The 112,079-nt window shown below is 62.0% G+C and carries 110 protein-coding genes and 2 tRNA genes (1 of these 112 running past the window's edge); 58 read left to right on the top strand and 54 right to left on the bottom strand.

All coding sequences use genetic code 11. The features are described from left to right. Positions 1–2,057, bottom strand: partial view of an NADP-dependent malic enzyme gene (locus ACN0X7_RS12990; RefSeq protein WP_417517890.1) — the 5' portion only. It extends 238 nt beyond the left edge of the window; only the first 2,057 of its 2,295 coding nucleotides appear in the window; it begins with the start codon at positions 2,055–2,057; its stop codon lies off the left edge, out of view. Between the two features lie 357 nt (positions 2,058–2,414). On the opposite strand from ACN0X7_RS12990, the gene ACN0X7_RS12985 reads away from it, so the two are divergent. From ACN0X7_RS12985 to ACN0X7_RS12970, 4 genes are all read left to right on the top strand, one after another. After that, positions 2,415–2,624 carry a cold-shock protein gene (locus ACN0X7_RS12985; RefSeq protein ID WP_417517888.1) on the top strand — a complete coding sequence of 70 codons (210 nt, stop codon included), beginning with the start codon at positions 2,415–2,417 and terminating at the stop codon, positions 2,622–2,624. 99 nt (positions 2,625–2,723) lie between these two features. Then, the gene (locus tag ACN0X7_RS12980) at positions 2,724–4,535 is read left to right on the top strand and encodes a tetratricopeptide repeat-containing protein (RefSeq protein WP_417517886.1); all 1,812 of its coding nucleotides are present in this window, start codon (positions 2,724–2,726) and stop codon (positions 4,533–4,535) included. Next, complete coding sequence (locus ACN0X7_RS12975) at positions 4,532–7,840, top strand: TIR domain-containing protein (protein WP_417517884.1); 3,309 nt, start codon at positions 4,532–4,534, stop codon at positions 7,838–7,840. Before ACN0X7_RS12980 ends, ACN0X7_RS12975 begins: the two co-directional genes overlap by 4 nt. Before the next feature lie 196 nt (positions 7,841–8,036). Then, positions 8,037–9,680, top strand: coding sequence for a flavin-containing monooxygenase (locus ACN0X7_RS12970; protein ID WP_417517882.1), 1,644 nt, complete (start codon positions 8,037–8,039; stop codon positions 9,678–9,680). A gap of 60 nt (positions 9,681–9,740) precedes the next feature. Here the strand turns inward: ACN0X7_RS12970 and ACN0X7_RS12965 are convergent. Continuing rightward, positions 9,741–9,817, bottom strand: a tRNA-Pro gene (locus ACN0X7_RS12965). A 132-nt stretch (positions 9,818–9,949) separates the two neighbouring features. Then, entirely contained in the window at positions 9,950–10,969 is a 1,020-nt protein-coding gene (locus ACN0X7_RS12960) for a polyprenyl synthetase family protein (protein ID WP_417517880.1), read from the bottom strand. A gap of 131 nt (positions 10,970–11,100) precedes the next feature. Between ACN0X7_RS12960 and ACN0X7_RS12955 the strand changes: the two genes are divergently transcribed. The 3 genes from ACN0X7_RS12955 to ACN0X7_RS12945 are packed head-to-tail and all read left to right on the top strand — an operon-like array spanning position 11,101 to position 12,935. Continuing rightward, complete coding sequence (locus ACN0X7_RS12955; protein ID WP_417517878.1) at positions 11,101–11,313, top strand: DUF2007 domain-containing protein; 213 nt, start codon at positions 11,101–11,103, stop codon at positions 11,311–11,313. After that, the gene (locus tag ACN0X7_RS12950; protein ID WP_417517877.1) at positions 11,310–12,038 is read left to right on the top strand and encodes a tRNA1(Val) (adenine(37)-N6)-methyltransferase; all 729 of its coding nucleotides are present in this window, start codon (positions 11,310–11,312) and stop codon (positions 12,036–12,038) included. Before ACN0X7_RS12955 ends, ACN0X7_RS12950 begins: the two co-directional genes overlap by 4 nt. A 36-nt stretch (positions 12,039–12,074) precedes the next feature. Continuing rightward, entirely contained in the window at positions 12,075–12,935 is an 861-nt protein-coding gene (locus ACN0X7_RS12945) for a S49 family peptidase (protein ID WP_417517875.1), read from the top strand. Positions 12,936–12,940: 5 nt separating this feature from the next. On the opposite strand, the gene ACN0X7_RS12940 is transcribed toward ACN0X7_RS12945, so the two are convergent. Next, entirely contained in the window at positions 12,941–14,356 is a 1,416-nt protein-coding gene (locus ACN0X7_RS12940; protein ID WP_417517873.1) for a sensor histidine kinase, read from the bottom strand. 116 nt (positions 14,357–14,472) lie between these two features. Here ACN0X7_RS12940 and phhA point away from each other — a divergent pair, with 116 nt between their 5' ends. The 6 genes from phhA (at position 14,473) to infC (ending at position 21,515) form a co-directional block, all read left to right on the top strand. Next, entirely contained in the window at positions 14,473–15,294 is an 822-nt protein-coding gene (gene phhA, locus ACN0X7_RS12935) for a phenylalanine 4-monooxygenase (RefSeq protein ID WP_417517871.1), read from the top strand. Then, on the top strand, positions 15,291–15,962 hold the full coding sequence (locus ACN0X7_RS12930; RefSeq protein ID WP_417517869.1) for an EthD domain-containing protein: 672 nt from the start codon (positions 15,291–15,293) through the stop codon (positions 15,960–15,962). The genes phhA and ACN0X7_RS12930 overlap by 4 nt, the downstream gene beginning before the upstream one ends. 78 nt (positions 15,963–16,040) lie before the next feature. Continuing rightward, a complete protein-coding gene (locus tag ACN0X7_RS12925) occupies positions 16,041–17,471 on the top strand; it encodes a sensor histidine kinase (RefSeq protein WP_417517867.1) in 1,431 nt (476 codons plus the stop codon). A 59-nt stretch (positions 17,472–17,530) separates the two neighbouring features. Continuing rightward, positions 17,531–18,874, top strand: a complete 1,344-nt coding sequence (locus ACN0X7_RS12920) for a sensor histidine kinase (protein WP_417517865.1) — start codon at positions 17,531–17,533, stop codon at positions 18,872–18,874. 92 nt (positions 18,875–18,966) lie between these two features. Then, positions 18,967–20,910 (top strand): threonine--tRNA ligase, encoded by a 1,944-nt coding sequence (thrS, locus tag ACN0X7_RS12915; protein WP_417517863.1) that lies wholly within the window; start codon positions 18,967–18,969, stop codon positions 20,908–20,910. A 68-nt stretch (positions 20,911–20,978) separates the two neighbouring features. Then, positions 20,979–21,515, top strand: a complete 537-nt coding sequence (infC, locus tag ACN0X7_RS12910; protein WP_417518043.1) for a translation initiation factor IF-3 — start codon at positions 20,979–20,981, stop codon at positions 21,513–21,515. 114 nt (positions 21,516–21,629) lie between these two features. Here infC and ACN0X7_RS12905 read toward each other — a convergent pair whose 3' ends face one another. Beyond that, complete coding sequence (locus tag ACN0X7_RS12905) at positions 21,630–22,922, bottom strand: adenylosuccinate synthase (RefSeq protein ID WP_417517861.1); 1,293 nt, start codon at positions 22,920–22,922, stop codon at positions 21,630–21,632. 24 nt (positions 22,923–22,946) lie between these two features. Continuing rightward, positions 22,947–24,083, bottom strand: a complete 1,137-nt coding sequence (locus tag ACN0X7_RS12900) for an ATP phosphoribosyltransferase regulatory subunit (RefSeq protein WP_417517859.1) — start codon at positions 24,081–24,083, stop codon at positions 22,947–22,949. 222 nt (positions 24,084–24,305) lie between these two features. Here ACN0X7_RS12900 and ACN0X7_RS12895 point away from each other — a divergent pair, with 222 nt between their 5' ends. From ACN0X7_RS12895 to xth, 4 genes are all read left to right on the top strand, one after another. Continuing rightward, positions 24,306–26,831, top strand: coding sequence for a helicase-related protein (locus tag ACN0X7_RS12895; RefSeq protein ID WP_417517857.1), 2,526 nt, complete (start codon positions 24,306–24,308; stop codon positions 26,829–26,831). Beyond that, positions 26,828–27,106 carry an RNA-binding S4 domain-containing protein gene (locus ACN0X7_RS12890; protein ID WP_417517855.1) on the top strand — a complete coding sequence of 93 codons (279 nt, stop codon included), beginning with the start codon at positions 26,828–26,830 and terminating at the stop codon, positions 27,104–27,106. Before ACN0X7_RS12895 ends, ACN0X7_RS12890 begins: the two co-directional genes overlap by 4 nt. Beyond that, a complete protein-coding gene (locus tag ACN0X7_RS12885) occupies positions 27,103–27,717 on the top strand; it encodes a class I SAM-dependent DNA methyltransferase (protein WP_417517853.1) in 615 nt (204 codons plus the stop codon). The genes ACN0X7_RS12890 and ACN0X7_RS12885 overlap by 4 nt, the downstream gene beginning before the upstream one ends. A 215-nt stretch (positions 27,718–27,932) precedes the next feature. Further along, positions 27,933–28,700: an exodeoxyribonuclease III gene (xth, locus tag ACN0X7_RS12880; RefSeq protein WP_417517851.1), complete on the top strand. Its 768-nt coding sequence runs from the start codon at positions 27,933–27,935 to the stop codon at positions 28,698–28,700. Positions 28,701–28,709: 9 nt separating this feature from the next. Here xth and ACN0X7_RS12875 read toward each other — a convergent pair whose 3' ends face one another. Beyond that, on the bottom strand, positions 28,710–29,570 hold the full coding sequence (locus ACN0X7_RS12875) for a crotonase/enoyl-CoA hydratase family protein (protein WP_417517849.1): 861 nt from the start codon (positions 29,568–29,570) through the stop codon (positions 28,710–28,712). Further along, positions 29,570–30,367: a crotonase/enoyl-CoA hydratase family protein gene (locus ACN0X7_RS12870; RefSeq protein WP_417517847.1), complete on the bottom strand. Its 798-nt coding sequence runs from the start codon at positions 30,365–30,367 to the stop codon at positions 29,570–29,572. Before ACN0X7_RS12870 ends, ACN0X7_RS12875 begins: the two co-directional genes overlap by 1 nt. A 101-nt stretch (positions 30,368–30,468) precedes the next feature. Here ACN0X7_RS12870 and cysD point away from each other — a divergent pair, with 101 nt between their 5' ends. Both cysD and cysN read left to right on the top strand, forming a co-directional pair. Then, positions 30,469–31,371 (top strand): sulfate adenylyltransferase subunit CysD, encoded by a 903-nt coding sequence (cysD, locus tag ACN0X7_RS12865; RefSeq protein WP_417517845.1) that lies wholly within the window; start codon positions 30,469–30,471, stop codon positions 31,369–31,371. After that, positions 31,371–33,257 (top strand): sulfate adenylyltransferase subunit CysN, encoded by a 1,887-nt coding sequence (cysN, locus tag ACN0X7_RS12860; protein WP_417517843.1) that lies wholly within the window; start codon positions 31,371–31,373, stop codon positions 33,255–33,257. The genes cysD and cysN overlap by 1 nt, the downstream gene beginning before the upstream one ends. Positions 33,258–33,260: 3 nt before the next feature. Here the strand turns inward: cysN and ACN0X7_RS12855 are convergent, their stop codons facing one another. Beyond that, complete coding sequence (locus tag ACN0X7_RS12855; RefSeq protein WP_417517841.1) at positions 33,261–34,268, bottom strand: asparaginase; 1,008 nt, start codon at positions 34,266–34,268, stop codon at positions 33,261–33,263. A 37-nt stretch (positions 34,269–34,305) separates the two neighbouring features. On the opposite strand from ACN0X7_RS12855, the gene ACN0X7_RS12850 reads away from it, so the two are divergent. Continuing rightward, on the top strand, positions 34,306–34,851 hold the full coding sequence (locus ACN0X7_RS12850) for an RNA methyltransferase (RefSeq protein ID WP_417517839.1): 546 nt from the start codon (positions 34,306–34,308) through the stop codon (positions 34,849–34,851). 14 nt (positions 34,852–34,865) lie between these two features. Here the strand turns inward: ACN0X7_RS12850 and ACN0X7_RS12845 are convergent, their stop codons facing one another. Then, positions 34,866–35,627 (bottom strand): EAL domain-containing protein, encoded by a 762-nt coding sequence (locus ACN0X7_RS12845; RefSeq protein ID WP_417517837.1) that lies wholly within the window; start codon positions 35,625–35,627, stop codon positions 34,866–34,868. 78 nt (positions 35,628–35,705) lie between these two features. Continuing rightward, the gene (locus tag ACN0X7_RS12840) at positions 35,706–36,851 is read right to left on the bottom strand and encodes a hypothetical protein (RefSeq protein ID WP_417517835.1); all 1,146 of its coding nucleotides are present in this window, start codon (positions 36,849–36,851) and stop codon (positions 35,706–35,708) included. A gap of 327 nt (positions 36,852–37,178) precedes the next feature. Here ACN0X7_RS12840 and ACN0X7_RS12835 point away from each other — a divergent pair, with 327 nt between their 5' ends. Beyond that, positions 37,179–38,333, top strand: a complete 1,155-nt coding sequence (locus ACN0X7_RS12835) for a tyrosine-type recombinase/integrase (protein ID WP_417517833.1) — start codon at positions 37,179–37,181, stop codon at positions 38,331–38,333. Positions 38,334–38,603: 270 nt separating this feature from the next. Here ACN0X7_RS12835 and ACN0X7_RS12830 read toward each other — a convergent pair whose 3' ends face one another. Together ACN0X7_RS12830 and ACN0X7_RS12825 are read right to left on the bottom strand one after the other, a co-directional pair. After that, a complete protein-coding gene (locus ACN0X7_RS12830) occupies positions 38,604–38,930 on the bottom strand; it encodes a YnfA family protein (protein WP_417517831.1) in 327 nt (108 codons plus the stop codon). Positions 38,931–38,934: 4 nt separating this feature from the next. Further along, positions 38,935–39,327: a MerR family transcriptional regulator gene (locus ACN0X7_RS12825; RefSeq protein ID WP_417517829.1), complete on the bottom strand. Its 393-nt coding sequence runs from the start codon at positions 39,325–39,327 to the stop codon at positions 38,935–38,937. A gap of 117 nt (positions 39,328–39,444) precedes the next feature. Between ACN0X7_RS12825 and ACN0X7_RS12820 the strand changes: the two genes are divergently transcribed. The 5 genes from ACN0X7_RS12820 to ACN0X7_RS12800 are packed head-to-tail and all read left to right on the top strand — an operon-like array spanning position 39,445 to position 42,287. Then, positions 39,445–39,852, top strand: coding sequence for a mercuric transporter MerT family protein (locus tag ACN0X7_RS12820; RefSeq protein WP_417517827.1), 408 nt, complete (start codon positions 39,445–39,447; stop codon positions 39,850–39,852). Between the two features lie 11 nt (positions 39,853–39,863). Next, positions 39,864–40,208, top strand: coding sequence for a heavy-metal-associated domain-containing protein (locus ACN0X7_RS12815; protein ID WP_417517825.1), 345 nt, complete (start codon positions 39,864–39,866; stop codon positions 40,206–40,208). A 1-nt stretch (position 40,209) separates the two neighbouring features. Next, on the top strand, positions 40,210–40,470 hold the full coding sequence (merF, locus tag ACN0X7_RS12810) for a mercury resistance system transport protein MerF (protein WP_417517823.1): 261 nt from the start codon (positions 40,210–40,212) through the stop codon (positions 40,468–40,470). Further along, entirely contained in the window at positions 40,467–41,900 is a 1,434-nt protein-coding gene (merA, locus tag ACN0X7_RS12805) for a mercury(II) reductase (RefSeq protein ID WP_417517821.1), read from the top strand. The genes merF and merA overlap by 4 nt, the downstream gene beginning before the upstream one ends. 12 nt (positions 41,901–41,912) lie before the next feature. Continuing rightward, positions 41,913–42,287 carry a hypothetical protein gene (locus ACN0X7_RS12800; RefSeq protein WP_417517819.1) on the top strand — a complete coding sequence of 125 codons (375 nt, stop codon included), beginning with the start codon at positions 41,913–41,915 and terminating at the stop codon, positions 42,285–42,287. A 266-nt stretch (positions 42,288–42,553) separates the two neighbouring features. On the opposite strand, the gene ACN0X7_RS12795 is transcribed toward ACN0X7_RS12800, so the two are convergent. Then, on the bottom strand, positions 42,554–43,138 hold the full coding sequence (locus ACN0X7_RS12795) for a DedA family protein (protein WP_417517817.1): 585 nt from the start codon (positions 43,136–43,138) through the stop codon (positions 42,554–42,556). A gap of 315 nt (positions 43,139–43,453) precedes the next feature. On the opposite strand from ACN0X7_RS12795, the gene ACN0X7_RS12790 reads away from it, so the two are divergent. The 4 genes from ACN0X7_RS12790 to lspA all read left to right on the top strand — a co-directional run bounded on the left by ACN0X7_RS12790 (position 43,454) and on the right by lspA (position 46,386). Continuing rightward, on the top strand, positions 43,454–43,870 hold the full coding sequence (locus tag ACN0X7_RS12790; RefSeq protein WP_417517815.1) for a MerR family transcriptional regulator: 417 nt from the start codon (positions 43,454–43,456) through the stop codon (positions 43,868–43,870). Positions 43,871–44,004: 134 nt separating this feature from the next. Beyond that, positions 44,005–44,511 (top strand): TRAP transporter small permease subunit, encoded by a 507-nt coding sequence (locus tag ACN0X7_RS12785; RefSeq protein WP_417517813.1) that lies wholly within the window; start codon positions 44,005–44,007, stop codon positions 44,509–44,511. Then, on the top strand, positions 44,508–45,866 hold the full coding sequence (locus ACN0X7_RS12780) for a TRAP transporter large permease (RefSeq protein WP_417517811.1): 1,359 nt from the start codon (positions 44,508–44,510) through the stop codon (positions 45,864–45,866). Before ACN0X7_RS12785 ends, ACN0X7_RS12780 begins: the two co-directional genes overlap by 4 nt. 10 nt (positions 45,867–45,876) lie before the next feature. Then, complete coding sequence (gene lspA, locus ACN0X7_RS12775; RefSeq protein WP_417517809.1) at positions 45,877–46,386, top strand: signal peptidase II; 510 nt, start codon at positions 45,877–45,879, stop codon at positions 46,384–46,386. Between the two features lie 35 nt (positions 46,387–46,421). Here lspA and ACN0X7_RS12770 read toward each other — a convergent pair whose 3' ends face one another. The 3 genes from ACN0X7_RS12770 to ACN0X7_RS12760 form a co-directional block, all read right to left on the bottom strand. After that, entirely contained in the window at positions 46,422–47,057 is a 636-nt protein-coding gene (locus ACN0X7_RS12770) for a cation transporter (RefSeq protein WP_417517807.1), read from the bottom strand. Positions 47,058–47,072: 15 nt separating this feature from the next. Beyond that, on the bottom strand, positions 47,073–47,519 hold the full coding sequence (locus ACN0X7_RS12765) for a methyltransferase family protein (RefSeq protein WP_417517805.1): 447 nt from the start codon (positions 47,517–47,519) through the stop codon (positions 47,073–47,075). A gap of 138 nt (positions 47,520–47,657) precedes the next feature. Further along, a complete protein-coding gene (locus ACN0X7_RS12760) occupies positions 47,658–48,086 on the bottom strand; it encodes a MerR family transcriptional regulator (RefSeq protein WP_417517803.1) in 429 nt (142 codons plus the stop codon). A gap of 134 nt (positions 48,087–48,220) precedes the next feature. Between ACN0X7_RS12760 and ACN0X7_RS12755 the strand changes: the two genes are divergently transcribed. The 14 genes from ACN0X7_RS12755 (at position 48,221) to ACN0X7_RS12690 (ending at position 58,282) form a co-directional block, all read left to right on the top strand. Then, the gene (locus tag ACN0X7_RS12755; protein WP_417518041.1) at positions 48,221–48,823 is read left to right on the top strand and encodes an SCO family protein; all 603 of its coding nucleotides are present in this window, start codon (positions 48,221–48,223) and stop codon (positions 48,821–48,823) included. 5 nt (positions 48,824–48,828) lie between these two features. Next, positions 48,829–49,251, top strand: coding sequence for a disulfide bond formation protein B (locus ACN0X7_RS12750; RefSeq protein WP_417517801.1), 423 nt, complete (start codon positions 48,829–48,831; stop codon positions 49,249–49,251). Next, positions 49,248–49,907 carry a DsbA family protein gene (locus ACN0X7_RS12745; protein ID WP_417517799.1) on the top strand — a complete coding sequence of 220 codons (660 nt, stop codon included), beginning with the start codon at positions 49,248–49,250 and terminating at the stop codon, positions 49,905–49,907. Before ACN0X7_RS12750 ends, ACN0X7_RS12745 begins: the two co-directional genes overlap by 4 nt. A gap of 57 nt (positions 49,908–49,964) precedes the next feature. After that, a complete protein-coding gene (locus ACN0X7_RS12740) occupies positions 49,965–50,396 on the top strand; it encodes a copper chaperone PCu(A)C (protein WP_417517797.1) in 432 nt (143 codons plus the stop codon). Beyond that, positions 50,396–51,019, top strand: a complete 624-nt coding sequence (locus ACN0X7_RS12735; RefSeq protein WP_417517795.1) for an SCO family protein — start codon at positions 50,396–50,398, stop codon at positions 51,017–51,019. The genes ACN0X7_RS12740 and ACN0X7_RS12735 overlap by 1 nt, the downstream gene beginning before the upstream one ends. Then, positions 51,016–51,570, top strand: coding sequence for a methyltransferase family protein (locus tag ACN0X7_RS12730; protein ID WP_417517793.1), 555 nt, complete (start codon positions 51,016–51,018; stop codon positions 51,568–51,570). The genes ACN0X7_RS12735 and ACN0X7_RS12730 overlap by 4 nt, the downstream gene beginning before the upstream one ends. Before the next feature lie 181 nt (positions 51,571–51,751). Continuing rightward, a complete protein-coding gene (locus ACN0X7_RS12725) occupies positions 51,752–52,168 on the top strand; it encodes a DUF411 domain-containing protein (RefSeq protein ID WP_417518039.1) in 417 nt (138 codons plus the stop codon). Between the two features lie 153 nt (positions 52,169–52,321). Next, complete coding sequence (locus tag ACN0X7_RS12720) at positions 52,322–52,678, top strand: hypothetical protein (protein WP_417517791.1); 357 nt, start codon at positions 52,322–52,324, stop codon at positions 52,676–52,678. A gap of 128 nt (positions 52,679–52,806) precedes the next feature. Next, on the top strand, positions 52,807–53,334 hold the full coding sequence (locus tag ACN0X7_RS12715) for a cupredoxin domain-containing protein (protein ID WP_417517789.1): 528 nt from the start codon (positions 52,807–52,809) through the stop codon (positions 53,332–53,334). Between the two features lie 22 nt (positions 53,335–53,356). Next, on the top strand, positions 53,357–55,291 hold the full coding sequence (locus ACN0X7_RS12710; RefSeq protein WP_417517787.1) for a copper resistance system multicopper oxidase: 1,935 nt from the start codon (positions 53,357–53,359) through the stop codon (positions 55,289–55,291). A gap of 3 nt (positions 55,292–55,294) precedes the next feature. Beyond that, positions 55,295–56,002 carry a copper resistance protein B gene (locus ACN0X7_RS12705; RefSeq protein WP_417517785.1) on the top strand — a complete coding sequence of 236 codons (708 nt, stop codon included), beginning with the start codon at positions 55,295–55,297 and terminating at the stop codon, positions 56,000–56,002. Positions 56,003–56,536: 534 nt separating this feature from the next. After that, complete coding sequence (locus ACN0X7_RS12700) at positions 56,537–56,740, top strand: helix-turn-helix transcriptional regulator (protein ID WP_417517783.1); 204 nt, start codon at positions 56,537–56,539, stop codon at positions 56,738–56,740. Then, positions 56,740–57,246: a helix-turn-helix domain-containing protein gene (locus tag ACN0X7_RS12695; protein WP_417517781.1), complete on the top strand. Its 507-nt coding sequence runs from the start codon at positions 56,740–56,742 to the stop codon at positions 57,244–57,246. The genes ACN0X7_RS12700 and ACN0X7_RS12695 overlap by 1 nt, the downstream gene beginning before the upstream one ends. Beyond that, positions 57,224–58,282: a tyrosine-type recombinase/integrase gene (locus tag ACN0X7_RS12690; protein WP_417517779.1), complete on the top strand. Its 1,059-nt coding sequence runs from the start codon at positions 57,224–57,226 to the stop codon at positions 58,280–58,282. Before ACN0X7_RS12695 ends, ACN0X7_RS12690 begins: the two co-directional genes overlap by 23 nt. Positions 58,283–58,285: 3 nt before the next feature. On the opposite strand, the gene ACN0X7_RS12685 is transcribed toward ACN0X7_RS12690, so the two are convergent. The 9 genes from ACN0X7_RS12685 to ACN0X7_RS12645 all read right to left on the bottom strand — a co-directional run bounded on the left by ACN0X7_RS12685 (position 58,286) and on the right by ACN0X7_RS12645 (position 68,928). Then, positions 58,286–60,064 (bottom strand): 7-cyano-7-deazaguanine synthase, encoded by a 1,779-nt coding sequence (locus ACN0X7_RS12685; protein ID WP_417517777.1) that lies wholly within the window; start codon positions 60,062–60,064, stop codon positions 58,286–58,288. Positions 60,065–60,116: 52 nt separating this feature from the next. Further along, positions 60,117–60,896 carry a hypothetical protein gene (locus tag ACN0X7_RS12680; protein ID WP_417517775.1) on the bottom strand — a complete coding sequence of 260 codons (780 nt, stop codon included), beginning with the start codon at positions 60,894–60,896 and terminating at the stop codon, positions 60,117–60,119. Between the two features lie 136 nt (positions 60,897–61,032). After that, a tRNA-Lys gene (locus ACN0X7_RS12675) sits at positions 61,033–61,108 on the bottom strand. Positions 61,109–61,225: 117 nt separating this feature from the next. Next, complete coding sequence (locus tag ACN0X7_RS12670) at positions 61,226–62,425, bottom strand: acyl-CoA dehydrogenase family protein (RefSeq protein WP_417517773.1); 1,200 nt, start codon at positions 62,423–62,425, stop codon at positions 61,226–61,228. A 32-nt stretch (positions 62,426–62,457) separates the two neighbouring features. Further along, positions 62,458–63,585 carry a tRNA guanosine(34) transglycosylase Tgt gene (gene tgt / locus ACN0X7_RS12665; RefSeq protein WP_417517771.1) on the bottom strand — a complete coding sequence of 376 codons (1,128 nt, stop codon included), beginning with the start codon at positions 63,583–63,585 and terminating at the stop codon, positions 62,458–62,460. Next, on the bottom strand, positions 63,582–64,619 hold the full coding sequence (gene queA / locus ACN0X7_RS12660) for a tRNA preQ1(34) S-adenosylmethionine ribosyltransferase-isomerase QueA (protein ID WP_417517769.1): 1,038 nt from the start codon (positions 64,617–64,619) through the stop codon (positions 63,582–63,584). The genes tgt and queA overlap by 4 nt, the downstream gene beginning before the upstream one ends. A gap of 9 nt (positions 64,620–64,628) precedes the next feature. Beyond that, positions 64,629–65,126, bottom strand: coding sequence for a pantetheine-phosphate adenylyltransferase (gene coaD, locus ACN0X7_RS12655; protein WP_417517767.1), 498 nt, complete (start codon positions 65,124–65,126; stop codon positions 64,629–64,631). A gap of 35 nt (positions 65,127–65,161) precedes the next feature. Further along, the gene (gene gyrA, locus ACN0X7_RS12650; RefSeq protein ID WP_417517765.1) at positions 65,162–67,933 is read right to left on the bottom strand and encodes a DNA gyrase subunit A; all 2,772 of its coding nucleotides are present in this window, start codon (positions 67,931–67,933) and stop codon (positions 65,162–65,164) included. Positions 67,934–68,082: 149 nt separating this feature from the next. Further along, positions 68,083–68,928 carry a division plane positioning ATPase MipZ gene (locus ACN0X7_RS12645; RefSeq protein ID WP_417517763.1) on the bottom strand — a complete coding sequence of 282 codons (846 nt, stop codon included), beginning with the start codon at positions 68,926–68,928 and terminating at the stop codon, positions 68,083–68,085. A gap of 204 nt (positions 68,929–69,132) precedes the next feature. Between ACN0X7_RS12645 and ACN0X7_RS12640 the strand changes: the two genes are divergently transcribed. Continuing rightward, a complete protein-coding gene (locus ACN0X7_RS12640; RefSeq protein WP_417517761.1) occupies positions 69,133–69,651 on the top strand; it encodes a hypothetical protein in 519 nt (172 codons plus the stop codon). A 3-nt stretch (positions 69,652–69,654) separates the two neighbouring features. On the opposite strand, the gene ACN0X7_RS12635 is transcribed toward ACN0X7_RS12640, so the two are convergent. Continuing rightward, positions 69,655–70,650 (bottom strand): DUF3179 domain-containing protein, encoded by a 996-nt coding sequence (locus ACN0X7_RS12635; protein ID WP_417517759.1) that lies wholly within the window; start codon positions 70,648–70,650, stop codon positions 69,655–69,657. 289 nt (positions 70,651–70,939) lie between these two features. Here ACN0X7_RS12635 and ACN0X7_RS12630 point away from each other — a divergent pair, with 289 nt between their 5' ends. Continuing rightward, positions 70,940–71,998: a Glu/Leu/Phe/Val dehydrogenase dimerization domain-containing protein gene (locus ACN0X7_RS12630; RefSeq protein WP_417517757.1), complete on the top strand. Its 1,059-nt coding sequence runs from the start codon at positions 70,940–70,942 to the stop codon at positions 71,996–71,998. Here ACN0X7_RS12630 and pncA read toward each other — a convergent pair. Genes pncA through ACN0X7_RS12615 form a run of 3 tightly spaced genes read right to left on the bottom strand, consistent with a single transcriptional unit; the run spans position 71,995 to position 74,535 of the window. Beyond that, positions 71,995–72,615 (bottom strand): bifunctional nicotinamidase/pyrazinamidase, encoded by a 621-nt coding sequence (gene pncA, locus ACN0X7_RS12625; RefSeq protein WP_417517755.1) that lies wholly within the window; start codon positions 72,613–72,615, stop codon positions 71,995–71,997. The genes ACN0X7_RS12630 and pncA overlap by 4 nt on opposite strands. Before the next feature lie 9 nt (positions 72,616–72,624). Beyond that, the gene (locus ACN0X7_RS12620) at positions 72,625–72,867 is read right to left on the bottom strand and encodes an Lrp/AsnC ligand binding domain-containing protein (protein ID WP_417517753.1); all 243 of its coding nucleotides are present in this window, start codon (positions 72,865–72,867) and stop codon (positions 72,625–72,627) included. Between the two features lie 15 nt (positions 72,868–72,882). Beyond that, positions 72,883–74,535, bottom strand: coding sequence for a DEAD/DEAH box helicase (locus ACN0X7_RS12615; RefSeq protein WP_417517751.1), 1,653 nt, complete (start codon positions 74,533–74,535; stop codon positions 72,883–72,885). A gap of 147 nt (positions 74,536–74,682) precedes the next feature. On the opposite strand from ACN0X7_RS12615, the gene ACN0X7_RS12610 reads away from it, so the two are divergent. After that, a complete protein-coding gene (locus ACN0X7_RS12610) occupies positions 74,683–75,381 on the top strand; it encodes an alpha/beta fold hydrolase (protein ID WP_417517749.1) in 699 nt (232 codons plus the stop codon). Positions 75,382–75,398: 17 nt separating this feature from the next. Here the strand turns inward: ACN0X7_RS12610 and ACN0X7_RS12605 are convergent, their stop codons facing one another. From ACN0X7_RS12605 to ACN0X7_RS12590, 4 genes are read right to left on the bottom strand one after another with little or no spacing between them, the layout of a single operon-like run. Next, positions 75,399–77,462, bottom strand: a complete 2,064-nt coding sequence (locus tag ACN0X7_RS12605) for a hypothetical protein (RefSeq protein ID WP_417517747.1) — start codon at positions 77,460–77,462, stop codon at positions 75,399–75,401. A gap of 2 nt (positions 77,463–77,464) precedes the next feature. Next, a complete protein-coding gene (locus tag ACN0X7_RS12600; protein ID WP_417517745.1) occupies positions 77,465–80,194 on the bottom strand; it encodes a DUF4159 domain-containing protein in 2,730 nt (909 codons plus the stop codon). Further along, positions 80,191–81,090, bottom strand: a complete 900-nt coding sequence (locus ACN0X7_RS12595; RefSeq protein ID WP_417517743.1) for a DUF58 domain-containing protein — start codon at positions 81,088–81,090, stop codon at positions 80,191–80,193. Before ACN0X7_RS12595 ends, ACN0X7_RS12600 begins: the two co-directional genes overlap by 4 nt. 8 nt (positions 81,091–81,098) lie before the next feature. Further along, complete coding sequence (locus ACN0X7_RS12590; RefSeq protein WP_417517741.1) at positions 81,099–82,094, bottom strand: AAA family ATPase; 996 nt, start codon at positions 82,092–82,094, stop codon at positions 81,099–81,101. Positions 82,095–82,197: 103 nt separating this feature from the next. Here ACN0X7_RS12590 and ACN0X7_RS12585 point away from each other — a divergent pair, with 103 nt between their 5' ends. The 4 genes from ACN0X7_RS12585 to ACN0X7_RS12570 are packed head-to-tail and all read left to right on the top strand — an operon-like array spanning position 82,198 to position 84,845. After that, positions 82,198–82,791, top strand: a complete 594-nt coding sequence (locus ACN0X7_RS12585) for a DUF1285 domain-containing protein (RefSeq protein ID WP_417517739.1) — start codon at positions 82,198–82,200, stop codon at positions 82,789–82,791. 2 nt (positions 82,792–82,793) lie between these two features. Continuing rightward, the gene (locus tag ACN0X7_RS12580) at positions 82,794–83,390 is read left to right on the top strand and encodes a CoA pyrophosphatase (protein ID WP_417517737.1); all 597 of its coding nucleotides are present in this window, start codon (positions 82,794–82,796) and stop codon (positions 83,388–83,390) included. 1 nt (position 83,391) lies between these two features. Continuing rightward, positions 83,392–83,658 (top strand): DUF6111 family protein, encoded by a 267-nt coding sequence (locus tag ACN0X7_RS12575; RefSeq protein ID WP_417517735.1) that lies wholly within the window; start codon positions 83,392–83,394, stop codon positions 83,656–83,658. Continuing rightward, positions 83,655–84,845, top strand: a complete 1,191-nt coding sequence (locus ACN0X7_RS12570) for a CCA tRNA nucleotidyltransferase (protein ID WP_417517733.1) — start codon at positions 83,655–83,657, stop codon at positions 84,843–84,845. Before ACN0X7_RS12575 ends, ACN0X7_RS12570 begins: the two co-directional genes overlap by 4 nt. Here ACN0X7_RS12570 and ACN0X7_RS12565 read toward each other — a convergent pair. From ACN0X7_RS12565 to ACN0X7_RS12520, 10 genes are all read right to left on the bottom strand, one after another. Beyond that, positions 84,820–85,701 (bottom strand): hypothetical protein, encoded by an 882-nt coding sequence (locus tag ACN0X7_RS12565; RefSeq protein ID WP_417517731.1) that lies wholly within the window; start codon positions 85,699–85,701, stop codon positions 84,820–84,822. The two genes, ACN0X7_RS12570 and ACN0X7_RS12565, sit on opposite strands and share 26 nt — an antisense overlap. After that, the gene (locus tag ACN0X7_RS12560; protein WP_417517729.1) at positions 85,691–86,248 is read right to left on the bottom strand and encodes a hypothetical protein; all 558 of its coding nucleotides are present in this window, start codon (positions 86,246–86,248) and stop codon (positions 85,691–85,693) included. The genes ACN0X7_RS12565 and ACN0X7_RS12560 overlap by 11 nt, the downstream gene beginning before the upstream one ends. Positions 86,249–86,326: 78 nt before the next feature. Beyond that, on the bottom strand, positions 86,327–86,743 hold the full coding sequence (locus ACN0X7_RS12555; protein WP_417517727.1) for an iron-sulfur cluster assembly scaffold protein: 417 nt from the start codon (positions 86,741–86,743) through the stop codon (positions 86,327–86,329). Continuing rightward, positions 86,740–88,341, bottom strand: coding sequence for an NTP transferase domain-containing protein (locus ACN0X7_RS12550; protein ID WP_417517725.1), 1,602 nt, complete (start codon positions 88,339–88,341; stop codon positions 86,740–86,742). The genes ACN0X7_RS12555 and ACN0X7_RS12550 overlap by 4 nt, the downstream gene beginning before the upstream one ends. Further along, entirely contained in the window at positions 88,338–89,012 is a 675-nt protein-coding gene (locus ACN0X7_RS12545; RefSeq protein WP_417517723.1) for an XdhC family protein, read from the bottom strand. The genes ACN0X7_RS12550 and ACN0X7_RS12545 overlap by 4 nt, the downstream gene beginning before the upstream one ends. Position 89,013: 1 nt before the next feature. Then, positions 89,014–89,337, bottom strand: a complete 324-nt coding sequence (locus ACN0X7_RS12540) for an XdhC family protein (protein WP_417517721.1) — start codon at positions 89,335–89,337, stop codon at positions 89,014–89,016. Continuing rightward, on the bottom strand, positions 89,334–90,596 hold the full coding sequence (locus tag ACN0X7_RS12535; RefSeq protein ID WP_417517719.1) for a vWA domain-containing protein: 1,263 nt from the start codon (positions 90,594–90,596) through the stop codon (positions 89,334–89,336). Before ACN0X7_RS12535 ends, ACN0X7_RS12540 begins: the two co-directional genes overlap by 4 nt. Further along, a complete protein-coding gene (locus ACN0X7_RS12530; protein ID WP_417517717.1) occupies positions 90,593–91,522 on the bottom strand; it encodes an AAA family ATPase in 930 nt (309 codons plus the stop codon). Before ACN0X7_RS12530 ends, ACN0X7_RS12535 begins: the two co-directional genes overlap by 4 nt. A gap of 50 nt (positions 91,523–91,572) precedes the next feature. Further along, complete coding sequence (locus tag ACN0X7_RS12525; RefSeq protein WP_417517715.1) at positions 91,573–91,770, bottom strand: hypothetical protein; 198 nt, start codon at positions 91,768–91,770, stop codon at positions 91,573–91,575. Further along, complete coding sequence (locus tag ACN0X7_RS12520; protein WP_417517713.1) at positions 91,763–92,650, bottom strand: NAD(P)-dependent oxidoreductase; 888 nt, start codon at positions 92,648–92,650, stop codon at positions 91,763–91,765. Before ACN0X7_RS12520 ends, ACN0X7_RS12525 begins: the two co-directional genes overlap by 8 nt. A gap of 166 nt (positions 92,651–92,816) precedes the next feature. Between ACN0X7_RS12520 and ACN0X7_RS12515 the strand changes: the two genes are divergently transcribed. Next, positions 92,817–95,216 (top strand): penicillin acylase family protein, encoded by a 2,400-nt coding sequence (locus tag ACN0X7_RS12515; RefSeq protein WP_417517711.1) that lies wholly within the window; start codon positions 92,817–92,819, stop codon positions 95,214–95,216. A gap of 37 nt (positions 95,217–95,253) precedes the next feature. On the opposite strand, the gene ACN0X7_RS12510 is transcribed toward ACN0X7_RS12515, so the two are convergent. Together ACN0X7_RS12510 and alaS are read right to left on the bottom strand one after the other, a co-directional pair. Further along, the gene (locus ACN0X7_RS12510; protein ID WP_417517709.1) at positions 95,254–96,432 is read right to left on the bottom strand and encodes a cyclic nucleotide-gated ion channel; all 1,179 of its coding nucleotides are present in this window, start codon (positions 96,430–96,432) and stop codon (positions 95,254–95,256) included. 15 nt (positions 96,433–96,447) lie between these two features. Further along, a complete protein-coding gene (gene alaS / locus ACN0X7_RS12505) occupies positions 96,448–99,090 on the bottom strand; it encodes an alanine--tRNA ligase (protein WP_417517707.1) in 2,643 nt (880 codons plus the stop codon). Between the two features lie 193 nt (positions 99,091–99,283). On the opposite strand from alaS, the gene ACN0X7_RS12500 reads away from it, so the two are divergent. Next, on the top strand, positions 99,284–100,189 hold the full coding sequence (locus ACN0X7_RS12500; RefSeq protein ID WP_417517705.1) for a class I SAM-dependent methyltransferase: 906 nt from the start codon (positions 99,284–99,286) through the stop codon (positions 100,187–100,189). Positions 100,190–100,212: 23 nt separating this feature from the next. Here the strand turns inward: ACN0X7_RS12500 and recA are convergent, their stop codons facing one another. The 8 genes from recA to flgB all read right to left on the bottom strand — a co-directional run bounded on the left by recA (position 100,213) and on the right by flgB (position 106,711). After that, positions 100,213–101,307: a recombinase RecA gene (gene recA, locus ACN0X7_RS12495; RefSeq protein WP_417517703.1), complete on the bottom strand. Its 1,095-nt coding sequence runs from the start codon at positions 101,305–101,307 to the stop codon at positions 100,213–100,215. Between the two features lie 161 nt (positions 101,308–101,468). Continuing rightward, a complete protein-coding gene (locus tag ACN0X7_RS12490) occupies positions 101,469–103,280 on the bottom strand; it encodes an ATP-binding protein (protein ID WP_417517701.1) in 1,812 nt (603 codons plus the stop codon). A 59-nt stretch (positions 103,281–103,339) separates the two neighbouring features. Beyond that, on the bottom strand, positions 103,340–104,434 hold the full coding sequence (flhB, locus tag ACN0X7_RS12485; protein ID WP_417517699.1) for a flagellar biosynthesis protein FlhB: 1,095 nt from the start codon (positions 104,432–104,434) through the stop codon (positions 103,340–103,342). Between the two features lie 6 nt (positions 104,435–104,440). Continuing rightward, positions 104,441–105,205, bottom strand: coding sequence for a flagellar biosynthetic protein FliR (fliR, locus tag ACN0X7_RS12480; RefSeq protein ID WP_417517697.1), 765 nt, complete (start codon positions 105,203–105,205; stop codon positions 104,441–104,443). Positions 105,206–105,211: 6 nt separating this feature from the next. Then, positions 105,212–105,490, bottom strand: a complete 279-nt coding sequence (gene fliQ, locus ACN0X7_RS12475; RefSeq protein ID WP_417517695.1) for a flagellar biosynthesis protein FliQ — start codon at positions 105,488–105,490, stop codon at positions 105,212–105,214. Positions 105,491–105,505: 15 nt separating this feature from the next. Next, on the bottom strand, positions 105,506–105,835 hold the full coding sequence (locus tag ACN0X7_RS12470; protein WP_417517693.1) for a flagellar hook-basal body complex protein FliE: 330 nt from the start codon (positions 105,833–105,835) through the stop codon (positions 105,506–105,508). 31 nt (positions 105,836–105,866) lie between these two features. Next, positions 105,867–106,274 carry a flagellar basal body rod protein FlgC gene (gene flgC, locus ACN0X7_RS12465; RefSeq protein WP_417517691.1) on the bottom strand — a complete coding sequence of 136 codons (408 nt, stop codon included), beginning with the start codon at positions 106,272–106,274 and terminating at the stop codon, positions 105,867–105,869. Positions 106,275–106,303: 29 nt separating this feature from the next. Next, positions 106,304–106,711, bottom strand: a complete 408-nt coding sequence (gene flgB / locus ACN0X7_RS12460) for a flagellar basal body rod protein FlgB (RefSeq protein ID WP_417517689.1) — start codon at positions 106,709–106,711, stop codon at positions 106,304–106,306. Positions 106,712–106,920: 209 nt separating this feature from the next. Here flgB and ACN0X7_RS12455 point away from each other — a divergent pair, with 209 nt between their 5' ends. From ACN0X7_RS12455 to ACN0X7_RS12435, 5 genes are all read left to right on the top strand, one after another. Beyond that, a complete protein-coding gene (locus ACN0X7_RS12455; RefSeq protein WP_417517687.1) occupies positions 106,921–107,196 on the top strand; it encodes a FliO/MopB family protein in 276 nt (91 codons plus the stop codon). Further along, positions 107,193–107,945, top strand: coding sequence for a flagellar type III secretion system pore protein FliP (fliP, locus tag ACN0X7_RS12450; RefSeq protein ID WP_417517684.1), 753 nt, complete (start codon positions 107,193–107,195; stop codon positions 107,943–107,945). Before ACN0X7_RS12455 ends, fliP begins: the two co-directional genes overlap by 4 nt. Before the next feature lie 111 nt (positions 107,946–108,056). Further along, positions 108,057–108,389 (top strand): TraR/DksA family transcriptional regulator, encoded by a 333-nt coding sequence (locus ACN0X7_RS12445; RefSeq protein WP_417517682.1) that lies wholly within the window; start codon positions 108,057–108,059, stop codon positions 108,387–108,389. A gap of 70 nt (positions 108,390–108,459) precedes the next feature. Next, entirely contained in the window at positions 108,460–109,668 is a 1,209-nt protein-coding gene (locus tag ACN0X7_RS12440) for an MFS transporter (protein ID WP_417517680.1), read from the top strand. Positions 109,669–109,825: 157 nt separating this feature from the next. Continuing rightward, positions 109,826–111,925: a sodium-translocating pyrophosphatase gene (locus ACN0X7_RS12435; protein ID WP_417517678.1), complete on the top strand. Its 2,100-nt coding sequence runs from the start codon at positions 109,826–109,828 to the stop codon at positions 111,923–111,925. Positions 111,926–112,079: the final 154 nt, after the last annotated feature.

The following is a 112,079-nucleotide window of genomic DNA, read 5'->3' as shown; positions in this document are numbered from 1 at the left end:
TAGGAACGCGCGCGGTAATTCTCGTCCAGCGCCGCATCCCCGTGCATTTCACCTTCGACTTCCAGATCCGGATCCATCTGCTTGACCAGTTGCGCCGCGATTCTCATCTTCTCGGCGCTTTCGGTCGGACGGCTGCCGAAATTCGAATGCGACAGCAACGCGACCTTGGGCTCGATGCCGAATCGCCGGACCTGTGCGGCGGCCATGATCGCCATCTCTGCCAGTTCCTCTGACGCCGGGCTGTAGGACACGTACGTATCGGCCAGGAAATACACGCCCTTGGAAAGCAGGATCATGCTGATCGTCGAGAAATCGCGTACACCGTCAGCCAGTCCGACAACCCCGCGGATGTGGTCCAGATGCCGGTCGAAACGGCCTTCCAGACCGCAGATCATGGCATCGGCCTCATCCTGCGCGACAGCGAGCGCCGCGATGACCGTGGGCCGCGTGCGGACCAGCGTGCGGGCACGATCCGCCGTCACGCCGCGCCGCCATGTGCGCTGCAGATAGGCATCCACATACTGGCGGTAGCGCGGATCGTTCTCCGGGTTGATCAGTTCAAAATCGTCGCCCGGTCGAATGTTCAGTCCGAACCTTTCCAGACGCTGTTGGACGACGTCCGGACGTCCGACCAGAATGGGTTTGGCGATACCTTCCTCCAGCGCGACCTGGGCGGCCCTCAGCACGCGCTCGTCCTCGCCCTCGGCGTAGATCACCCGGCGCGGTGCCGCCTTCGCCTGGGCGAAGATCGGCTTCATGACCAGTCCCGAACGGAAGACGAAGCGATCGAGACGCTCCTCGTAGGCCTCGAAATCATCGATCGGCAGGGTGGCGACACCGCTGTCCATGGCCGCCCTGGCAACGGCCGGCGCGACATGCAGGATCAGGCGCGGATCGAAGGGACTCGGGATCAGGGAGTTCTTTCCGAACAGCGTGGTCTCGCCGCCATAGGCCTTGGCCGCGACTTCCGAGGGTGCAGCCTGCGCCAGCGTCGCGATGGCCTCGACCGCCGCGAGCTTCATCGCTTCGTTGATCGCGGTCGCGCCGACGTCCAACGCGCCCCGGAACATGTAGGGGAAGCAGAGGACGTTGTTCACCTGGTTTGGAAAATCCGACCTGCCGGTACAAATCATGGCGTCGGGCCGGGTCTGCAACGCCAAGTCCGGCATGATTTCCGGGGTTGGATTGGCCAGCGCCAGCACCAGCGGCGCGGGTGCCATCTTCGCGAGCATCTCCGGCTTCAGAACGCCGCCGGCCGACAGTCCGAGAAACACATCGGCCCCATCAATCACGTCATCCAGTTTTCGGGCGTCGGTCGCCTGCGCAAAGGCCGCCTTCCAGCGGTCCATCAGAACCTCGCGCCCCTGATAGACCACGCCCTCGATATCCGTGACCCAGATGTTTTCCCGCCGTGCGCCCAAAGCAATCAGGATATTCAGGCAGGCCAACGCCGCCGCGCCGGCACCCGATGCGACGATCTTGATTTCCGAGATATCCTTGCCACCCAGTTGCATGGCATTGCGCACGGCGGCGCCGACGATGATGGCCGTGCCATGCTGATCGTCGTGGAACACCGGAATCTTCATTTTTGCTTTCAGACGTTCCTCGATCTGAAAGCACTCGGGGGCCTTGATGTCTTCCAGGTTGATGCCGCCGAAGGTCGGCTCCAGCATCGCGATGGCATCGCACAGTCGATCCACGTCGCCGCAATCCATCTCGATGTCGAAAACATCGATTCCGGCGAACTTCTTGAACAGGACGGCCTTGCCTTCCATCACGGGCTTCGAGGCCAGAGGGCCGATTGATCCCAGGCCCAGCACCGCCGAACCGTTGGAGATCACCGCCACCAGGTTGGCCCGCGATGTATAAAGCGCGGCCTTCGAGGGATCCTCGGCAATCGCCTCGCACACCGACGCAACGCCCGGGCTGTAGGCCAGTGCCAGATCGCGCTGATTGCCCAGCGGCTTGATCGGATTGACCTCGATTTTACCCGGTCTCGGCTGGCTGTGATAGACCAGCGAACCGGATCTGAGTTCATCCGAAATGTTCTGAGCCATTGCGCGAACCCCCAATTTTTCTCATTTTCGACGCGTGCACGGCCCACAGCCTGACCGGTGCCGTAACAAACGCAATCGAATAATGAGACGATGTCGATATCGCGCGGCACTCGCCCGGCCGGACCCGGTTTCTCCTCCCGTTCGTCACCGGTCTGCCGATGCGGAATACGGCAATGACTTTTTTGCGGCCCCACTTGTCTTTTCGCACGAAAAAAGGCATATTCTTAGTGCGGGTCTCTGCCGTGAGCGCGTTTCAGTGGGTGTAACAGCCCGGTACATTGAATGCGGTGACGGCTTTGAAACGAGGTTGTCAGCGAAAATCGCTGGCGTACATGTATATGTTTGAAGGATCGACCAATGCCGACAGGAACCGTCAAGTGGTTCAACCAGACCAAAGGCTACGGCTTTATCACCCCCGATGAGGGAGGTGCGGATGCCTTTTGTCACATTTCCGCCGTCCAGCGTGCTGGAATGCAGGGCCTCGATGAAGGCCAGCGGGTCAATTTTGAACTCCTGACCGGACGTAACGGAAAGAAGTCGGCTGAGAACCTCTCACCCGCCGATTGATTTTCCGGCTCACACCGGACGAAATGAAGCGCCCGCGGAACAACCAGTTCCGGGGGCGTTTTCTTTTGCATCGCATCCATTCGATGCAATGATCGGCGAATGAATGCGACCCTGACGACAGAGCCGACGCTCGACGACGCTGTGGCGCGGGTGCGTGCCGACCTGAAACGCGGCGAGTATCTCGCGGCATACGATCTGGCCTCCGAATTTCTGGCGCGATGGCCCGATGACTCCGACCTGAAGCATGCGCTGGTCCTGACACTGGCACGCACCGGTGCGGTCGCGCAGGCACTGGCGAAGTTCGACGATCTGGGGCTCCATCTCGTACGGAACAGCGAGACCCTGAGCCTGAAGGCCCGCCTGTCCAAGGATCTTGCCCTGCCCGGCGGCGGCGTGATTGTCGCGCGCCATCTGGCGGATTCCATCAGCGCCTACAAGGAAGCCTATGCGGTCGATCCCGGTTATTATCCCGCGATCAATGTCGCGACACTCTGCAGCCTTTCGAACGCGCTGGACGATACCCGCGAATGGGCCACCCGTGCACTGCGCGAGGCCGTTGGGAAACGCGACTCGGATGGGTACTACGCCGAGGCGACCCGGGCTGAAGCGCTGTTGCTGTTGCGGCGGATCGATGACGCGCGCGAGGCCATCGTGCATGCGGCAGCGATGGAGGATGCGGGCTACGGACCGCTCTCGACAACACGCAAGCAACTGCGCCTGATCTGTGAGACGCAAGGTATCGACAGCGGGATCCTCGCCCCGCTCACCCTGCCCGCCATCCTGCATTTCAGCGGCCACATCATCGCTGCCGAAGGCAAGGCGGGCCGGTTTGCCGCCGATCAGGAGCAGGAAGTCGCCGAAAGCCTGAGAGATCTGTTCGGTACTCGGCGTTTCAGCCGCGCCATCGGCAGCCTGGCGGCCGGTGCCGATATCCTGGCCGCCGAGGCGGCCCTGGCCGCCGGGGTCGAACTGGTGATCGTCCTGCCCTTTGGAAAGGAGGAGTTTCTGGACATTTCCGTGCGCCCTTCCGGACCGCAATGGGAACGCCGCTTTCATGCCTGCCTTGAGCGGGCGCAGGATGTTCACTTCGTAACGCAGGACGAATGGCTGGAAGATGACGAACTGTTCGGCTATGCGACCGAATATGCGCTGGGCCTGGCGCGACTGCGCGCGCAGTGGCTGGATACCGAAGCCTGTCAGGTAAGCGTCTGGGACGGTCGCTCCGGAACCTCCGCCAGCGCGGGAACGACCCATGACATGCAAATCGGAGAAGCCGCCGCGTTCAGGCAGGTTGTCATTCCGGTGCGATCCAGCCTTCCCTGCAAACCGGCGGAGCCGCCCCCGCTCCCCGATCCCGTCCGGCCGTTCCGGCGCGAACGGCGTTCCATGATCTTCGGTGATCTCAAGGGGTTCAGTAAACTCACCGACAGACAGCTTCCCGTTTATATCGATCAGGTTCTCGGCACGATCGCAGAGGTCCTGAAAGCGCAGCAGGGAAGTCTGCGGTTCTCCAACACCTGGGGTGACGGGATCTTTCTGGTGTTCGACGATCTGGGCGCGGCGGCGGACTGCGCCTTTGCCCTGCAGGATGCCGTCTCTGCCATCGACAGGGCTGCACACGGCCTGCCGGACACGCTGGGCCTGCGGCTCGGCTTCCATTACGGTCCGGTCTACATCGCCCGGGATCCGGTGCTCGACCGGATGAACTGCTTCGGTTTCCACGTCAGCCGCGCGGCCCGCATCGAGCCGATCACGCCGGAAGGATCGGTCTATGTCACCGAACAGACGGCCGCGGCGCTCGCGATCGCCTGCCCGGACGACTACCGGTGCGATTATGTCGGCCAGCAGCCGCTGGCCAAGGGGTATGGCAGTTTTCCGATGTATCATCTGCAGCGGCTGGTGAACGGATGACCGAGGCCCTGATCCCGGACGATCAACTTCCCGACGATACGGCGAAGGTCTTCCTGTCCTACTCGCGCAAGGATCGCGAGCGCGCGCAATCCATCGCCGACGTCCTCAGGGAACGGCACTTCGGCGTTTTCAAGGACACCGACGACATCCTGCCGACCGAGGAATGGCGCGGTCGTCTTGAGCAGTTGATCCAGGAAGCGGACACGATCGTGTTCTTGCTCAGTCCGCATTCGGTCGCTTCCGAGGTATGCGCCTGGGAAGTCGAATACGCCACGTCGCTGAACAAGCGCGTCGCGCCGATTGTCATCGAGGAAGTCGAGAGCGGAGAGATCCCGCCGCTGCTGGCGCGCCTCAATTTCATCTTCTGTACCGAGCGGGACCGCTTCCAGGACGCCGTTGACAACCTCGTCTCGGCGTTGAACACGGACATCGACTGGGTCAGGGAGCACACAAGGCTTGCCGGGCTGGCCCAACGCTGGTCGGCGGCCGGACGCCCGGCCCGTCTGCTGCTGAGAGGGCAGGATATTTCAGATGCCGAGCGCTGGCGCGACACGCGTCCGGCGGATGCACCTGATGTCACCGGCTTACAGGCAGCCTATCTGGGCGAAAGCCGTCGTGCCGCCACGCGCAGACAGCGGCTGACCGTCACGTTCTCGCTCGTCGGGCTGGTTGCGGCCATGGCTCTGGCGGGCTTTGCCTATCTGCAACGCGAGACCGCGCTGGAAAACGAGCGAAGAGCCGTCGAGAATGAACAGCAGGCGCTGACGGCCCGTGCCCAGGCTGAAACGGCACGCCAGCAGGCGATCGAGCAGCGAGACAGCGCCCAGAAGAACCAGTCCCTTCTGCTGACCCAGCTTGCCGAGGCGCAGATCGAAACCGACCGTCCGGTTGAGGCGGCCCTGCTGGCGCTGGAGGCCCTGCCCGACAGCCGCAGCATCGAGCCGCTGCGCCGTGACCGTCCGCTGGTCGACGAACCCCTGCTGGCCCTGGCAGAGGCCGACCGGGCCTTGAAGGAGATCGATATCCTGCTGACCGGCAGCGCGCACATGCGCGGAGCGCTGTCGCCCGACGAACGCTATCTCGCGGTCCATTCGTCCGAGAGCGGCGAGGTGAAACTCTATGACCTGCGCGAGATGCGCCTGATCCGCACTGTCACCAGCACGGCAAGAAACCGCGCGCCGCTGGCACCCGCCTTTCGCGCCGACAGCCAGATGGTTCTTGCCACCGGCGAACGGGGCGAACTGCTGGTCGTTCCGGTCGATGAAACCCTTGAGGTGCGGAGACTGGTCGTGTCGGAGAACGGTCTGACGGGAATGGGCTTTGTCGGTGACGACAGCACCGTCGCGGTGACCGATCGCGAACGCGGTGCCAGCGTCTTCACGCTCCCCGATGCGAAACTTCTCACCCGGAGTTCCGCGAAGACCATGGCGGTGACCCGGGATGGCAGCCGGTTCGCCCTGGCAGAAGACGGTTTTGTCATGCTGTACGACGGCAGGACGCGGCGCGTGATCGGCAATTCCGGACGGGAGTTCAAGGGGCCGCTGAAACATCCCGACACTTTGAAATTCAGTCCCGATGGCAAGTGGCTGGCCGCCGCATCGGAGCACAAGACCTGGATCATGAATGGCGAAACGGCAGCATTCTACGGTGCGACGCCAAACCGTGACATCTCGCAACTGCGGATCGGCTTCAGTCCGGATTCGAGGTGGTATTTCATCACCGGCGCAGACGGCCGGACATTGATCTACGATCTGGACGGCAAGACGACGGCTGCCAGTCATGCCGGGCCCGAAGGCTGGGTCTTCGACGCCGCCATCGCACCGGACAGGAACACGGTCGTGACAGCCGGAAGTACGGGCGAGTTGCAGGTCTGGAATCCGCAAACGAATGAAGTACGCGCGCGTCTGCTTGGACATGAAACGGTCGTCCAGCAGGTCTGGCTGATCGAGAACGGCACGAAGGCGCTGTCCCTGTCGGAAGACGGCACGGTGCGTCTCTGGGCATTGCCTGCCGCGATGCGGCCCGACGGGGACTCCCTGATTGATGGCTACCAGGGGGAACCGGTCTACTCACGGGATTCCAGGCTTCTTGCCCTGAGCGAGGCCGGGATTTTCGGCGTCCGCGACGGTCATCTGCACTACCGCGCGGGCGACGGCCCCATCCACGTCTACGAGAAATTCTCCGACGATGCCGGATTGGTGCTCGCCAGAATGCAGGATCGGAGAACGGGAGACAGACCCGACGTGTGCCTGATCGATACCGCCGATGGATCGGTGACCCGATGCATGCTGAACCGGGCGGAGGGCAACATCTGGAGCGTCGATATGGACGGTGCTGTCACCACCGTCGCCGCGCACGTCGTCACCGACAAGAAGTCATCCATCCAGACCTTCGATGCCCGATCCGGTGCGCGCATCGGACATCGCCCCTTTCAACCGTGGAGCCCGACCGAAGGAGAGCTTGGCGATCTTTCCGAGCCCCGGGTGTCGCCGGATGGGCAACGCATCATCGTCCAGCAGAATCGCAGCACGCTGACCATGTTCGACCGAAGCCTTTCAGAAGTTCTCTGGACGCACGAAACGCCCCTTGCCGATGCGCGGATCGCAGTGTCGCCGGACGCCGATTTCGCGCTGTTCTACAGTCCGGAAGAGCAGAAGGCGGTGTATTGGGATCTGGAACGGCGTGCAAAAGCAGCCGAGTACGCGCTGCCGCTTTCGAAACTGACGCAGCCGAATTTCTCCGCCTCGGGGCGTTTTCTGGTCACGCGCGGGGACGACGGCAATCTGAACGTCATCGAAGCGCGAACCGGGCGTGTCAGCCTCCAGCCGCGATATCCGGGACGGGCGGGCCTCAGGCAGCCGAGATTCGCCGCGAACGACACGCTGTTTCTGGCCAGCGCCGATGCCGTTACGGTTGTCTGGGACGTCGGGACAGGCCGCAAGCTGGCCGATTTCACGATGGATTTCGGCGACTATGCCCCGACTGTCTTCGCCAAGGCCGTATTCGATGATGGCCAGACACTGGTGACCTGGGGCTGGCAGGGACCGCAGGAATGGCGACTGAACACGGACGCCGACGCCTATGTCGCCGCGATGCAGGATCGCATGCCCCGCTGCCTGAGCCTCAAGCAGCGCCGCACCTTTTTCCTGCCGCCGGAACCGCCGCGATGGTGCATCACCGGTGCGGGACGCGAGCGCGAATCCAGCCCGGCGGAATGGCGACCAAAATGGCCCTTTCACACCACCGAATGGGCGGAATGGCTGGTGGCGCGTGACCGGGGCGAGGAAGTTACACCACCCGAATAACCCCTGAATCGCAGGGCTGGTCTCCATACGAATGGCCACCGCCTGCCATGTGTACCCGGACCAGCCATCCCGTTTAGGCTTTTGGCTTTGCGTGCAGGTGGTGCATCCTTGGCGCGCGCCCGGGGAGAAATCGCACACGATGGCAGCGTCGGCAGTGGCCGTACGGTCGTGGCGATTCGGGCGGATGGAGGAGAACATGTCGTCTGAACTTGAGAATTCAACGGCACCCGATTGTGATGTCATCGTCGTCGGGGCCGGGTTCGCGGGAATCTACGCGCTCTGGAAAGCCCGCCAGTGCGGCCTGGATGTGCGCGGCTTCGAGCGGGGATCGGACGTCGGCGGCACATGGTACTGGAACGCCTACCCGGGCGCGCGCTGCGACGTCGCCAGCTACAATTACGCCTATTTCTTCGACAGCGAGATCGTGCGCGCGTGGGACTGGTCCGACGTCTGCGCCGGACAGAACGAGATCCAGCGCTATCTGCGGTTCGTTGCCGAACGGTGCGACGTACTGGGATCCGTGACGTTCGACACGACGGTCGTTTCAGCGACATATGCAAAGGAAACCGGGCTGTGGACCGTCCGGACGTCGAACGGTGAAAGCACCGTCTGCCGGTATCTTGTACTCGCCGTCGGCGCGCTGTCCGAACCGAAGGCACCCGATATCGAGGGCGTGGACGATTTTGCCGGAAAGGCCTATTTCACCTCAAGCTGGCCGCGGGACGAGGACGTCGACCTGAAAGGCAAACGCGTGGGCGTGATCGGTACCGGGTCATCCGGTGTGCAGGCGATCCCCGAAATCGCGAAGGTGGCCAGCGACGTGTTCGTGTTCCAGCGGACGGCCAATTATGTGACACCCACCAGCGGCGGACCGATGGACCCGGACATCGTTGCGGCACTGCGTGCAGATCCGCAGGCCGTGCGCAGCGAACTGCGCGAGACCTTCGGCGGCAACCAGCCCCTGTATGTCGGTGAGGAGCGGTTCCACGATCTTGACGAGACCGGACGCGAGCGCGCCCTCTGGCAGGCGTGGGACGCGAGAGAAGTCCCGCTGGCATTCCGGGATGCCCATCTGCCCGAAGCCAATGCCGCGATTTCGGAATTCATCCGCAAACGCATGCATGAACAGGTCGAGGATCCCTGGACCGCCGATCAGATCGTGCCGTGGGACCATCCCTATGGCGGCAAGCGACCGTGCATGAGCGATGTCTACCTGCAGACCTACAACCTGCCGCATGTCCGGCTGATCTCGCTGAAGGAAACACCCATCGAGCGCATCATCCCGGAAGGCATCGTCACATCGGCCGAGACCATCCCGCTCGACGTCATCGTCTACGCCACCGGCTTCGATGCGATTTCGGGGCCGGTGCGCGCCATGAACATCACCGGCATCGACGGGGTCGCGATGAACGACGTCTGGCAGAACGGTCCGGTCAATTACATGGGTACGATGGTGCATCGGTTTCCGAACCTGTTCCTGCCCTCCAGCGCGATGTCCCCCTCGGTCCTGTCGAACATGGCGACACTTGCCGAACAGCAGATCGATTTCATCTTCGACAAGATCATGTGGCTGGAGGCAAACGGACGGCCCGGCCTGCATCCGTCAGAGGAATCCCAGATTCACTGGCAGAAGGAAAACCTCCGCTTCGCAGAACGCATCCCCGGCGCGCTGGACACCGACAGCTGGTACAATGGTGCCAACGTGCCGGGCAAACCGCGCCAGTACATGGTCTATCGCGGCGGCTTCAAGCGGTATCACGACGCCTGCTATGCCGAACTCGAAAGCGATTTCCCGGGCTATGAACTGGTCAGGAAGACAGAAGCGAACCGGGCGTCATAGCTGAGGCTTCAACTGAAGCCCCGTTCATCGTCTTTCGACTGACTAACCCATTGAAGATATTGGTCGGGGAGAGAGGATTTGAACCTCCGGCCCCCGCCTCCCGAAGACGGTGCTCTACCAGGCTGAGCTACTCCCCGACCGATGCCTGCACATCCGAAGACGCGCGGGAGGCGAGCGGTGTATAGCCGCTGGTGCCGGGGGCTGCAAGGATCAAAAGGCGCATGTGCCGGAAAGTGGAGCGCTGCATCCGCCCGACCGGTCGAAACCGCTCAATAGGCACGCTCGATGGTGAAGGCGACCGCCTCGTTCAACGCGGTTTTCAGATCGCTGTCGGGGAACAGTTCCAGCGCGTCGCGCGCCTTGGCGCCGTAATGGCGGGCGCGCTCGATCGTGTCGTCCAGCGCGCGGTGGCGTTCCATCAGTTCGATGGCGACTTCCAGATCGCCGTCACGCTGGTCGAGGTCTTCCAGGCAGCGCCGCCAGAAATTGCGTTCGTCCTCGGACCCGCGACGGAAAGCCAGCACGATCGGCAGGGTGATCTTGCCTTCCTTGAAATCGTCTCCGATGGATTTACCCAGCGTCGCCTCGCGTGAGGAATAGTCCAGCGCATCGTCCACCAGCTGGAAGGCCACTCCCAGATTACGACCGTAGGAATCGAGTGCTTCGATCTCGGGCCTGGGTGCCTCGGCGACGACTCCGCCGACCCTGCAGGCCGCCGCAAAAAGCGCTGCCGTCTTGGAGGAAATGACGTCCAGATAGGCGTCTTCCGTCGTCTCGGTGTCATTCGTCGTGATGAGCTGCATCACTTCGCCCTCGGCAATGACGGCCGACGCGCGGGACAGGATCGCGAGCACTTCCAGCGAGCCATCCGCTACCATCAGCTCGAACGCCCGGCTGAACAGAAAATCACCGACCAGCACGCTGGCCTGATTTCCAAAGACCGCGTTGGCCGTCGCGTTGCCGCGGCGCAGATCGCTTTCATCGACGACATCGTCATGCAGCAGGGTCGCCGTGTGGATGAACTCGACACAGGCCGCCAGCGCCACATGCCGGTTTCCCCGATAGTTGCACAACTGGGCCGCGGAGAGCGTCAGCATCGGTCGCAGCCGCTTCCCCCCAGCGGCGATGATGTGACTGGCGAGTTGCGGGATAAGCGCGACGTCGGACTGCATCTTGTCGATGATCACCGCGTTGACCTCGGCCATGCCCTTCTCGACGTGCGCATTCAGTGCAGCAAGTCCGTTCGGCACGCTCGCCTTGTCGCTCTTCAGTGGAATCACGTTCGACAAATCGGTTACTCCAGTGGATCGGCGGCCCCGGGGGATGAAGGCGACCCCGACAATAGATCGGGCACCTATCCGGTCAAGCGCCGCCACCGGGACCAGTTGTCGCTTGCCGTGCGGCACAGTATGTCATCGGGATGGTCGAACTTTTCCGCAGCAACGATCCCGTCCTGATCTCATTCGCCGAAGCCGTCCTCAAGGCGGAGGGCATCGGTTCGATGGTTCTGGATCAGCACATGAGCGTACTGGAAGGGTCTATCGGCATCCTGCCACGCCGCATGATGGTGGCCGACGACGACGCAAAGGTGGCCAGACAGTTGCTGATCGACGCCGAGGTGATCGGTTCTTGAAGCCGCCGTGGACCGACGATCGACTGCTCGGCGGCCGGGTCCTGCTGCGACAGCCACGAACCGGTTTCCGCAGCGGGTCGGATGCCGTGCTGCTGGCGGCAGCATGCGATCCGCCCTGGCGCGCCAGTGTGCTCGAACTGGGATGCGGGACCGGCGCGCCGATGCTTGCGCTTGCGGCGCGCCGGCGCGACATCAGCTTCACCGGTCTCGAACGGGATCCGGAAACGGCAGCGCTGGCGGCCTGCAACATCGTCCGCAACGGGTTCCGCAGACGGGGCCAGGTGATGACCGGCGACGTGAATGCCCTGCCCTGCCCTGATTCCGCCTTCGATCTGGTACTCGCGAACCCGCCCTATTTCGTCGAGGGGCGTCATCGGATCTCGCCCGATCCGGACAGAAACCGGGGCCGCGCAGAAACCAGCGCGACCCTGGCGCAATGGATCCGGACGGCCCTGTCGGCGGCCACACCGTCCGGCACGAGCGTCTTCATCATGCGGATGGAACGGCTCGACGATGCCCTGACGGCGCTGCCGCCGACGCACGGGGCCGACATGCTGCCGATCCTCGGAAACCCCCAGAAGCCGCCCAAGCGTGTTCTGTTGCGGATCAGGCGCGGGCAGGAAACCCGGTCCCTGAACCCGATCCGCCTGCACCATCCGGACGGAGAGGAAACCATGCTGGCCCGGTCGGTCTTCAGACATGCGGCGCCGATATTTTGGCGCTGATCTTGTAAGCGGGGATCGCCTCGATAAATAACGGTGATGACTGACAAACCGAAGATCTACAAGGATCCGCGCGGCTGGTGGCGTCACCGTCGCGAACGCCCGATCGTGACCGTGCTGCGCCTGGAAGGCGTCATCTCCCCGGGGCGCGGCGGACCGCTCCGGCCGGGCGCACTGAACATGCAGGGCCTCTACAACCAGATCGACCAGGCCTTCAAGCCGGCGCGCCTGTCAGCCGTGGTGCTGCAGATCAACAGCCCCGGCGGCTCGCCAGTTCAATCGGCCCTGATTTCCGATGCGATCAGGGCGCGCGCCGCTGAAAAGAAGGTGCCCGTCCTCGCCTTCGCCGAGGATGTCGCCGCCTCAGGGGGGTACTGGCTGCTCAGCACCGGAGACGAGATCTTCGCGCACGGCGCGTCCATCATCGGTTCCATCGGGGTGATCTCGGCCTCGTTCGGTTTCCCCGAACTGCTCGCGCGTTACGGGATCGAACGCCGCGTGCATACGGCGGGCGAGAACAAGATGATGATGGACCCCTTCAGCCCCGAGAAGGAAGAGGACATCGCGCGGCTGAAGGATATCCAGAAGAAGATCCACGATCAGTTCATCGATCACGTCAAAGCGCGGCGCGGCGACAAGCTGAACCGGCGGCGCTACAAGGAAATGTTCTCGGGCGAGATTTTCCTGGGCGAAGAAGCCCTGCGTCTTGGTCTGATCGACCATATCGGTGAAATGGATTCCGTCATCCGTGAACGGTATGGCAAGGACACCGTGATCAAACGGCTGACCGTCAAGACGTCGCCCCTGAAGCGACTGGTCGCCGGTCAGTCGCCGGATCTTGCGGCCGCTGCGGCGGCAGAAGTCGAATCCCGCGTGTCGTGGGGCCGCTTCGGGCTGTAGCCGGTTCAATACCCCCGCACAGGACTGTCACCCTCTTCCCGAGCCGGAAAGATCAGCGTGACAGATGTGCCTTCGCCGGGCTTCGAGGTCAGCCTCACCTTGCCGCCGTGGGCCGCAACCATTTTTCGCACAAGAGTCAGCCCCAGACCGAGGCCTTCGTAGGAGCGGTTGAGATCGTTGTCGGTCTGCGTGAAAGCCTCGAAGACCTCATTGTGCATCTTCGCATCAATGCCGATCCCGTTGTCGGTCACGCGCACCTCGGCACCGCCATCCCGACGGCGCGTCAGGTGGACGGCAACCCTTCCGCCGGGCGGCGTGAACTTCACGGCGTTCGATAGAAGCTCGTCCATCATGTGTGAAACCATCCAGGTATCGGCACTGATGACGCATGGCTGCGCGCCGGGCTCGAAATCGAGATCAACCTTCTGCAGATCGGCGCGCTGGGCGTACCGGTTGACCAGCCTGGACAGCACCGACACAAGATCAACGTTCTCCGGGTTGGCGATCAACGGCTGATCGTTGCCGGTCGCGACGGTCAGCACATTCTCGACCAGCCTGTGCAACTGATGAGCGCTTTGACCGATATCCCTCATGTAATCCTGCAGTTTCTCGCCCTGTACCTCGTTCTTCAGCTTCAGCTTTGAAATCTCGGCATAGCCGATAATCGCGTTCAGCGGCGTTCGAAACTCATGTCCGACCATCGCAACGAAGCGTGACTTGGCGTCCGATGCCGCATTGGCGGCACGGGCCAGTCGCTGCGCATTGTATTTGCCGAAACGTTCGACCTGCACGGCGCGATAGTTCCGCCGGATCAGCACATCCTTGGCGTAGGCGGTCGCGATGCCGGACACCGTCAGCCCGAGCAGCAGCATGGTCTGAACGGAGATCGCCGGCCAGCCCTGTCCGGCATTCAGCCAGACATACCAGAAGGTCACGAACGACATCGCCGTCCCGATCCCGACGACCGTCATGATCGGCCGGAACAGGGCCGGAAAATAGGACATCGAACAGACGAAGAGCGCAGCCATTTCATACAGAAACAGCAGGCTGTCGCTGTCGGTAGTCACCGCGTAGCAATAGCAGGCGTTGCCGAAACTGGTGCATGTCACCAGCAGGTATATCAGGTCGAATATCCGTGGCGAGGTGGTCCGCCGCATCGCCAGAACCAGTGCGACGACGAAGAGGGGCAGACAGACCGCGAAGCGGAACCAGTGGAGTTCCAGAAAATCCGTCTGCGATGCATAGAGGATCAGGGTCGAATAGAACCCGTAGAGCAGGGTCCCCGCCCCGATCCAGAGCACCCGGATGGTCAGCGTGGCCTTCAGCCAGCTCTGGCGGAATGCCCGTTCGACCCCTGGATTTCTGAAGCGCAGCCCGAACCGGTCAAGCTCGTAGATCGCGGAATCATCGTCTGTCAGCATCCGCGTGTACGCCTCAATCCCGATAGCTCAACCCGGCATTCACACAACCGCACCGATGTCTTCAACTTTGCTTTGCGGATGCTTGCAGTGCAACACCCAGCCCCTAGACTGTAGCCATGAACGACAATGAAATCATCAGTCAGGGCTACGAGAACTATACCCCCGAGGAGCACGAGACCTGGCGTATCCTGTTCAATCGTCAGGCGGAAATGCTGCCCGGGCGTGCGGCACCGGAGTTTGTCGACGGTCTGGAGGCGCTGGGCGTCGAAGCCAACGGCATCCCCGACTTCGAGAAGCTGTCAGACCGGCTTGAGGCAAAAACGGGCTGGCGCATCGTGGCGGTCCGGGGGCTGATTGATGACGATGTCTTTTTCGGGCTGCTGGCCGATCGCCGCTTTCCCGTGACCCACTGGATCAGGAAACGCGCGCAGCTGGACTATCTGCAGGAACCGGACTGCTTCCATGACTGTTTCGGCCATGTGCCGATGCTGTTCAACCCGGTGTTCGCCGACTATATGGCGGCCTACGGACGGGGCGGCCTCAAGGCGCTGAAGCATGACGCGCTGACGTATCTGGCGCGGCTGTACTGGTACACGGTGGAGTTCGGCCTGATCGACACGCCGGACGGTCTTCGGATCTACGGCGCGGGCATCGTCTCGTCTAAGGGTGAATCGCTGTACGCTCTGGATGACCCGGCACCGAACCGGCTGGAATTCGACCTGATGCGGATCATGCAGACCGACTACATCATCGATCATTTCCAGCAGACCTATTTCGTGATCGATTCATACGATCAGTTGTTCAGAGCGACACGCCCCGATTTCGTGCCGTACTATCGGCAGTTGAAGACCCTGCCGGAACTGGCTGCGGATGCGGTTCGCGATACTGACCGGCGCATCGAGATCGACCGGAAAGCTCAGGGAGGGGCGAAAAAATGATCAAGTCGGTTCTGACGTTCAAGCGCAGGCAGGGCATGCCCCTGGACGAATTTCAGGATTACTGGCTGAACGAGCATCCCAAGGCCGTGCTGCAACTGGACGGCCTGCAGCGATACGTCCAGGATCACCCGCTGATTTCCGGTTATGCGAAGCGCGACCTGCCGGTCGATGGCATTGCCGAAACCTGGTGGCCGGACACCGAGACCATGAAACGCAACGGCACCGGGCCTGTCTGGGACATGCTGATCGAGGACGAGGCGAAGTTTGTCGACCGATCGACCATGCAGCTGCTGCTGGTCGAGGAGCACGTCATGAAAGACGAGCCTGTGGCCGAAGACGGCTTCAAGATCGTCGAGATCGTGCACCGCAGGCCGGACCTGACGGTGGAAGCCTATCAGCAGCACTGGCGGTACACACACGGGCCGATGGGCGCCTCCATTCCCGCCGTGCGGCGCTACGTGCAAAATCACCCCCGCGCCTCCGCCTATGGCGGCGGACGAACACCCTGCTGTGACGGCTATGCGATGGTCTGGTTCGACTCCATGGCGGCGATGCGCGCCTCGCCCGACAGCCTGGAGTACAAGCGGACGATCGCGGACGAGGCGAATTTCATCGACCACAGCCGGCTGGATTTCGTGATCACGAAAGAACACATCATCAAGGCCTGATACGCGCCGGATGATTACGCGGTATTAACCGCTCTGATGCAGAGTGGGATCATGCCTCGATCCACCAGATCACTGTCCTTGAGCGGCCGGAAGCGTCTCAGCTACCGGCTGCGCGCGATTCCGCCGCGGTTCGTGGACCCCGACGTCGAGGCGACCTATCGGCAGAAGTGGACAGAGGCGACACGCCTGACACACAAGTTCTGGGCACTGGCATCGACAATTGCATACATTCTGATCAGCCTGCTGATCGGGCTGGCTGCCGAACCCGGCTTCGTCGAATTCCAGTGGTTCCGGCTGCTGGTCTGCATCCCGCTCCAACTGCTCGCCCTCCAGGTGGTTCTGCGTGGCGACCTGAATGAACGGTTCTACCAGCCGCTTTTCCTGATCAAGAGCGTGGCGATCTATGGCAATGCCATCATCAGTTATGCTTTTGCCGAAGCTGCGGATGTCCGGTTGTATCTTTTCGAGTGCGCCGTGCTTTTCGTGTTCATTCAGAGTTTCTATCCCGTACGCTGGAACGTGATCACGCTTTTCACGATCTGCGGAACCATCGGCGCCACGGTGTTTCTCATCCTCGCCGACGCGGGCCCGGCCGGCGAGATCGTCCCCCTTGAGATCACCCTTCTGGTGACCTGGGGATTGGCCTTGACCTGCAATTTCGCTCATTATTCGAAAGAAATACTCTCCCGGCGCAACTTCCGGCAGATACAGATTCTGCGGATACGCGCCGAACATGCAGAAGATCTTGCGCAGGAAGCCTCCCGGGCCGCGAGCTCAAAGGCCCGTTTCCTGGCGGTGGCCGCCCATGAACTTCGTACGCCGCTGAATGCCATGATCGGGTTCGCCGGGCTTGTGGAAGCGATGCGCGACAGTTCCAAACCGCGTTCAGCGCAGGAAACACGCTTCGCAATCATCGAACGCGAGGCGAAACACATCGAGCAGCTTGTCGAAGCCGCATTGATTGTGACGAAAGACGGTATTGGCAATCTTGCCGGACCCGCCGGGTACTTTCACCTCGAAGCGCTGCTTGCCGAAGCAGCCGACAGCTACGGTGCGTCGGCCAGCGCCGTGCCCGTCCGGCTCGACCGGGAACCGGGGCAGCCCGAACATGAACTTGCCGGAGATATGAACATCTATCGCACGCTGGTCGACGGCCTGATTCGCCAGATTCAGGCTTCTCATTCTCCAGTCTCCGGCATTGTTCTGGGGTTCGGGAAAACGCGCGCGGACTCCTATGCGATCCATGTACGCCGTGACGAAACGGTCGTACCGGCACATCCCTGCCGGCCTGACCGCGCCATCACGGATGTCGGACCTGCGGCTCAGGGCAGCATTGCCACTGCATCGCCGCTGGGCCTGCTGAAGACGCTGGCGCACTCTCAGAACGCCGTGATCGAAGGGGTCGCCGCGACCGGCTGCAGCACCGGCCTGTCTCTTGTCGTGCCTTCATCCCTTGTCAGGTTTTGCAGGACCAGTCCCGTCCTGCGAGACGAGAGAGAAGCGGTTTGAGTGAGTCGGCGACAGAGGGACCAGCAGACCAGTGGCGCGCAGGTGCCCGGATGCATCCGGTGTGGCTGCGTTTCGGTCAAGGTGAACTCGAACGGAATTTCATCAGAAACTGGCGAAGCGCTTCCCGTGCCACCAACCGGATATGGTCGGGGTGCGCGCTGTGCTTCTATTTCCTCTTCCTTGTCGCGCTCTACCGGCTGGATCCGGATTACGCGGTCAATGACCAACCGTTCCGGCTCTACGTCTGCCTGCCCGTGCTGATCGTGGAATTCGGGTTCGCGCTGTGGATGAACGGAAGGACACGCATCTACGATGCGATGTATCTGATCGCCAGCCTCACGTGCTTTGCGAACGCCCTGGTGAGCTATGGTCTCGCACCGGAGCATCTGCGGTTCTTCTTCCTGATGGAGATGACGCTGATCTTCGTTTTCTGCGGAAGCTATTTTCGGGCGAGCTATTTCCGGGTACTGATTTTCACCGTGGTTTCGCTGGGCGCGGCGACGCCGGTCATACTCGCCGTTCATGTGGCCGCCGGAACGGGTCCCATGCAGCTTGCGGCGGAAATGTTCATGGTCCTGTGCCTGACGGCGACGGTGGTTCTGACCGCCTACCATCGGGAGCTCCTGGCACGACGGAATTTCAGGGATATCCTGGTCGCGCGCCAGGAAGAGGCCCGCACGGAGCAGCTGGCCGGGCTGGCCACCGCAGACTCGGAAGCCAAGTCGCAGTTTCTGGCGGCGGTCGGGTCCGAGTTCGAACTGGTGATCCGCAACATCACCGACCAGTCGACACGATCCGGAGATGGCCCGCAGAACGAGCGTCTGGACCGCTACATGACAGACATTCATGACAGCGCGCAGCGACTGCAGAAAACCGTGCAGCAGATCATCGCGGTTTCGGGGTCGTCCGAACTGAATCGCAGTACCGACACCAGGACGTTCTCGCTTCTTGAAGCGACGAAGCATGCGCTGACGCATCACCCGGCCCTGAACGGGCATCCCGTGCCGCTGCTCGTGAACCCGGGCGGCGATCCCGGGATGCAGATCGTTGCAAACGCCGACGACGTTTCGGAACTGCTCGACGAACTGATCGCCAACGCCGTGCGCCATGGCCGGGAAACGGATGGCATAAGGTGCGAACTGACAGCAATTGCAGGCGGTCCGATCGAACTGAGAATGTTCAATCCCTGTCAGGGCCTGGAAGGGATGGATCTGGAAAGGGTGTTCGAGCCGTTCGTGCTGATGGACGATCGGCTCGAACGTTCCAGCGAAGGGCTGGGCCTTGGGCTGCCCCTCGCGCGAAACCTGGCCCGTTCGAACGGCGGCAGCCTGATGCTTGAACTGGCCGCATCGGGCAATGTCGTGGCGGTCCTCAACCTGCCTGCTGCGGGCGAGGCCGCCTGAAGCGGCGAAGTCTCCTTGACTAAGCCCGCTGCCGACATAAAGTCCGCCCGCCGCATCCTTGCGGCTGCTTTCACCTTCAGGAGACCAGTTCAATGACCGTCCAGAACCCAGCGCCCGTCACCGTCACCTTGCCGGATGGCAAGCAGATGACGTTCGACGCGACGCCGACCGGTCTGGATGTCGCCAGCGCCATCGGGCCCGGCCTCGCGAAGGCTGCCCTGGCGGTCAAGGTCGATGGCGTGATGAAGGACCTGAAAGGCCCCATCGACCGGGACGCCGACGTCGAGATCGTGACGCTGAAGTCCGACGATGAAACCGTGCTGCCGCTGCTGCGCCACGATGCGGCGCATGTGCTCGCCCAGGCAGCGCAGGAGCTGTTTCCCGGCACGCAGGTCACCATCGGTCCGGCGATCGAGAACGGCTTCTATTACGACTTCGCCCGCGACGAACCCTTCACGCCAGAGGATGTGGCCGCGATGGAGCAGCGGATGCACGAGATCGTGGACCGCGACCTGCCCTTCGATCGCCATGTCATGGACCGCAACGATGCCATCGAGGAATTCCGGGGGATGGGTGAGATCTACAAGGCGGAGATCATCTCCGACCTGCCGGAAGACGAGGAAATCTCGATCTATACCCAGGGAGACTGGAAGGACCTGTGCATCGGCCCCCATCTGCCCTCGACCAGAAAACTGGGGCACGCGTTCAAGCTGACCAAGCTGGCCGGCGCCTACTGGCGCGGCGATGCGCAGAACGCCCAGTTGCAGCGCGTCTACGGCACCGCCTGGCGCAACGAGAAGGAACTGAAAGCCTACCTGACCATGCTGGAGGAGGCAGAGAAGCGGGACCACCGGCGGATCGGCCGTGAAATGGACCTGTTTCACATGCAGGAAGAAGCCCCCGGCATGGCCTTCTGGCATCCCAAGGGCTGGCAGTTCTATCTGCAGCTTGAGGCCTACATGCGCCGCCGTCTCGACGCCGCTGGCTACCGGGAAATCAAGACGCCGCAATTGATCGACCGCAAGCTCTGGGAAGAATCCGGACACTGGGAGAAATTTCAGGAGCACATGTTCATCTCCGAGGCCGACGAGCGGAATTACGCGCTGAAGCCCATGAACTGCCCCGGTCACGTGCAGGTCTTCCGTCAGGGCCTCAAGAGCTACCGAGATCTGCCGCTGCGGTTTGCCGAAATGGGATCGTGTCACCGCTACGAGCCCTCGGGTGCCCTGCACGGGTTGATGCGGGTGCGCAACTTCACGCAGGACGATGCCCACATCTTCTGCGAGGAGAGCCAGATCAATGCGGAAAGCGAACGCTTCTGCAACCTGCTGATGTCGATCTACAAGGACTTCGGGTTCGAGGATGTCGTGGTGAAGTTCTCCGACCGACCGCCCGTCCGCGCCGGCTCCGACGCCGTCTGGGATCGCGCGGAAGCCGCGCTTCGGGAAGCCATCGAGGTGGTCGGCCTGCCCTACGAGATGAATCCCGGCGAGGGCGCGTTCTACGGCCCGAAGCTGGAGTTCGTGCTGCGCGATGCCATCGGGCGCGACTGGCAGTGCGGTACGCTGCAGGTCGATTTCGTCATGCCCGAGCGGCTGGACGCGACCTATGTCGGCGAGGACGGCAACCGGCACCGGCCCGTGATGCTGCACCGCGCGATCCTGGGGTCGTTCGAACGGTTCGCCGGCATACTGATCGAGGAACACGCAGGCCGGTTCCCGCTCTGGCTGGCGCCTGTGCAGGCCGTGGTCACGACCATCACCTCCGACGCCGACGATTTTGCCAGGGCAGTCTCGGAGGCCGCCACCGCGGCCGGTCTGCGTGTCGAAACCGATCTGCGGAACGAGAAAATCAACTACAAGGTCCGCGAACACAGCCTTGCCAAGGTGCCGGTGATGCTCGTGGTCGGCAAACGCGAGGCAGAGGAAGGCAAGGTTTCGATCCGACGGCTTGGCGAGAAACAGCAACAAGTTCTTGCTCTGGAAGAAGCGCTTGCTATCCTAGTGGATGAAGGCACACCGCCTGATCAGAAGTGATCGGGCCTTGACCTTCCGACGTGGAATTAACAGATAACCTTAAGTAACAGAGTGCAAAGGGGAAACTCATAGCTCGTCCGCAAGTCAATTCGGCACCCGTCCGCGAAGGACCGCGCGCCAACGAATTCATCGATGTCCGTGAAATCCGGCTGATCGATCATGAAGGCAACAATCACGGCGTGGTGGCGACCGTCGATGCGCTGCGTGCGGCGCAGACGATCGGCCTCGATCTCGTCGAAGTATCGCCCAACATGAAGCCGCCCGTCTGCAAGCTGATGGACCTCGGAAAGTACAAGTACGAGGAGCAGAAGAAAGCCAACGCGGCGCGCAAGCGGCAGAAAACGGTCGAGGTCAAGGAAATCAAGATGCGTCCGAACATCGACGATCATGACTATGAGACCAAGATGAAGAAGGTCGTCCAGTTCATCGAGGAGGGCGACAAGGTGAAGGTCACCATGCGCTTCCGCGGTCGCGAAATGGCGCATCAGGATCTGGGCATGAACGTGATGCGCCGGGTCCAGTCGGAGATGGCGGAGACGACCAAGATCGAATCCCATCCCCGCACCGAAGGCCGGCAGATGACGATGGTGCTCGCACCGAAATAGGGCCGACGCGGCGCAAGAACATGAAAGGCCCGTCCGGGACATCCGGGCGGGCCTTTTTCATTGGACTGCTTCAATTGGACGTCCGAAGAATACGGCCCCGTCCGAGGATGGCTCTCAGCCCTCGAAGGGATGCCGGACGACGATCGTGTCGTCCCGCTCGGGACTGGTCGAGAGCAGTGAGACCGGCGCACCGATCAGTTCCTCGATGGCGCGGACGTACTTCACCGCCTGCGCCGGAAGCTGGTTCCACGACCGCGCGCCATAGGACGAATCCGACCAGCCCTCGAAACTCTCGTAGACTGGCCGAACCCGGGCCTGCTCGGCCTTGTTGGCGGGGAAATAGTCTATCCGCTGACCGTCGATCTCGTAGGCCACACAGACCTTCAGTTCCTCGAAACCGTCCAGCACATCCAGCTTGGTCAGGGCAACGCCGTCGATGCCGCCGGTCAGCATCGCCTGCCTGACCATCACCGCATCGAACCAGCCGCAGCGCCGTGCACGGCCGGTATTGGTGCCGAATTCATGCCCGCGTTCGCCCATCCGCTGACCGATGGCGTCCTCCAGTTCGGTCGGGAACGGTCCGGCGCCGACGCGCGTGGTGTAGGCCTTCACGATGCCCAGCACGAAATCGATGGTCCGGGGACCTGTACCCGATCCCGTCGCAGCCTGCCCCGCCACCGTGTTGGAGGACGTGACGAACGGGTAGGTTCCGTGGTCGATGTCCAGCATCGCGCCCTGTGCGCCTTCGAAGAGGATGCGCTTGCCCCGGCGGCGGGCGTCTTCCAGCACCCGCCACACATGGTCGGCGAACGGCATGATCCGGTCGGCGATCTCGTCCAGTTCGGCCAGCACGTCGGCGTGGGCGATCTCCGGCTGGTTCAGCCCGCGACGCAGGGCATTGTGATGCACCAGCAGGCGCTCGATCATGTCGTCCAGCGTGGCGCGATCCCCAAGATCGGCAACCCGGATCGCCCGTCGGGCAACCTTGTCTTCATAGGCCGGACCGATACCACGGCGCGTGGTGCCGATCTGTCCACGGCCCGCAGCTTCCTCGCGCATGGCATCAAGATCGCGGTGCAAGCTCAGGATAAGACAGGCATTCGCGGCAATCTTCAGGTTCCCTGGCGTGACGGCAACGCCCTGTTCGCTCAGGCGGCCGACCTCATCAAGAAACGCATGCGGGTCCAGCACGACGCCGTTGCCTATGATCGACAGCTTGTCCTGGCGTACGATCCCCGAGGGCAGCAGGGCCAGCTTGTAGGTCACGCCGTCAATGACCAGCGTGTGCCCGGCATTGTGCCCGCCCTGATATCGCACGACGACATCGGCTTTCTCGGACAGCCAGTCGACGATCTTGCCTTTGCCTTCGTCGCCCCACTGGGCGCCCACGACAACAACATTGGTCATGGCAGAAATCCTGTGTTTCGGGGTTCAGCCCAGCCTGACGGCCTGGCCTTCCTTGATGATGTGATCGCAGCCCAGACGACGGGCCTCGGCTTCCGCATCGGATTTGGGTTCCAGTCCGCTGACCACCGTGTGTCCGGCGGCACGCACGGCATCGATCTCGACTTCCGCGGTCCCGTAGGGTGCGTAGGTCGCCGTCCAGCCAGTCGGGTCCGGCAGTCCGCGCCCCACGGCGTCCAGATAGACAGTGGCACCGACGGCGGTCTCCCCGGCGTCCGTCTCGTACCGCCCGCCACGCGCGATCTCGCCGCGCACGCCGCCGGCGAAGATGGCGAAGGCGATCCCGCTCTGATATTCGAACCCGCGATATTCACCGGGATCGACGGTCAGCGCGAGATCGGGATCGACCCGGTTGATCAGATCGACCAGATCCGAGAGCCGGGCGATCAATTGACCTGCCTGCCCCGACACTTCCAGCTTCGCGAGCCGGGCAACGGCCTGATCGGCCATGCCGACCGCTTCCAGCAGGGCAAACGCCGCCCTGTCATCGCCGATCTGTGTCTTCAGTTCGCCCGCGTCCTTCGCATCCAGCGCCCGGCGCGCCGCGCGTACGGTCGCCTCATCGAATCCCCGGCCCCGCAGCAGCATCGGCGCCAGCGCGGGCACGGTCAGATCGACGGTCAGGTTCCTGAGGCCGGCCTGATGGAGTGCGTCGACCACCAGCGTGATCACTTCGGCCTCCGCCGCGATGGCGTCGCTGCCCAGCAGTTCGATTCCCGCCTGGGTAAACTGGCGTTCGGGGCGCAGCTGATCGCCACGAACGCGCAGAACCTGTCCGGCATAGCGCAGCCTGAGCGGCCGTGGCGCATCCGCCAGCCGGGTTGCCGACAGGCGGGCGATCTGGGGGGTCATGTCCGCGCGCAGGCCCATCATGCGCTGCGAGATCGGATCCATCAGGCGAAAGACCTGCGACGTCAGGCCCGCCCCCGGCCCGGTCAGCAGGTTTTCCTCGAATTCCAGCAACGGCGGCTTCACGGCGCGGTATCCCCTGCCCCGGAACGCGTCCATCAGACAGCGGACGGCATCGAGTTCAGCCTCGGCCTGTTCAGGGAGCGCGTCTGTCAGCCCGGTGGGCAGCAGCGCCTTGTGCATGGCATCGTTCATAGCGGGGCTTCTGGTATCCAAGTCGGGCGCACGTGGCAACGGAGAAACCCGCATCGCGACAATTGGGAACGGCCCGCCAGGCAGCCGGCGGGGCGGGCGATTCGCATGATTTTGAGGTGTTGTCATGAAACCGCCACACTATATCGCGCTGTAGACCGCAGAAATACTGGACCATGCGCGATGACACTTGCACCAGCATCCGGGCGATCCGACACTTCAGGCATGAGCTTTGAAGGTTCTTCATCGCTGCGCGGTCATACGGTCGCCCTGCTGGGGCCGACCAATACCGGCAAGACGCACCTCGCCATCCAGACCATGCTGACTCACGCCAGCGGAATCATCGGGTTTCCGCTGCGCCTGCTGGCGCGCGAGGTCTATGACCGGGTGTGCAACGAGGTCGGTCGGTCCAACGTGGCCCTGGTCACGGGCGAAGAGAAGATCATTCCCGCCAATCCCCATTACTTCCTGTGCACGGTCGAGGCCATGCCCATGGGCCGGTCGTTCGATTTCGTCGGCGTTGACGAGATCCAGCTGGCGGCGGACCCGGAACGCGGCCATGTCTTCACCGACCGGCTGATGAACGCGCGCGGCGTCGAGACCACGATGTTCATGGGATCGGAAACCGCCCGTCCCCTAATCCAGCGCATGCTGCCCGACGCCATGATGACCGGACGGCCCCGCCTGTCGAAACTGTCCTATGTCGGCAAGTCCAAGCTTTCCCGCCTGCCGCGCCGCAGCGCCGTCGTCGCCTTCTCCGCGACCGATGTCTATGCCATCGCCGAGTTGATGCGCCGCCAGCGTGGCGGGGCCGCGGTGGTGCTGGGCGCACTCAGCCCGCGCACGCGCAACGCGCAGGTCGAGATGTATCAGGCGGGCGAGGTTGATTTCCTGGTCGCGACGGATGCCATCGGCATGGGCCTGAACATGGACATCGACCATGTCGCCTTCGCCGGTGCACGCAAGTTCGACGGTGCCCGGCGGCGCGGCCTGTCGACCGGGGAGATGGGACAGATCGCCGGACGCGCGGGCCGTTTCATGACCGATGGCACGTTCGGTGTGACCGGCGAAGTCGAGGAGTTCGACGAGGAACTGGTGACGGCGATCGAGAATCATCAGTTCGAGACCCTGACCCAGTTCCGCTGGCGCTCGGCGCGGCTGAACTATGACAGCCCGCGGGAACTGCTCCGCTCGCTGGAATCGCCTGCGCCGTTTCCCTGGCTCGCACCGCCGCGCCAGCCGGAAGACCTGCGCACCCTGAAAGCCCTGCTGAAGGACGCGGAGATCAAGGCGCTCGCCGAAGCGAACCGCGAGCACCTGATCCAGCTGTGGGATGTCTGTCAGATCCCCGACTTCCGCAAGACCATGCACGACAGCCACGTCCGCCTGCTGAGCCGCATCTACGACCAGCTGACCGGCGGCGGGGTCATCGCGCGCGACTGGATGGCGCGCCAGCTTGAGCATCTCGACCGCGTGGACGGCGATCTGGATACCCTGCAGTCCCGCCTGTCCCACGTGCGCACCTGGACCTACATCTCGCACCGCGGTGCCTGGCTGGACGACCCTGTCGAATGGCAGGAGCGTGCGCGGGTCATCGAGGACAAGCTGTCCGATGCGTTGCACGGCAAGCTGACACAGCGGTTTGTGGACCGGCGTACCGCGTCGCTGGTGAAGAGACTGAGGGATGCGGAAACCGTGAATGCCGCGATCGACAATGACGGTGCGGTGTCCGTTGATGGCGCCTTCGTCGGACAGCTTGAGGGTCTGCGCTTCGTCGCCGACCGGTCCGTGCTGAACAACAAGGCCATGAAGGCCGCCGTCAATCAGGTTCTGGCCGGCGCGCTTTCGGCACGCGCACGCAAGATCATCGGATCCGACGACGCCGCGTTCACCCTGAACGACGATGCCAGCATCGGCTGGAACGGCCAGTCCATCGCCCGGATATCGAAGGGTCCGCACGTGCTCAGACCGACTGCCACGCTGATTTCGGGGGATCAACTGAACGAACGCGATCTGGAGGCGCTGACGGGCCGCCTGCAGACATGGCTGGACGGGCAGATCAAGCGTCTCCTCAGGCCGCTGATCGGGCTGGAAGACGGCCCCTTCAGCCCCTCGGCACGCGGCGTCGCCTATCAGCTGGTGGAAAATCTCGGCGTGCTGCGCCGGGATCGTGTTGCCGACCACATCAGGCAGTTCGACGCCAAGGACTATGGCCGCTTCAAGTATCGGGGAATCCAGCTTGGGCACAACACGATCTTCTGCCCCGCCCTTCTGAAGCCCGAACCGACGCGATGGCGGCAGATCCTCTTCGACTGCGACGCGCCCGGCAAGGTGCCGCTGGATCACGCGGGCCTGGTCTCCTTCGAGGTGGACCGGAAGGCGGATACATCCCGGCTGCTACGGGCGGGCTATCGCGTCATGGGCTCCGTCGCGGTCCGTGTCGACATGCTGGAACGCATCTCCGCCATGGCTCACAAGGCGGCCCGCAAGGGGGAGGCCGAAGCGACGCACGAACTGTTGTCACTGCTCGGCGGCGGAACGGAGCGGCTTTTGCCCGTCCTCGCGGGGCTGGGATATGTGACCGAACGCTCGACCGACGACTCACCGATGAAGTACAGGCCACGGCGCACGCGCGATGCGCAGAAGTCATCCGCCGCCCGCAAACCGCCGCCACAGCGCAAACGCAAACCCGCCGTCAGGGTCGACCCTGACTCGCCCTTCGCAGCCCTGATGGAATTGAGAACCAAATGACAGAAAGCGCGATCCGCATCGATCTCTGGCTCTGGCACGCCCGTTTCTTCAAGAGCCGCACACTGGCGGTCAAGGCAATCAAGGGCAGCCGTTTCAGGATCAACAGGCGGATCGTCAGCAAGCCCAGTCAGGTGGTGCGGCCAGGTGACGTGCTGACCTTCCCGCGATCCCAGAACGTGCGCGTGATCGAGGTTACCGCAATTGCGGAGCGTCGTGGCTCCGCCTCCGAGGCCCAGATGCTCTATCGCGACCTGGAGACGGCGGACGAAAAATGAGCCACCTGGCCGATGAGGTCATCGGCATCTACCGGCGCCGCGCCGATACATTTGACAGGCTCCGCAACCGCAGTCTGTTCGAGAAAGTCTGGCTGGACCGCTTTCTGGCCGAACTGCCATCCAACAGGCCGCATGTGCTGGATCTCGGGTGCGGGATGGGCGAGCCGATTGCGTGCTACCTGATCGAACATGGATGCCGGATCACGGGCGTCGACACCTCATCCGGACTGCTCGATATGGCGCGGCAACGGTTCCCGGCGCAGGACTGGCGCGAAGGCGACATGCGCACGCTGAATCTGGCGCAGACTTTCGACGGTATCATCGCCTTCGGAAGTCTTTTTCTCCTCAGGCATGACGACCAGAGGTCGATGTTTCCGATTTTCAGGCGGCATGCCCATGCCGGAACGGCCCTGCTGATGGCGACAGGACCAGAAGCGGGCGAGACCGCAGGTGCCATGGAAGACGAAAGGATCTATGCGGCCAGCCTGTCGCCTGCCGAATATGCTCGCCTGCTTGAGGACAACGGCTTCCTGCTGCGCCGCTATGTCGCCGAGGATCCCGAATGCGATCAGCACTCGATATGGCTGGCGAAAAGCCGAGCAGGCAGTTGAGCCTGATGGGAATCTGGACGTGGACGCCCTGTTTTTGCATTCGTGGCCGCTTGAGAAAGCCGAAGAGGCCTATCGGCTGTTCAACACCCAGACCACCGGCAAGGGGTTCATCGTTCCCGCCTGACCATCCTTTTGCATCGCGGAACGCTTTGGCCTAAGGCTGGTACGAAAGGTCGGCAATCCGCCGGCCACCGCCGAGAATGCGAGGGCCGTTCATGCGTATCGCCACCTGGAACGTCAATTCGATCAAGGCCCGCCTGCCGCGCGTGACAGGCTGGCTGAGTGCCTTCAAGCCTGACGTCGTGTGCCTTCAGGAACTGAAGTGCATCGACGAGAACTTCCCCGCAGCCGAGATCGAAGAACTTGGGTATCACGTCGCGGTACACGGTCAGAAGACCTACAACGGGGTCGCGATCCTGTCGCAGCACCCGATGGAGGATGTGACAACCGGTCTGCCCGGCGACGACACGGACGAGCAGGCCCGCTACATCGAGGCGACGATCCGGGGCATACGCGTCTGCGGGCTCTATCTGCCCAACGGCAATCCTGCGCCGGGCCCCAAGTTCGACTACAAGCTGCAATGGATGGACCGCCTGATCGCACGCGCGAAAGACCTGCTGGCGGATGAAACGCCGTTCCTGATGGCCGGCGACTACAATGTCTGCCCGACGGATGGAGATGTGTTCGATCCAGAAGGCTTCGCCGACGATGCGCTGTGCCGTCCGGAAAGCCGCAACCGCTATCGCCAACTTATCAACCTGGGGCTGACCGATGCGGTCCATCTGCACAACCCGCAGGATCGCTTCTATACCTATTGGGACTATACCGCCGGTGCCTGGCCGAAGGACAACGGGCTGCGCATCGACCATCTTCTGCTCTCTCCGCAAGTGACGGACCGGCTGGTGACCAGCGGCGTGGATCGCGATCCACGCGGCGAGGAACGCCCGTCCGATCACACGCCGGCCTGGATCGAGATCGACTGATCCGGCCCGTCAGCCCTCAGGACCGTTGATCGGCCTGTTCTTCGTCCAGTCGAACGTGCCCTGATCCCGTTCGCGGACCGCCTGTTTCCAGCCAACGTCCTCAGACCGCGCCTTGAAGTTCAGCCCCTCGGGCGAATGGCGGGTGATCCCGTCGAAAATGGTTGCGAGGCGCTGTGTGCTGGTGATGCCCGCCTGCTCGATGGCCTGATTGATGACCATCTTGTGCATGGCCAGCTGATTGACCGGAACAGTGGCCATGCGACCGGCCAGGGCCTCGACTTCCGCATCCAGGTCGGCGGCTGGCACGGCCTTCAGCACGAGACCCATGTCCGCGGCCTCGCGGCCGGTGATCCTGTCGCCGGTGAACATCATCCGCTTGGCCTTCTCCGGGCCTATCCGATAGACCCACATGGCCGTCGTCGGACATCCCCAGACGCGGGCGGGCATGTAACCGATCTCCGCATCCTCGGCCATGATCACCAGATCCGCGCACAGCGCGATGTCCGAGCCACCCGCCACCGCGAAACCGTGCACCTTGCAGATCACGGGCTTCAACGCGCGAAACAGCGACATGAAGTGCTGCGTGTTCGCCCACATGAACTGATAGTCCCTGACCGGATCCCAGGGCATTTCCTGCGTCACCTCGTTGGTGCCGTTGCCCTCGGCATAGTGGGTCAGGTCATAGCCGGCGCAGAAGGCCGGTCCGTTTCCGGACAGGACCATCACGTGAATCTCCGGGTCGGCATCTGCCCGGGCGACAGCCTCGGACAGTTCACGCGGCAGATCATCGTCGATCGCGTTCATCACGTCGGGGCGGTTGAGGGTGATTCGGCCGATGCGGCCATCCTTCTCGAACGATACTTTTGCCATCAGATGTCTCCGAAGTCGCCGCCGCGGCCCTTGCCGGCAGCGAACCGGGCGGCCCCCTTCACGCCTTCCGCGCCGACCATGGGCGCGCTCCAGGTAAACTCCTGATGCAGGGCGGCACGTTCGGCCAGGCCGTGCTGTGCGCGGGCGGAAGCCCGGTCGGCCCGCATGCACATCTGCGGGAAACGGGAGATAGCGGCCGCGAGTTCTTCTGCCTTCCCGCGTGCGCCGCCATCCTCGACCACATACTCGCAGAGCCCGATGCGCAGACATTCGTCGGCCATGACCTGCCGTCCGGTCAGGATCAGGTCCATCGCGCGGCCCTCGCCGACCAGCCTCGGCAAGCGCACGGTTCCGCCATCGATCAGCGGCACGCCCCACCGGCGGCAATAGACCCCCATGTAGGCGCTTTCGCCCATCACACGCATGTCGGCCCACATCGCCAGCTCCATGCCGCCCGCGACGGCGGGGCCTTCGATCGCCGCAATAACGGGCTTGGAAAGTTCCAGACGGCTTGGCCCCATGGGACCGGCAACATGCCCCGGTTCATCGGCGGAGAACTCAAGCTCTGCCAACCGTTCCCCGCCCTGCAGGCTGGCCGCATGTTTCAGATCCCAGCCCGCGCAGAACGCCCCGCCCTCGCCCCAGAACACGGCGACGCTGGCGCTGTCGTCGGCATCGAACGCGACGAAGGCGTCATAGAGCGCTTTCCCGCTTTCCGGATCCATCGCGTTCCGCGCTTCGGCGCGCGCGTGGATGATCGTCCACACAGATCCGTTCTTTTCCGTTCGGACAGTCAAGTCACCCTCCCCCAAATTCCGGCAAGCCATTTGCATCTTAGGCTAGCCGACGCTACTTCGATGTTCCAATTGTCTCCCTATCTGCGGGAATGCGCCTGAATATGAAAAACCTGTCCCATCTCGACCGCCTCGAGTCCGAGAGCATCCACATCATCCGGGAAGTCGCGGCGGAGTTTCGCAATCCCGTCATGCTCTATTCCATCGGCAAGGATTCGGCGGTGATGCTGCACCTGGCGATCAAGGCGTTCGCCCCGGGCAAGCTGCCCTTCCCGCTGCTGCACGTGGACACGACCTGGAAGTTCCGCGAGATGATCGAGTTCCGCGACAGGCTGGCCGAAGACCTGGGGCTGGAACTGATGGTGCACATCAATCAGGAAGGCGTCGCACAGGGCGTCGGCCCCTTCACCCACGGGTCGAAGCTGCATACCGACATCATGAAGACCGAGGCCCTGAAGCAGGCCCTGAACCATCACAGGTTCGACGCGGCCTTCGGCGGGGCACGTCGAGACGAGGAGAAGTCCCGCGCCAAGGAACGCGTCTTCTCCTTCCGCTCGAAGGCGCACCGCTGGGACCCCAAGGCGCAGCGGCCGGAGCTCTGGAATCTCTACAATACGCGTGTCGCACCCGGCGAAAGCGTCCGCGTGTTCCCGCTGTCCAACTGGACCGAGCTGGACATCTGGCAGTACATCCAGCGCGAGGACATCCCGCTCGTCCCGCTGTATTTCGCCAAGGAACGGCCCGTCGTCGAGCGCGACGGCATGCTGATCATGGTCGATGACGAGCGCATGCCGCTGGAACCCGGCGAGAAACCGGCAATGAAGAAGGTCCGGTTCCGCACGCTGGGCTGCTACCCGCTGACCGGGGCCGTCGAATCCGACGCCGAGGATGTCTCCGGCATCATTCTGGAACTGCTGCAGTCGCGCGCGTCGGAACGTCAGGGCCGCGCCATCGACAAGGACCAGATCGGCTCGATGGAGAAGAAGAAGCAGGAAGGATACTTCTGATGGCCGACACGACCGCCCCCATCGATATCGACGCCTTCCTGGCCGCGCAGGAAGCCAAGGATCAGCTGCGCTTCATCACCTGCGGATCGGTGGATGACGGCAAGTCCACGCTGCTCGGCCGTCTGCTCTATGATTCGAAGACCGTGTTCGAGGACCAGCTTTCGGCCACCGAAACCGAAAGCCGCAAGTACGGCACCCAGGGCGAGCAGGTCGATCTGGCCCTGCTGGTCGACGGGCTGCAGGCCGAACGCGAACAGGGCATCACCATCGACGTCGCCTATCGCTATTTCGAAACCGACAAGCGCAAGTTCATCGCCGCCGACACGCCCGGTCACGAACAGTACACGCGCAACATGGCCACCGGGGCCTCGACCGCGGACCTGGCCATCATCCTGATCGACGCGCGCAAGGGCGTGCTGACGCAGACCCGCCGTCACAGTTTCATCGTGTCCCTGCTGGGCATCCGGCATGTGGTTCTGGCGGTCAACAAGATGGATCTGGTGGACTACGATCAGGCGACCTTCGACCGGATCGTTGCCGACTATCACGACTTCGCTGCCCAGTTGGAAATTCCCGACATAAGGGCCATTCCGCTGTCCGCCCTGACCGGCGCCAATGTCTTCGAGAAACAGGACCACACGCCCTGGTATGACGGCCCGACCCTGATGAGCCTGCTCGAAAACATCGAGGTTCATCACGACGAGGTCGAGAAACCGTTCCGTCTGCCGGTCCAGTGGGTGAACCGTCCGAACCTGGATTTCCGCGGCTTTGCGGGGACGATCATCTCCGGCAGCATCCGGACGGGCGACCCGGTCGCCGCCGCCCTGTCGGGCCGTCAATCGACCGTGAAACGCATCGTCGGCCCGTCGGGCGACCTTGACGAGGCGCAGGCGGGTCAGGCGGTCACGATCACGCTTTCCGACGAGATCGACATCAGCCGGGGCGACGTGCTGACCAAACCGGATCAGGCACCGGACGTCGCCGATCAGTTTGCCGCCCATATCGTCTGGATGGATTCGGAAGCGATGCTGCCGGAACGGACCTATGCGATCCGTTTTGCGACCGCCCAGGCGACGGCGCAGATCACCGACCTGACCCACAAGATCGACGTGAACACGCTGGGCCACAGCGCCGGCAAGGTGCTGGAGCTGAACGAGGTCGGCTACTGCAAGCTGGCGCTGGACCGCGCGGTCGCTTTCGATCCCTACAAGCAGAATCGCGACAGCGGCGCATTCGTCCTGATCGACCGGTTCAGCAACCGCACCGTCGGCGCGGGCGTCGTCGAGTTCGGCCTGCGCCGTGCCAGCAACGTCAAGTGGCACGAGATGAAGATCGACAAGACGGTGCGCGCCGAAGCATTCGGCCAGAAGCCCCGCGTGCTCTGGTTCACCGGGTTTTCGGGCTCGGGCAAGTCCACGGTGGCCGACGTTCTGGAGCAGAAGCTGCACGCCATGGGCAAGCGCACCTATCTGCTGGACGGCGACAACGTCCGCCACGGGCTGAACAAGGACCTAGGCTTCACCGACACCGACCGCGTCGAGAACATCCGCCGCGTCGCCGAGGTGGCGCACCTGATGGTCGATGCCGGCCTGATCGTGCTGTCGTCGTTCATCTCTCCATTCCGGTCCGAGCGTCAGATGGCGCGTGACCTGATGGAAGACGGCGAGTTCGTCGAGGTCTTCGTCGATACCCCGCTTGAGATCTGCGAACAGCGGGATCCGAAGGGTCTCTACAAGAAGGCCCGTGCCGGTGAGTTGAAGAACTTCACCGGCATCGATTCCGACTATGAGGTGCCGCAGAACGCAGAGATCGTCCTGAAGGGCGGCGAACACACGCCCGAGGAGATGGCGGACCAGATCATCGAATGGCTTTCGCGCAACGGTTAGACCTCAAACCTCCCGGACATCGCCCGTCACCAGACCATCCCAGTTGCGTATGTCGGGACGGCAATGCGGCCGCAGGGCCATTTCGACCTGGCCATCGAGCATGCCCAGCCGCTCCAGCACCGACCAGACCGCGGCCGTCGAGGCACGTGATGCGCCATCTTCGGCCTTCAGCGCCACGCCAAGATTCTGTTCGGGCAGGTACAGCATGTAAAAGCCTTCCGCGCCGGTCTTGCTCAACACCCGTCCGTTGAAGGCGCGGATCAGGTCGGTGTCGAAGCGCCCCGTTCCCCCGATCATCTCGGGCGCCTGCAGCATCGCATCCAGAAAACGGCGGCAGGCCATGGCCCGAACGGCCCCCACGCGCGCCGGTGCCGCCTCGGCATAGCGCGCGGCGGCGACGGCGAGCGAAGCCAGCGGCAGTGCCGGGTTCGGAGCCGAGCAGCCGTCAACGCCGACGGGCGCACCCGAAAGGCTTTGACCCGACAGCGCCTCGACCGCTTCGAAGATTCGTTTCTGCACGTTGTGCGAAACCGTCACATAGTCATCCGGATCTTCCTCCAGATGCCGCAGGGTCGTCAGCATGCCGCTGTGCTTGCCGGAGCAGTTGTTGTGCACCCTGCCCGGCAGCTCTTCGGCACGGATCATGGTGGCCTTGTCTTCCTCCAGCCGCGGCCACTGCGGTCCGCAGGCCAGCGCATCCTGATCCATCTCCAGCCGCACCAGCCAGTTCTTGACGGTCAGCGTGTGGATCGCCTCGCCCTCGTGGCTGGCGCACGCCAGCGCCAGTTCCTGTGGCGTGCACTGGAAATGATCCGCGGCACCGGTCTCGATCAGCGGCAAGGCCTGGATGGCCTTCAGCGAAGAGCGCGGGAAGACCACGCGGTCCGGATCGCCGAAAACGTGAGTCGCATCGCCGTCCGGTCCGGCGACAACGGCGTGAACGCGGTGCACGCTCTCGATGGCCCCGCCGCGCGTCGCCGCGATCTCGATCGGTCCGCTGCTGCTTGTCATTCACCCTCTCCCGGTCCATAGCTTCGCCAGGGCGACTATGGAGCATGAATCGGTGCGCGGCTATTTCGGGATCGGGGTGTGGCGGTTTTCCAAACCGATGAACGCAGGCAATCTGTTCCGCACCGCACATGCGTTCGGCGCCAGTTTCGTCTTCACGATCGACGCGACCTACCGGGTGCGGAAAGCCAAGTCGGACACGTCGGCTGCGCCCCGCAACATACCCTGGTACGAATACGACAGCCCGGCCGACTTCCAGTTGCCCAACGACTGCAAGCTGGTCGGGGTCGAACTGACCGACGACGCCATCGACCTGCCCCGCTTCCATCACCCCAAGGCCGCCGCCTACGTGCTGGGCCCGGAACGCGGTTCCATCGAAGGTGAGTTGCTGGAAAAATGCGACCATATCGTCCGCATTCCGACCAAGTTCTGCATCAATGTGGCCACGGCAGGGGCCATCGTGATGTACGACCGGGTGATGACACACGGGCAGTTCGGCGTCCGTCCGCTCACCAACGCAACCACTCCGGGCGAACTGCCGCAGCACCGGCACGGCGGACCGGTCCGACGCCATCAGGGAAAATGAGACCGATCACCTGATCAGATCATCCGGCCCAGTTCTTCAGCGACCATGGGCCTGCCGTAGAGATAGCCCTGGGCGAAATCACACCCGACACCGATCAGGAAGCGGCGCTGGGCTTCGGTCTCCACACCCTCGGCAACGACCTCCATGCCCAGATCATGCGCCAGTTGCACGACAGACGTGACAATGACCCGCGCCTCGCGAACATCGGGCAGATCGCTGACGAAGGAGCGGTCGATCTTCAGTGTCCTGAAGGGCAGCTTGTGGACATAGGCCAGGGATGAAAACCCGGTGCCGAAGTCGTCGATGGCCAGGCGGAAGCCTGCCCGGTGCAACGCCTCGATCTGCCCGACCGCGCCGTCCAGCGTGACCGGCGAACTCTCGGTCAGTTCCAGATGCAGATCGGTCCGCGACAGACCGCTGTCGGCCAGCATCCGTTCGCAATCGCGGGCGAAATCGCCGGTGGAAAGCTGCGCCGGCGAAAGATTGACGGCAACGAACAGATCGTCGGCCCGGCGGACATGCCTGCGCCAGCCGACCAGTGCCGCAAGCGCCTGCCCCACCATCCAGGCCCCCGGGGCGATGATCGAACCGTCGCGCTCGCTCATGGGAATGAAATGATCGGGCTCAACCCGGCCATGCACGGGATGGGACCAGCGCATCAGCGCTTCGACACCCGCCATCCGGCCTGTGTCCAAAGCGTGGATCGGCTGGAAGACGGGCGAGAGCTCTTCCCGTTCCAGCGCCATCCGGAAATCGCGGGTCAGATCGGCGGACATCGGTCTTCCTCTCCAACCATGGAAATGGCCTGCGCCTGTCTGGCGCGTCCCGCGCCAGCGTGTCAGATCATACCGGGATCACCCGTAGCGGGCGAGTATCGAAAGCGCCTTTTCGTCACCCTGCTCGGACAGGGGACGCAACACCTCCCGCACCTGCGATTCGGTGCCGCCGTTGCGGATATACAGGACGGCCAGCCTGTAGCGCGCGGTCTTGTCGTCCGCCTCGATCGCCTTCCGGTAATAGGTCTCCGCCAGCGGCACATCCTGCGCGCGACCGTCCAGAGCATACATCTCGGCCAGCGTCAGGTGCGCCCGCGCGGTGCCGACGGTGTCCAGCAACCTGCGCGCCCTTTCAGGATCGAATACCGGCGATTCAGGATCCGAATGGTAGATGCCCTGTATCAGCATCGCCCGCTTGTTGCCCTGATCGACCAGCGGCTGCAAGGCCTCCACCGCGATCCGGGGCTGACGGGGAACGCCTTCTACGCTGCCCGAAACCAGATGGTTGATGAGGAACCCTGTGGTCGCTTCTCCCTTTGCCATCGACGCGCGGTAATGGCTGAGCGCGCGTTCGGGATCGAACTCCGGATAGGCCGGATCGCTGTAGAGTTTGCCGATCTCGGCATCCATGCGTTTCGCGCCCAGCGCTTCGGCCTTGCGAAATTCGGCAGTCGCTTTCCGGACGTCGCGCGGCGTGCCGAAACCATTGGCATAGAAGCGCCCCAGATTGGCATGACTGCCGGTTGAGGGGTGCTGTCTGTTCGCCAGTTCCAGCACCTGAAAGACCTGCTCCCTGGTGTAGCCACCGTGGTCGTCCAGATCGCGGGCCGCCAGCGCCAGCCCCAGATTGGCGCGGCTTTCGCCCCCCTGACTCGCAACCAGATACCAGTCGAAGGCCTTCCGGGTGTCAACGTCGCCCCCATAGCCGCGGCTGTACAGATTGCCGGCCAGGAAGGCTGCCGGGATATGCCCCTGCTCCGCCAGCGTCACTGTCCGGCGCAGGATCTCCGCCTCCTCCGCCGGATCGGTCGCCTGCTGATAGCGCGCGATGATCCGGTCGTATTCCGCCTGTTGCGGATCGACCTGCGCCTGTTGGTCGGCAGGGGCATTCTGCAGGGTCACCGGTTGCGGCTGTTGTTCGGGACCGCCACCCAGCATTCCGCAGCCCGCCAGGGCACCGAAAGCGATGCCGGACAGGATGACGACGGACAGATTGTGGATCATTGAAATACCCCGGGGCGCGCTACGTATGACAGTGTGGCGGACCCTAACAAAGGGTCCTGCGGTCTGCAACGCAGCGGGCGGTAGCGACGACAGGAATGCGGGGAAATGGTGAGCCCGACAGGATTCGAACCTGTGACCCGCTGATTAAAAGTCTTACAGGCGATGTTACTGCGGATTTCTCTCGCGTTCTCAGATCAGAAAAAAATCACTAAAATACATGATGTTAAGGCCAATATTCCGAAGTTACCGTTCGATGTAACACTTGTCGTTTCGATATGAAAAGCTTACCTTCTGCTTACCCATTCCGCCAATAGGTAGGAAGCTGCCTTGCCCAAGTTGAAGCTCTCAAAATCGGTCGTTGAAAAAATCGCTGCCCGAGATGTGGAGATTGTTCATTGGGATGAAGCTCTGCGGGGCTTTGGTCTGCGTGTGAAGCCCAACGGGACCAAGAGCTACATCATCCAGTACCGCAGCCGGAAAACCGGTCGCTCGAAGCGTCAGACTATCGGACAGGTGGGGCCTCTGATTTCCTTTGCGGCAGCCCGCAAAGAAGCGATGCGCTTGCTGAGTGAGGCGGCACAGGGCGGCGACCCCGTCGCAGAAAAGCAAACAGCACGCCAAGGCAAGACGGTCTCCGACCTCGCAAGCCAATACCTGTCGCACCACGCGCGCCCGAAGAAGCGCCCGAAAAGTGTCGCAAATGATATCTCAATGTTGAATGGGATAATCCTTCCCTGCATGAGTACTCGACTGGTAGCGGAAATCGGCCACAGTGACGTTCAGGCCTTGCACAACGGCCTTGCAGATACGCCCTACCGGGCCAACAGAACCCTTGCCCTGTTATCCAAGATGTTCGAACTGTCGATCCGCTGGGGCTGGCGGTCGGACAACCCGGCCAAGGGAGTGGAGCGTTTCCCTGAAGAGAAGCGCCATCGTTGGCTTTCCGAAGATGAGCTTTCTCGTTTGACCAGGGCACTGGATGAGCACCCAAACCAGACAGCAGCCAGCGCAATTCGATTGCAGTTGCTCACCGGTGCTCGGATCGGCGAGGTCCTGACTGCAAAGTGGCAAGATTTCGACCTAAACAGGGGTTTCTGGATCAAACCCTCACATCACACGAAACAAAAGCGAACGGAACACTTGCCCCTTTCCGGTACGGCTCTGGCATTGTTGTCTTCAATCAAGGCCGGCATGGATGCGGACGATGAGCTTGTGTTCCCCGGACGTGTTGCAGGACAGCCCATCAAGGATCTCAAACGCTTCTGGAAAGCTGTTTTGAGAGAGGCTGGAATTACCAATTATCGTATCCACGACAACCGTCACACACATGCTTCGCATCTGGTTTCAAGTGGCTTGAGCCTGCCCATTGTCGGACGGCTTCTTGGGCATACAAACCCTCTCACGACGCAGCGGTATGCCCACCTAGCTGACAACCCCTTGAGGGAAGCTGCGGAAGTCATGGCGAGTAAATTGGCTCGCTGAACTATGGTGTCAGACGGTTTCAGGCAACCAGTTCGCTGAAATGATGTCAACTCGACCATTGAGCTGCATCTCAGATAGGCCTTCGATTTGAGGTTACCCTGTCCCTAGAATGAGGAGACAGATGATGAAGAAGAGTCGTTTCAGCGGGGCTGGTCCGTTTTTGCAACACCGGTGAGGTAAGCCGATCGGGACGAAAGTCGGAACTGGTTACTGATATTCAAGTGCACCAGTTCCAGAGTCTCGAAGACATCACGCACAATTCAATGATCCTCAGGCTGAACGCGGTCCGAAGATGATGATCAGTGCCCCGAGAAGGCAAAGACTGGCACCGGAGACATCCCAGAGATCAGGTTGCTGGTCTTCGATGACCCAAAGCCACAACAGGGCGGAGCCGATATAGACACCGCCATAGGCCGCATAGGCGCGACCGGCATATTCACTATCAACCAAGGTTAACAGAACGGCGAACAGGATCAGGCTTGCAATGCCGGGGAACAACCACAGCACCGAGCGATCCATTCGTATCCATGCCCAGAATGCAAAACATCCGGCGATCTCCGCGACGGCGGCTCCAAGGAAAAGAAACGAGGTTTGCATCGCCTCAGTCGGTGCCGATGCCGTCTTCGGCAAACAGTGCATCTATGATGGGGCATTCTGGAATTTCACCGCCTTCGCATTGCGCGGACATACTCGCCAGCGTCTGCTCCAAGCGCAGTAAATCGTCGATTTTGGCACGAACGCTCTCAAGATGCTGGACAGTGAGCGTCTGTATCTGACCGCAGCTGTACCCGCCCTCATCCACCAAACTGAGCAGGCTCTTCAATTCTTCTATCCTGAATCCAAGTTCTCGCCCCCGGAGAATGAACTTCAACCGCCGATGTGCGGGCGCGCCATATAGGCGGTAGCCATTCTCACCGCGCCTGGGCTCGGGCATCAACCCGATATTTTCGTAGTAGCGGATGGTCTCAATGTTGGTCCTGGTGGCAGCCGCCAAGCCGCTTCTGGTCACATATTCGGGAGTGGATGAGGTATCAGCGCACATTTTCCTTGAGCCTGTAGTTACTACAGACCGTAGCATGGAACGATGAACACAACAAGAAGCGAGCGATAGATGACCAGCAGACAGGAACATATTCGATCAAACGGCGACGATGGCAACATCGCCGATCCGAAGGATCGTCGCGGCGGCCTGTTGGCCGGGGCAGGAATGTTCGGCGCATTGTTGGCTTCATCATGCTGCATAGTCCCCTTGGCGTTTGTCATGCTCGGAATCGGCGGTGCCTGGATGAGCCATCTCACCGCTTTGGAGCCCTACAAGCCCTACTTCATTGGCGTGACGTTGGTGATGCTCGGGGCGGGTTTCTGGCATGTCTATATCCGGCCAAGGCGGGCCTGCGAGGTCGGTTCGTATTGCGCCGACCCGAGATCGGGCCGGATTTCCAAGACACTTCTGTGGGTGGCAACACTCATCGTGCTCTTGTCCGCCACACTCAATTATTGGGCACCGCTGCTCTACTAGGAGAATTGAATATGAAACACTTCACTGTAACCCTTGCCGTCCTGTGCTTTGTGGCCATTGCCGGAGTAAGCGGCGTTATCAGCCTGCCGAGTGGAGGCAAGGCCTATGCCGCCGAAAGCGGGAGCGCAACCAGCCAAAACAGCGTCTTTGCCGTGAAGAACATGACCTGTGCGCTGTGCCCACTTACCGTGAAGACCGCGATGGAAGCGGTGGAAGGCGTCGAGACTGTGAAGATCGACTTCGAGGCGAAGACCGCTTCCGTAATCTTCGATCCGTCCAAAACCACATCCGAGCACATTGCCGAGGCGTCGACGAAAGCTGGCTATCCCGCAAGTCCGCTCGCTGAGGAAAGTTAGGATGAAGGACCGCACGATCATGTGGACCGGGGTTGCAGGAACTGTAATTGCCGCGCTGTGTTGCTTCACACCGGTCCTTGTTGTTTTGCTCGGTGTGACAGGCCTGTCAGCCTGGCTTGGCTGGCTGGACTATGTGCTGCTTCCGGCCCTCGCGGTATTCATGGCCATCACGATCTATGCCTTGTGGCGCAAATTTCGGCGCGAAGACGATTCCTGTTGCGAGACCGATACGCCAAAGGCGGCAAGGCAAGGTGTGGAATGAATAAGGTCCTCAGCTCAAAGCTCGTTGAGCCTATCAACACAGAATATGATTTGCTGGTTATCGGTGCCGGATCGGCGGGCTTCTCAGCGGCGATTACGGCGGCGGAAGCCGGAGCCCGTGTAGCTCTCGTCGGGCATGGCACGGTTGGTGGAACTTGCGTGAATGTCGGCTGTGTGCCGTCGAAGACACTGATCCGCGCGATGGAAAGTGTCCACAATGGCGGCGTGGGGCGGTTTTCCGGCATCGAAGGCAAAGCGTCGGTGCGTGACTGGGCGGCGATCATCGCGGAAAAAGACGGCCTTGTTGAGTCATTGCGCCAGTCCAAATACGCCGACTTGTTGCCGGAATATGAAGGTATCACCTACATTGAAGGGCGGGCGCATATTGTTGGTGGCGGTGTCGATGTAGACGGCCTCCGCTTGAACGCTAGCAAGATCATTGTCGCAACCGGTGCCCGGCCACTGATTCCCGACATTCCGGGCCTCGACACTGTTCCGTATCTGACCAGCACGACGGCGTTTGAACTGACCAACCTTCCCGAATCTTTGCTGGTTGTCGGCGGCGGATATATCGGCGTTGAGATCGCACAGATGTTTGCGCGGGCCGGTGTTCAGGTCACGATTGTCTGTCGCAGCCGCATCCTGCCAGAGGCTGAACCCGAGATCGGAGAGGCTCTGACCGGTTATCTCCGGGACGAAGATCTGACGATCCTGACAGGGGTCGAGTATCAGGACATTTCGGCCTTGGAAGACCATGTCCGATTGAGGACCACGGTCGATGGCAATGAAACTGATCTGCAAGGCGAGCGAGTCCTGATTGCAACTGGTCGTCAACCAAACTCGGATGGGATGGGTTTGGAGGAACAAGGAGTCACTCTGGATCATCGCGGCGGTATCGTCGTGGATGACCAGATGCAAAGCTCAATCGCCGGGATCTTCGCGGTCGGCGACGTGACCGGGCGCGACCAGTTCGTATATATGGCGGCCTATGGTGCGAAGCTGGCGGCGAGAAATGCCATCAAGAGCGCAGAGCAGCACTACGACGCTTCGGTGATGCCTTCTGTCGTGTTCACCGATCCACAGGTCGCCAGTGTCGGATTGACCGAAAAGGCGGCTGCGTCCAGCGGCTTTGAAGTGCGGACCTCGGTGCTACCCTTGGAGCACGTACCACGGGCGCTGACCGCCAGAGACACACGAGGCTTGATCAAGCTTGTCGCAGACGCAGACACAAACCGGATTCTGGGTGCGCATATCCTGGCTCCGGAAGGCGGCGAGAGCATCCAGACAGCGGCTCTTGCGATCCAGCATGGCATGACGGTTTCGGCCTTGGCAGATACGATTTTTCCGTATCTGACAACAGTTGAGGGGCTGAAACTGGCGGCACAAACCTTCGACAAAGATGTTGCGAAGCTGTCTTGCTGCGCCGGGTGAGGAGGTTTTCGGATGGCAAAAAGGTTGAGGACGAAGAATGACTGGTCGAACCAGATCATCGGGTTCGTGATTGCCTGGGGCTTTCCGAGCGCCGCGATGCTGCTGGCAATCGGTATGGATAGCTTGCCCAAGACGCTGATCTGGGTGGCGGCGCTCGGCTGGATGGGTATGGCCTGCCTGATGAACGCTCGCAGATGTGGCCGCACTCACTGCTACTTCACCGGACCATTCTTTCTTCTGATGATGGTTCCGGTCGCGTTTCACGGATTTTCGGTGGTTTCGTTGGGGCCAGATGGCTGGCGCTGGCTCGGCATGACAATCGGAATAGGCGGCGGAAGCTTGTGGTGTCTGACAGAGTCTGTTCTTGGAAAATTTCGGCGACCCTGATTCAGGACTCAAGTTGACGGCATCATTGCTCTGGCCTGATACCGTCATGAAGGAAATGATGTGCTCCCCGTGATCAGCAACACGAAGGGGCTTTCAATGCATGTCCTCCGATATGAGATTGTCAGCCAACAGCCAAGATCCTTCCAATAAGGGTTTGGTCAAACGAAGCGAGGTACAGCCCGGCCCGATGTTCAGCCCAGTTGTCAAAGACTGCACCGGCGTTTTTGCCATTGACTGAATTTCCACGACGGCCGTTGCGTCCAAAATCAACGCTCTCTGTTCGCATTCAAATCGTGAGCAAATATCCGGCGATTGATTGTTCTGAAAGCAAACCATCCCGCTATCAGAAAAATTGCCAGAAGGACGACACTGGCTGTACCCCACCAACTCTCGGCAGCCTCTGCCAACTGATCACCAAGGAAGAAACCCAGACCAACGAGAACGCCACTCCACAAGGCGGCTGAGGCTGCGTTGAGTAACGTGAACCGCATCCAAGAGATTTCGCTCAAACCGAGGGGTAGCGCACCAATCGTCCGCATTCCCTTCGGATATCGATACAGAAACACATAGGCTGTTCCATACCGTTCCATCACTTGAGCTGCCCGCTCGACATAGGCTCGCCATCTTGGCCTGGAGGCGAAGAGTTTGTCGCCATAGCGCCGGGCAACGAAGAAACGCATCTCATCGCCGATATACCCCCCAAGAAAGGAGGCAGCGAGTACAGGAACCACGTCCAACGCGCCAGAATGCGCAAGCACGCCCGCCAACAAGGGAAGCGCCCCGCTTTTCAGGGCGCAGTATCCAAACAGGAGGATGTAGACCAAACTCTGATTGATCTCGATCCAGTCCAACAGAGTTTCCAACGGTCAACCTATCGAAATGTGGGCCACAAGATTACTGGATACGGGCTCAAGGCCTGACAGGTTCACATAGTCGCCGAACTGGTTCGGGCAGATATCGATTGGTCTCTTTCGCGACGTGTTAAAGGATGTTGGTTCGATCAGTTGGTGGCCTCAAATGCAGTAGGATGTCGAGTTTGAATCAACTGCATGATAGTTTGGCGCCCATGATCGTCTGGTTGGAGATTGCTGAATGTTTGATCGAACGGCCATCGCACCGATTAAGAAAAGCGATCATGACCTTGCGCATTGTGAGCAAGGTGCAGGATGACGATTACGGAACTTTCGATCGGACAAATTGCGGCTTTGACCGAATGCAAGCCTGCCACCATCCGGTACTATGAAAAAATTGGACTGCTCCCGGAACCAAGGCGGTCGCCAGGTAACACACGGATCTATGACCAGACACATCTCGGTTTGCTTCGGTTTATCAGGAACAGCCGCGAGATGGGATTTTCGCAGAAGGATGTGCGGGAACTGCTGGATATTGCCGGGCAAACCCATCATCCCTGTGCAGATGTCACCAAAATCGCCAAGGCACATCTTGAGAAAATTGATCTCAGGATTGCGCGTATGTCAGCCCTGAGGTCTGAACTTGAAGAGACAATCCAGGCCTGTGATGGCGAATTGGTCGCCAACTGCCGCATCGTTGAAGCTCTGGCCAACTCTCCCCAGAAGTTCTGACCGGTAATCGCGACAAGCTGAGCCGACGTCGGATTTTTCGCTTGAATCTCTAGTTACTCGAACCTGCATATTCAGGCCTTGGAGCATGCCGAACCGAATTGAGTAACGGTGTGCCGAGGGCAGGGAGTGGCAGCATGTCAGGATCAAACGGTTTGGCGCACCGCGTGGTCGCGTTGGCGGGGAACATCGCAGCATTTGTCTTTCTTCCGGGGCTGGCGCTCACCTCAATATTCGATATTGCGACGCGACGATTCCTTCAACTCGGCTCGACACCTTTGCAGGAACTGACCTGGCATTTCTTTTTTGCCTGCGTGATGTTCGGAATAGGGTTTACCTATTTGATCGACAAGCATGTGCGCGTCGATGTCATTCGGCAACGTCTTACGCCAATCTGGCGTGAGAGGACCGAACGCACCCTGCTTATCGTCCTTCTGATTCCACTTGCGCTCACCATTCTCTGGTTCGGCTCGCGCATGGCCTGGATATCATTTGTGCAGGATGAAGGCTCGAGGGCGGCATTGGGCTTGTCCTCCCGCTGGATCATAAAGGCCGCACTGCCGGCCGGGGCGCTGTTTCTCTTACTCGCCGCTTGCGTTCGTCTTGCGGGAACTGTCAGGCGAGACGGGAGTGAACCGAAATGATCCTGGTCGATCATCTTCCCATATTGATGCTGGTCACGCTTGCGCTGCTGTTGTTCAGCGGCTTTCCGGTGGGTGGCGTTCTGGCCGGGGTTGGAATCGGTTTCGCGGTCCTGGGACTGGCAATCGATGAATTTCCGATCCAATCGTTCTTTCTGATCCCGTATCGCATCTACAGCGCGATCGGAGAGAACCTTGTTTATCCAGCCGTGCCGCTGCTGTTGTTCATGGGGGTGGCGCTGGAGATGAGCGGGGCTGCGCGCGAGCTTCTGCTTTGTTTGCAGAAGCTGATCTCCAAGATTCCCGGCAACATGTGCGTTTCGGTTATCATCATCGGCCTTCTGCTGGCGCCGATGGCAGGTGTTGTCGGAGCATCGGTGGCGACGATTACGTTGGCTGCGTTGCCGACAATGCTGGAGCAGCGTTACCGACCAGAGATTGCGACGGGAGCCATCGCGGCAGCCGGGACGCTCGGCGTGATCGCGCCCCCGGCCATCATGCTGTTTTTCCTTTCTGACGCGCTCGAAGCAACAATCGCATCAGTGTTCCTCGCGCCTATTGTTCCGGTGCTCATCCTCGCTCTGGTATTTGCGACGTACTTTGTCGTCATGGACATTCTGAGGCCGCGAGCTGCCTCTGTGACCGGTGACGAAGAGTCGGACATTTCCATCGCCAGATACGTTCTGCGTGGCTTCGTGTTGCCGGTGGGTTTGATCCTGCTGGTTCTTGCCGCAATCATTTCCGGCATCGTTGCACCTTCTGAGGCGGCGGCGGTTGGCGCCATCGGCGCCGCCGGACTGATTTTCGTCTATCGCGGCCCGGATTTCTCACTTCTGAAGCAGGCGCTTCATCGCACAATGATCCTGACGGCAATGGTGTTCTTTGTCGTGCTGGGGGCCAGTATCTTCTCCCTGGTGTTTCGTTTTTATGGTGGCGACGATATTGCGGAGGGGTTGTTTGACGGGCTGGCAATATCGGATTTTCAGATCCTGCTGATCATCCTGTTGATCCTGTTCGTCCTCGGATTCTTTATCGATTGGATCGAGATCATTCTGGTGTCTCTGCCAATCCTGTATCCCGTCATCAGAGACCTGGATTTCGCTGCCTATGTGGGGTCAGCACCATTGGCGAAAGTATGGATCGCAGCGCTGATCGCGCTTGTGCTGCAGACCTCTTTCCTGACGCCGCCCTTCGGGTTCTCGCTGTTTTTTCTGAAAGGTGCGGCGCCGCCGGAAATCAATATCATGCAGATTTACAGAGGTGTTGTGCCCTTGGTGGCCATGCAGCTAATGGTCATTGGGTTCGTGCTTTTCATGCCCCAGATCGTGATCTGGCTGCCCACCGCCTTGCTCAATTAGAGATCGGGACATGATGGTTGAAACGAGTCGAAAGTCGAGAATTGCAGTCATCGTCATGGTGATCGTGTCGGTCATCGTCGTTGATCAAGCTTCCAAGTACGCGGCTATCGTCCTCATCGCCAGCCGTGCTGTGGAAATTCAGGTCACCTCGTTCTTTTCGTTTGTCTTGAGTTTCAACAGCGGTGTCAGCTTTGGTCTTTTGACAGACACGTTGGGCAATCAGCAAGTTGTCCTCGCCTCGGTGTTGCTCGCTGTAACGATGGGGATTGCGGCGTTTGCATTCCGGCCAAACTCATTCTTTCCCCCTCACGGTGCTGCGCTGATTGTCGGCGGGTCTTTGGGCAACATCATTGACCGGTTTCGCCAGGGCGCTGTTACCGATTTCATCCTTCTTCACTATGAAAGCTGGGCGTGGCCTGTTTTCAATCTGGCGGACAGCGCTATCTTTCTGGGCTGCGTTCTGATCATTTTCTCCAGATCAGAAGCCGTGAAAGCACCCGGAAAAAGCGGGAGTGCCTAAGATCATATTTGGCGAGCACCGTTATCCCACAGCCGTCATGCGGCTGTGGGAGTGTGAGCATTTTCCTCGCGGCGTTCTTCAAGCGCCTGGCGAATGATCTGTACGGAAGATGACAGGAACAATCCGGCCATGATCGAGGCGACAATCAGGTCAGGCCATCCTGTGGTCGTTCCCCAAACGCCCAGCGCGGCAATCATGACGGCAATGTTGCCAATCGCATCATTTCTGGAGCACAGCCAGACTGATCGGACATTGGAGTCACCGTCCTTGTAAGCCATCAGGATGAACACGCTGGCGAGGTTGGCCATGAGGGCCATCAAGCCGATTACACCCATGATCCCGGCTTCTGGTACGCCGGTGTAGAAAACACGATACATGGTCGAACCGAACACCCATGCGCCCATCAGCATAAGGCTGATGCCCTTGGCCAAAGCGGCGTTTGTACGAATGCGCACAGACGCGCCAATGACCGCAAGTGAGATCCCGTATGTCAGCGTGTCGCCCAGGAAGTCGAGCGCATCGGCCTGCAACGCCTGTGACTCCGCGTATTGCCCGGCAATCATTTCGATTGTGAACATCACGGCGTTGATCGCGATGACGATCCAAAGCCTGCGTTTGTAATCATCCGAGACGCCATCAAACTTGGCATCATTTCCACAACAATTAGCCATGTCGTTTCTCCAGCATCAGAGCCAGCGTCGCACGCGCTGCGTGTACCGCAAATAGTCGTCGCCAAAATTGTCCTGCAACGCGCTTTCTTCCGCTTTGATTTGCAGGTGGTTCATGGACAACACGAACAAGGGTATCGCCAGAAACGCGATCAAGTCCCCGAGGTAGAGACACCACCCCAAGAGCAAGAACGCCAAACCGACATACATCGGATTGCGGGTTATGCGGTAAATTCCTGACACAACCAGTTTCTGAGCCTTGGACGGGTTCAGGGGATCAAAGGTCGTCTTGTGAATGCGGAAGATGTTGAGCGCGACGGCCAGAAATCCAGCACCCACAATACAGGCGATCCAGGCCCCAACGGTCACCAATGTGCCGTCGAACTGCCAGACTGGCAGGCGCTCACGCAGGCCCCAAGCCAGGGCTCCTGCAACAAGAACTTGAACAACTGGTGGGACCTTCATCGAACCGCTCCTCTTTTGACGATGACGGCAATGTAATTGCTCTAGTGACTATAGGTTCAAGAGAAAAAGTGAAGCCTCCGCGTATCAGCAATCATCTGCGAGTTCCAATGCACACGGAGTAGCTCGGCAGTCCAGGGTTCAGCCGTTCGGATCCTGATGATCAGTAAGGCATTCCGAGTGATCACGAAGCACTTCGAGGACCCTGCAATCGCTTGTATGACCGCCGCTGCATTCCCGCACCATGCGTTTCAACTCCGTGCGCAAGGCATTCAGGCGCGACAGTCGCTGTTCGACTTGTTTGAGCTGTCGGCGCGCGATGGCATCGGCCTCGTCGCAAGGCCGGTCGGGGTTGTCGCTGAGGTCCAGAAGCTCCCGAATGGCGTCCAGCGAAAACCCAAGTTGCCGCGAGTGACGGATGAATGCGAGGCGATCAAGCTCGGCGTCCCCGTAGCGTCTTTGGCCACCTTCCGTCCTTCCCGGTTCCGGCATCAGTTCAATCTGCTCGTAATAGCGGATGGTCTGAACCTTGGTTCCGGTCTTCTTTGCAAGTTTCCCGATAGTGAGCATTATTGGCCTCCTGATATCTATAGCTACTATAGAGATGTGCGCTGGAGAAGCCGTACCAATTTTCGGCTTGACCCTCTAGCTGCTAGAGCCTTTACCCAAGCATCAAATTGCGGACCGGGTTCGGGCATATGGGTATGCGACTTTCAATATTTCGAAGGGTTCTTTGGGTTCTGGTGGGCGCCGCCCTCCTGACCTTCGTTGCTCTCCAATGGGTAACAAGTGGGCAGGGTGAGAAAGGTGAAGAAGCGGCTGAAACGGCTTTTCGCGCAGCATTTGAACTGACCGATCATCAAGGTATCGTTCGAACGGAGAAGGATTATCAGGGGCGCTGGATGCTGGTGTTTTTCGGCTTCGCCAATTGCCCCGATATCTGCCCGACAACCTTGGCCGAAGTTGCTGCGGTCATGAAAAGTCTGGGAGATCAGTCTTCCCATGTGCAGCCAATCTTCATATCGATCGACCCCGAGCGGGACACGCCGGAAGCCCTGGCTGAGTTTATGCCCTTGTTCGGGGCCGGCATTGTTGGGCTCACAGGTACGCCGGATCAGATTGCCAGCACCGCCGAGACATTCCCGATCTTCTACGAGAAGATTGAAGAGGCTTCTGCACCGGACGGCTACATGATGAGTCATACATCGCACCTTCTGTTGTTTGATCCTCAGGCGGGGTTTGCAGATTCCTGGCCGTATGGCACGGCGGCCGAGGAAATTCTTGCCGATCTGAAAGCGAGGCTCTGACACTCATGCGCCGAATTTCGGGAGAAACCGCACTCGTTCTAGCCTGGATCGTCGCGCTGGCTGCTTCTCTGTCAGTGCTTTTCATTGGTGAAGTCCTGGGGCAGACACCGTGCAATCTGTGCTGGTTCCAGCGGGCCTTCATGTTTCCTCTGGCGATTGTCCTTGGACTTGGCCTCTGGTGGCGAGATCCCCGTATCGGGCGTTACGGGATTATTCTGGCAATCGGCGGTGGCGCGGTGGCGCTCTGGCATCTGGGCCTGTACGTCGGCGTTATCCCGGAAAGCATCAAGCCCTGCACCGCTTCCGGCCCATCATGCACCGATGACAACCAAGTCGTATTCGGGATCCCGATTCCACTTCTGGCGCTTGTTGCTTTTGCTTTGATAGCGCTGCTGTCCACTTTCTCGCTCAAGGAGAGAACTGAATGAACCGCCGCACACTGATACTGTCTGTTCTTGCCGTGGGCGCTGCCGGTTTTGGCGGCGCAGCGTGGTACGCTACCAGGCCCGCACCAACAGCTAAAGCGCCCGCAGTCGATTCAACATTCGCTCAGGCACTCATCCGGCCGCATTCGCCAATCCTTGGTCCGAAAGATGCGCCAGTAACTATCGTGGAATTTTTCGACCCGGCTTGTGAGGCGTGCCGCGCCTTTCATCCTATCGTCAAAGATATCATGAAGGAGCACGGCGATGCCGTCCGTGTCGTCATACGGTACACGCCGTTTCATGGCGAAACATCTGAAGTGGCTGTCCGCATCCTTGAAGCGGCGCGCGCTCAGGGCAAGTTCGAGCAAATTCTGAATTATATCCTGTGGGGCCAGCCGCAATGGGCAGCGCACGGCAAGATGCAACCGGATGTTCTCTACAAGATGGCCGTTTCGGCGGGTCTTGATCATGAGGCGGCAGGGGCGCAGATGCAGGCTCCCCAGACGACACGTATCCTTCAACAGGATCTTGCTGATGTGAATACAGTCGGTGTCCAGAAGACGCCGACCTTCTTCGTCAATGGGAAGCCGCTTGAACGCTTCGGGGAAGCAGAGTTGAGGGCGCTGGTCGCAACGGAAGTCGCCGCAGTGAAGGGATGATCGGAGATCATGGCATGCTGTCCCGGATCATTGAAGGAGATCAGGTGGATTTCCCTGATGCTCCTTTTCGTGTTCTCGAGCGCTCCGGCCTTTGCCGGTTCGGACGATGTGGTCGTCGAGAACGCGTGGTCGCGCGCCTCCATCGGCACCAAGAGGCCCGGCGTCGCCTATATGACGATCCGCAACAATGGGGACGACGTGCTCACGCTTGGCACCGTCAGTACAGATCTGGCAGCAATCTTGGAGATTCATCGGACATCAACAAACGACCGTGGTGTGAGTTCCATGGCGAGGGTGGCTGATCTTGAGATTCCGCCCAACGGCACGATCGCACTTGAGCCGGGTGGACTACATCTCATGCTTATGAGGCTTCAGCGGCCCATGGTTGAAGGCGAAAGCTATGTCCTGTCTCTGGACTTCGGCGATCATGGGAGCGTGATCGTTCGTGTGCCGATACTGGGGTTTACCTCTCGCGGACCTGGGAACTGATGACCAGAGCAAAGCCCCTGGCATACGGGGCGGGATTGTTTGTCGTGCTCAGCCTCACGCTTTTCGTCGGGTGGTGGCAGGTCGATGGGCCCGGCGCACGGGACCCGCGTGGACAACGGCCAATGGCCCTGTCTGCCATGGATTTCAGCCTGATAGACCACGAAGGCAATGCGGTTGGCCCCGATACAATTATGGACAATGCCTCCCTCGTTTTCTTTGGCTTCACCTACTGCCCGGATGTTTGTCCCGCTACTCTGATTCACATTGCTGGTTGGCTGGAGGAGATCGAGAACAGATCCAGGCGACTGAATGCCATATTCATAACGGTTGACCCGGAACGTGACACACCGAAAGTGCTCGCGGAGTATGTAACGAACTTTCATCCCGCCATCCGGGGTTGGACAGGCTCACCGGATCAAATACGACGTGCTGCGGAGGGCTTCCGCGCGTCTTTCGAAAAGGTCTCGACCGGTTCCGATGGTTACCTGATGAACCACACTGCAAGCGTTTTCCTGTTCACCTCGAACGGCAGGTTTATCAGTACGATTGACGCTCACGAACCGAAAGAGTTCGCCATTCCGAAAATTCTCCGTGCGCTTGAATCGGATCAGAACCAGAAATGATTGAGCAAATTGCATTTCTGGTATCGCTGTTATCCGTGATCAGCATCTTTGCACTGAGCGCTGTTTCCATGAAGGTGGAAGGATTCCAGTTCTTTCCACCTCCTTCCAAGGGAAGCTGGCAGCACCGGACCTTCAAGTTGCTCTTTCGTGGGTTCGTATATCCGCTTATCGTACTGACCATTCTTGCCTTCGAGTTCTCAACAGCGCCCTTTCCAATAGCTCGATATGTTTTTGGGACCGGTTTGCTGATCATCGGATTTGGACTGGCTTTCAGGATCACCTTCAGCATGGGATGGCGAAACGCGTTCGGCGAAAAGCAGGGATTGAAAACAAAAGGCTGGTTCGCAAGTAGCCGTAATCCTGTCTATGTGGCGACCTGGATTGGTATCGCAGGTTGGGGGCTGATCTCTTTCCAGACCTCCGTTGCGATCCTCCTGTCAGCCTGGGCGCTGATGTATCTTCTGGCACCGATCGTCGAAGAACCATGGCTGGAAATGCAATACGGACAGGAATACAGAGATTACAAATCCGAAGTTCCGCGTTTCTTTTGATTGGACTAGCGATGTCGCGACTGACTTTGCGGGAACCTGGCAGCCGGAACGGACTTAAAGCAGGACCACGTTCAGGTAAACAACCGGGTTGGTCTGCGTGAGATAAAGGACGAGGCCGAAAATGATTCAGAATTTGCTACCCAGAAGATCTTTCATCCTTGCCGCCGCCTTGACGCTCGTGATGTTGCCGACATCACAAGCGCTTGCCGAAGCGATTACGATTGACGTGGCCAAGACGCGTGGTTGCGGTTGCTGCATCCTGTGGATCAAGCATCTAGAGCAAAACGGTTTTGCAACAACAAGCGAGGATATGCTTCCGGGAATGCTAATTCGGCACAAGCTGGACAGCGGCGTGCCCCAGGAAATGATCTCCTGTCACACCGGCATGGTCGAAGGATATATGATCGAAGGCCATGTACCAGCAGCGGATATTCGACGGCTTCTCAGCGAGCGTCCTGACGCAATTGGCCTTGCTGTTCCGGGAATGCCCTATGGCTCGCCGGGGATGGGGCCGGAGGATGAGCGTGAAGCCTACGACGTTTTCCTGATCCTGAAGGATGGCACCACGGAGATCTACTCGAGCTACTCGGGAACTTGACAGAAGTTCAATCCTTCGGTGGTCAAGTGACTTGCCGAGCTGTGTGTTTGCGTAAGTTCGAACGAATGGTCCGATGATGCGATGACCAGCATTGAACTCGCGTGCATTCTTGGTGATTGACATTCCAGTTGATGGAACCTTCAGGATGCCACAATGATGTGGTTTGTCCGAATGCGGCGCCTGATTGCGGGTATGACATTGGCAATGCTGATGATGCCTGCGGCTGTCATGGCTGCGGGGTCATTTATCGACTTGCGGTCCCACGAGCACATGCACAGCGGCAACCATGCAGGGCCGGACCAGTCGATGGCCGGAGACAAGGCGAGCCACGACAAGCTGCTTTGTTCGATCGTTGTCCCCTGCGAGCACGGATTTTGTGCTGGGCTGGGGATGATTCAGCTTGAGCAAGCGGAAAAGGTTCCAGGAGAAGCTTGGGACAGCTCCATTGCGCGCGCAGTCTTTCCGGCCTGTCCTGAATGTCGTTCGCCCCCACCAAAGACCTATTCCTGAGTCACACAGTCAACTGATCGGTCGAACGGCCGATCCTCAATCGAACTGGTGCGTCTGATCCCTTGGTGAAGGGCGCATGATCAGGAGAAATATCAATGAAATCTCTCGCAAGCGTGCGGGGTCTGTTCATGACCCTGTCGTCGGCAACCATCGTTGCCATGAGCCAACCTGTCCTTGCAGCCGGCAGCCATGACGGCGGGCATGGCCACAAGAAATCCGAAAAATCAGAAATCGGTTATCCGGGAAAGGCGTCTGCCACGACCCGCTCGATCACCGTCGAAATGTATGACACCTACTACAAGCCCGAGAAGCTTGAGATCAAGGAAGGCGAGACAGTCCGTTTCGTTGTCGTGAACAAGGGTGAACTTGTTCACGAGTTCAATATCGGAACTCCCAAATCTCATGCGGAACACCAGCCGCAGATGATGGAGATGATGGAGAAGGGTGTGCTGGAGATTGACAGGATCCGTCACGACAAGATGCAGCACGGAGAGGGCGGCATGAGCCACGATCATGCCAACAGCGCGTTGCTGGAGCCCGGGCAGTCAGCGGAGGTTGTCTGGACGTTCGACACAGAGGCGAAGCTCGAGTTCGCCTGTAACGTCCCAGGCCATTATCAGTCCGGCATGGTCGGACCGATCAAGCTCAACCACTGACAGGTCGAATGGAGGCATGAACATGCGTATTCGCAATCTGACTGCCGCCATTGTGGCGCTGGGGCTTTCAGCCCCGGCGCTCGCTGGCGAGTACAATCTCACGGTTGATCGTGTGGAGATCGACACCGGGAACTTCACCAAGACGGGCATCGGCTACAACGGGGCAACGCCTGGTCCAGTTCTGCGGTTCAAGGAAGGTGAAGATGTCACGATCAACGTGACAAACAACCTGTCCGAGGACACGTCTGTCCACTGGCACGGCCTGATCCTGCCTTATCAACAGGACGGTGTACCTGGGATCAGCTATCCGGGTATCGCGCCGGGTGAAACTTTCACCTACCGCTTTCCCATCGTGCAGAACGGCACCTACTGGTTCCACAGCCATTCAGGCTTTCAGGAGCCGGACGGAGCCTATGGCGCCCTTGTCATCGAACCAAAGGAGCGCGAACCCTACAGCTATGACCGCGAGTACGTTGTCCAGTTGACGGATGCGCACCCGCATTCGGGCGACCGCATCATGCGCAACCTCAAGATGATGCCGGACTACTACAATCGAAAGCAGCGCACGTTGCTCGATTTCTTCGATGACGCCGGAGAAAAGGGCCTCGACAAGGCACTCTCGGACCGGGGCGACTGGGGCGAGATGCGTATGATGCCGACCGACATCGAGGATGTTCACGGCTACACGCCGCTGATCAACGGCAAGGGGCCGGATCAGAACTGGACCGGTATGTTCAAGCCTGGCGAGCGTGTGCGCCTTCGCTTCATCAATTCCTCGGCAATGACCTACTTCGATCTCCGCATTCCGGGTCTGAAAATGACGGTGGTACAAGCGGATGGTCAGAATGTTCAGCCCGTGGTTGTCGATGAGCTTCGTATCGCTGTCGCCGAGACTTACGATGTGATTGTCCAGCCGACCGAGGACAGGGCTTACACCATATTCGGTGAATCGATGGGGCGCACCGCTTATGCCCGCGGAACGCTTGCCTCCCGCGAAGGCCTGACAGCAGAAGTGCCGGAGATGCGCAAGGATCCGTTGCTGACCATGGCGGACATGGGGATGTCCGGAATGGATATGTCGGGTATGGACATGTCTGATGGGGGTGGACACGGCGGCCATGGCTCTGGCGGTCACGACACCCTGGCTGCCATTACCGGCGAAAGCATGGACCATTCCAAGATGGGCCATGCCCTGCCGAAGGAGGATGGCGGGATGGACCATTCCAAGATGGGCCATGCCATGCCGAAGAAGGACGGTGAAATGGACCATTCCAAGATGGGCCATGCCATGCCGAAGGAGGATGGCGGGATGGACCATTCCAAGATGGGCCATGCCATGCCGAAGAAGGATGGCGGGATGGACCATTCCAAGATGGGCCATGCCATGCCGAAGAAGGACGGTGAAATGGACCATGGCGCAATGGCCAAGGGTGCTGACCCGTTCTACGCGCCAGGCAGCGGTCTGGCGCCGGAAGCTGCGAATGGTGGCAAGTTCCTGTCCTACGCAGATCTCAAGGCACAGAACCCGCTCTACGCGGATCGTCCCCCCACTCGAGAGATCAAACTGGAACTGACGGGCAATATGGAGCGATACATGTGGTCGCTGAACGACGTGAAATATGAGGATGCCGACCCAATCGTATTGCAGTATGGCGAACGCGTGCGTTTCAAGTTCATCAATACGACGATGATGACTCATCCGATGCATCTGCATGGCATGTGGTCAATTCTCGACGTCGGCGCCGGCAAATGGAATCCGATCAAGCATGTCGTCAGCGTCGCGCCAGGCACCACAGTCTATATGGAGACAGAAGTCGATGCGCCGGGTGAGTGGGCCTTCCATTGCCATCTCTCCTACCACGCAGATACCGGCATGTTCCGGAAAGTGATCGTCGAAGGTGGCCCATCAGAAAAGCAATCTTCCGCGGATAATGCGTCCAGCGAAGAGAAGGGCTGACAGATGCGTAAATTGATGGGACTTGGGGTCGGGGCGTTCTTCGCCTCGGCCTATCTCTTCGCGCCTGTGGCCTCGGCTGAATCCGTTGTCTGGGGCATCCAGGTAGAGCAGGCGGAGTACCGGGTTGGTGAAGGCTCGGACATTCTTGCCTGGGACCTGGATGCTTCCGTGGGCAAGGACGAGCTGAAGTTCGTCCTGCGAAGCGAGGCAGAATACGCCACCGGCGAAGACAGTTTCGAAACCCTGGAAAATCAGTTCCGGCTGCAAACTCCGGTTACCGATTTCTTTGACGCCGTGGTCGGCGTGCGGCTGGACACACCGGAAGGCCCAGATCGCATCCATGGCGTGATTGGTCTGCATGGTCTGACCAGACAATGGTTCGAAGTCGATGCCGATCTGTTCATCTCGGAGAATCCGTCTGCGCGGTTCGAAGTTGAGTATGAAGGTCTGATCACGAACCGGATCATCTTCGTGCCCAGCATCGAACTGGATATTCCGTTCACGGACGATCCGGCAGTTGGCAACGGTGCGTTCGGTCCGACGCTCGAAGTGGGCGGACGGCTGAGCTACGACCTCGTAGACCGTCTGATCTCACCCTATGTCGGTGTTCACTATGAGCGGAAGTTCGGCGAGACAGCGGATCTGGCCCGGGCCGGAGGTGAGGATGCTGGTGCCGTCTTCTTTGTGATTGGTGCGCGGTTCATCTTCTGATCTGTGCAGCCCGGCAGTGCCCATCTGCTGCCGGGCTGGACAGTTCGCTGGATGCCTACATCCGTTACAATGTAAATTTTGAAGCTGTTGCATGAGCAATCTTGATGATGTTCTGCATTGGGCGATGACATTCATCGGGCTTCAGCTTGGTGATGGATCCCCAGTGCTGAACGGTCCGGATAGCGGCCGACAGCGTCAAACATGATGTGCCACCGACCAAGTAAATCTGGTGGGCCAGGTCTGCAGCTTGATCCCCTACAAGACACCCTCACCGAAGAAGTCGCACAAATCCAGTATTGTTCAATGCCAGAAGCCGGCACCAATCTGGTTTGGAAACTGGAGTGTGCGATGCTTTCTGATGTTTGCGTCACAACTTTGATCGTTGAACCAAGTAGAGTCAGATACTTACAGGCGCATTAGGTCACACCTTCCTTGTGTGGTGTCCACATATTTGGACGGCATCGAAGTTCATATTGATCTCCACAAGCAGGCAGTACTGACACGGTATGCCTCGTAGATCCGATGGAGGTTTCGATGGCGAAGCTCACACAATCTCAACTCGCAATGCGCTGGCATATGTCTCCGCGAACGCTGGAACAATGGCGTTGGCTCGGAAAGGGGCCGAAGTTCCTGAAGATTGGAGCTCGGGTTCTCTATGACGAGACGGAGGTTGAGGCATACGAGGCGGCGCAGCTTTGTCAGAACACGCATGGTCCGATTGGCGCAGGAGACGTGTGATGGCCAGGAATTTTCCTGTTAACAGGCTTAAGACTCATCGCGTCTACACCGTCTGGGAAGTCTCCGACACGCTGGGTTGCCACAAGCAGACCGTAACCCGCTGGATAAAGTTGAATGGCCTGCCAGCCGACACAGGTCAGAAGCCGTGGCTCATCGACGGACGTGATCTGAAGGCGTTCCTCGGAATGCGTGTTCGCAAGGCGCGATGTAAGCTGGCGCTGCATCACTGCTTCTGTCTGGGCTGCAAGGCACCAAGGCAGCCTGATGGCAAGATCGCCGATTACGTCCAGCAAACAGCTGACAGCGGACGTCTGACAGGCCTCTGCCCGGCCTGTGGAGCCCTGATGCACAAGGTCGTGCGACGAACCGATCTGGAGAAGATCAAGGCGAAGATCGAGGTGACGGTTCAGAGGGCTCCCCCAAGACTAGTGTCCCGTATCGATCCCCATTCAAATGTCACTTTCGCAAGGGAGCGCCAGAACCATGGCAAAGCGCAACAGCGATAATCAGCGGATCAAGCGCAAATACCTTGTCTGGCTAAGGGATGCTCGGGGTCTTTCGGAAACTTCCATCGACAAGGCCGCCGCCGCGATTACACAATACGATGATTGGCTTGCCGGGAAGGATTTTCGGGCATTCCATTCCGAGCGCGCCCGGTCCTTCAAAAGGCACTTGAACGGGTTGTGCAACGCGCGGACGGGCGCATCGCTTGCTGCATCGACCACCAACGGGATACTGCGCGAACTGAAGGGCTTTTTCTACTGGCTGGCGGATCAGACCGGATACAAGTCAAGGATCAGCCGCGCTGATGCCGATTATCTGACACCAGATCGCAAGTCCGAGAATGCGCGGCGGGGATCGCTGTGGAAGCCCCATCCGTCGCCGGACCAGGCCAGGCACGTCATCGCCCGCATGCCGACCAGATCGGTTATCGAGCGCCGGGATCGTGCGCTCCTTGCATTTCTGTTTCTTACAGCGTCCCGTGAAGGCGCGGCAATCTCACTGCGCCTTGGCCACGTGGACATCCCGAACCGATGCGTCCAGTTCAATGGTCGTCAGGTCAACACCAAGTTCGGCAGTTCCTTCACGACAGCATTCTACCCGATGGGCGAGGAGCTCGAGAGGATTCTGACCGATTGGATATCAGAGCTGAAGCGAGACCATCTGTTCAGCACAAGTGACCCGCTGTTCCCGAAGACCCATGTCCATGTCGGGCCATCTCGCAGGTTCGAAGCCATGGGTATTCTCCGGGAACCTTGGGCCAGTGCATCGAGCGCATCGAAAATATTCAAGCAAGCATTCGTCGATGCGGGGTTTCCTCCGTTCTCGCCGCACCGCGTTCGGGACACCATCGCAGAGCTGGCAAAGGATCATTGCCGAACGCCAGAGGACTACAAAGCCTGGTCACAAAACATGGGCCACGAGGATGTACTTACGACTTTCCGGTCCTACGGATCAGTTGCGCCCGGACGCCAGATGGAGTTGATGAGCCGGTATCGCCAGCGAGGGCCGCTTGTGGACGATTTCAAGACTATCGAATGAGATTTATTTTCCGGGCCTATGCCTGCGCACGGTCACCATCTCCGGAGTCAGTCGATATCCATGCCACGGCAGGTTTTCTATCAACCGGCCTCCCAGATCCGGATCGAGACCAGCGGAGTCAAAGGCCGCCTCTAGCTGCTTTCTCGCGCGGTTGACTCTGCGTCGTACAGCCTCCTCACTTCCCAGCCCAAGACGCTGTGCCAGGTCCCGCGCCCTAATCAGTGGGAAGTCCAAGGGAGGCAGGCCCTCGCCAGCTCCGGCGAGCCATTCTTCAGCCAGTTCGGTCAGCAACGCTGCTGTCGCCGGGCCTCTCAGGGACACGGGGGGATCGAAGCTGACCGCGCCGTCACCCTTGCCGATCTGTATGACAAGGTGATCCGGTTTCCTGGCCTCAGGCTGTGTTGCAGGCGTTTTCACCGTCGGCAGGATTGCTGGTCGTTGTACATCGCCAAACAGCCTTGGCAGACTTCCCGGCGGAAAACTCTCACTGACTTGCTTCGACAGCGTTTGGCGCATGACCTGAGCGACACCGGCGCCATGCCGGTTCAAGAGGCTGGCAATCATTTCAAGTGCAGTTGGCGCAGGCTTGTCCAGATGGTTGACCGCGTCCAGCACTGCCGGAAAGGCGCACTCAAGGTCCGTCGGCCGCATGTGTTCAAAAGCCAACGCATTGCGCAGGTAGGACAAAGCAATCTCCCGGTCGATGGCGCCATGACGTGGGTCATCCATCAGGGACATACGATATGCCTCACCTGGATCGAATCTCTCCATTCCAGCAGACAGCAAAGCAAAGCGACGGTCGATGCACTGAGAGCAGCGTCCGCAGTGCGGGTGTTGTTTGGTTTGATTATGGACATCTGCGCAGCTCCGTGTATCCGCGATTTCATCGGCCATTCCGAGCCGCGCCACGGTCTCGACCACATCCTTTTTTGTACGCCAGAAGAACGGGTTGTCTACGTTCATGCCTGCGTCGAAAACCCGCCGCAGCAGACGGGTAAACCGGGTAAGTGTTTGTGGGTGTGTCGTGCGCGTCGCGCGTGTTCCAAGCACATTGCCGACGGGTGGCAAGTTCAAGCTGACAACGCCGTTTTCATGGAAAGACACTCGGTCGAGGCGGAATGCCTGGGCAGTAATGGCGCCCAGAACCGCAAACAGAAAAGATCTGCTTCGATGGGTGCCCTCTTTCATTGAGCCCGCAGTCATCTGAACCTGAACCGGGACGTGGCGGCAGGAGTCCGGACCGAATCTATCGAGAAGTGTACTCTGAAGTTTCCGCTGGACCGGTGCGATCTTCGAGGCAGAGAAATGGCTGACCAGGGCTACACGCTGACCGTGTTCAGCGACCTCTTCCAATGCGCCGGCGAAGGAATCCAGGCCACCGGAGAACATCAACACGCGGGTCGCCTGCCATGCGCTGTCTGGATCAAATTTGAAAAACCGCGTCTGATCGGCCCCCAGATCGTCCTTCTGTGAGAACGCAAACACGAACCTGTCGCCGGAGAGGAACATCAGCATTTCCTCCAACGCGGCGCGGACATCATCGCGAACCCAGAAAGTCTGATCCCTGACCGGCATCTCCACGACAAAGCGGCGGTGCCATTTCGCCCCCATCTGCTGGTCTGCGCTACCGCCACGGCGGATGGTTGCGTCCACGCCGTAGACCAGAGCCGCGATTTCCAGCAAATCATGCGCGCGCTTTGGCAGCTCAGCCACAAGTTGTCGCGTCAATCGGCTGATGCGTAGTTTCACGCCGGCCGGTGCGCCGTCGATCTCGAAGCGCAACTCCTCGTCGCTCCGGCCCTGGCCGGATGGAGGCGAGCATTGGACGCGATGCTCAGGCGGTATCGCGGCGGCGCCCAAGTTCCGACCTCATCTTCTTGAATGCGTACCGCGAAAATTGATCGATGGCGTCTTGATCCAGGGCATTCCTTTGCCAGACGGTCTTGCCGTACCAGCCGCCGGAAAATTCCTGGATTATTCGCGATACCTCGAAGGTGTGTTGTGCGAGTGCTTGTTGAAAATCCATTCGCTGCGTGTCGTCAGCGAACCGTCGCTCTTCGCCAGTATGCCTGGCAAACTCGCGACTGAGATAATAGTCGAGCGAACGATAGGTGAGACGCGCATAGAAACTGCGGGCGAGACTTGCGAACTCCTTCCCGGAAGCAAAACTGCCCAAAGCAGCGCGGATTTCCTGAGCGGTTGGGTCGAACAGCGTCGGCAATCGGTCACGCATCTGCACAGAAAGCGTTTCGAGCAATGCCGCCTTCGCCAGTTCCCCCGCATCGGAAGAACTCCCGGCAACAAAGCTTTGGCGATCAATCGCCCGCTCCAGACCGGCCAGTAGTCCGGTAACAGACGAGAGCGCATTCTCTCCGGCTCCGAGATCTCTCAAGGCATCTTCAAAGCCTGGTGCTCTGGCCAACATTGGCAACCGAACCAGTAGAGAGGTGACAAATTGGAATCTTGGATCTGCACTGGCACGCGCAAGATCGCGTTCGGAGGCCTTTGCAGCCGCCTCCGCTATGGCATCAACCGATGCTCCTGCCTCAAGCATTCCGACGACATCACGCCACTTCTTTGATTGTGGCAAGGTGCCGAGCCTAATATGGCCCATGGTGCACTCCCCGATGTAACAAGGCTGACGCACGCAAGAGCGTGATGCAAAGGAAAACAAAGAGGCAAATGCTTACCCTGCGCTTACCCATCAGGTGCGCAAAGGTTGGAAAAATTCTGCAAGTTATTGAAATTAATGGTGAGCCCGACAGGATTCGAACCTGTGACCCGCTGATTAAAAGTCAGCTGCTCTACCAACTGAGCTACGGGCCCACGCGGGGCGGAACTTAGGTGCAGCGGGTCAGGTGGTCAAGCATTCCGCCACGCAAACCGGACGCAATCCTCCGGGTCGTCCGCGGTTCGCAAACGGCGGCTGCCGGGAACAGGATTTCAAAGCCCCAGAATGGCCTTGGCGACGATGTTGCGCTGGACCTCGGACGATCCGCCCGCGATCGTTTTCATGCGGTTCGACAGGCAGGTCGGCACCAGCGGCACCGCGATCTCCGGCCCGACCGGCGCCCGGTTCACGCCCGGCTCCAGCGCCTCTGGCTGCCAGGGTGCCGCGAAGTAGCCGCAGGCTTCCACGCCAAGCTCGTCGGCACGCTGGGCGGTCTCCGCGCTCAGGATATTGACGAAAGACGAGGCCGGGCCGGGCGAATGACCTGCGCTGAGACTGGCCATCACGCGCTGTTCCGTGGCTTCCAGCGCCTGATTCGCGGTGCGAAGCTGGCTCAGGCTGGCCGCGAAGGCCGGATCGTCGGCCAGCGTGGCCGCACCGACCGGGGTGATCCGCGCCAGCTTCGCCACCTTGTCGAGCGTGCGGTGGATTTCGATGGATCCCATCGAGAACCGCTCGAACTGCAGCAGATATTTCGCGACGGTCCAGCCGCCGTTCTCCGGGCCGACGCGGTTCGCCTTCGGGACGCGAACGTCGTCGAAGAAGACCTGGTTGAGCTCATGCGCCCCGGCCATATTGATGATCGGCTTCACGGTGATACCCGGCGAGGTCATGTCGATCAGCAGAAACGAAATGCCTTCCTGCTGCTTGCCTTCCGTCGAGGTCCGGACCAGCGCAAACATCATGTTGGCGTGCTGGGCATAGCTGGTCCAGATCTTGGTCCCGGTGACGATGTAGTCATCGCCGTCCCCGACCGCCATCGTCCGCAGCGAGGCGAGATCGGACCCCGCCCCCGGTTCCGAATAGCCCTGACACCAGATGTCCTCACCGCTGAGAATACGGGGCAGATAGTGAGCCTTCTGTTCATCCGTACCGTGCCCGATCAGCATCGGACCGCACATCTTCAGGCTCATCGGGATCAGGGCGGGCGTCTCGGCCCGGATGCATTCCTGTGCGAAGATGTAGCGCTGAATGATCGTCCAGCCGGTACCGCCGTATGCCTCAGGCCAGTCGGGCGCGGCCCAGCCCTGTTGGTGGAGAATGCGCTGCCACGCCATCGCGGTATCGATGTCCTGCCAGAGGCTCGTGCGCTTCCGGGCGCTGTCGCGCAGATCTTCGGTCAGCGCCCCCTCCAGCCAGGTGCGGACCATTTGCCGGAAAGCCTCGTCTTCCGCGGAAAGGCGTATGTCCATGCTGATCGCTCTCCTTCGGCACACGTGCCGGTCTACAGCGGCGGGATATCCCCGGCGCGTTGCGCGCTCGCGAAGCTTTCCGCGAAATCGGGCAGCGTGTCCCCGAGAATGGCCGCCCGCATGCCCCGCATCAACTGCTGATAGTAGTGCAGATTGTGCCAGCTCATCAGCATGGCGGCGAGTATCTCCTTCGCCTTGATGAGATGATGCAGATAGGCCCGGCTGTAGTCCGTGCACGCCGGACAGGCGCATTCATCGTCCAGCGGCCTCGGGTCATCGCGATGGCGCGCGTTGCGCAGGTTCACCGTGCCCCGGCGCGTGAAGCACTGGCCGTTGCGGCCGGAGCGCGTGGGCGCCACACAATCGAACATGTCGACGCCGCGCATCACCGCACCGACCAGATCGCCCGGTTTTCCGACTCCCATCAGATATCGGGGCCGATCAGCAGGCAGCATCGGTGTCGTGAAATCCAGTGCCTGGAACATCTCGTCCTGCCCCTCGCCCACAGCCAGCCCGCCGATGGCATAGCCTTCGAAACCGATACCGGTCAGGGCTTCCGCCGATTCCTGACGCAGGTCCTCGAACGTGCTGCCCTGGACGATGCCGAACTGGCCATAACCCGCACGCGCCCGGAAGGCATTGCGCGAGCGCTCGGCCCATCGCATCGACAGTCGCATGGACTCAGCGGCCTTCTGGTGGGGCGCGGGATATTCCGTGCATTCATCGAAGGCCATGGTGATCGTCGCGTCCAGCAGGTCCTGGATCTCCGTCGAGCTTTCCGGCGTCAGTTTCACTTTCTGTCCGTCGATATGGCTCGCGAATGTGACGCCATCCTCATCCAGCCTGCGCAGCCCCGCCAGTGACATGACCTGAAAACCGCCCGAATCCGTCAGGATCGGGCCCGGCCAGTTCATGAACCGGTGCAGCCCGCCCAGCGAGGCCACACGCTCCGCGCCGGGGCGGAGCATCAGATGATAGGTGTTCCCGAGGATGATCGATGCGCCCGTGGCCTTCACCGAGCCCGGCAGCATGGCCTTCACCGTTCCGGCGGTGCCGACGGGCATGAACACAGGCGTCTCGATCTCGCCATGCGCGGTCGAGACCCGTCCCGCCCGCGCAGCCCCCGAGGTCGCCTCAACCTGAAATCCGAAAGCCGTCATGGGTCCACCCGGTGCAACAGACACGCATCGCCATAGGAATAGAAGCGATAGTCGTGCCCGATAGCATGGGCGTAGGCGGCGCGCATCCTCTCAAGCCCGGAAAAGGCCGACACCAGCATGAACAGGGTGGACCGCGGCAGGTGGAAGTTGGTCAGCAGCACGTCGACGGCACGGAACCTGTAGCCGGGCGTGATGAAGATGTCGGTCGCATCCGCATAGGGCTGCAACCGCCCGTCCGGACGCACCGCCGTCTCCAGCAGGCGAAGGGAGGTGGTGCCGATCGAGACGATCCGTCCGCCGCGTTCCCGCGTCCGGTTGAACGCCGACGCCGCTTCCGCGCCGACTTCACCGATCTCGGCATGCATCCGATGATCCTCGGTGTCGTCAACCTTGACCGGCAGGAAGGTGCCCGCGCCGACATGCAGCGTCACTCGGGCCAGTTCGATGCCCGCCCCTTTCAGACGCGCGATAAGGTCTGGCGTCAGGTGAAGCCCCGCCGTCGGTGCGGCGACCGCGCCCGGCTGGTCGGCCAGCACGGTCTGATAGTCGTCCAGATCCTGCGCGTCGGTCGCGCGCTTCGATGCGATGTAGGGCGGCAGCGGCATCTCGCCCGCACCATGCAGCGCCGCCATCAGATCGGCGTCGCCCCGGTTGAAGCGCAGAACGACCTCACCGCCGTCACGCTTCTCTTCAACCCGCGCGGTGAAATCATCCGCGAACACAATGGTATCGCCGGGTTTCAGGCGCTTCCCCGGCCGCGCGAACGCGGCCCAGCAGTCACCGGCGAGCCGCATGTGCAGCGTCGCCTCGATCTTCACCGCACCGCGCAGCCCGCGCAACCGCGCCGGGATCACCTTCGTATCGTTCGCGACCAGCAGGTCTCCCGGTCGCAGCAGGCCCGGCAGATCGCCGATCAGATGATCCGAAGTCCGGTCCGGTCCGACCTGCAACAGTTTCGCACTCTCCCGGGGCACGGCAGGCCGCAGCGCGATCCGTTCCTCGGGCAGCTCGAAATCAAACAGATCGACTTTCAATGGATGGAATCAACCCCGTTCGGCGACCTTCGCCAGCAACCGGTCCGCGACCGTCGCCGAGAGGAACGGTTTGATGTTGCCGTCCAGGATCGCGATCTCCTTGACCAGTTTCGAGGCAATGAACTGGTGACTGTCCGATGCCATCAGGAAGACGGTCTCGATGTCGGCGTTCAGCCTGACGTTCATGCCCACCATCTGCATTTCATATTCGAAGTCCGAGACCGCGCGCAGTCCGCGAATGATGGCGCGTGCGCCGCATTCCTCGGCGAAATGCATCAGCAGGCCCTCGAACGGGCGCACCTCGACCTGCCCCTCGAACGAGGCCACCTCGTGTTCGACCATCTCCACACGCTCTTCCAGCGTGAACAGCGGCCCCTTCCCCGCATTGATGGCAACGCCGATCACCAGACGGTCCACCAGTCGCGCGGCGCGCCGGATGATATCGAAATGTCCCAGATGAATGGGATCGAATGTACCGGGATATAACCCGACGATCTCACGTGACATGTATTGCGTTCCCTCCCCAGCGAATGCAATTGCGGTCAGTCTTCCGGACCGCCCTCACTCTCCTCGCCACCGTCATCAGTGCCGGTGACATCCAAAACTTCCTCGTCGTCATCGGCATCCGAAAGGCGGGTCACCGAAACGACGCGTTCGCCTTCACCCACACTGAACAGGGTCACGCCCTGCGTATTCCGCCCCGCGATCCGGATTTCGTCAACCCGGATACGGATCAGCTTGCCGCCGTCGGTCACCAGCATCAGGTGATCGCCGTCCTCGACCGGCCCGGACGAGATGACATTCCCGTTGCGCGCGCTGGTCACGATATTGACGATGCCCTGACCGCCTCGACCGGTTACACGGTACTCGAAGGCAGAGCTGCGCTTGCCGTATCCGTTCTCGGTGATCGAGACGATGAACTGCTCCGCGGCCCCCAGTTCTGCAATGCGTTCTGCACTGAGCACCAGATCCTCGCCCCCCGCCTCTTCATCAGCAATCTCAACGGGTTCCGATTCGCTGTTCTGTCCGCGCTTGAGCATTGCCGCATGCTTCAGATAGGCGCGCGCCTCGGCCGGGTCGCGATCCACATGGCGCAGGATCGACATGGAGATGACGCGGTCGCCCGGCGCGACACGGATGCCCCGCACGCCCGTCGAATCGCGCCCCTTGAAGATGCGCACGTCGTCGGCGCGGAAGCGAATGCACTTGCCGCCGGCCAGCGCCAGCAGCACATCGTCATCGCCGGTACAGATGCGGACATTGACGATGCTGTCGCCTTCATCGAGCTTCATCGCGATCTTGCCGTTCGACATGACGTTGCCGAAATCCGACAGCAGATTGCGCCGCACATTGCCCGAGCGGGTGGCGAACATGAGCTGATAATTGCCCCATTCGGCCTCGTCCTCGGGCAGCGGCAGCAAGGTGTTGATCACCTCGTCCTGCTCCAGCGGCAGCAGGTTCTGCATCGCCCTGCCCCGTCCGTTCGGCTGCGCCAGCGGAATGCGATAAGTCTTCATCTTGTAGACCTTGCCCGCCGACGAGAAGAACAGCACCGGTGTGTGCGTATTCACGACATAGACCTTGGCGACGAAATCCTCGTCGCGCGTCGACATGCCCGACCGGCCCTTGCCGCCGCGGCGCTGCACGCGATAGGTCGACAGCGGCACACGCTTCACATAGCCGTTGTGGCTGACGGTCACGACCATGTCCTCACGCGGGATCAGGTCTTCCTCGTCATGCTCGAACTCGACGTCCTCGATGGTCGTCCGGCGGGGTGTCGCGAACTTCTCGCGCACTTCGGTCAGTTCGGTCCGCAGGATTTCGACCAGGCGTGAGCGGCTCGACAGGATATCCAGATAGTCGGCGATCTTGACGCCCAGACCTTCCAGTTCATTGCCGATCTCGTCCATGCCCAGCGCGGTCAGGCGGTGCAGGCGCAGGTCCAGAATCGCACGCGCCTGCCCGTCCGACAGGCGGTAGCGGCCGTCCACGACCCGGTGTCCCGGATCGTCGATCAGGTTCACCAGCGCCTCGACCTCGCCCGCAGGCCAGTCGCGTTCGATGATCTGCTGCCGTGCGGTTGCCGGGTCGGGCGCGGAGCGGATGATCCGGATCATCTCGTCGATGTTGGCGACGGCGATGGCCAGACCGACCAGCACATGTGCGCGATCGCGTGCCTTGCCCAGCAGGTGCCGGGTCCGCCGGGTGATCACAACTTCGCGGAACTTCACGAACGCGTCGATCATGTCCCGCAGGTTCATGACCTCGGGCCGCCCGCCCAGCAGCGCCAGGCTGTTCACGGCAAACGAGGTCTGCAACTGCGAGAAACGATAGAGCTGGTGCAGCACGACCTCGGGCACCGCGTCGCGCTTCAGTTCGATCACGACGCGCACACCGTCGCGGTCGGATTCGTCGCGCATCTCGGAGATACCCTCGATACGCTTCGCCTTGACCGCTTCGGAAATGCGCTCCTGCATCGCGGCCTTGTTCACCTGATAGGGCACTTCGTGGATGACGATGGCGAAGCGGTCCTTGCGCACTTCCTCGATCGAGGTCTTGCCGCGCATGATGACCGAGCCCTTGCCGGTCAGCAGCGCCGAGCGCGCACCCGCACGGCCCAGAATCGTTGCGCCCGTCGGGAAGTCCGGTCCGTGCACGAATTCCATCAGGTCTTCGGCGGTCAGCGCCGGATTGTCCAGCAGCGCCAGGCAGGCATCCAGCACCTCGCCCAGGTTGTGCGGTGGAATGTTCGTCGCCATGCCGACGGCGATGCCGCCCGCGCCATTCACCAGCAGGTTCGGAATGCGCGACGGCAGAACCGTCGGTTCGCGCGTTGTGTTGTCGTAGTTTTCCTGGAAATCGACCGTATCCAGATCGATGTCTTCCAGCATTGCCTCGCCGGCCTTGTCGAGCCGGATTTCCGTGTAGCGCATGGCCGCAGGCGGATCATTGTCCATCGAGCCGAAGTTGCCCTGGCCGTCCAGCAGCGGCAGGCGCATGGAGAAGTCCTGCGCCATCCGGACCATCGCGTCATAGATCGCGCTGTCGCCGTGCGGATGATATTTACCCATCACGTCGCCGACCACGCGTGCCGACTTGCGGTACGCCTTGTCGGACGTGTAGCCGCTCTCGTTCATCGAGAACAGGATGCGCCGATGCACGGGCTTCAGGCCGTCGCGCGCGTCGGGCAGCGCCCGCGAGACGATCACGCTCATCGCGTAGTCCAGATAGGACTGGCGCATCTCTTCGACGATGCCGATGGGAGCGACGTCCCCGGCGGGGATGGGCGGTTTCTGGTCGTCTTCGCTGGCCAAGTGGCAGGGCCTCCAGTGATCCGCAGTCCGCGTCTTCTACGCCGAGAGAACAGCCAGAAACGAAAATGTCCCGACCGTCATGAAACCGCAGAGAATCAGTGAGATAGATAAGGGTTTTTAATAGCCCGCCTGACAGCAGACGGCAAGCGCTAGCAGGCCTTTGCGGCCACCGGTTCGGTTGCGCCGGAGGCGGGCTTCGCCGGTAACTCCAGCGCGTCCATCAGCGCGCGCAGTTCCTGGCGCGCGGCGACGTGAGAAAGGCTGAGTTCAACACCGCCGTCGGGGCGTTTTCCGGCATCGATCACATCCAGCAGGGTCAGCCCGTCCAGGAACAGCTCCCGATAGATCACCCGTTCCGAAAGGCCCGGCGCGGAGCGGAACCCGATGCGATCCTTCAGACGCTCCAGCACCTCGCCGACCCGGCGCTTGTTCTTGGCGTCAAGCTGGCTCAGGCGGTTGCGCAGCACGATCCAGTCGACGGACCCGCGATCCCGCAGCATCCGCCGCTTGCGTTCCTCCCAGACCGTCTCGGCGTAGCGGCTGGGCTTGCGTATGTCGAAGGTCTCCGGATCGACATCCGCCAGATTGTCGAGGTCGACGAAACTGTCGTTCAGCGGCGTGATCAGCGTGTCCGCGAAATTGTGTGCCAGGCGGCTCAGCGAATTGTCATGGCCGGGACAGTCCATCACGACGTAGTCCAGCCGTGGCGCAAAATCACCCAGGATCGCGAACAGCTTTTCCCGATCAGCCTCGGGATCGTCGGAGACCATCACCGCCGCCCGCTCCGGCATGGGCAGCGGCATCCTGCGACGGTGCGCCGTCGCCTCGCGGTTGGCGAAATAGCGGCTCAGCGTGCCCTGGCGCGCATCCAGGTCGATGGCACCGACTGTGAAACCGTCCTTCAGCAGGGACACGATCACATGCATTGCAGTCGTCGATTTGCCCGTACCACCCTTTTCGTTGCCGACGACGATGGCGTGTGCGGAGGTGTTCATTGTTGCGTCGATTCCCAGCAGATGAGCCGCCTGCATAGTCGGAAATCAGCCACCGAGGCAACTGATGGATGGCGCAACGCGGCCTGAAACCCGTACGGCCGGGCCGCGCGGCTGACGGGCTTGCGTGGACGCGGTCCGGCAACCATGTCAGAACACCGCATCGTTCGTATCGCAACAACATTCACGTCAGGGATGGAGGTCGGCATGATCAGGGCATTCTGGAAGCGTCTGCGTATCGCGGCAGCCGCGCTGTTCCTGTGCCTCCCGGCAACCGTGGCACCGGCCCAGGACGAGGAGATCGAGATCGTCCGGGTGGCCGAAGTCGGCATCTGGCAGATCATCGCGATCATCGAGAAGGACGGCCCGCTGCAGCAATGCATGGCGACGGTGCTGTATGAAAACGGACAGCGGATCTCGTTCAACGCCCAGCCCGATGGGGCATGGGCGTTCCAGGTGTTCGATCCGAACTGGCCGCCCCGGTTCTCCGACAGCATGATGTCCGTACAGGTCTCCGTCGGCGACCAGCGACTGGAGGAGGTAAAGGCCGAGTATGTGGGCAAGAGCCTGTTCCTGCGGCTGCACAACGCCGAGCTCTATCTGATGCAGCAGGACGGCGTGCTGCAGATCCAGACGCCGACGGATCCGGTTTCCTTCATCCTGGTCGAGCCGAAGCCTGCGATCGGCGCAACCGCCATCTGCCGCGATGCCCAGAAGAACGGGTGAGCCCTATTCCGGCAGGTGATGGATCGGCGAGTCCGGGTAGAATGCATGGTAGGCAAATGCGAAGTCGATCCCGTGCACGATATCGACTTCCTTGCCATCGACCGTTCTGGTGACGGTGACATTTCCGACGTCGCGGCTCTGGGCGATCACATTCTCATCCAGTGCCGAATACTGGCCGGGTTCCCAGCGGATGACGCGCCCCTCGCCCACGTCGATCTCCTTCTTGTCCTGCACAAGGGCCATGCTCCACGCCCCCTCCTCGCCCAGCGAGACGACGCGCATCAGCGGCGGTACGTTGGTCGGCATGTCGCCGCGGTACATGAAAGGCTTGGCAAGCGAGTCGTAGCCGACATAGGGGTTCTGGCCGTAGTTGCGCGTGTAGCGGCCCGAAGGCACCATGACCTGACCTTCCGGCGCACGTGCCTTGAATCTTGCGAAGGACTCCAGCCGTGACGGGATGACGTCGAGGCGTTTGCCGGTCAGTTCACCGATGATCGCCTCACCCAGAAACTGCTGCCACCAGCTCTCGGTCTGGCGATCCCACATGATCAGGTCCGAATTGCGCAGCCGGCCCGTCGTGCCGAAATCCAGCACCCGACCATCCAGCCGCCGGTCGAACACGATCGCCGCGTTACAGAGCGGACAGAAGGTCACGCTGATCGGCACGCCGCCAAGTTCGTCATTGGCGATCTCGTGCCACATCAGGACGCTGAGCGGATACGCCTTGGCTTCGCCATTGATGACGACACCGATGACGGGCTGATTGTCTTCCAGCCCCTCCGCCTCGGCCACGGGCACGAAGGCAGGTTCGTCGATCGGCGGGATCCCGTCCCTCGGCGGTCCGCCATGGAGGATCTCGTCGAAATCCACGGATTTCTTCGTGAAGTCCGTCTTCGGCCACTCCGACTTCCAGTACTGGATGTATTGCTCGTCGGTCTGGGCCAGCACCGCCATCGGCAGCAGCGCCAGCATGAACCCCAGCATTGCGATCCGCTTCATCGACATCTCCCGGTCCGTTTGCGCCAATCTACTGCAGCGCAACTGCACGGACGACACACAACGCCGTGACGAATTTCCGCAATATTGCAGCGCACATGGTTTTGCTGCACAGCAAAAATCACGAAATAATATTACGTGTTCGAGAAGTAATCCGATCGACACATGATGCGGGACCGATGCGATACAGATCAATCTGTCAAAATCTGCCGCTCACCTGATTGGTCATTGAAAAACCGTGCGATTGTGTTGAATTCATAGCAACAAGCACAGCCAGTATCGGGACGATGACATGCCTGTATTCAGCTCAGCCCACTTCGACAATCACGAAGAAGTCGTGTTCTGCCGCGACGCGGAGAGCGGGTTGAACGCGATCATCGCCATCCACGACACCACACTGGGCGCGGGACTCGGCGGATGCCGCTTCTGGCCCTACGCGGACGAGGAAGAAGCGCTGACCGATGCCCTGCGCCTTTCCCGCGGGATGACCTACAAGGCGGCACTTGCCGGCACGGGGCGCGGCGGCGGCAAGTCGGTGATCATGGGCAGTCCCCGTGACATCGCCTCGCCGGACCTGTTCCGCGCGCTGGGCCGGTTCGTCGACAGCCTCGGCGGACGGTATGTCATCGCCGAGGATGTCGGCACGTCACCGGCCGACATGGCCCATGTGCGCGAAAGCACACGGTTTGTCGCCGGACTGGCCGGCGGATCAGGCGATCCCTCGCCCGCCACCGCGCTCGGTACGTTCGTCGGCATCCGGGCCGCCCTGAAACATCGTCGCGGAAGCAGCGATCTGAAGGGAGTGCGCGTCGCCGTGCAGGGTCTCGGTCATGTCGGCTGGGATCTCTGCCGTCAGCTTCACGCGGCGGGCGCACATCTGACCGTGGCGGACATCCGTGATGACGTCGTGGAGAGGGCCGTCAGCCAATTCGGTGCGTCGGCGACCGACAGCCGGGAAATCCATGCGGCTGACGTGGACGTCTTCGCGCCGTGCGCCCTGGGCGCGGTCATCAACGACCGGACCGTCGACGCGCTGAAGGCGGGTATCGTGGCCGGCTCGGCCAACAATCAACTGGCCGAGGATTGGCACGGCGACGCCCTCGCCGCACGCGGCGTTCTCTACGCGCCGGATTACGTGATCAATGCCGGCGGGATCATCAACATCGCGCACGAAGGCCCCGGCTATGACCAGGCAAAGGCATTCAGACACGTCGAAGAGATCGGACGCACACTGACGGACCTGTTCCGACGTTCGGATTCCGAGGGTCTGGCCCCGCATACCATGGCTGATCGCATGGCAGGGGAAGTGATCGCCAGGGCGAAGGACGCAAAGCGCCGCCTGGCCGCCTAGAGGGTCTGTATCAGACTGATCCCGGCGTCGTGCATGTCGTCGATGGCCTGATCCAGCGAGCCGTCAAGATCGATGGCGCGGCAGCCTTCCAGCACGACGGTCACGTCGAATCCCAGACGCCGGGCATCCAGTGCCGACCACGCCACGCAGAAGTCGGTTGCCAGCCCCAGCATGACGATGTGGCCGAATCCGCGTTCGGTGCAGTAACCGCCCAGCCCCGTCGGTGTCTTCTGATCGTTTTCGAAGAAGGCCGAGTAACTGTCGAGCGAGGGGCGGAAGCCTTTCCGGATCACCATCTCGGCGGGCGTGGTCCGCAGGTCGCGGTGAAAGGCCGCGCCTTCAGTGCCCTGGACGCAATGATCCGGCCACAGGGTCTGATCGCCATAGTCGGCCTTGATCAGATCGTAAGGGTTCCTGTCCTCATGGCTCGAAGCAAAGGAGGCATGTCCGGCGGGATGCCAGTCCTGCGTCAGGACCACATGATCAAACCGGTCCATCAGCCGGTTTGCGACAGGCACCACGGCATCGCCGTCGGCCACCGCCAGCGCACCACCGGGACAGAAATCGTTCTGGATATCGATCAACACCAACAGATCGTTCGAGAAATCGACTGTCATGTCAGGACCTTACGCGAAGGCCTTGAAGGTGATCGTCGTAAACGTGTCCTTGATGCCCGGCAGGCTCTGGATCGACTCTCCGACGAAATGGCCGATGTCCTCACCGTCGGACAGGAAGCATTTCATCAGCAGATCCCACTCACCCGACACCGAATGCACTTCGGACACCTGCTCGACGCTTTCCACCGCTTCAGCCGCGACGCGGTAGGTCTCGCCCAGTTCGCATTTGACCCAGATGAAGATGGTCTGCATCGCTTGCCCTCCGGATCAGGCCTGCTTTTCACGCAGCGGCTTCAGCAGGAAGGCCGGAACATGATCGCCCAGACCCTGCGGCGTGCCGTCCCCCTTGTTCTGGCGTCCGCCCGAGCGGTTCGCGGCCGGTTTCCGGGCCTCACGCGTATCTCCGTCACCGTTCGGGAGCTGTTTCGGCTCTTCCTTGGCATCGTCTGCCTTCTTCGCGGACGCACGCTTGCGCGCCGGCTTCTTCGCCGGTTTCTCAGCGTCATCAGCAGCAGCATCCTTGGAGGCGGCTTCCTTGGGGGCGGCTTCCTTCTTCGCCGCAGCCCGGCGACGCGTCGGTTTCTTCTCGGCAGGTGCTTCGTCCGAATCCGCAGCAGGCTGTGCCGCTTCCTTCTCTTCCACCGGCTTCGTCGTGTCATCCGTTTCGGCGGTTTCGGCGGTTTCGGCCTTGGGCTTGCGCGGACGTCGGGCCCGCTTCGGCTTCTCGTCGGAAGGCGGTTCGTCGGAGGTTTCCTGCTTTTCCTGCCTGGCCTCCGCTTTTGACTCTTCCATATCGACGCCCATGCCGTCGACTTCCGGAATTTCCTTGCGGATAAGGGCATGGATCGCGGCGAGCTGCTTTTCCTCACGCGCCGTGAACAGCATGAACGCCTTGCCCTGCATGCCCGCGCGTCCCGTCCGTCCGATACGGTGGACGTAGTCGTCGGCATTGAACGGCACGTCGAAATTGAAGACGTGGCTCAGGCCCTGAATATCGATGCCACGGGCTGCGACGTCGGAGCAGACCATGAACCTGACCTGGTTCGTCTTGAATTTCTCCAGCGTCGCCATCCGGTCGCGCTGATCCATGTCGCCATGCAGCGCCACGGCGTCATAGCCGTGCGACAGCATCGATTTCAGCAACATCTTCACGTCGGTCTTCCGGTTGCAGAAGATCAGCGCGTTCTTGACGTTCTCGGCGTCGATCAGCTTGCGCAGGGCGGCCCGCTTGGCCGAGGCATCGCCCTTTACCAGCAGCCGGTGCTGCTCAACGGTTTCCGCAGGCGAGGCGGGCGGCGCGACTTCGGCTTCCTTCGGATCGGTGAGGAACTTGTCGGCCAGCCGGCGAATCGGCTTCGGCATGGTCGCCGAGAAGAACAGCGTCTGACGCGACTTCGGCAACAGCGACACGATCTTCTCGACATCGGGGATGAAACCCATGTCCATCATGCGGTCGGCTTCGTCGATGACCAGGAACTGCACGCCACGCAGCATCATCATGCCGCGTTCGAACATGTCCAGCAGCCGACCGGGCGTCGCGATGATGATATCGCAGATGCCGTCCAGATCCGCTTCCTGCTCCCTGGCGCCCAGTCCGCCGATGACCAGCGCGTGCGAGAGCTTCTGATGTTCGGCGTAGATCTTGAAGCTGTCGGCCACCTGGGCGGCAAGCTCTCGCGTCGGTTCAAGCACCAGGGCCCTTGGCATCCGGGGCTTGGAAACCCCCTGCGCCATCACATCGATCATCGGCAGCAGGAACGCCGCTGTCTTGCCGGTGCCCGTCTGCGCGGTGCCAAGAATATCCTTCCCCATCAGAACATGAGGAATCGATTTCTGCTGGATGGGCGTCGCGGTCTTGTAACCGGCGGCTTCAACCGCGCGGCATACCTCGTCGCTGAGACCAAGCTCTCTGAACGTCATTGCTGTGCTAATGCCGAAATCTCCTTCGGGCGCGTCCCGCGCGAAATGGCGCGGTCGCTGTCGGTTTATCACATATAAACCGTATTGCTGACGACGTAATAAAGCCGCTATCCCTTGTCAATCGCGGAATGAAGGGCGGAACGCCACATGACCAGACAAAACCTGCTGCTGATCCCGGGGCTTCTGTGTACCGGACGTCTCTGGCGCGACCAGTCCGCTGCCCTTGCCGACCTCGCCGACATTCAGATCGGCGAACACCATCTGGATGACAACCTGTCCGATATCGCCGCACGAATCCTGCGGTCCGCGCCTGATCGCTTCGCCCTGGCGGGACTGTCCATGGGCGGTTATGTCGCCTTCGAAATCTGGCGTCAGGCACCCGAGCGAGTCCAGCGTATCGCCCTGCTCGACACGCGTGCCACGACCGACACCCCCGCTGAGACCCAGCGTCGTAAGGACCTGATCGCACTGGCCCGAAAAGGCCGGTTTACAGGCATTCACGAACGCCTGATGCCCCTGTTCATCCACCATGACCGCCTGGACGACCGCGAACTGACAGGCGCTGTCGCCGAGATGGCCGAGGCGACGGGCCGCGATGGTTTCATCAATCAGACCAAGGCATTGATGACCCGCCCGGACGCGCGCCCGGCCTGCGCGACGATCGATGTGCCGGCGCTGGTGCTGTGCGGCAGGCAGGATGCGCTGACGCCCGTTGCCATGCATCAGGAAATGGCGGACCTGATAGCCGATGCCGATCTGAAGATCATCGAGGACTGCGGTCACCTTTCGACCATGGAACGGCCCGAGGCGGTCAATGAAGCCATGCGCGAGTGGCTGCAAGGCTGACAGGCAACGGACGCCCCTCAGCGGCCCTCGCGCCGCCATGCCGTCATCGCGAGCGCCAGGAAAAGCAGCACGGCAAGAAGCGGCGGTGTCAGCGGCACCCGTTTCAGGCTGGTGACGTCATACGACTCATTGGCGACAAGTCCGATCCAGTCCCGGCCGGACAGTCGCGCATCCGCGTCGATGCGGCGCACGTCAGGTTCGAGCGTGTCTTCCAGTCGCAGGATGCCGCCGCGCGTCGCTGCGACGTGCCCTTTCAGGCGTGCAGGCGTCGAAACCAGTTCAGAGAATTCCAGCGGATTGAGGCTGCCCAGAACGGCGACGGATGCGAGATCGCCGTCAACGACCCGATAGAGGCCCGCCACGTCGACTTCCTTCCGGGCGAACGCACGGCCATTCCGGCCTTCGTTCAGCACGACGGTCTCGGTGCGGCCGCCGGGTCCGATCAGTTGCACCGGACCACCCGCCGACTTCAGCGAGCGTCGTTCGATCTTCAACTGACGCCCCTCGATCTCGACATTCAGGCTCTCTTCCTCCAGCGCCGGCTCCTTCATCAGCCAGTGCGCTGTCCGCCGGAAGATTTCCGCCTGAGGACCGCCGCCCTCGAATCCGCGTGCCCAGAGCCAGGCCTGATCCGACAGCAGCTGGGCCACGCGCCCCTCCCCGACCCGGTCCAGCACCAACAGCGGCCTGGCACCCGCCCCGGTCATCAGGACGTCCGCGTCGGGTGCTTCGATATCGACCTGCCGGAACCATCGGCCCCATGGCCGGGCCTGCGGCCCCGGCTGCAGTCCGGACGTCACGGGATGACGCAGACCGACATCGGACACAGCGGGCCGGAAGCCCTCGACGGTAACCTCGCCGGTGGGCGCACCCGGCAGGATTTTCGACAGGGGCGAACGATACAGGCTGGCCGGACCCGCGAACGACGGCCCCGCCGCATCCAGCAGTGCCCCGCCCTCCCTGACATAGCTCGCGATATTGTTCAGATAGGCGAAATGCAGCACGCCGCGCCGCCAGAACCGGTCGAAGATGATCAGATCGAAATCCTTGATCTTGATCTCGAACAGTTCCCGGATCGGAAAGGCGATCAGTGCGAGTTCGTGGATCGGCGTGGCGTCCTGCTTCTGCGGCGGCCGCAGGATGGTGAAATGCACCAGATCGACGGCGGGGTCGGCTTTCAGAAGGTTCCGCCAGGACCGTTCGCCTGAATAGGGTTCGCCGGACACCAGCAGGACTCTCAGGCGATCCCGCACGCCGTTGATCGACGCCACGGCCCTGTTGTTCTCCAGCGTCAGTTCGTCCGGACCTTCGTCGGCGATGAATTCGAAGACATTCCTGCCGCCGTGGTCCAGTTCCAGCGGGATCTCTGTCTCCACGCCCGCCGGAATCAGGCGCGTTTCCAGCCGGATCCCGTCGCGGCGAATCTCGACGCGCACCAGTTCGCCGGTCGCCTCCCGATCGTGCACGATCAGCGATGCCTGCACCTGCTGGTTCACGATGGCGAAGGCCGGGACCGACGCGATCTCGATACGGCGATCCCGTTCATTGAGCGTGCCGGTCAGCAGAACATGCAGCGGTGCACCGAACAGATCGCTGTCCATCTCGTCGGGCAGGTCATGGACCAGCCCGTCGGTGACCAGTACCACGCCCGCCAGCCGGTTCTTGGGTATGCCTTCCAGCGCCTGCCGGGCTGCGGCGATCAGCATGGAGCCATCGGCAGGCCCGCCGGCACGCGGGCCCGCGTCGATATATCTGACTTCCAGATTCCCGGCATCGGCGGTTGCCGCGCGCAAGGCGGCAAGCGCTGCATCGGTCTGTGCTGTGCGGTCGCCGATCTCCTGGCTGAGGCTGCGGTCCGCCACGACCAGCGCGACATCCTTGTGATAGCGCCGCTCTTCCTCGATCAGGGTAGGCCCCGCAAGGAACATCAGCAGACCGGCAAACAGCAGCAGCCGGACGAGGCCGCCCCGCGCGCGCCTGAGCAGCGCATAGACCACCACCAGTCCGGCGACTGCCGTCAGTCCGAGCAGCAGCGAAAGCGGGATCAGCGGTTCAAACAGGATCTGACTGTTGCCGAGCATGGCTATTGCCCCAGCCGTTCGAGGATCGCCGGGACGTGGACCTGATCGGCCTTGTAGTTCCCGGTCAGCGCATACATCACCAGATTGACGCCGAAGCGGTAGGCCATTTCACGCTGCCGCTCGCCGCCGCCACGCAGGGCGGCAATCGGCCTGCCGGACCGGTCCATCGCCCACGCCGCGGCCCAGTCCGCGCCGCCGATGATCAGCGGCGACACGCCGTCGTTGGCCGACGAGTCGAGACGCTCGGCCCAGATCCGCCCGCCGCGGAACCGGCCGGGAAAAACGTCCATCAGATAGAACGAACGGGTCAGCACATGCCCGTCGCCGACCGGGTCGAGAGGTCCGATATCGATTCTGGACAGCAACTGCCGCAGTCGCATCGTCCCCGGCCCCGCCGAGCGGCCGCTGCCGAGCGGGCTGCCATCATCGCGTGTGTCGAACAGCACGACGCCGCCCGTACGCAGATAGGCGGCCAGACGCCGGATCGCCGGATCGCTCAGCGCGGGCTGCTCCCGCGTCATCGGCCAGTAGATCACGGGATAGAAGATCAGCTCGTCCGATTCGATATCCAGCGCTTTCGGTGATTCCGGTTCGACGGATGTCCGCGCCAGCATGATCTCGGTCAGACCGAACATCCCTGCGGCGGACATGCTGTCGACCGCATCGTTCCCCGTCAGCACATAGGCCAGCCGGGTATCCAGCGCCGCCGCGACAACCGACTTGTTCACCGGCTCCTCCTGTGCGGCAGCGGGATCGCCCGGAACGCCCATCAGCAGCACCAGTGCCCCGGCTGCCAGTCCGCCGCGTGGCAGGCGCAGCAGCCCGCGCAGCATCAGTGCAAGCAGCAGATCGATGATCAGCAGTGCCACCGCAGCCGTCAGAAGCGCAGGACCCAGGTTCGTCTCCGGCTGGCCGCCGATCACATTGCGCCTGATACTGTCGGGAAGACCTGTCAGCGGCGCGAGTTCGGGCGCGCGCGCGCCGATGTTCATCGCGCGGGCAATCGCGGGTTCGCCGTAAAGGCCGGGCGGATGACGCGGTCCGACCGGCGTGTTGGCGATCTCCGCCTCGTTCACGGGGCGCACGCTCGGCCCCGGTTCGGTGGAGCGGCCAAAACCGTCCAGAACCCGCACGGGCGCGAGATTGCGATCCCGCGCCTCCTCCTCAATCCCGATCGACAGCGCGCTGATCCGGCGCAGCATTTCGACAAACAGGCCAGACAGGGCAAGGTTGGACCATGCCGTGTTGGCGGATGTATGCACCAGAACCAGCCAGCCTTCGCCGCGCGCTTCCGCGGTGACCAGCGGGGTGCCGTCCTCAAGCCGCGCCCATGTCTTCTCGGGCAGATCGAGGGTCGGTTCCGCCAGCACCTGACGGCTGACGCTTATATCGCGCGAGACCGTCAGGCCCCGGAACGGACTGTTCTCGGGGAAGGGTGCCAGCCGTGCCGGCTGCGACCAGCTCATCGCGCCCTGCAGGGTGCGGTCCCCCTGCCGGATCGTCACCGGCAGCAGATCGGCCTCACCTTCCGCCAGGCGCGGCCCGGCAAACCTCAGCAGCACACCGCCCCGCTCGATCCAGTCGGCCAGGCGCAGCCGATCCCCTTCGACAATCTGTCCCACGTCGGCCAGCACCAGCATGGACAGCGGCCGATCGAGCAATTGCGCGACCTCGCCTTCCACAATCTCGGCAAACGGCCCCAGAGCGCGTTTCAGGTAGTAGACGTCGGACAGAAGCGGTTGCGCGCGTTCGGGCTCCAGCGTTCCGGTCAGACCGACACGATCGCGCCGCAGCCCGGAATCCACGAGGGCCATCGCGCCGGGACTGTCGCGCCCCTCGATGCTGACGCGCGCGACCTGGTTCAGGGCTTCGACGGGCAGGGTTTCCGACAGTTCGAGCCGGGTCTCGCCAGATGCGAATTCCAGATCCCGGCGCATCAGAATACGCCCGTCGTCCGCCGAGAACGTCACGGTCGCGGTTTCGGGCAAGGATGGCGCATCCCTTTCGATGATGGCACGCACCGTCGCGCCTTCGCCGTCGACCGATCGCACGAGCATCACCGACTGACCGGCTGCGCGATCGATTACCGTCAGACTGCCGAGCCTGCGCGCCGTGCGGGCGAGGTCAGCCGCCCCATCAAGCTCAATACCCGACGTCAGCCAGAAGATGTTCGATGCCCGATCCAGATCGGCATTCTCCAGCGCCGAGACGGTTGCCGCATAATCGGGTGCCCAGGGGCGCGGAACGATGGCACGCACGACGTTCCGCGCCTGTATGGCCGACATGACCTCCAGTTTCGGGGCCACGCCATCGGGATCGGGGGTCGTCCGAAGAAGCGCAACGGCACGTTCCTCACGGTCCGCCCGGTTGGTCAGATCGACCAGGGTCGCGACCCGGTCCTGCCAGCTCTGGGCCGCGGCCCATCCGTCGTCCACGATCAGCAGCACCGGACCCGACGTCGAGAAAGCCCCGCCGGGGTTGAGAACGGGTCGCGCCAGCCCGAACACCAGCAGCGCGGCGATCAGCAACCGGAGCAGAAGCAGCCACCACGGCGTCCGGTGCGGTGTCTCCTCCCGGCGTACCATCTCGAAGATCAGCCGCGCGGGTGGAAACACGATCCGTTCCGGTGCAGGAGGTGTCGCCTTCAACAGCCACCAGATCACCGGCAGCGACAGCAGTCCCAGCAGGATCAGGGGTTGCCCGAACGTGAACCCGGCGAGAAGCGCGCTCATCGCTGGCTCCCGGCGATAGCCTGATAGAGTGCGAGCAGCGCCGTCTGAGCGGGCTGGTCGGTATGATGCGTTGCGAAGGTCCAGCCGGCGGACCGTGCGATGTCCTGCAGGTCGTCACGGCGCTGATCGACGCGCTGGCCATAGGCGTCGTGAATGCCTTCGGCATGTCCGATCAGCACCTCTCCCTCGCCCTCCGGCCCGGCAAAGACGACGCGGCCCTGATAGGGCAGACGGTGTTCTGCCGGGTCCATCACCTGCATCAGATGCCCGGCAACACCATCCGCCGAGAAGCCCCGAAGAAACGCGGAGACATCTTCCAGCGGCGTGAGAAAATCACCGATCAGGACAACCTGCGCGAAACGCGGCAGATCCGCAGGGGGCGGCAGGCTGTGATGGTCCTCCACCAGTCCGCGCTCCAGCGCCAGCGCATAATCCTCAAGCAGCGCGCGTGACGATCCGGGCGGATGATCCAGACCCATGAACGCGATGCGCTCCCCGCCACGCAGCAGCAGCGACCCCAGCGCCAGCGTCAGCAGCGTGGCACGCCGCAGTTTCGAGGTCGTGCCCAGGTGGGACTGAAACGTCATCGATTCCGAACCGTCGCGCCACAGCCAGACGGCCTGGGCCGCTTCCCATTCGTTCTGGCGGACATAGGTCGGCACCCGCTTGGCGGACTGCCGCCAGTCGATCGACGTGGCCGGATCCCCTTGCTGATACCGCCGGAACTGCCAGAAGCTTTCGCCCTCGCCCACGCGCCGGCGGCCATGCACGCCCTGACTGACCGTCTGGGCCACACGCTCGGCCTCGACCAGCAGCGGCGGCATGGAATCGGCCAGATGATCGGCGCGCTTCCTGAGCCGCTGATCGATCCTTCCGCGCTGGGGCGATTGTGCCATGAATGCCTTTAGAGCCTTTCGACCAGGCGGGCGACGATCTGCTCGACGGAGACACCGTCGGCGCGCGCGGCGAAGTTCACCGCCATGCGGTGGCGCAGGATCGGCGGCGCAAGCGCGGCCACATCGTCAACGGAAGGTGCGAACCGCCCATCCAGCAGGGCACGTGCGCGCACGCCAAGCATCAGCGCCTGCGAGGCACGCGGCCCCGGACCCCAGGCGACATGCTTGCGCACATCCGCGTCATCGGTCTCTTCAGGCCGACCGCCGCGCACCAGCGAAAGGATCGCCTCCACGACGCTCTCGCCGACGGGCAGCCGCCGGACCAGCCGCTGCGCATGCTGCAATTCGCCCGATGTCAGGACCGGCACCGCCTCCTCCTCGTCGGCACCGGTGGTCGCCAGCAACATCCGCCGCTCCGCCTCCATGTCCGGATAGGGCACGTTCACCTGCATGAAAAACCGGTCAAGCTGGGCTTCCGGCAGCGGATAGGTGCCTTCCTGCTCCAACGGGTTCTGCGTGGCCAGCACATGGAACGGGCGGGGCAGATCGTGACGCTCGCCCGCCACCGAGACGTGATATTCCTGCATCGCCTGCAGCAGCGCCGACTGCGTTCTGGGGCTCGCGCGGTTGATTTCATCCGCCATCAGCAACTGGCAGAACACCGGCCCCCTGATGAAGCGGAAGGAGCGACGGCCGGCATCCGATTCTTCCAGCACCTCCGACCCCAGAATGTCGGCGGGCATCACATCGGGTGTGAACTGGACCCGCCGGCTGTCCAGCGACAGCACGTGCCCCAGCGTGGCGACCAGCTTGGTTTTCGCCAGACCGGGCACACCGATCAGCAGCACATGACCGCCGGACAGGATCGTGATCAGCGTCTCGTCGATGGCCGACTGCTGACCGAAGATCACCCGGCCGATCGATTCACGGATGCGCCCGGCTTTTTCGCCCAACGCTTCCACATCCTGGGCGAGATTTTCGCCCGCTTCACTGACGTTTTGCATGCGCATGATTATATGGAGCGAAATCAGGGTTGCGAGACTAATCGCGGTGCGCGCGATCAATTTCCGCTCAACATCGAAACAGACAGGGAATGCGGGAGATGACATGACCGATAAAAGCTATCTGGATATCGAGAAACTGGCAGAATCGATCGAAGGTTCGGGCGAACGCGCCTATCCGCCCGTCGACAAGTGGAATCCGGATCGTGTCGGCGAGATCGACATCCGGATCGCCAGCGACGGCACGTGGTATCACGAAGGCGATCCGATCCTGCGTCACGCCCTGGTCAAGCTGTTCTCGACGGTGCTGAGGCGGGACGAGGACGGCAAGCATTACCTGGTGACGCCCGTCGAGCGACTGGCCATTCAGGTCGATGTGGCGCCGCTCTACGTCAGCGAGATGTTCGTGGAGAATCCGGGGCCTGACCAGACCATCACCTTCAAGACCCACACGGACGATATCGCGGTACTGGACACGGATCACCCGCTGACCGTCGACGTCGATCCCGCTTCGGGTGAACCCACGCCGCTGGTACTGGTCCGCGCCCGGCTTCAGGGCCTGCTGGCGCGCAGCGTGTTTTACGATCTGGTCGAACTGTCCGAGGAGCGCACGATGGACGGTGTCGCCGTGCAGGGCGTCATGAGCGCAGGCACCTTTCATGTCATTGGACGGACCGACGGGAAAGCTTTAGATCAGTAGGCATGACACCCGATGAGATCAAAGACCGACTGGGTCGCGCGGCAGAGCCAAGCTGGGGTCATTCCGATTATGATCTCACACCCGATGCCAGGCCGGGCGAGGCACCGTTGCGCGATGCGGCCGTACTGGTGCCGATCGTCAACCGGCCCGAGGGACTGACCGTGCTGCTGACCCGGCGTACCGCGCATCTGAGTTCGCATGCGGGCCAGATCAGCTTTCCGGGCGGCCGCAAGGAAGCGCACGACCCCTCACCCGAGGCGACCGCCCTGCGCGAGACCGAGGAGGAAGTCGGGATTCACCGCCAGAAGGTCGAACTGGTCGGCATGCTCGACATCTATCGAACGGTAACCAACTACGCGGTCACGCCGGTCGTCGGCATCGTCGAACCCGATTTCGATCCCAGACCGGACCCCTACGAGGTCGCGGAAGTGTTCGAGACCCCGCTGGAGTTCCTGCTGGACCCGAGCAATCACCACCGCCACACCGGCTGGTTCAACGGCGTGCCGCGAAAATGGTGGGCCATGCCCTATGGCGACTATTACATCTGGGGTGCAACAGCAGGCATGTTAATGAACCTGCATGAGAGGTTAAGCGACTAGAATGCTGAAAAAGCTCCTTTTCTACGTCGTTCCCTTCCTGACACCGTTCATTCTCTTCGGCCTGTACTGGCTGCTGGCGAAACGGCGGGCCGGACAGGGCAAGACCATGGTGCCGTGGCTCTGGCTGGTCGTCTGCGGCATCGTGCTGAGCATCGGCACGGCCACCGTTCTCGCCTTCGTCGACGGTCATGAACCCGGCATGGAATACATCCCGCCCCGTGTGGAAGACGGCGTGCTGAAACCGGGCGAATACCGGCCCAGACCATGACATCGCCGCCCTGGTCCCGGGATACGACGCTGGCGGACATTGTCGCGGCACTGTCGAGCGCGGGTGCCACCACCAGGCTGGTCGGCGGCTGTGTCCGTGACTGGCTTCTGGACCGTCCGGTGGGCGATCTGGATCTGGCGACGACGCTTGCCCCGCGAACGGCTGCGAAGGCCCTGAAAAAGCAGGGATTCCGGGTGATTCCCACCGGCATCGATCATGGCACCATCACCGTCGCCGCGGCGGGCGAAGGCTACGAGATCACTACCCTCCGAAAGGATGTGGCGACGGACGGGCGGCATGCCACGGTGGCCTTTTCCGACGACTGGACCGAGGACGCCGCGCGCCGCGATTTCACGATCAATGCGCTGTATGCCGACCTGGATGGCACCGTGCATGATCCGCTGGGCACCGGTCTTTCGGATATCCAGGCACGACAGCTTCGGTTTGCAGGCGATCCGCAGGAACGTATCCGGGAGGACTATCTGCGCATTCTCCGCTTCTTCCGTTTTCAGTCCGTGCTGGATGTCCGCGCAAGCCAGGCCGGACTGGCCGCCTGCGCCGCGCAGCGCGAGGGACTGCGCGGCCTTTCGGTCGAGCGGATCTGGCAGGAGATGCGCAAACTGCTGGCCGGACCCAACCGCGATGCGGTTATCCGTGTGATGCGTCAGACTGAAATTCTGGAGGTGATTCTGCCGGAAGCGCGCGCCGCTTATGCCGCGCGTTTCTCAGCGCTCGCCGATCCGGACCCCGTGCTGGCGCTGGCTGCCCTTCTCGATCACGAGGATGCACGTCCGGTTGCAGTGCGCTGGAAACTGTCGGGAGCCGATCGCAAACGCCTCATCGCTGCGACAGCGCCCCTGCAGACCGGGGGCGATCCTGGGCCCGAAACCTTGCGGAAGCTCGCCTACCGGGACGGAAAGGTTGCCGTCAGGGACCGGCTTCTGCTGGCCCGCGCCGACGGTGCGGTCGTACCCGACGCGCAGATCGCGGTTCTGGAGACCTGGGAGCGGCCTTCGTTTCCCCTGCAGGGAGAAGACGTTCTGGCGCTGGACATACCGCCCGGCCGCCAGGTCGGTGCGTTGCTGTCGGCAGTCGAGGACTGGTGGATCGAAAAGGGTTTCCAACCCGATCGCGCGGCATGCCTGACAGAGCTGCATCGGCTCAGCACACGTGAGGAAAACCCATGATCCAGCCTTCCTCCGTCTCGACGGCATGCAGTTCGGCGGGCGTCAGATCCGGTGGCCTGCCAAGCAGGGGCGTCAGGTCGCCCGTGATGTTCGCGTGGGAGATCAGATCGCGGCTCGCCGCTACCTGCTGCGCGTCCCGGATCGGGTGATCGATGTGATCGAAGGGGATCATGCTCGGCCAGCATTCAACGTGGATGACGCCGTCCAGATCATGGTCCCAGCCCGTATCGAACGGCCAGAACCGGCAGGGCCGCGCCGGACGCAGCGCGCGATTGAGCCGTTCGATGGCAGCCAGTCCCACGATGGCCTGACCGCCGACCGATCCGGTCGTGAACAGCTTCCAGACACTCTGGATCGAGCGGTGACCCGCGCGGCGGACCCGCTCCTCCACGATGCGGAACTCGGAGAAATCATGGTGACCGAAGTCCGGCTTCTTCTCGCCGACGTCCGGGGTTTGCACAGTCGCCGGGCGGCCCCAGAACGGTCCGGGCAGGCTGCCGATCTGCCGGTTCAGAACATCCGCGACCAGAAACCGGTTGTTGGTATCGTCGGGTCCGTCCTCGACCATGTCGAAGAGGCGCGAGGCCACGTCCTGCCCGCCGCCCATACCGCTGCCCGAGGGGTAGCCGAAGGGAAAATCCCAGGCGATCAGGGCGTTGGTGCGGACGTTGGAGAGCATCGCGCGCAATGCGTCCAGCAATTCGGCCCGGGTCCGGAAGTAGAGCGGCGGGATCGGCTCTCCCATCATCGTCGCGGCCAGCCAGCACCGGTCTTTCGACGGTTTTCGGGGGCCCGGCTTCGTCGCCGCCGAGAAATCAACGACCGCGACGAGATCGAACTGCGGTCTACTGAGCAAACTTGATCAGCTTCCCGCGTGCCGAGCGGACGGGTTCGGAATCGACCGTGCGCGTGAAGTCGAGCTGCATGCCGAGATCCGTGAGCGTCCGACGGTAGATCTGCAGTTCTGCGGAACCGTCCTCGGCGACACCGATGCCATAGATCGTCAATGTCTGCCCTTCCAGCCGCGCCCAGTTGAAGCCGTTCTCGCCCATCGGATCGCCCTGATCGGCGGCGCGCCAGACCTTCTGCCGTGTCGCATCGGGCAGGAAGGTGACCCGCGCTTCCTTCAGAACTTCGGCAGGCGCGTTCGGATCGCCCTTCTGGCGCAGCACCGTGGCCCAGTTGATCATGAAGCCCCCTGGTTCGACCGGACGAATCTCGACGTCCAGATCGCGGGCGGTGACCCGGAAATGCGTACTGATGTTGCTTTCCGAAAGGGCGTTGCCGCGCCACACGCCATAGAAAGCCGAAATCGAAACGTCCTGCTGCGCAAGAGCGGCAGTCTGAAACTGGGTCAGCAGGACCAGAAGACTGCCTGCCACCACGAAAAACCGACGAACCATCACCACACTCCACCCCCGGGGGACCAATCAGGCGCGAAGTCTAACCGCAGGCCAGCCAATGGCAACGGCCATGCCTGATCATTCTGACGGTTCGGACGGGTCTGACGCCTCGGCGATCGCCCGGAAGGGCATCATCACGCAGGTATGGCGGTTCAGGTGCGGCTGCATGGGCTCAAAGACAGCGAAGCCCTCGGGCGCGTCCCCCTGCCCCGCCAGATAGTTCTGAACGGCCTGCCCGACCGCCGCGATGTCCGAAACCGACCTTCCGGGCATCTGACCGGCGACGATCGAGGTGGCGGCCTGACAGACCAGGCAGGCGCGAATCTCGTACCCGATCTCGGAAAGGGTTTCGCCGTCCAGCCGCACGTCCATGGTCAGCCGGTCACCGCAGAACGGGTTCCTGACCTTCGCGGTGCCATCGGGCTCGTCCAGACGTCCGGCACCGGTTGCGCGCGCCGCGAGTTTCAGCAGCTCGGTTTCGGATATTTCGCTCATGTCAGCCTCGAAAGCGCTTCGGGCGTATCGACGTCCAGAAAAATCGCGTCATCATCAATCGGCACTTCGGCCACCAGATCCTCATGCAGCCCGATCAGATGACGCGCACCAACATCGCCGCCGATCCCCAGAACCTCGGCGAAAAACCGGCGGTCGAACAACACCGGGTTGCCACGCTTACCGTGCCGGGTCGGCACGCAGATCGCCCTGCCCTCGACCGGATTGTAGGCACTGATCAGCCGGTCGATCATCGTCGAGGTGATGCGCGGCATGTCCCCCAGACAGACGACCACCGCTTCGCAATCGGCGGGCACGGCCAGCAATCCGGCCCCCAGTGACGTGCTCAATCCCTCGGCATGCAAGGCGTTGTGCGCGAAGATGACATCTGTGCCGGAAAGCACATCGCGCACCTTCTCCTGCTCATGTCCGGTCACCACAATCACCGGCTCGGCCGTGCTGTGACGGATGGCGTCGTAGGCGTGCCGGATCATGGGCTGCCCCTGCACGTCGGTCAGCAGCTTGTTGATCTCGCCCATGCGCCGGGACTGGCCCGCAGCCAGCAGGATGGCGGCGACCCTCGGCATGCGCTGGGCGCCGCTGTTTCGCTGGTCGCGCGGTGCGCCGCGCTGGCCCGTATCGACCAGCAGGCCGCCGACCCCCATGGCCATCACATCGGCCGGCGACACCTCGATATCCGCGCACAGCCGCTGGAAGACCCAGTCGAAACCGTTCTCCTTCGGACTGCGCGCACAGCCCGGCGCGCCGATGATCCTGACCGCGTCCCGATGGCCCAGCAGCATCAGGTTTCCCGGATCCACCGGCATGCCGTAGTGATCGATCTTGCCGCCAATCGCCTCAATCCCCGCCGGTATGACATCCCTGCGATCGGAAATCGCCGAAGCGGAGAAAATGACCACAATATCGTGCGGTCCGGGTGTCAGCTTCGCCAGCGCCTCGGCCACGGCACGCTCATGATGCTCGACCGTCACTGTCTCCCCGACCGTGCCTTCACAGCGCTCGGTGCGCCGCCGCATCAGTTCGACGCCTTTTCCGATGACGCTTTCCTTGGTCTCGGGCAGGCGTGTCGAGAGAATGCCGACCCGCTTGCCGCCGAAAGGCGATACGGAAATCGCGGCACTCATCTGATCAACCGCCCGGGCGAGGACGGCATCCGGGACGGCAAACGGGATGATCTTCACCGTCGCCAGCATCTGCCCCTTCTCGACCAGTTCGAAAGGCCTGAGCGTGGCAATGGTGATCGATTCGTCGATCGCGTTTGTCCGGTCTATCAGATCCGCATTTATCTCAACGATACCAGAATGTTGCGCATAGATATTGCAGCGCCCTGTGAACGGCGCGTTGACCGTGCACCCGTGTCCCCGTGCGGCACGGGCGAGCGCTTCCGCCGCCGCATCCTCGCCGGTTTCACGGGCCTCGATCCTGGTGGCAAGGATCGTCTCCCGCCCCTCGGCATTCAGCAGTTCTATGTCTGCGCCGGTGAGCACATGCCCCTTCTTCAGACGCGTGCCCCCGACGGTCAGACCATGGGCCAGAATGGCCCCTTCAGCCTCCGCCAGCGGCAGCCTGCCGAAGATCACGCCGCACCCCTGAGCGTTGCAGTCACCTGTGCCATCACCGAGATCGCGATCTCCGCGGGAGACTTGGCACCGATATCAAGCCCGACCGGCGCATGGATGCGCGCAATCTGTTCCGGCGTGAACCCGGCCTCGGCCAGGCGATCCACCCGTTTTGCGTGGGTCCGCTTCGAACCCAGCGAACCGATATAGAAGGCGTCCGAACCCAGCACCGCGTTCAGCGCCGGATCATCCAGCTTGGGATCGTGGGTCAGCGTGACGACGGCGGTGCGATGATCCGGCTTCAGGTCGGCCATCGCGTCGTCAGGCCATTCGTCGATAATCCTCACGCCCGGAAACCGGTCGGGCGTTGCCCAGGCCTCGCGCGGATCGATCAGGGCGACTTCGTACCCGGCCATTTCGGCCATCGGTGTCAGGAACTGCGCGATGTGCACCGCACCGATGATCAGCATGCGAAGCGGCGGATTGAAGATGTTGAGAAAGACCTTCCCGTCTTCGGTCTCAATCGTCGCCGGCTTGTCCGAACGGATCGCGGCCTCTGCTTCCGTCTGCAGGGGATCGTTGCCGCCCGCATAGATCAGGTGCTGTCTGCCGCTGTCGAGATGCGTCGCCAGAACGACGGACCGGTGCGCGGCGCGGTCAGCCTGCAGTTGGTCCAGCAGCGCGCGATCCATCTCAGTTCACCTTCTCGACATAGACGGCGATCCGGCCACCGCAGGCCAGCCCGACCTCCCAGGCGGCATCGTCAGAAACGCCGAATTCCAGAAGCTTCGGCGTGTCGGACTTCATGATCTGCAGCGCTTCAGCCACCACCGCGCCTTCGACGCATCCTCCGGACACCGAACCCACGAAATCGCCGCTGTCGGAGATCGCAAGCTGACTGCCCGCCGGTCGTGGTGCCGAACCCCAGGTGGAGACGACGGTCGCCAGGGCCACCTGGTGGCCCGCATCCTGCCAGCCGATGGCCGTTTCCAGAATATCGCTGCGTTCGGTGCTCATGGCATCTGCTCCGCCAGTTGATCCATTGTCTGTGGCTGTATCCGCCGCGGACCGCTCAGATCGCTCAGGGCCTCGGAAAGCGCGCTGAGACTCTGAAGATTGTGGACCGGCAGGAATTCGTCAACATGGGGCAGGATGGCGCGAATGCCCCGCGCCTTCGGCTGGAAGCTGTCATAGCGCAACAGCGGATTCAGCCAGACCAGACGGCGGCAGGACTTGCGCAACCGCTCGATCTCCTTCTCAAGCCCCTCGCCCGCGTCCCGGTCAAGACCGTCCGTGATCATCAGCACGACCGCGCCCTGCCCCAGAACCCGGCGCGACCAGTTCAGGTTGAAGTCCTGCAACGTCGCGCCGATGCGCGTGCCGCCCGACCAGTCCTCGACCTGTGCGCCCACCTTGTCCAGCGCGATATCGATGTCGCGGTGACGAAGATGGCGGCTGATGTTGCTGAGACGGGTGCCGAAGACAAAGCTGTGCACGCGATCCCGGTCGCTGGTTACCGCATGCATGAAATGCAGCATCATGCGCGAATAACGCTCCATCGACCCGGAGATGTCGCACAGGATCACCAGCGGCGGATGACGCCGCACACGCGCCCGGTGCTCCAGGCTGACGATATCACCGCCGGATTTCAGCGTGGACCGGAACGAGCGGCGCATGTCGACGCGCCGGCCATGCGCCTTCGGTGCAAAGCGCCGCGTCTTGATCTCGGCCAGCGGCAGGCGCATGCGCTGTATGGCCCGGCGTGCCTCATCGATCTCGGCCGCCGACATCTCCTCGAAATCCTTCGACTGCAGCTTTTCTTCGTCCGAGAAGGTCAGCGTCGCATCGACCTCGATTTCCTTCTCTTCGCTCGCCTGCGGTTCGTTCTGCCGGGCCGATGCCAGCGCCTCCGCCACCCGGCGCATCGTCTTCTTTGCGTCGGGATCGGGTTGCTGCTCCACGTCCGGATGCATGACCGGCAGCAGCAGCGACATCATCTTTTCCAGCAGTTCCGGGTTGCGCCAGAAGATCTGGAACGCCTGATCGAAGAGCTCTTTCTGATCGCGGCGGTTCACGAAGACCGCATGCAGCGTCCAGTAGAAATCGTCGCGGCGGCGGATGCCGGCGGTCTCGACCGCTCGAACCGCCTCCAGCATCTTGCCGGGCCCCACGGGCAGCCCCGCGACCCGCAGCGCACGTGCGAAATGCATGATGTTCTCGGCGAAGCGCCCGCCTTCCCGCGTTTCTTCTGCGAAATGCGGCCTGGCGTCGATCATCCGGTTGCCGCCGCAGCTTCCGCCCGGACCTGCTGGATGATGCGTGAGGCCTCGCTGCCCTGCATCTTGGCGATATCGTCCTGGTATTTCAGGATCACGCCCAGGGTGTTGTTGACCACATCCGGGTCCAGCGCGACCACATCCAGTTCGGTCAGCGCGCGGGTCCAGTCGATGGTTTCCGCCACGCCGGGCAGCTTGAACAGATCCGCGTTGCGCAACTCCTGGATGAAGCCGACGATCTCGCGCGTCAGCCGTTCCGGCGCACCCGGTGCCTTGCGACGCAGGATCTCCAGTTCGCGCGCGGCGTCGGGATACCCGACCCAGTGATACAGGCACCGGCGTTTCAGGGCGTCGTGAATCTCCCGCGTCCGGTTCGACGTGATCACGACAATCGGCGGCTCGGCGGCGGCGATCGTTCCGATCTCAGGGATCGTGATCTGGAAATCCGAGAGGACCTCCAGCAAGTAGGCCTCGAAGGGTTCGTCCGTCCGGTCCAGTTCATCGATCAGCAGCACCGGCGCGCGACCGGGCTCGCCTTCCAACGACTGCAGCAGCGGGCGGCGGATCAGGAATTCTTCCGTGAAGATGCCCTTCGACAGTTTCTCGCGATCGGTTTCGCCGGCGGCCTCTGCCAGCCGGATTTCCAGCATCTGCCGCGCGTAGTTCCATTCATAGACCGCCGAGGCCGTGTCCAGTCCCTCATAACACTGCAGCCGGACCAGCGGACGGCCCAGGGTCTCCGACAGTACTTTCGCGATCTCGGTCTTGCCGACCCCGGCCTCCCCCTCCAGGAACAGGGGCCGCCCCATCTTCATCGACAGATAGGCCACGGTCGCCATGCTGCGATCCGACACGTAATCGGCTTCGGTCAGCAGTTGAACCGTCTCGTCAATCGAGTCAGGCAGGCCACGTGGCGCATCGGTCATAAGCGGAACTCCGGGTTGGGCAATGCGTTGGAACTATGCAGGCGGCAAGATCACGTCAACCCGGAGACAAACCGGGTGAGCAGAATGGCAATCACGATCAGAAGAACCGCCCAGATCTTGGGCTTGAGACTGCTCCGCGCCCGGCTTTCGATGGCGGCGCGTTCGGCTGCATCCATGCCCTGCCGGACGAGGTCATAGTCCACCGACTCCCGCTGTTCCGTCTGATCCTGCTTTTTCTCGTCAGTCATAATCGCGCTGAAGCATCCGGAGACGACGGATCAGGCTGGACGTATCCCAGCGCCCCCCGCCCATCGCCTGGACGTCGCCATAGAACTGGTCCACCAGCCCGGCGACCGGAAGTGTCACACCGATGCTCCTGGCCTGGTTGAGGCAAATGCCCAGATCCTTGCGCATCCAGTCGACCGCAAAACCGAAGTCCATCTTGTCATCGATCATGGTCTCGTAGCGGTTTTCCATCTGCCACGACTGCGCCGCACCCTTGGAGATCACGTCAATCACGGCCCGGCCGTCGAGCCCGGCCTTCTCGGCGAAATGCAGCGCTTCGGAAAGGCCCTGAACCAGTCCGGCAATGCAGATCTGGTTGACCATCTTGGTCAGCTGTCCGGCACCCACATCGCCCAGCCGTTCGCAGGCCCGCGCGTAGCTGTCGATCGCCGGGCGGGCCCTGGCAAAGTCGTCCTCGCTGCCCCCGCACATCACGGTCAGGACACCGTTCTCGGCGCCGGCCTGCCCGCCGGATACCGGCCCGTCGACAAAACCGAACCCCTTCTCCGCGGCGACGGCAGCCAGTTCGCGCGCGACATCGGCGGAAGCGGTCGTGTGATCGACCATGACGGCCCCGGCCTTCATGCCCGCGAAAGCGCCGTCCTCACCCAGCACGACACTGCGCAGATCGTCGTCGTTGCCGACACAGACCATGACGAAGTCGGCACCCTCGGCGGCTTCCCGCGGGGTCGCTGCTGCACTTCCGCCGTATTTGGCGGCCCATTGGTCAGCTTTGGAAGCAGTGCGGTTGTAGACGCAGGTCTCGTACCCCTTCTGCTGCAGGAAACCGGCCATCGGAAAACCCATGACCCCCAATCCGATGAATGCCGCGCGTTCAGCCATGATCCCTCGTACCCCCGGAAATCCGAAATTGTTCCGTCATTTCCTACAACGACTTGCCCGGCAGCGCAAAGAAGCAGTCCGAAAGCAGCTTCACGGTTGAGACGAATCGCAATCGGCGACATGCTCAATGCATGCACACCACCCTTCACATCCTGAAGCCCCTGCCATGAAATGGATCTGGCGCGGCCTGATGACGCTCGTGGTCTTCGCGGCGATCGGGATCATCGGGCTGTTCATCGTCGGCAAGATGACGCTGCCCACCCTGGACGGCGAGGTCGTGCTGGATGGACCGGAAGCCGAGATCCGCATCGTTCGCGACAGGTTCGCCGTTCCCCACATATACACGGAGAACCGCAGCGACGCCCTGTTCGCGCTCGGCTATGTCCATGCGCAGGACCGCCTGTGGCAGATGGAGTTCCAGCGCCGCGTGGGTCAAGGCCGGCTGTCCGAGTTCGCGGGCGAAGCCACGCTGCAGACCGATATCTTCCTCAGGACCATGGGCTTCTATCGCGCGGCGGAGGCCACGCTGGGCAAGCTCGACGCGACCACCGTCGCCGAACTGGAGCGATATGCAGCGGGGGTCAACGCCTGGATCGACGGTCGTGAGGGCCTGCTGCCGCCGGAGTTCCTGATCCTCGGCATCGAACCGGAGCCATGGAAACCGGCGGATACGCTGGTGTGGCTGAAGATGATGGCGCTCAACCTCTCGGGCAACTGGACGTCAGAGGCCCTGCGCGCCCGTGCGGCGGCGGCATTGGGCGACGAAAAGATGCGCCAGCTCTGGCCGGCCTATCCCGAAGATGCGCCCGTCGCGATCGATCGGCAGGCAGCCAACCTCTGGGAAAGCGAGGGACTGCAGGACGCGCTGCGCGCTTGGCCGCAGGGACCGCGCGGACTGGGATCGAACAACTGGGTGATCAGCGGCGCATTGAGCGCGACCGGCAAACCGCTGCTGGCCAACGATCCGCACCTGGGGCTGCAGGCGCCATCGGTATGGTACATGGCGCATGTCGACGACGGCACGGACGCCCAGATCGGCGCGACGCTGCCGGGTGTGCCGTTCGTGGTGCTGGGGCGGAACAGGCATATCGCCTGGGGTTTCACCAACACCGCGCCGGACGTGCAGGACCTGATCGTCGAGCAGGTCAATCCTCAGAATCCGGATGAATATCAGACCGAAACCGGCTGGCAACGCTTCAAGATGCGCGAGGAAATCATACGCATCAGCGACGGAGGCGAGCGCCGGATCACGGTCCGCGAGTCGCGCCATGGCCCGATCCTGTTCGATACCGAGAACGGCCGTCACGGCGAGGGCTTCCTGAAACCCGACCAGGCCGTGGCCATCCGCTGGCACGTTCTGGACGATGACGAGATGTCCGTTCGCGCCGGGCTGAACGCGGGCCGCGCGCGGGATGTCGCCGGCTTCATCGATGTCATGCGGGACTTTCACGGCGCGCAACAGAACATGGTTGTCGCGGATATCAACGGCGATATCGGGTTCGTTGCCGCCGGCCGGGTCCCGGTCCGCGCCGATCGTTCGGACTGGCAGGGGATGCTACCTCGCGCCGGATCCAGCTATCTGGCGCGGCGCAAGGGGTTCATTCCCTATGAGGACCTGCCGCAGGTGATCAATCCCGCGCGCGGCTATGTCGTCACCGCCAACAACCGTATCGTCGGAGACTCCTATCCGCATTTCCTGACCAACGAGTGGGCCGATCCCTATCGCGCACAGCGGATCACCGATCTGCTGACCGAACGTGACGCCCACACCATCGACAGCTTCAAGGCCATCCAGGCCGACCAGGTCTCGCTGATGGCCCGGGAGTTCCTGCCCCTGATGCTGCGTTTCGAACCGTCGTCCGATGCGCAGCGCGACATCCTTGCCGACCTGAAGCTGTGGAACGGCGACATGTCGCCGGACCGGACCGAGCCCACCATATTCAATGCCTGGTACCGCGAGTTCGTGCGCCAGGCCCTGATCGACGAAAGCGGCGAGCTGTTTGACGATCTGTGGGCACCGCGCATCGGTTTTTTCCGGAACGTGCTGACCGGCCAGGGCGGGGCCGAAAGCTGGTGCGATGATATCGCCAGCGACCAGACCGAGACCTGCGCCGACCTGCTGAAACGATCATTCGAACTCGCCATCGCCAATCTGGAAGAGCGGTTCGGCAGCGACCGCGATGCCTGGGTGTGGGGCCCGATCCACGAGGCGCATCACGACCACAATCCGTTCACCAACGTCGACTTCCTGCGGAATCTGTTCGACATTCGCGTGCCCGTCGGTGGCGACAGCTACACCGTCAACGTCGCGCATGGCCGGATGAGAGATCGCGACGATCCCTACACCACGCGCAGCGGTGCATCCCTCCGGGCAATCTACGATCTGGATGATCTCAACAGGTCCATCTACATCAACACCACGGGCCAGTCCGGCAACCCGCTCTCCCCGCACTACAGCGACATGGTCGAACGGTGGCGCAGGGTCGACTACATCCCGATGTCGATGCGTCCGGAGGATATCGAGGCAGGCTCCATCGGGACGTTGCGGCTCAGGCCCGCTTCATGAACCGCCAGTCCGGGATGGGTGCGATGGTGACCGCGGCTCACCCGGTGCGTGGCGCGCTGGCGAGACGCGCGCCCGCAACGGCACCGAGGCGCTCTCCGACTTCCGGATAGCGGTCGATCAGCGCGTTCAGGTCGCTCAGCTCCAGCGACAGAAGCAGGCAGGGCGATGCCGCAATGGCCAGCAGGTTCTCCTCCGCGCGCCTGATCAGGACGGTCTCGCCGAAGAAGTCGCCGTCCGAGAGGTGAAACAGGCGGTCCTCGATCTCCAGCTCGACTTCACCGCCTGCCAGAATGTGAAGTGCATCGACCGGATCGCCGCGTCGTACGATCACCCGGCCCGTGTCGTGACGGGCCGCGCGCATCAGGCGGGTCAGACGCATGATCTCGCCGGGCGGCAGATCCTCGAACAGCGCCAGGCGGCCCACCATCGTTTGGGTCACCACGAACTCCCGCCGGTGCACTTCCTGTGTGAACCCGGTCGCCAGAATGCCGATCGGCAGCGCAAACATGCCAAGCCCCAGCAGCATGACGATGCCGCCGATCACCTTGCCGGCCAGTGTCACCGGCACCAGATCCCCGTACCCGACCGTGGTGAGCGTGGTCAGCCCCCACCACATGGCAGCCGGAATCGACCCGAAACCATCGGGTTGTGCGTGCCGTTCCGCGTAATAGATGGCCGTCGAAGCGATGATCAGCAGGCCCAGCATGATCAGCAGCGCCCCGAGCAGGGCGCGACGTTCGTTGTACAGCACCCGCTGCATGGTCATCATCGCCGAAGAGTAACGGAGCAGCTTCAGGAACCGCAGCAGCCTGAGGACGCGCAGGACACGCAGATCCGCGCCGAATATGGCCGCCAGATAGAACGGCAGAATGGCCGCCAGATCGATCAGTGCGCTGAAGCTCACCGCATAGCGCAGACGGCTGCGAACGGGACCCAGCCGCTTCAGCGATGGGTGTTCGGGCGCTTCCCACAGGCGCGCCGCGTATTCGATCGTGAAGATGACGACCGAGACGACTTCGAAGATGAACAGTTCGGCACCATAGGCGGCACGGATCGACGGGACGGTTTCCAGAACCACCGCCGCGATGTTCAGCGAGATGAGCGTGATCAGGAAGTAATCGAAAACAGCGCTGGCGGTATCGCCCGGCGTGGATTCCTCGACGATCTCGAAGACGCGGCGTCTGATCGATACATCCCTCCGCGCCCCCGTCAGCATCATCCTGTCCCGTGGCTATCCGGCAAGCGCCGTCTCGACGGCCGACAGCGCGTCATGCGCGGCCGCCCCGTCAGGGCCGCCGCCCTGCGCCATGTCGGGCCGGCCACCGCCGCCTTTGCCGCCGATCGCACCCACGCCCGCGCGCACCAGATCGACAGCGTTGGTCCGGTCCAGCAGTTCCTCGGAGACGCCGATCACCAGCGCGGCCTTGCCGTCGTTCACCCCCACCAGCGCGTAGACCCCGGGCCCGCCGGATGTGCGCATGTCATCGATCATGCCCTTCAGCTGTTTGGGCGGCACGTCTTCGGCAACCTGCCCGACAAACCGGATACCGTTTATCTGCTTGGCCGCCGGTCCATCGCTGGCGCCGCCGCCCATCGCCGCCTTCCGGCGCGCCTCGGCGAGGTCCTTCTCCAGCTTGCGGCGTTCTTCCAGCAACTGGGCGACGCGTCCCGGCGCATCCTGAACGGTCGTCTTCAGCGCGCCCGCGACCTGGCGCAGCGCGTTTTCCTGGGACGCCAGATGTTCGATCGCGGCCTCGCCGGTCAGGGCCTCGATCCGCCGCACACCCGCCGCCACGGCGCCTTCGCTGACGATGTGGAAGGCTCCGATATCGCCGGTACGCCTGACATGCGTGCCGCCGCACAGTTCGGTCGACCAGTTGGGATCTTCCAGACCGCCCATCGAGACGACACGCACCTCGTCACCGTATTTCTCGCCGAACAGCGCCAGCGCGCCCGCCTTCACCGCCTCGTCCGGTGCCATCAGGCGCGTCGATACCTCGCCGTTGCCCCGGATCATGGCGTTGACGTCGGCATCGACCTGGCGGATCTCCTCGACAGTCAGCCCCTTGGGATGGGAGATATCGAACCGTAGCCGGTCGGACGACACCAGTGACCCCTTCTGCACCACATGATCGCCAAGCCGGATCCGCAGCGCGCGATGCAACAGGTGCGTCGCCGAATGGTTGGCGCGCAACCGGTCGCGGTAGTCCGTATCGATCCGGGCCGTCACCGTGTCGCCCACCTGCAGTGCGCCGCCGGTCAGCCTGCCCATGTGGACGTGGACGTCACCCACGCGCTTCTGCGTATCCGATACATCGACCACCGCGCCACCTTCGGCGCGGATTGTGCCGATGTCGCCCATCTGGCCGCCGGATTCGCCGTAGAACGGTGTCTGGTTCAAAATGACCGCCACCTCGTCACCGTCAGCCGCCGCGTCGACCGGCTTGCCGTCGACCAGAATCGCCGCGACGACCGCCTCGGCGACATCGGATGTGTATCCCAGAAACTCGCTGGCACCGGCTTTCTCGCGCACGTCGAACCAGACCGCATCGGTGGCGAGTTCGCCCGAGCCCGACCAGTTCTTCCGCGCCTCGGCCCGCTGCCTGTCCATGGCGGCATCAAAGCCGTCGGTATCGACCGAACGGCCCTGACCGCGCAAGATGTCCTGCGTCAGATCCAGCGGAAACCCGTAGGTGTCATACAGCCGGAAAGCCACATCGCCGGCGAGAGGCTCTGCGTCACCCAGCCTGGAGGTTTCGTCTTCCAGCAGCTTGAGCCCCCGTTCCAGCGTCTGCTTGAACCGGCCTTCCTCAAGCTTGAGGGTTTCCGTGATCAGCGCCTCGGCCCGGCCGAGCTCTTCGAAGGTGGGGCCCATCATCCGGACCAGTTCCGGCACCAAGCGGAACATCATCGGTTCGCGGCAACCGAGCATGTGCGCGTGACGCATGCCGCGCCGCATGATCCGGCGCAGCACATAGCCCCGCCCCTCGTTGGACGGCAGCACGCCGTCGGCAATCAGGAACGCGCTCGCGCGCAGGTGATCCGCGATGACGCGGTGATGCACTGCCCCCGGCCCGTCGGGATCGGAATTGGAGAAATGGGCGGACTGTTCGATCAGGTTGCGCAGCAGGTCGGTCGCATAATTGTCATGCGTCCCGTTCAGCGTGGCAGTGATGCGTTCCAGCCCCATGCCCGTGTCGATCGACGGGCGCGGCAGGTCGAGCCGGTCGCCCGGTCCGCGCTGCTCGTACTGCATGAAGACGAGGTTCCATATCTCGATGAAGCGGTCGCCGTCCTCGTCAGGACTGCCCGGCGGCCCACCGGGAATGTGCTCGCCATGATCGTAGAAAATCTCGGAACAGGGGCCGCAGGGGCCGGTGTCACCCATCGACCAGAAATTGTCCGACGTCGCGATGCGGATGATGCGCTCGTCCGGCAGGCCGGCAATCTTCTTCCAGAGCCCGGCCGCCTGTTCGTCTTCGGAATAGACCGTGACCAGCAGCTTCTCCCTGGGCAGGCCGAACTCCTTCGTGACCAGGTTCCAGGCCAGTTCGATCGCCTGATCCTTGAAATAGTCGCCGAACGAGAAATTGCCGAGCATCTCGAAAAACGTGTGATGACGGGCCGTATAGCCGACGTTGTCCAGATCGTTGTGCTTGCCGCCCGCGCGCACGCATTTCTGCGATGTCACAGCCCGCGCGTAGTCGCGCTTTTCCTGTCCGGTGAAGACGTTCTTGAATTGCACCATGCCCGCGTTGGTGAACATCAGGGTCGGATCCTGATGCGGCACCAGGGGCGACGACGGGACGTGGGTATGTCCGTTCGACTGGAAATAGTCGATGAATGTCTTGCGGATTTCATTGCCGCCGGGCACGTGACACCTCTTTGAAAGACTTGGCCGGGGCCGGTAAATCCACACCCGTTCCGAGCGGCCAATCTGAGGTCAGCGCCCCGCAGTGTCAAGAACGGCCCGGACGCGCCTGACCGGTCCCCGGTTAACGGTCGGTTAGCCCTGTTCGCCTAGGGTGTCGGACATTCTGGAACAGAAGCCTCAGAGACGGAGCGACATGCCCGGGCCCAAGCTGAAAACGCGCCTGAAAGCCTGGTGGGAAGGATATGACGTCCCGCCTGATCGGGATCGTGGCCGCCAGCCCCCGGAAGGACGGATCAGGGCCACGATACGGTGCGAATTCTCGCCGGAGATCGACACGATGCACATGATCTTCGGGCGCGGCCGGACATTGCCGCTGCCGACCGATCCGATCGCCGATCTGACCGATCCGATCTCAACGCCGTCCGGCATGGCGACACTGATCGTCGGTGCCGAGACCGGCGGCCCGCCACTTCATCTGGCGCAGGCCTACGGCATGCAGATCACCGCCCTTGAGCCCGACCGGACATGGGCCAGCATCGGCGACGGCATCGCGCGCGCGGTCGATTTCGAAGGCACCTTCCGCATCGGCCCGGTGGATCTGCCGAATGTGGAGCTCAGCAAGAACCGCTACCACCTGGTGATATCGCGCCTGCTGCTGCACGCCTGTCACAACCGCGAGCAGTTCTATCGCAAGGTCGAGCGATCCCTGCGACGCGACGGGGAGATGATCCTGACCCACTATGTGCTGACCGAAAAGGTCGACCGGGAGGCCATCGAGACGGCCATGATATCATCCCGGGAGCCGGATCCGCCCGCCCTGCGCACCCAGTCGGAGGAAGTACGCATGCTGACCGAATCAGGGCTTCGCGTGGGCATCGTCGAGGACAGGACCGGCCCGGTACTGGCGCGCCTGACCGAGCAGTTCGGGCAGTGGCAGCGGCTGGTCGAGAAAATCCAGCAGTACGATCAGCAGCCGGCGATGCTGCAGGCCCTGCTTGGACATGTCGAGCACTGGCAGTCCCGCATCAGCCTGATGAAATCGGGCGACCTGCTGATCAACCGGTTCCGGGCACAGAAGCGTCAGAACGAATTGCTCTGACGCCTGCAGTCCGCTGCAGCCGATCAGGCGGGCACGGCCTCGTCATCATCGTCGTCATCGGCTTCGGGTCCCGTCGTCATCGCGTCGGAAAGCAGGCCCGCGTTCTTCCGGATCTCGGCCTCGATCGCGTCGGCAACATCCGGATTGTCCGCCAGAAACTGCCGGGCCGCCTCACGTCCCTGCCCCACGCGCTGGTCGCCGTAGGAAAACCAGGAGCCGGCCTTGTCGACAACACCGATCTTCACGCCATGGTCCAGCAACTCACCCGTCTTCGAGATGCCCTCGCCGTACATGATGTCAAACTCGACGACCTTGAACGGCGGCGCGACCTTGTTCTTGACCACCTTCACGCGGGTCTGGTTGCCGACCACATCGTCCTTGTTCTTGATCGCGCCGATCCGGCGGATGTCCAGACGGACCGAGGCGTAGAATTTCAGCGCGTTGCCGCCGGACGTGGTCTCGGGGCTGCCGAACATGACGCCGATCTTCAGGCGGATCTGGTTGATGAAGATCACCATGCAGCCGGAGCGGGAGATCGAGGCCGTCAGCTTGCGCAGCGCCTGACTCATCAGCCGGGCCTGCAGGCCGACGTGGGAATCACCCATCTCGCCTTCCAGCTCGGCCTGCGGCACCAGCGCGGCGACGGAATCGATCACCACCACATCGATCGCCCCCGAGCGCACCAGCGTGTCGGCGATCTCCAGCGCCTGCTCACCGGTATCGGGCTGTGAAATGATCAGGTCATCGATGTTGACGCCCAGCTTCTTCGCATATCCCGGATCCAGCGCGTGCTCGGCGTCGACGAAGGCGCAGACGCCGCCTTTTTTCTGGGCTTCTGCGATCACGTGCAGGGTCAAGGTCGTCTTGCCGGAGCTTTCGGGACCGTAGATCTCGACCACCCGTCCCTTGGGCAGGCCGCCGATGCCCAGTCCGATATCCAGGCCGAGCGAACCGGTCGAGATCGATTCAACATTCATCGCTTCCTGCTGGCCCAGCCGCATGACCGAGCCCTTGCCGAATGCGCGTTCAATCTGAGCGAGAGCGGCGTCAAGCGCCTTGGTTTTTTCCACCACGTCCGGAGATCCCTTTTCAATAAGGCGTAAAGCTGATTGCGACATGCCGTTCTCCCATCATTCACCGCCAGCGCACCCTGTGCAACACGCTGAATGTACGTAATTTGTTCTCAACATGCAAGCAAATCGCATCGCATTGTTAACATTGGGAAATTCAGAAATATTCCAGAAATGTTCCGAGAATTTCCGGCGCATGACGTCTCGAATCAGCGTTCGAGTTGTTCCTTCACCTTGGCCGCCAGCTGCTTCAGGCTGAACGGCTTGGGCAAGAGATCGATATCGCCCAGATCGTCGCCGAGACTCCTGCGAAAGGCCTCTTCGGCATAGCCGGATATGAACACCGCGCGCATGTCGGGCCGCAGTTCCCGCGCGCGGCGGATCAGCGTCGGGCCATCCATGTTCGGCATGACCACATCGGAGATCATCAGATCGATCTCCTGGCTGCGTTCCTCGATGATGGCGAGCGCGACTTCTCCGCTCTCCGCCTCGATCAGTTGATAACCCTTGTTGCGCAGGGCCCGCGCCGCGAACAGGCGCACGGCGTCCTCATCCTCGACCAGCAGCACCGTGCCCGATCCGGTGAGGTCCACGGCGTTCCTGCGATCGCGCGCATTGTCGACCGTCGCATCCTGTTCGACCTGCGGCAGCAGGATGCGGAAGGTCGTCCCCTCCCCGACCCGGCTGTCGACATCGACGTAGCCGCCCGTCTGCCTGACGATGCCATAGACGGTGGCCAACCCGAGTCCCGTTCCGTGGCCGATGGCCTTGGTCGTGAAGAACGGCTCGAAGATCTTGGCCAGGTTCTCCTCGGTGATCCCGTGGCCGGTGTCCGCGACCGCGATTTCCACATAGTCTCCGGCGGGAATATTCTCGTCGCCGACACGCTGTTCGTTCTCGAAACGCACGTTTCCGGTGGTGATCGTCACCGTTCCGCCCGCATCCATCGCATCGCGGGCATTGACCACCAGGTTGGTCACGACCTGCTCGATCTGTCCCTGATCCACCTTCACAAGCCCCAGATCGCGCTCGTGCACGATCCGGATGTTCAGATGCTCACCGATCAGCCGCCGGAGAAGATCGGAGATGTCCGTCAGCACATCCGTCAGGTTCAGCACCTTGGGACGCAGCGTCTGCCGCCGCGAGAAGGCCAGAAGCTGCCGGACCAGCGCGGCGGCGCGATTGGCGTTCTGTTTGATGTGGACGATGTCGGCATAGGACGGATCGCCAGGCGGGTGCCGCATCAGCAGCAGGTCGGCAAAGCCGATCATGGCCGTCAGCAGATTGTTGAAATCGTGCGCAACGCCGCCCGCAAGCTGACCGACCGCCTGCATCCGCTGTCCCTGTGCGAACTGCGCTTCCAGATTCCGCTGCTCGGTGGCATCCACAAGATAGAACACGGCCTGGGGCTCGGTACCGCCGTCGGCCAGCAGGCCGCCATTCACCAGCGCCACCCGGTCGCCGCCGCCCCGAAGCTTCAAATCCGCAACCGGCAGGTCCGTGTTTCCGGCGAAGGTCGCCGCGAAACAGTTCTGGACAGCCGCCCGTACCGACGCGTCGAACACATCGACGAACTGTCTGCCGACAAGCGTGTCGTCCGCATCGATCATACGCCCGACGGTGCCGTTGGCACGCTTGATGGTGCCGGAGCTGTCCACCACCACGAGACCGATGGGCGCGAAGGCGATGAGTTCTTCGAGAAAACTGTCCGAGCGCACGAGATCGCGCCTCAGTGCCTCGATTTCCCGCGCATGGCCGTCTTGTGCGACGTTCGCGGGCTGTTCCGGTTCAGGTGATCCCGCGTCTTCGCGATCGGGCGCGACCGCGGATGACGGGTCCTGCAGCTGTGTCCGATCCGAACGGGCACGGCGCATCAGGGAAAAACCGATCAGAAACGCGGCCAGCAATCCGGCCAGGCCCACAAGCACGCCCTGATGCGCTGGCAGGATCCCGAGCAGGGAGGCCATCGAGATCGCCACAACGATCAGGAGACCGGCGATCGTACCGATCCCCAGGGCCATTTTTCCGGACTCCTTCCCGCACGTCGCGGTGACAGCCGATGCGATCCCGGTCTGCTGGCTCATCCTGTTCCTGCTCCACCGGCGCTAAAACGGTTCTTCAACTGCATGACGTAACTGATGATTTCAGCGACAGCCCGATAGTGCTCGACCGGGATGGGTTCGTCCAGTTCGACCGTTGCATACAGGGCCCGGGCCAGGGGCGGATTCTCGATCACGGGCACCTCGGCGGCTTCGCCCGCCTCCCTGATGCGCAGGGCCACCGCGTCGACGCCCTTCGCGACACATGCCGGCGCAGCCATCGTATCGATGTCGTACTTCAGCGCGACAGCGAAATGCGTGGGATTGGCAATGATGACGTCCGCCGTCGGAACTGCAGCCATCATACGGCGGCGGGCGCGTTCCATGCGCAGTTGCCGGATGCGCTGCTTGATCAACGGATCGCCGTCGGACTGTTTCTGCTCGTCCTTGATGTCCTTGCGGGACATCCGCAGTTCCTGATTGTTCTTCCACTTCTGGTAGACGAAGTCCGCGGCCGCGATGACGGTCATGACCGCCATGACTCCCGCCACCATGGTGATGGATTCATTGCGGACGAATTCCATGACACCCAGCGGATCGACCTGCATCAGCTGCGGCAAGGCGTCCATGTCCGGCCAGATCAGCGAAAAGGCGACAAACGCGACGATCACCAGCTTCGCGATGCCCTTGGCGAACTCCATCAGGGACTGGGACGAGAACAGCCGTTTCGCACCGGCGATGGGGGAGATTTTCGAAAGCTGCGGTTTCAGCTTTTCCGTGGTGAAGATGAACGGGTGCTGGATCAGCGTGCCGACGGCCGCGACGAGTGCCAGCATCAGCATGATCGGCAGCACACCGACGGCCAGATCGTTCACGATGCCTGACAGCAGACCCTGCATGGCACCGGGCGACACGTCGATCCGGTCCGGGCTGGCGATGAAGGTCCGCATACTGCGTGCCATGGTCGCCGCGGCGTGGCTGATCAGGATCAGCAGCAGGCCCGCGATGCCCAGCATCATGAACCAGTGGCCGACTTCCTGGGACTTGGCGACCTGGCCCTTCTTCAGCGCATCGGCACGCCGCTTGTCGGTCGGTTCCTCGGTTTTTTGCGAGGGATCCTGGTCTGAGTCAGCCATGCCCGATCACCCGCCAACCAGGAACTGCGTGGTCCCCGCTTCGAAATGCTCCAGAAACCAGACGCCCATCGCGCCCAGCGTGATCATGAAGAACAGCAGCGCCAGCAGGATCTGCATCGGCATGACGATGAAGAAGACCTGCATCTGGGGCATCAGGCGGTTCACCAGCCCCATGCCGATATACAGGATCAGGGCATAGGCAATGAAAGGCGCGGAAATCTGGATACCGACCAGAAAACTGTTGGCCACGGCTTCCGCCGCCATCTCGGCGAAGCCATCCACCGGCGGTGCCTGCGCGGCGGGAAAGAGAATGTAGCTGTCGGTCACGGCCCGCAGCATCAGGTGATGCAGGTCGGCCATGAAGATCAGGGTCATGCCCATGATGGTCAGAAAACTGCCCAGCAGGGCCCCCTGCGCTCCCTGCGCCGGATCGAAGAACTGCGCAAAGCCGAGGCTGGACTGAAACGAGATCACGATGCCCGCGACATGCAGCGCGGACACCAGCAGCCGGATCGCACCGCCGATGAAGATGCCGATGATGATCTCGCCGCCAAGCAGGGGCAGCAGCGTCACCGGCTGCAGCGGCATATCCGGCAGGCCGGCCGCCACCACCGGCTGCACCACGATGCTGAGTCCCAGCGCGATCACCAGCCGCACGCGCGGCGAGATATAGGGCTCCCCGAAACCGGGAAGAACCATCAGGATCGCGCCCACGCGCGCGAAGACCAGCAGAAACGAGAATGTCAGGGCGGGCAGCAGGTCCGCGAGCATGATCCGTCAGCTTCCGTTCGGACCGAGGTCCGCGATGCGCAGGGACACGATCTCCATGAAACCGGTCAGCTCGCCGATCATGTAGGGGGCCAGAACGATCAGGGCGATGAAGATGGCGATGATCTTGGGCACGAAGGCCAGAGTCATTTCCTGCATCTGCGTCAGCGCCTGGAACAGCGAAACGGTCAGGCCGACGCCCAGGGCGATCAGCATGACCGGCGCGGCCACCTTCAGCAGCACCCAGATCGCATCGCGCGCGACATCGACGACTTCGACGGGGGTCATGGCGGAACCCTCCGGTCAGATCGGCATGCGGATGATCTGCTGATAGGCATCGACCACACGGTCACGGACGGCCACCACCGTCTGCAGTGCGATCTCTGCATTGTTGACGGCCTGCACCACGTCGGTGATATCGACCTTGCCCGCATTCGACTGTACCGAGACCTGCTCGGAACGTTCCATCGCACCGGCGATGTTCTCGCCGGCTGCCTTGACCATGTCGGCGAACGCCGATCCTTCAGCGCCGGCCGCGCCGATCTCGCCCGAAGGAAGCGCGTCACCGGCTTCCCCACCCCGGCCAACAGCCTTGCCATAGGCCATCGCCGCATTCTGCAGCGTCACGTCCATTTCAGGATCTCCATATCAGGTAGGGAACACATCAGCGAAGCAGGTCCACCGTGCGTGAAATCATGTGCTTGGCGGTCTCGATGACAGTCAGGTTGGCCTTGTACGTCCGCTGGGCCTCTTTCATGTCGACCATCTCGATCAGCGAATTGACGTTGGGCAGCTTCACATACCCCTGCCCGTCAGCCGACGGATTGCCCGGATCATACTTCTGACGGAACGGCGTCTTGTCCGTCATGATCTTGTCCACCCGCACGGTCTGGGTGCCATTGGCCTGATCGAAGGCCTGGGCGAAGGTCATCACCTTGCGACGGTACGGATCGGCACCCGGCGTCGTGGAACTGGAATTCGCGTTGGCGATGTTCTCGGCGATCAGGCGCATGCGGGCGGTCTGGGCCCGCAGCCCCGACGCCGACGTCATCATTGCTTTCTCAAGATCCATTCAGCAGGCTCCTTTCGTGGCGTCCATCATCAGCCGCCACGTCCGCCGATGGCAGTCTTCAGCATCTGGGTGTGCTTGCGGTACAGGGAGGCCGCGAGATCGAAGGCCATACGCGCGTCGTTGACCTTCAGGATTTCATCTTCCAGCACGACCGTGTTCTTGTTCGGCGTCGAGTCCGGTGCCTCGATGCGGCTTTCCGCAAAGCGACCGTCGGAGGCACCCGGCGGCGTCATGTGCCCCGTCGAGGTTTTTGCCATCTTCATGCCCTGATGCGGCTTGTGCAGCAGTTCCCGGAAGCTGAGTTCCTTGAGGTCCCGCGCCTCATAGCCGGGCGTATCGGCGTTGGCGATGTTCTGGGACAGCACCTTCTGGCGCGCGGACAGCCATTCCATGTTGCGCGCCAGAGAGGAGAATACCGAAATGTCCTTCAGAAACATGTGCCACCGGTTCCGTTCGCAGGCGGATTCCTGATCCGCAGAGAAGCCGGATGGTCGTCCGAAATGATTAATAATTCGTAATGTCCGAAACCTGCCGCCGGCTGCCGGGCGCATTATCGGATCGTTAACCAAGACGCGCCAGAATCCGCCCATCGCGGGAGAGAATCTCCCTGATCGGGAAAACCATTCGGCAGAAGGCCAGCGCACCCTTGGAAACTTTCGAATATCTTCGCTTTCTGGCCGCCCTCGTTCTGGTGGTCGGTCTCATCGCGGGCGCCGCCTGGGCCGCGCGCCGCTTCGGACTGGCGCCGCGTGTGACGTCCAGCGGCTCCGGACGGCTCGCCGTCGTTTCCGTCCAGGCCATCGACACACGTCGCAAACTGGTTCTGGTCCGGCGCGACGATCGCGAACACCTGATCATCGTCAGCCCCACGGCAGAGACCGTCATCGAGACGGGCATTCAGGCGGTGGAGACGGCGCAATGAACGGCGGCATGATCCGACGCACGCTGCCAGCGATCCTGCCCCTGTTGCTGCTCATGTCCGGCAACGCGCTGGCGCAGGAAGTGAACATCGACCTTGGCGAAGGCGGCAGCTTCACAGGGCGCGTGCTGCAGCTCGTCGCCCTGCTGACCGTCCTCAGCCTTGCACCGGCGATTCTGGTGGTCGTCACGTCCTTCACGCGGATCGTGATCGTGCTGTCGCTGCTGCGCTCGGCCATGGGCGTGCAGACCACGCCGCCCAACGTGGTGATCATCTCGCTGGCGCTGTTCCTGACCGCCTTCATCATGGCACCGACCTTCGAGGCGGCGTGGGAACAGGGTATCGAACCCCTGCTGAACGAGGAGATCGAGGAACGCGAGGCCTTCATCCGCGCCACCGGCCCGGTACGTGATTTCATGCTGGTGCACGTGCGGGAGAAGGATCTGGCCCTGTTTCTGGATCTGGGCCAGACCAGCACCGACGGCCTGCAGCCGGAGGATACGCCGCTGCAGGCACTGATCCCGGCCTTCATGATCTCGGAACTGCGGCGCGCCTTCGAGATCGGGTTTCTGCTGTTCATCCCGTTTCTGGTGATCGACATGGTGGTGGCCAGCGTCCTGATGTCGATGGGCATGATGATGCTGCCGCCGATCATCATCTCCCTGCCTTTCAAGCTGATCTTCTTCGTCATCGTGGACGGCTGGAATCTTGTGGCCGTCAGCCTGGTCCGGAGTTTCACCGGTGGCGGCTAGGGCGGGACAGGCCCGGTCGAGACACATGGCGTCTCAGGCTGATGATTCGGTGACGCTTGCCGGGCTTTCTGAATCGGTGTCCAATCTTTCCCGACAGGAGCAGGTTCACCGATGGACATTGAAAGATACCGTGCGCAACTGATCGCGCGGCGCGACGCACTCGACGATCTGCGCAGCATGTCGGCTGAATCGCGAAAGGCCGTCGAACTGGATCAGTCGAAGGTTGGTCGCCTCTCCCGCATGGACGCGCTGCAGCAGCAGGAGATGGCCAAGGCGTCGGAACAGCAGCGGCTGTTCGCATTGAAGCGGATCCATTCCGCACTCGCCCGTTGCGACGACGGGGAGTTCGGCTATTGCATCGAATGCGGCGAAGAGATTTCCGCGCCGCGTCTGGATATCGATCCGGCCACACCGCGCTGCATCGACTGCGCCGATATCCGTTAAGCGCGCAGGTCAGCCCTTTTCTGCGAAATTGATGGTGGTGATCTGAAATCACCGCGATATGGTCCGCGCCATGACTGCCGCCACGCCCGAGAAACTGTCCCCGACCGTCAAGCGGAACGTGATCCTGCTGGCCCTGTGCCAGGGTCTCGGCGTATCGACCTTTTCCATCATGATCGCCATCGGTCCGCTGATCGGCTACTCGCTGGCCATCGACAAGGCGTTGTCGACCCTGCCGGTGACCGCCGTTGTGACCGGCACCGCCATCGCCACCATACCGGCGGCCATGTTCATGGGCCGTTTCGGCAGACGGCCCGGATTTCTGGTCGGCGCGGGCCTGGGTCTGGCCGGCAGCGCCGTCGGCGCCTACGCGCTGATCGAAGCCAGCTTCTGGCTCTACTGCATTGCGACGGCCCTCGTCGGGATGTTCTCGGCCTTCGTGCAGCAGTACCGCCACGCCGCGGTCGATGTCTCACCGGTCTATTTTCGCCCCCGTGCCGTCTCGTATGTCATGGCCGGGGGACTGCTTGCGGGGTTCCTGGGCCCGGAGATCGCCAAGCACACCGAGGACCTGATACCGACAGCCCTGTTCCTGGGCTGCTTCGTGGGTACGGCAGGTCTGGCCGCGATCACGGCGTTGGTGGTCATCTTCCTGGATATTCCGCCGCTGGCGCGTCAGACGAGGGAAACCCGCGGCCGGCCGATGCGCGAGATCATGAAGAACCCGGTCTTCTGGGTTGCCGTCTTCTCCGGGATGATCGGATTCGGCGTGATGAGCCTGATCATGACCGCCACGCCGCTGGCCATGAAGCTCTGCGGGTTCTCGTTCGAGGATTCGACGACGGTCATCCAGTGGCATGTCGTCGGCATGTATCTGCCCGCCTTCTTCACCGGCAGCCTGATCATCCGGTTCGGCGTCCTGCGGATCATCGTCGTCGGTGCCATACTGAACCTCATCTGCGTCGGCTTTGCGATAACCGGCATCGAGATGCTGAATTTCTGGACGGCACTCGTCCTGCTCGGCGTCGGCTGGAATTTCATGTTCGTCGGCGGCACGACATTGCTCGCTGAATGCTATACACCTGCCGAGGCGCCGCGCGTGCAGGGCATGAACGACTTCCTCGTTTTCGGTGTGGTTGCCCTGTCGTCGCTCAGTTCGGGACAGTTGCTGGACCGCATCGGCTGGGACGCCGTTGCCCTGACCGCCGTACCTCTTGTCAGCATCGCGATGATGGGCGCGCTCTGGCTGATGTTTTCGCGTTTCAAGCCACAACGCGCCTGATAATGCATGCCTGATCTGCGTTAAATTTGCGCACCTGTTGCGCTGCAGCGCGGCATTTGGCATATAGCCGCCACTTTGAACCCGGTGCGGGACTTCGAATCCGGAGGGGATTCCCTGGACAGCACCGATCGTTCCTTAACCCAGGGGAATACGAATTATGGATACCACCTTGTTGCTGGTGCTCGTCGCCGGCGCACTCGCCATCGTTTATGGCGTGGTGACTGCCATGCAGGTGCTTGGCGCACCCGCTGGCAATGCGCGGATGCAGGAGATCGCAGCCGCCATTCAGGAAGGCGCACGTGCCTATCTGAACCGTCAGTACATGACCATCGGCGTCGTCGGCATCGTCGTCGCGATCATTCTCTATCTGCTGCTGGGCGGTCTCGTCGCCCTCGGCTTCGTGATCGGCGCCGTTCTTTCGGGCGCGGCCGGTTACATCGGCATGAACGTGTCGGTCCGCGCGAATGTGCGCACGACCGAGGGTGCCCGCCAGGGTCTGGCTGAAGGCCTCAAGATCGCGTTCCGCGCCGGTGCCGTCACCGGCATGCTGGTCGCCGGCCTGGCGCTGCTGGGTGTCGCGGGCTACTACGCCGTGCTGCTGGGCATGAACGTCGAGGGCCGCGGCCTGATCGACCCGCTGGTCGCGCTGGGCTTCGGTGCGTCGCTGATTTCCATCTTCGCCCGCCTGGGTGGCGGTATCTTCACCAAGGGTGCCGACGTCGGTGCCGACCTGGTGGGCAAGGTCGAGGCCGGTATCCCGGAAGACGACCCCCGCAACCCCGCCGTGATCGCCGACAATGTGGGCGACAATGTCGGTGACTGTGCCGGCATGGCCGCCGACCTGTTCGAAACCTACGCCGTGTCCGTGGTTGCCACGATGGTGCTGGCTTCGATCCTGTTCGTCGGCGATCTGGCCGCTTCGATGATGATGTATCCGCTGGCCATCGGCGGCGTCTGCATCGTGACCTCGATCATCGGCACCTACTTCGTGCGCCTCGGTTCGTCGCAGAACATCATGGGCGCGCTCTACAAGGGCTTCATCGTCTCGGCAGTGCTCTCGGCCGTCGCGATCTATTTCGTGACCGAGTTCGTGGTCGGCAGCGGTGCCATCGCCGGGTCGAACTTCAGCGGCCTGGATCTGTTCTTCTGCGCGATCGCGGGTCTGGTCGTGACCGGTCTGCTGATCTGGGTGACTGAGTATTACACCTCGACCGAATACAGGCCGGTGCGCTCGGTTGCTGAAGCCTCCAACACGGGCCACGCCACGAACATCATCCAGGGTCTGGCCATCGGCATGCAGTCGACGGCAATCCCGGCCCTGATCATCTGTGCCGGTATCATCGTGACCTTCTCGCTGGCAGGCCTGTTCGGCATCGCCATCGCGGTCACCGCCATGCTGGCGCTGGCCGGCATGGTCGTCGCGCTGGACGCCTACGGCCCCGTCACCGACAATGCCGGCGGCATTGCCGAGATGGCCGAGCTGGACGAGTCGGTGCGCAACACCACGGACGCGCTGGACGCGGTCGGCAACACCACCAAGGCCGTGACCAAGGGCTATGCCATCGGTTCCGCAGGTCTGGGTGCCCTGGTGCTGTTCGCAGCCTACACGCAGGACCTGCGCTTCTTCGCCGCCAACCCCGAGCAGTATCCGTACTTCGCCGGTGTGGTCGTCGATTTCGCCCTGTCCAACCCGTATGTGGTCGTCGGCCTGATCTTCGGCGGCCTGCTGCCGTTCCTGTTCGGAGCCATGTCCATGACCGCTGTCGGCCGCGCTGCCGGTTCGGTGGTCGAGGAAGTCCGCCGCCAGTTCCGCGAAGACAAGGGCATCATGGCCGGCACGTCCAAGCCGGATTACAGCCGCGCCGTCGACATGCTGACGAAGTCCGCGATCAAGGAAATGATCGTGCCTTCGATGCTGCCGGTTCTGGCCCCGATCGTCCTGTACTTCGTGATCTTCTGGGTCACGGGTGACAAGGGCTCGGCGCTGGCGACCGTCGGTGCGATGCTGATGGGCGTGATCGTCACCGGCCTGTATGTCGCGGTCTCCATGACCGTCGGCGGCGGTGCCTGGGACAACGCCAAGAAGTACATCGAAGACGGCAACCATGGTGGCAAGGGCTCGGAAGCGCACAAGGCTTCGGTGACCGGCGACACCGTCGGCGATCCCTACAAGGACACCGCCGGCCCCGCCGTGAACCCGATGATCAAGATCACCAACATCATCGCGCTGCTGCTGCTGGCCGTTCTGGCTCACTAGGCTTCGGTATATCGATGAACGGATCAACCCCGCGGAGGTTTTCCTCCGCGGGGTTTTTCTTGTTCTGGCCCCGGCTTCTAGAGCGTCCCCATATTTGATTGAATCGATTTAGGATTCCCAAATCAGTCTGGTTCTGATTCAACATGCTGGCTGG

Source organism: Minwuia sp., from assembly GCF_048263705.1.
Taxonomy (GTDB): Bacteria; Pseudomonadota; Alphaproteobacteria; order Minwuiales; family Minwuiaceae; genus Minwuia.
The sequence above is the reverse complement of the archived record's forward strand: the minus strand, read 5'-3'. Positions and strand labels throughout refer to the sequence as shown.

What these genes read in the sequence shown, in the direction of transcription:
- ACN0X7_RS12985 (WP_417517888.1), top strand. Translation starts at nt 2,415, where the DNA reads ATGCCGACAGGAACCGTCAAGTGGTTCAACCAGACCAAAGGCTACGGC.
- ACN0X7_RS12980 (WP_417517886.1), top strand. Translation starts at nt 2,724, where the DNA reads ATGAATGCGACCCTGACGACAGAGCCGACGCTCGACGACGCTGTGGCG.
- ACN0X7_RS12975 (WP_417517884.1), top strand. Translation starts at nt 4,532, where the DNA reads ATGACCGAGGCCCTGATCCCGGACGATCAACTTCCCGACGATACGGCG.
- ACN0X7_RS12970 (WP_417517882.1), top strand. Translation starts at nt 8,037, where the DNA reads ATGTCGTCTGAACTTGAGAATTCAACGGCACCCGATTGTGATGTCATC.
- ACN0X7_RS12955 (WP_417517878.1), top strand. Translation starts at nt 11,101, where the DNA reads ATGGTCGAACTTTTCCGCAGCAACGATCCCGTCCTGATCTCATTCGCC.
- ACN0X7_RS12945 (WP_417517875.1), top strand. Translation starts at nt 12,075, where the DNA reads ATGACTGACAAACCGAAGATCTACAAGGATCCGCGCGGCTGGTGGCGT.
- ACN0X7_RS12940 (WP_417517873.1), bottom strand. Translation starts at nt 14,356, where the DNA reads ATGCTGACAGACGATGATTCCGCGATCTACGAGCTTGACCGGTTCGGG.
- phhA (WP_417517871.1), top strand. Translation starts at nt 14,473, where the DNA reads ATGAACGACAATGAAATCATCAGTCAGGGCTACGAGAACTATACCCCC.
- ACN0X7_RS12930 (WP_417517869.1), top strand. Translation starts at nt 15,291, where the DNA reads ATGATCAAGTCGGTTCTGACGTTCAAGCGCAGGCAGGGCATGCCCCTG.
- thrS (WP_417517863.1), top strand. Translation starts at nt 18,967, where the DNA reads ATGACCGTCCAGAACCCAGCGCCCGTCACCGTCACCTTGCCGGATGGC.
- ACN0X7_RS12905 (WP_417517861.1), bottom strand. Translation starts at nt 22,922, where the DNA reads ATGACCAATGTTGTTGTCGTGGGCGCCCAGTGGGGCGACGAAGGCAAA.
- ACN0X7_RS12900 (WP_417517859.1), bottom strand. Translation starts at nt 24,083, where the DNA reads ATGAACGATGCCATGCACAAGGCGCTGCTGCCCACCGGGCTGACAGAC.
- ACN0X7_RS12895 (WP_417517857.1), top strand. Translation starts at nt 24,306, where the DNA reads ATGAGCTTTGAAGGTTCTTCATCGCTGCGCGGTCATACGGTCGCCCTG.
- ACN0X7_RS12890 (WP_417517855.1), top strand. Translation starts at nt 26,828, where the DNA reads ATGACAGAAAGCGCGATCCGCATCGATCTCTGGCTCTGGCACGCCCGT.
- ACN0X7_RS12885 (WP_417517853.1), top strand. Translation starts at nt 27,103, where the DNA reads ATGAGCCACCTGGCCGATGAGGTCATCGGCATCTACCGGCGCCGCGCC.
- xth (WP_417517851.1), top strand. Translation starts at nt 27,933, where the DNA reads ATGCGTATCGCCACCTGGAACGTCAATTCGATCAAGGCCCGCCTGCCG.
- ACN0X7_RS12875 (WP_417517849.1), bottom strand. Translation starts at nt 29,570, where the DNA reads ATGGCAAAAGTATCGTTCGAGAAGGATGGCCGCATCGGCCGAATCACC.
- cysD (WP_417517845.1), top strand. Translation starts at nt 30,469, where the DNA reads ATGAAAAACCTGTCCCATCTCGACCGCCTCGAGTCCGAGAGCATCCAC.
- cysN (WP_417517843.1), top strand. Translation starts at nt 31,371, where the DNA reads ATGGCCGACACGACCGCCCCCATCGATATCGACGCCTTCCTGGCCGCG.
- ACN0X7_RS12855 (WP_417517841.1), bottom strand. Translation starts at nt 34,268, where the DNA reads ATGACAAGCAGCAGCGGACCGATCGAGATCGCGGCGACGCGCGGCGGG.
- ACN0X7_RS12850 (WP_417517839.1), top strand. Translation starts at nt 34,306, where the DNA reads ATGGAGCATGAATCGGTGCGCGGCTATTTCGGGATCGGGGTGTGGCGG.
- ACN0X7_RS12845 (WP_417517837.1), bottom strand. Translation starts at nt 35,627, where the DNA reads ATGTCCGCCGATCTGACCCGCGATTTCCGGATGGCGCTGGAACGGGAA.
- ACN0X7_RS12840 (WP_417517835.1), bottom strand. Translation starts at nt 36,851, where the DNA reads ATGATCCACAATCTGTCCGTCGTCATCCTGTCCGGCATCGCTTTCGGT.
- ACN0X7_RS12830 (WP_417517831.1), bottom strand. Translation starts at nt 38,930, where the DNA reads ATGCAAACCTCGTTTCTTTTCCTTGGAGCCGCCGTCGCGGAGATCGCC.
- ACN0X7_RS12820 (WP_417517827.1), top strand. Translation starts at nt 39,445, where the DNA reads ATGACCAGCAGACAGGAACATATTCGATCAAACGGCGACGATGGCAAC.
- ACN0X7_RS12815 (WP_417517825.1), top strand. Translation starts at nt 39,864, where the DNA reads ATGAAACACTTCACTGTAACCCTTGCCGTCCTGTGCTTTGTGGCCATT.
- merF (WP_417517823.1), top strand. Translation starts at nt 40,210, where the DNA reads ATGAAGGACCGCACGATCATGTGGACCGGGGTTGCAGGAACTGTAATT.
- merA (WP_417517821.1), top strand. Translation starts at nt 40,467, where the DNA reads ATGAATAAGGTCCTCAGCTCAAAGCTCGTTGAGCCTATCAACACAGAA.
- ACN0X7_RS12800 (WP_417517819.1), top strand. Translation starts at nt 41,913, where the DNA reads ATGGCAAAAAGGTTGAGGACGAAGAATGACTGGTCGAACCAGATCATC.
- ACN0X7_RS12790 (WP_417517815.1), top strand. Translation starts at nt 43,454, where the DNA reads ATGACGATTACGGAACTTTCGATCGGACAAATTGCGGCTTTGACCGAA.
- ACN0X7_RS12785 (WP_417517813.1), top strand. Translation starts at nt 44,005, where the DNA reads ATGTCAGGATCAAACGGTTTGGCGCACCGCGTGGTCGCGTTGGCGGGG.
- ACN0X7_RS12780 (WP_417517811.1), top strand. Translation starts at nt 44,508, where the DNA reads ATGATCCTGGTCGATCATCTTCCCATATTGATGCTGGTCACGCTTGCG.
- lspA (WP_417517809.1), top strand. Translation starts at nt 45,877, where the DNA reads ATGATGGTTGAAACGAGTCGAAAGTCGAGAATTGCAGTCATCGTCATG.
- ACN0X7_RS12770 (WP_417517807.1), bottom strand. Translation starts at nt 47,057, where the DNA reads ATGGCTAATTGTTGTGGAAATGATGCCAAGTTTGATGGCGTCTCGGAT.
- ACN0X7_RS12765 (WP_417517805.1), bottom strand. Translation starts at nt 47,519, where the DNA reads ATGAAGGTCCCACCAGTTGTTCAAGTTCTTGTTGCAGGAGCCCTGGCT.
- ACN0X7_RS12760 (WP_417517803.1), bottom strand. Translation starts at nt 48,086, where the DNA reads ATGCTCACTATCGGGAAACTTGCAAAGAAGACCGGAACCAAGGTTCAG.
- ACN0X7_RS12755 (WP_417518041.1), top strand. Translation starts at nt 48,221, where the DNA reads ATGCGACTTTCAATATTTCGAAGGGTTCTTTGGGTTCTGGTGGGCGCC.
- ACN0X7_RS12750 (WP_417517801.1), top strand. Translation starts at nt 48,829, where the DNA reads ATGCGCCGAATTTCGGGAGAAACCGCACTCGTTCTAGCCTGGATCGTC.
- ACN0X7_RS12745 (WP_417517799.1), top strand. Translation starts at nt 49,248, where the DNA reads ATGAACCGCCGCACACTGATACTGTCTGTTCTTGCCGTGGGCGCTGCC.
- ACN0X7_RS12740 (WP_417517797.1), top strand. Translation starts at nt 49,965, where the DNA reads ATGCTCCTTTTCGTGTTCTCGAGCGCTCCGGCCTTTGCCGGTTCGGAC.
- ACN0X7_RS12735 (WP_417517795.1), top strand. Translation starts at nt 50,396, where the DNA reads ATGACCAGAGCAAAGCCCCTGGCATACGGGGCGGGATTGTTTGTCGTG.
- ACN0X7_RS12730 (WP_417517793.1), top strand. Translation starts at nt 51,016, where the DNA reads ATGATTGAGCAAATTGCATTTCTGGTATCGCTGTTATCCGTGATCAGC.
- ACN0X7_RS12725 (WP_417518039.1), top strand. Translation starts at nt 51,752, where the DNA reads ATGTTGCCGACATCACAAGCGCTTGCCGAAGCGATTACGATTGACGTG.
- ACN0X7_RS12720 (WP_417517791.1), top strand. Translation starts at nt 52,322, where the DNA reads ATGATGTGGTTTGTCCGAATGCGGCGCCTGATTGCGGGTATGACATTG.
- ACN0X7_RS12715 (WP_417517789.1), top strand. Translation starts at nt 52,807, where the DNA reads ATGACCCTGTCGTCGGCAACCATCGTTGCCATGAGCCAACCTGTCCTT.
- ACN0X7_RS12710 (WP_417517787.1), top strand. Translation starts at nt 53,357, where the DNA reads ATGCGTATTCGCAATCTGACTGCCGCCATTGTGGCGCTGGGGCTTTCA.
- ACN0X7_RS12705 (WP_417517785.1), top strand. Translation starts at nt 55,295, where the DNA reads ATGCGTAAATTGATGGGACTTGGGGTCGGGGCGTTCTTCGCCTCGGCC.
- ACN0X7_RS12700 (WP_417517783.1), top strand. Translation starts at nt 56,537, where the DNA reads ATGGCGAAGCTCACACAATCTCAACTCGCAATGCGCTGGCATATGTCT.
- ACN0X7_RS12695 (WP_417517781.1), top strand. Translation starts at nt 56,740, where the DNA reads ATGGCCAGGAATTTTCCTGTTAACAGGCTTAAGACTCATCGCGTCTAC.
- ACN0X7_RS12690 (WP_417517779.1), top strand. Translation starts at nt 57,224, where the DNA reads ATGGCAAAGCGCAACAGCGATAATCAGCGGATCAAGCGCAAATACCTT.
- ACN0X7_RS12680 (WP_417517775.1), bottom strand. Translation starts at nt 60,896, where the DNA reads ATGGGCCATATTAGGCTCGGCACCTTGCCACAATCAAAGAAGTGGCGT.
- ACN0X7_RS12670 (WP_417517773.1), bottom strand. Translation starts at nt 62,425, where the DNA reads ATGGACATACGCCTTTCCGCGGAAGACGAGGCTTTCCGGCAAATGGTC.
- tgt (WP_417517771.1), bottom strand. Translation starts at nt 63,585, where the DNA reads ATGACGGCTTTCGGATTTCAGGTTGAGGCGACCTCGGGGGCTGCGCGG.
- coaD (WP_417517767.1), bottom strand. Translation starts at nt 65,126, where the DNA reads ATGTCACGTGAGATCGTCGGGTTATATCCCGGTACATTCGATCCCATT.
- ACN0X7_RS12645 (WP_417517763.1), bottom strand. Translation starts at nt 68,928, where the DNA reads ATGAACACCTCCGCACACGCCATCGTCGTCGGCAACGAAAAGGGTGGT.
- ACN0X7_RS12640 (WP_417517761.1), top strand. Translation starts at nt 69,133, where the DNA reads ATGATCAGGGCATTCTGGAAGCGTCTGCGTATCGCGGCAGCCGCGCTG.
- ACN0X7_RS12635 (WP_417517759.1), bottom strand. Translation starts at nt 70,650, where the DNA reads ATGAAGCGGATCGCAATGCTGGGGTTCATGCTGGCGCTGCTGCCGATG.
- ACN0X7_RS12630 (WP_417517757.1), top strand. Translation starts at nt 70,940, where the DNA reads ATGCCTGTATTCAGCTCAGCCCACTTCGACAATCACGAAGAAGTCGTG.
- pncA (WP_417517755.1), bottom strand. Translation starts at nt 72,615, where the DNA reads ATGACAGTCGATTTCTCGAACGATCTGTTGGTGTTGATCGATATCCAG.
- ACN0X7_RS12620 (WP_417517753.1), bottom strand. Translation starts at nt 72,867, where the DNA reads ATGCAGACCATCTTCATCTGGGTCAAATGCGAACTGGGCGAGACCTAC.
- ACN0X7_RS12615 (WP_417517751.1), bottom strand. Translation starts at nt 74,535, where the DNA reads ATGACGTTCAGAGAGCTTGGTCTCAGCGACGAGGTATGCCGCGCGGTT.
- ACN0X7_RS12610 (WP_417517749.1), top strand. Translation starts at nt 74,683, where the DNA reads ATGACCAGACAAAACCTGCTGCTGATCCCGGGGCTTCTGTGTACCGGA.
- ACN0X7_RS12605 (WP_417517747.1), bottom strand. Translation starts at nt 77,462, where the DNA reads ATGCTCGGCAACAGTCAGATCCTGTTTGAACCGCTGATCCCGCTTTCG.
- ACN0X7_RS12600 (WP_417517745.1), bottom strand. Translation starts at nt 80,194, where the DNA reads ATGAGCGCGCTTCTCGCCGGGTTCACGTTCGGGCAACCCCTGATCCTG.
- ACN0X7_RS12595 (WP_417517743.1), bottom strand. Translation starts at nt 81,090, where the DNA reads ATGGCACAATCGCCCCAGCGCGGAAGGATCGATCAGCGGCTCAGGAAG.
- ACN0X7_RS12590 (WP_417517741.1), bottom strand. Translation starts at nt 82,094, where the DNA reads ATGCAAAACGTCAGTGAAGCGGGCGAAAATCTCGCCCAGGATGTGGAA.
- ACN0X7_RS12585 (WP_417517739.1), top strand. Translation starts at nt 82,198, where the DNA reads ATGACCGATAAAAGCTATCTGGATATCGAGAAACTGGCAGAATCGATC.
- ACN0X7_RS12580 (WP_417517737.1), top strand. Translation starts at nt 82,794, where the DNA reads ATGACACCCGATGAGATCAAAGACCGACTGGGTCGCGCGGCAGAGCCA.
- ACN0X7_RS12575 (WP_417517735.1), top strand. Translation starts at nt 83,392, where the DNA reads ATGCTGAAAAAGCTCCTTTTCTACGTCGTTCCCTTCCTGACACCGTTC.
- ACN0X7_RS12570 (WP_417517733.1), top strand. Translation starts at nt 83,655, where the DNA reads ATGACATCGCCGCCCTGGTCCCGGGATACGACGCTGGCGGACATTGTC.
- ACN0X7_RS12560 (WP_417517729.1), bottom strand. Translation starts at nt 86,248, where the DNA reads ATGGTTCGTCGGTTTTTCGTGGTGGCAGGCAGTCTTCTGGTCCTGCTG.
- ACN0X7_RS12555 (WP_417517727.1), bottom strand. Translation starts at nt 86,743, where the DNA reads ATGAGCGAAATATCCGAAACCGAGCTGCTGAAACTCGCGGCGCGCGCA.
- ACN0X7_RS12545 (WP_417517723.1), bottom strand. Translation starts at nt 89,012, where the DNA reads ATGGATCGCGCGCTGCTGGACCAACTGCAGGCTGACCGCGCCGCGCAC.
- ACN0X7_RS12540 (WP_417517721.1), bottom strand. Translation starts at nt 89,337, where the DNA reads ATGAGCACCGAACGCAGCGATATTCTGGAAACGGCCATCGGCTGGCAG.
- ACN0X7_RS12535 (WP_417517719.1), bottom strand. Translation starts at nt 90,596, where the DNA reads ATGATCGACGCCAGGCCGCATTTCGCAGAAGAAACGCGGGAAGGCGGG.
- ACN0X7_RS12530 (WP_417517717.1), bottom strand. Translation starts at nt 91,522, where the DNA reads ATGACCGATGCGCCACGTGGCCTGCCTGACTCGATTGACGAGACGGTT.
- ACN0X7_RS12525 (WP_417517715.1), bottom strand. Translation starts at nt 91,770, where the DNA reads ATGACTGACGAGAAAAAGCAGGATCAGACGGAACAGCGGGAGTCGGTG.
- ACN0X7_RS12520 (WP_417517713.1), bottom strand. Translation starts at nt 92,650, where the DNA reads ATGGCTGAACGCGCGGCATTCATCGGATTGGGGGTCATGGGTTTTCCG.
- ACN0X7_RS12515 (WP_417517711.1), top strand. Translation starts at nt 92,817, where the DNA reads ATGAAATGGATCTGGCGCGGCCTGATGACGCTCGTGGTCTTCGCGGCG.
- ACN0X7_RS12510 (WP_417517709.1), bottom strand. Translation starts at nt 96,432, where the DNA reads ATGCTGACGGGGGCGCGGAGGGATGTATCGATCAGACGCCGCGTCTTC.
- ACN0X7_RS12500 (WP_417517705.1), top strand. Translation starts at nt 99,284, where the DNA reads ATGCCCGGGCCCAAGCTGAAAACGCGCCTGAAAGCCTGGTGGGAAGGA.
- recA (WP_417517703.1), bottom strand. Translation starts at nt 101,307, where the DNA reads ATGTCGCAATCAGCTTTACGCCTTATTGAAAAGGGATCTCCGGACGTG.
- ACN0X7_RS12490 (WP_417517701.1), bottom strand. Translation starts at nt 103,280, where the DNA reads ATGGCCCTGGGGATCGGTACGATCGCCGGTCTCCTGATCGTTGTGGCG.
- flhB (WP_417517699.1), bottom strand. Translation starts at nt 104,434, where the DNA reads ATGGCTGACTCAGACCAGGATCCCTCGCAAAAAACCGAGGAACCGACC.
- fliR (WP_417517697.1), bottom strand. Translation starts at nt 105,205, where the DNA reads ATGCTCGCGGACCTGCTGCCCGCCCTGACATTCTCGTTTCTGCTGGTC.
- fliQ (WP_417517695.1), bottom strand. Translation starts at nt 105,490, where the DNA reads ATGACCCCCGTCGAAGTCGTCGATGTCGCGCGCGATGCGATCTGGGTG.
- ACN0X7_RS12470 (WP_417517693.1), bottom strand. Translation starts at nt 105,835, where the DNA reads ATGGACGTGACGCTGCAGAATGCGGCGATGGCCTATGGCAAGGCTGTT.
- flgC (WP_417517691.1), bottom strand. Translation starts at nt 106,274, where the DNA reads ATGGATCTTGAGAAAGCAATGATGACGTCGGCGTCGGGGCTGCGGGCC.
- flgB (WP_417517689.1), bottom strand. Translation starts at nt 106,711, where the DNA reads ATGTTTCTGAAGGACATTTCGGTATTCTCCTCTCTGGCGCGCAACATG.
- fliP (WP_417517684.1), top strand. Translation starts at nt 107,193, where the DNA reads ATGAACGGCGGCATGATCCGACGCACGCTGCCAGCGATCCTGCCCCTG.
- ACN0X7_RS12445 (WP_417517682.1), top strand. Translation starts at nt 108,057, where the DNA reads ATGGACATTGAAAGATACCGTGCGCAACTGATCGCGCGGCGCGACGCA.
- ACN0X7_RS12440 (WP_417517680.1), top strand. Translation starts at nt 108,460, where the DNA reads ATGACTGCCGCCACGCCCGAGAAACTGTCCCCGACCGTCAAGCGGAAC.
- ACN0X7_RS12435 (WP_417517678.1), top strand. Translation starts at nt 109,826, where the DNA reads ATGGATACCACCTTGTTGCTGGTGCTCGTCGCCGGCGCACTCGCCATC.